Origin of the sequence: Enterobacter cloacae complex sp. 2024EL-00711 (assembly GCF_047529885.1) — a bacterium.
GTDB lineage: Bacteria > Pseudomonadota > Gammaproteobacteria > Enterobacterales > Enterobacteriaceae > Enterobacter > Enterobacter ludwigii.
In genome coordinates this window covers 115,344-228,696 of the sequence record NZ_JBLIZC010000004.1, presented here as the reverse complement: position 1 = coordinate 228,696, position 113,353 = coordinate 115,344, and the positions used below count along the sequence as shown (strand labels likewise).

General features: G+C 55.1%; 109 protein-coding genes and 1 pseudogene (2 of these 110 only partly in view). 65 read left to right on the top strand and 45 right to left on the bottom strand.

Annotated elements, in window-relative coordinates:
• Window positions 1-91, bottom strand: the start of a protein-coding gene (locus tag ACMVME_RS13470; RefSeq protein WP_020885134.1) for a TetR/AcrR family transcriptional regulator. It extends 500 nt beyond the left edge of the window; only the first 91 of its 591 coding nucleotides appear in the window; its start codon is at window positions 89-91; its stop codon lies off the left edge, out of view.
• A gap of 190 nt (window positions 92-281) precedes the next feature.
• Between ACMVME_RS13470 and ACMVME_RS13465 the strand changes: the two genes are divergently transcribed.
• Both ACMVME_RS13465 and ACMVME_RS13460 read left to right on the top strand, forming a co-directional pair.
• Entirely contained in the window at window positions 282-1,385 is a 1,104-nt protein-coding gene (locus ACMVME_RS13465; RefSeq protein WP_068795138.1) for an MBL fold metallo-hydrolase, read from the top strand.
• A 32-nt stretch (window positions 1,386-1,417) separates the two neighbouring features.
• On the top strand, window positions 1,418-1,759 hold the full coding sequence (locus tag ACMVME_RS13460) for a RamA family antibiotic efflux transcriptional regulator (protein WP_020885132.1): 342 nt from the start codon (window positions 1,418-1,420) through the stop codon (window positions 1,757-1,759).
• Between the two features lie 59 nt (window positions 1,760-1,818).
• Here the strand turns inward: ACMVME_RS13460 and ACMVME_RS13455 are convergent, their stop codons facing one another.
• On the bottom strand, window positions 1,819-2,067 hold the full coding sequence (locus ACMVME_RS13455) for a DUF1158 domain-containing protein (RefSeq protein ID WP_025204775.1): 249 nt from the start codon (window positions 2,065-2,067) through the stop codon (window positions 1,819-1,821).
• Between the two features lie 488 nt (window positions 2,068-2,555).
• Here ACMVME_RS13455 and ACMVME_RS13450 point away from each other — a divergent pair, with 488 nt between their 5' ends.
• The 3 genes from ACMVME_RS13450 to ACMVME_RS13440 all read left to right on the top strand — a co-directional run bounded on the left by ACMVME_RS13450 (window position 2,556) and on the right by ACMVME_RS13440 (window position 9,576).
• Window positions 2,556-5,264, top strand: coding sequence for a cation-transporting P-type ATPase (locus ACMVME_RS13450; RefSeq protein WP_047744073.1), 2,709 nt, complete (start codon window positions 2,556-2,558; stop codon window positions 5,262-5,264).
• 106 nt (window positions 5,265-5,370) lie between these two features.
• A complete protein-coding gene (locus ACMVME_RS13445; RefSeq protein WP_044858095.1) occupies window positions 5,371-6,432 on the top strand; it encodes an efflux RND transporter periplasmic adaptor subunit in 1,062 nt (353 codons plus the stop codon).
• Between the two features lie 9 nt (window positions 6,433-6,441).
• Window positions 6,442-9,576, top strand: coding sequence for an efflux RND transporter permease subunit (locus ACMVME_RS13440; RefSeq protein WP_068795137.1), 3,135 nt, complete (start codon window positions 6,442-6,444; stop codon window positions 9,574-9,576).
• Here the strand turns inward: ACMVME_RS13440 and ACMVME_RS13435 are convergent.
• The gene (locus ACMVME_RS13435; protein WP_040016833.1) at window positions 9,527-10,648 is read right to left on the bottom strand and encodes a YbdK family carboxylate-amine ligase; all 1,122 of its coding nucleotides are present in this window, start codon (window positions 10,646-10,648) and stop codon (window positions 9,527-9,529) included. The genes ACMVME_RS13440 and ACMVME_RS13435 overlap by 50 nt on opposite strands.
• Before the next feature lie 143 nt (window positions 10,649-10,791).
• On the opposite strand from ACMVME_RS13435, the gene ACMVME_RS13430 reads away from it, so the two are divergent.
• Window positions 10,792-11,682, top strand: a complete 891-nt coding sequence (locus ACMVME_RS13430; protein WP_068795136.1) for an oxidoreductase — start codon at window positions 10,792-10,794, stop codon at window positions 11,680-11,682.
• Here ACMVME_RS13430 and ACMVME_RS13425 read toward each other — a convergent pair.
• The gene (locus ACMVME_RS13425; RefSeq protein ID WP_337275292.1) at window positions 11,679-12,473 is read right to left on the bottom strand and encodes a helix-turn-helix transcriptional regulator; all 795 of its coding nucleotides are present in this window, start codon (window positions 12,471-12,473) and stop codon (window positions 11,679-11,681) included. The genes ACMVME_RS13430 and ACMVME_RS13425 overlap by 4 nt on opposite strands.
• Before the next feature lie 118 nt (window positions 12,474-12,591).
• Between ACMVME_RS13425 and ACMVME_RS13420 the strand changes: the two genes are divergently transcribed.
• The 5 genes from ACMVME_RS13420 to ACMVME_RS13400 all read left to right on the top strand — a co-directional run bounded on the left by ACMVME_RS13420 (window position 12,592) and on the right by ACMVME_RS13400 (window position 16,706).
• The gene (locus ACMVME_RS13420; RefSeq protein ID WP_139108127.1) at window positions 12,592-14,547 is read left to right on the top strand and encodes an FUSC family protein; all 1,956 of its coding nucleotides are present in this window, start codon (window positions 12,592-12,594) and stop codon (window positions 14,545-14,547) included.
• Window positions 14,537-14,752: a DUF1656 domain-containing protein gene (locus ACMVME_RS13415; protein WP_020885123.1), complete on the top strand. Its 216-nt coding sequence runs from the start codon at window positions 14,537-14,539 to the stop codon at window positions 14,750-14,752. Before ACMVME_RS13420 ends, ACMVME_RS13415 begins: the two co-directional genes overlap by 11 nt.
• A complete protein-coding gene (locus tag ACMVME_RS13410; RefSeq protein WP_068795134.1) occupies window positions 14,749-15,612 on the top strand; it encodes an HlyD family secretion protein in 864 nt (287 codons plus the stop codon). The genes ACMVME_RS13415 and ACMVME_RS13410 overlap by 4 nt, the downstream gene beginning before the upstream one ends.
• A 204-nt stretch (window positions 15,613-15,816) precedes the next feature.
• Window positions 15,817-16,266: a peptidoglycan-binding protein LysM gene (gene lysM / locus ACMVME_RS13405; RefSeq protein ID WP_020885103.1), complete on the top strand. Its 450-nt coding sequence runs from the start codon at window positions 15,817-15,819 to the stop codon at window positions 16,264-16,266.
• Between the two features lie 44 nt (window positions 16,267-16,310).
• Window positions 16,311-16,706: a YidB family protein gene (locus tag ACMVME_RS13400; protein WP_047357054.1), complete on the top strand. Its 396-nt coding sequence runs from the start codon at window positions 16,311-16,313 to the stop codon at window positions 16,704-16,706.
• Between the two features lie 70 nt (window positions 16,707-16,776).
• Here the strand turns inward: ACMVME_RS13400 and ACMVME_RS13395 are convergent, their stop codons facing one another.
• Window positions 16,777-17,697, bottom strand: a complete 921-nt coding sequence (locus tag ACMVME_RS13395) for an AraC family transcriptional regulator (RefSeq protein ID WP_068795133.1) — start codon at window positions 17,695-17,697, stop codon at window positions 16,777-16,779.
• Between the two features lie 103 nt (window positions 17,698-17,800).
• Here ACMVME_RS13395 and ACMVME_RS13390 point away from each other — a divergent pair, with 103 nt between their 5' ends.
• A complete protein-coding gene (locus tag ACMVME_RS13390; RefSeq protein WP_068795132.1) occupies window positions 17,801-18,634 on the top strand; it encodes an oxidoreductase in 834 nt (277 codons plus the stop codon).
• Window positions 18,635-18,707: 73 nt separating this feature from the next.
• Here the strand turns inward: ACMVME_RS13390 and ACMVME_RS13385 are convergent, their stop codons facing one another.
• Window positions 18,708-19,058 carry a helix-turn-helix domain-containing protein gene (locus ACMVME_RS13385; protein WP_032670748.1) on the bottom strand — a complete coding sequence of 117 codons (351 nt, stop codon included), beginning with the start codon at window positions 19,056-19,058 and terminating at the stop codon, window positions 18,708-18,710.
• 332 nt (window positions 19,059-19,390) lie between these two features.
• Between ACMVME_RS13385 and ACMVME_RS13380 the strand changes: the two genes are divergently transcribed.
• On the top strand, window positions 19,391-20,566 hold the full coding sequence (locus ACMVME_RS13380) for an efflux RND transporter periplasmic adaptor subunit (protein WP_014168988.1): 1,176 nt from the start codon (window positions 19,391-19,393) through the stop codon (window positions 20,564-20,566).
• A gap of 23 nt (window positions 20,567-20,589) precedes the next feature.
• Window positions 20,590-23,742 (top strand): multidrug efflux RND transporter permease subunit OqxB, encoded by a 3,153-nt coding sequence (gene oqxB / locus ACMVME_RS13375; protein ID WP_020885098.1) that lies wholly within the window; start codon window positions 20,590-20,592, stop codon window positions 23,740-23,742.
• Between the two features lie 69 nt (window positions 23,743-23,811).
• Here the strand turns inward: oqxB and ACMVME_RS13370 are convergent, their stop codons facing one another.
• Both ACMVME_RS13370 and ACMVME_RS13365 read right to left on the bottom strand, forming a co-directional pair.
• The gene (locus ACMVME_RS13370) at window positions 23,812-24,288 is read right to left on the bottom strand and encodes an RrF2 family transcriptional regulator (protein ID WP_020885097.1); all 477 of its coding nucleotides are present in this window, start codon (window positions 24,286-24,288) and stop codon (window positions 23,812-23,814) included.
• Between the two features lie 330 nt (window positions 24,289-24,618).
• Window positions 24,619-25,998 carry a PLP-dependent aminotransferase family protein gene (locus ACMVME_RS13365; protein WP_050737423.1) on the bottom strand — a complete coding sequence of 460 codons (1,380 nt, stop codon included), beginning with the start codon at window positions 25,996-25,998 and terminating at the stop codon, window positions 24,619-24,621.
• 102 nt (window positions 25,999-26,100) lie between these two features.
• Between ACMVME_RS13365 and ACMVME_RS13360 the strand changes: the two genes are divergently transcribed.
• The 4 genes from ACMVME_RS13360 (at window position 26,101) to ACMVME_RS13345 (ending at window position 28,663) form a co-directional block, all read left to right on the top strand.
• On the top strand, window positions 26,101-26,856 hold the full coding sequence (locus ACMVME_RS13360; RefSeq protein WP_032677597.1) for an AzlC family ABC transporter permease: 756 nt from the start codon (window positions 26,101-26,103) through the stop codon (window positions 26,854-26,856).
• Window positions 26,849-27,148, top strand: a complete 300-nt coding sequence (locus ACMVME_RS13355; RefSeq protein ID WP_014168994.1) for an AzlD family protein — start codon at window positions 26,849-26,851, stop codon at window positions 27,146-27,148. Before ACMVME_RS13360 ends, ACMVME_RS13355 begins: the two co-directional genes overlap by 8 nt.
• Before the next feature lie 117 nt (window positions 27,149-27,265).
• Window positions 27,266-27,748 carry a glutathione peroxidase gene (locus ACMVME_RS13350; RefSeq protein ID WP_068795131.1) on the top strand — a complete coding sequence of 161 codons (483 nt, stop codon included), beginning with the start codon at window positions 27,266-27,268 and terminating at the stop codon, window positions 27,746-27,748.
• 171 nt (window positions 27,749-27,919) lie between these two features.
• Window positions 27,920-28,663: an SDR family oxidoreductase gene (locus ACMVME_RS13345; protein ID WP_044868514.1), complete on the top strand. Its 744-nt coding sequence runs from the start codon at window positions 27,920-27,922 to the stop codon at window positions 28,661-28,663.
• A gap of 148 nt (window positions 28,664-28,811) precedes the next feature.
• Here the strand turns inward: ACMVME_RS13345 and ACMVME_RS13340 are convergent, their stop codons facing one another.
• Entirely contained in the window at window positions 28,812-29,123 is a 312-nt protein-coding gene (locus ACMVME_RS13340) for a hypothetical protein (RefSeq protein ID WP_025204747.1), read from the bottom strand.
• A gap of 347 nt (window positions 29,124-29,470) precedes the next feature.
• Between ACMVME_RS13340 and ACMVME_RS13335 the strand changes: the two genes are divergently transcribed.
• Window positions 29,471-30,148 (top strand): DUF1963 domain-containing protein, encoded by a 678-nt coding sequence (locus ACMVME_RS13335; protein WP_050737422.1) that lies wholly within the window; start codon window positions 29,471-29,473, stop codon window positions 30,146-30,148.
• 218 nt (window positions 30,149-30,366) lie between these two features.
• Entirely contained in the window at window positions 30,367-30,666 is a 300-nt protein-coding gene (locus ACMVME_RS13330; protein WP_044867644.1) for a DUF6966 domain-containing protein, read from the top strand.
• Between the two features lie 320 nt (window positions 30,667-30,986).
• On the opposite strand, the gene ACMVME_RS13325 is transcribed toward ACMVME_RS13330, so the two are convergent.
• The 3 genes from ACMVME_RS13325 to ACMVME_RS13315 all read right to left on the bottom strand — a co-directional run bounded on the left by ACMVME_RS13325 (window position 30,987) and on the right by ACMVME_RS13315 (window position 33,462).
• Complete coding sequence (locus ACMVME_RS13325; protein WP_044867642.1) at window positions 30,987-31,862, bottom strand: AraC family transcriptional regulator; 876 nt, start codon at window positions 31,860-31,862, stop codon at window positions 30,987-30,989.
• A gap of 238 nt (window positions 31,863-32,100) precedes the next feature.
• Entirely contained in the window at window positions 32,101-32,358 is a 258-nt protein-coding gene (locus ACMVME_RS13320) for a hypothetical protein (protein WP_044867641.1), read from the bottom strand.
• Window positions 32,359-32,586: 228 nt separating this feature from the next.
• Entirely contained in the window at window positions 32,587-33,462 is an 876-nt protein-coding gene (locus tag ACMVME_RS13315) for a LysR family transcriptional regulator (RefSeq protein WP_032677603.1), read from the bottom strand.
• A gap of 128 nt (window positions 33,463-33,590) precedes the next feature.
• Between ACMVME_RS13315 and gstA the strand changes: the two genes are divergently transcribed.
• The gene (gstA, locus tag ACMVME_RS13310) at window positions 33,591-34,196 is read left to right on the top strand and encodes a glutathione transferase GstA (protein WP_044867640.1); all 606 of its coding nucleotides are present in this window, start codon (window positions 33,591-33,593) and stop codon (window positions 34,194-34,196) included.
• 332 nt (window positions 34,197-34,528) lie between these two features.
• On the opposite strand, the gene ACMVME_RS13305 is transcribed toward gstA, so the two are convergent.
• Together ACMVME_RS13305 and ACMVME_RS13300 are read right to left on the bottom strand one after the other, a co-directional pair.
• Entirely contained in the window at window positions 34,529-35,308 is a 780-nt protein-coding gene (locus ACMVME_RS13305) for an SDR family oxidoreductase (RefSeq protein WP_044867639.1), read from the bottom strand.
• Window positions 35,308-35,634, bottom strand: a complete 327-nt coding sequence (locus ACMVME_RS13300) for a nuclear transport factor 2 family protein (RefSeq protein WP_050737421.1) — start codon at window positions 35,632-35,634, stop codon at window positions 35,308-35,310. Before ACMVME_RS13300 ends, ACMVME_RS13305 begins: the two co-directional genes overlap by 1 nt.
• 89 nt (window positions 35,635-35,723) lie before the next feature.
• Here ACMVME_RS13300 and ACMVME_RS13295 point away from each other — a divergent pair, with 89 nt between their 5' ends.
• Both ACMVME_RS13295 and ACMVME_RS13290 read left to right on the top strand, forming a co-directional pair.
• Window positions 35,724-36,050, top strand: a complete 327-nt coding sequence (locus ACMVME_RS13295; RefSeq protein ID WP_014169010.1) for a winged helix-turn-helix transcriptional regulator — start codon at window positions 35,724-35,726, stop codon at window positions 36,048-36,050.
• 581 nt (window positions 36,051-36,631) lie between these two features.
• The gene (locus ACMVME_RS13290; protein ID WP_414743447.1) at window positions 36,632-38,212 is read left to right on the top strand and encodes a phosphoethanolamine transferase; all 1,581 of its coding nucleotides are present in this window, start codon (window positions 36,632-36,634) and stop codon (window positions 38,210-38,212) included.
• A gap of 201 nt (window positions 38,213-38,413) precedes the next feature.
• Here ACMVME_RS13290 and ACMVME_RS13285 read toward each other — a convergent pair whose 3' ends face one another.
• From ACMVME_RS13285 to ACMVME_RS13270, 4 genes are all read right to left on the bottom strand, one after another.
• Entirely contained in the window at window positions 38,414-39,310 is an 897-nt protein-coding gene (locus ACMVME_RS13285; RefSeq protein ID WP_068795188.1) for a PhzF family phenazine biosynthesis protein, read from the bottom strand.
• A 137-nt stretch (window positions 39,311-39,447) separates the two neighbouring features.
• Window positions 39,448-39,984, bottom strand: a complete 537-nt coding sequence (locus ACMVME_RS13280) for a GNAT family N-acetyltransferase (protein ID WP_044868879.1) — start codon at window positions 39,982-39,984, stop codon at window positions 39,448-39,450.
• A gap of 255 nt (window positions 39,985-40,239) precedes the next feature.
• Window positions 40,240-43,272 (bottom strand): autotransporter domain-containing protein, encoded by a 3,033-nt coding sequence (locus tag ACMVME_RS13275; protein ID WP_068795129.1) that lies wholly within the window; start codon window positions 43,270-43,272, stop codon window positions 40,240-40,242.
• Window positions 43,273-43,388: 116 nt separating this feature from the next.
• Window positions 43,389-43,703, bottom strand: a complete 315-nt coding sequence (locus tag ACMVME_RS13270; RefSeq protein ID WP_014169014.1) for a lipoprotein — start codon at window positions 43,701-43,703, stop codon at window positions 43,389-43,391.
• Between the two features lie 175 nt (window positions 43,704-43,878).
• On the opposite strand from ACMVME_RS13270, the gene ACMVME_RS13265 reads away from it, so the two are divergent.
• From ACMVME_RS13265 to ACMVME_RS13255, 3 genes are all read left to right on the top strand, one after another.
• The gene (locus ACMVME_RS13265) at window positions 43,879-44,511 is read left to right on the top strand and encodes a response regulator transcription factor (protein WP_044867764.1); all 633 of its coding nucleotides are present in this window, start codon (window positions 43,879-43,881) and stop codon (window positions 44,509-44,511) included.
• A complete protein-coding gene (locus tag ACMVME_RS13260; protein ID WP_068795128.1) occupies window positions 44,508-46,295 on the top strand; it encodes a hybrid sensor histidine kinase/response regulator in 1,788 nt (595 codons plus the stop codon). Before ACMVME_RS13265 ends, ACMVME_RS13260 begins: the two co-directional genes overlap by 4 nt.
• Before the next feature lie 76 nt (window positions 46,296-46,371).
• On the top strand, window positions 46,372-46,689 hold the full coding sequence (locus tag ACMVME_RS13255) for a YebG family protein (protein WP_044868194.1): 318 nt from the start codon (window positions 46,372-46,374) through the stop codon (window positions 46,687-46,689).
• A gap of 153 nt (window positions 46,690-46,842) precedes the next feature.
• On the opposite strand, the gene ACMVME_RS13250 is transcribed toward ACMVME_RS13255, so the two are convergent.
• Entirely contained in the window at window positions 46,843-47,679 is an 837-nt protein-coding gene (locus tag ACMVME_RS13250) for a MipA/OmpV family protein (protein ID WP_040016873.1), read from the bottom strand.
• A 205-nt stretch (window positions 47,680-47,884) separates the two neighbouring features.
• Here ACMVME_RS13250 and ACMVME_RS13245 point away from each other — a divergent pair, with 205 nt between their 5' ends.
• Window positions 47,885-48,562: a response regulator transcription factor gene (locus ACMVME_RS13245; RefSeq protein ID WP_020885069.1), complete on the top strand. Its 678-nt coding sequence runs from the start codon at window positions 47,885-47,887 to the stop codon at window positions 48,560-48,562.
• Window positions 48,562-49,956 (top strand): sensor histidine kinase, encoded by a 1,395-nt coding sequence (locus tag ACMVME_RS13240; RefSeq protein WP_068795127.1) that lies wholly within the window; start codon window positions 48,562-48,564, stop codon window positions 49,954-49,956. The genes ACMVME_RS13245 and ACMVME_RS13240 overlap by 1 nt, the downstream gene beginning before the upstream one ends.
• A gap of 86 nt (window positions 49,957-50,042) precedes the next feature.
• Here the strand turns inward: ACMVME_RS13240 and ACMVME_RS13235 are convergent, their stop codons facing one another.
• The 4 genes from ACMVME_RS13235 to ACMVME_RS13220 all read right to left on the bottom strand — a co-directional run bounded on the left by ACMVME_RS13235 (window position 50,043) and on the right by ACMVME_RS13220 (window position 53,668).
• A complete protein-coding gene (locus tag ACMVME_RS13235; RefSeq protein ID WP_081308101.1) occupies window positions 50,043-50,825 on the bottom strand; it encodes an alpha/beta fold hydrolase in 783 nt (260 codons plus the stop codon).
• 99 nt (window positions 50,826-50,924) lie between these two features.
• Window positions 50,925-51,308: a RidA family protein gene (locus ACMVME_RS13230; RefSeq protein WP_044866535.1), complete on the bottom strand. Its 384-nt coding sequence runs from the start codon at window positions 51,306-51,308 to the stop codon at window positions 50,925-50,927.
• Between the two features lie 107 nt (window positions 51,309-51,415).
• Window positions 51,416-52,873: an MFS transporter gene (locus tag ACMVME_RS13225; protein ID WP_044866534.1), complete on the bottom strand. Its 1,458-nt coding sequence runs from the start codon at window positions 52,871-52,873 to the stop codon at window positions 51,416-51,418.
• A 48-nt stretch (window positions 52,874-52,921) separates the two neighbouring features.
• On the bottom strand, window positions 52,922-53,668 hold the full coding sequence (locus tag ACMVME_RS13220) for a glucose 1-dehydrogenase (protein ID WP_020885064.1): 747 nt from the start codon (window positions 53,666-53,668) through the stop codon (window positions 52,922-52,924).
• A 114-nt stretch (window positions 53,669-53,782) separates the two neighbouring features.
• Between ACMVME_RS13220 and ACMVME_RS13215 the strand changes: the two genes are divergently transcribed.
• Window positions 53,783-54,652: a LysR family transcriptional regulator gene (locus ACMVME_RS13215; RefSeq protein WP_014169025.1), complete on the top strand. Its 870-nt coding sequence runs from the start codon at window positions 53,783-53,785 to the stop codon at window positions 54,650-54,652.
• 19 nt (window positions 54,653-54,671) lie between these two features.
• Here ACMVME_RS13215 and ACMVME_RS13210 read toward each other — a convergent pair whose 3' ends face one another.
• Window positions 54,672-55,580 carry a LysR family transcriptional regulator gene (locus ACMVME_RS13210; RefSeq protein ID WP_020885062.1) on the bottom strand — a complete coding sequence of 303 codons (909 nt, stop codon included), beginning with the start codon at window positions 55,578-55,580 and terminating at the stop codon, window positions 54,672-54,674.
• 125 nt (window positions 55,581-55,705) lie between these two features.
• Between ACMVME_RS13210 and ACMVME_RS13205 the strand changes: the two genes are divergently transcribed.
• From ACMVME_RS13205 to ACMVME_RS13160, 10 genes are all read left to right on the top strand, one after another.
• The gene (locus ACMVME_RS13205; protein WP_014169027.1) at window positions 55,706-56,443 is read left to right on the top strand and encodes an SDR family oxidoreductase; all 738 of its coding nucleotides are present in this window, start codon (window positions 55,706-55,708) and stop codon (window positions 56,441-56,443) included.
• A gap of 232 nt (window positions 56,444-56,675) precedes the next feature.
• Window positions 56,676-57,590 (top strand): LysR family transcriptional regulator, encoded by a 915-nt coding sequence (locus ACMVME_RS13200; protein ID WP_068795125.1) that lies wholly within the window; start codon window positions 56,676-56,678, stop codon window positions 57,588-57,590.
• 170 nt (window positions 57,591-57,760) lie between these two features.
• Window positions 57,761-58,408 carry an isochorismatase family protein gene (locus ACMVME_RS13195; RefSeq protein WP_068795124.1) on the top strand — a complete coding sequence of 216 codons (648 nt, stop codon included), beginning with the start codon at window positions 57,761-57,763 and terminating at the stop codon, window positions 58,406-58,408.
• 333 nt (window positions 58,409-58,741) lie between these two features.
• Complete coding sequence (gene aroQ / locus ACMVME_RS13190) at window positions 58,742-59,305, top strand: gamma subclass chorismate mutase AroQ (protein ID WP_020885058.1); 564 nt, start codon at window positions 58,742-58,744, stop codon at window positions 59,303-59,305.
• Window positions 59,306-59,402: 97 nt separating this feature from the next.
• Window positions 59,403-60,458, top strand: coding sequence for a catalase family peroxidase (locus ACMVME_RS13185; RefSeq protein WP_044866537.1), 1,056 nt, complete (start codon window positions 59,403-59,405; stop codon window positions 60,456-60,458).
• Window positions 60,455-61,000: a cytochrome b gene (locus tag ACMVME_RS13180; RefSeq protein WP_020885056.1), complete on the top strand. Its 546-nt coding sequence runs from the start codon at window positions 60,455-60,457 to the stop codon at window positions 60,998-61,000. Before ACMVME_RS13185 ends, ACMVME_RS13180 begins: the two co-directional genes overlap by 4 nt.
• 75 nt (window positions 61,001-61,075) lie before the next feature.
• Complete coding sequence (locus ACMVME_RS13175) at window positions 61,076-61,663, top strand: TetR/AcrR family transcriptional regulator (RefSeq protein WP_014169035.1); 588 nt, start codon at window positions 61,076-61,078, stop codon at window positions 61,661-61,663.
• A gap of 409 nt (window positions 61,664-62,072) precedes the next feature.
• Entirely contained in the window at window positions 62,073-62,567 is a 495-nt protein-coding gene (locus ACMVME_RS13170; RefSeq protein WP_020885054.1) for a molybdopterin-dependent oxidoreductase, read from the top strand.
• 16 nt (window positions 62,568-62,583) lie between these two features.
• A complete protein-coding gene (locus ACMVME_RS13165; RefSeq protein WP_032677628.1) occupies window positions 62,584-64,527 on the top strand; it encodes a putative bifunctional diguanylate cyclase/phosphodiesterase in 1,944 nt (647 codons plus the stop codon).
• A 63-nt stretch (window positions 64,528-64,590) separates the two neighbouring features.
• A complete protein-coding gene (locus ACMVME_RS13160) occupies window positions 64,591-64,977 on the top strand; it encodes a hypothetical protein (RefSeq protein ID WP_040016881.1) in 387 nt (128 codons plus the stop codon).
• A gap of 108 nt (window positions 64,978-65,085) precedes the next feature.
• Here the strand turns inward: ACMVME_RS13160 and ACMVME_RS13155 are convergent, their stop codons facing one another.
• Window positions 65,086-65,562, bottom strand: a complete 477-nt coding sequence (locus tag ACMVME_RS13155) for a GNAT family N-acetyltransferase (protein WP_014169039.1) — start codon at window positions 65,560-65,562, stop codon at window positions 65,086-65,088.
• Between the two features lie 92 nt (window positions 65,563-65,654).
• Between ACMVME_RS13155 and ACMVME_RS13150 the strand changes: the two genes are divergently transcribed.
• Together ACMVME_RS13150 and ACMVME_RS13145 are read left to right on the top strand one after the other, a co-directional pair.
• Window positions 65,655-66,614: a LysR family transcriptional regulator gene (locus ACMVME_RS13150; protein ID WP_020885050.1), complete on the top strand. Its 960-nt coding sequence runs from the start codon at window positions 65,655-65,657 to the stop codon at window positions 66,612-66,614.
• 15 nt (window positions 66,615-66,629) lie between these two features.
• Window positions 66,630-66,986, top strand: coding sequence for a DUF4440 domain-containing protein (locus tag ACMVME_RS13145; protein ID WP_044867789.1), 357 nt, complete (start codon window positions 66,630-66,632; stop codon window positions 66,984-66,986).
• 229 nt (window positions 66,987-67,215) lie between these two features.
• On the opposite strand, the gene ACMVME_RS13140 is transcribed toward ACMVME_RS13145, so the two are convergent.
• Both ACMVME_RS13140 and ACMVME_RS13135 read right to left on the bottom strand, forming a co-directional pair.
• The gene (locus ACMVME_RS13140; protein WP_025204715.1) at window positions 67,216-67,626 is read right to left on the bottom strand and encodes an ASCH domain-containing protein; all 411 of its coding nucleotides are present in this window, start codon (window positions 67,624-67,626) and stop codon (window positions 67,216-67,218) included.
• Between the two features lie 179 nt (window positions 67,627-67,805).
• Window positions 67,806-68,204, bottom strand: a complete 399-nt coding sequence (locus ACMVME_RS13135) for a MerR family transcriptional regulator (protein WP_047956205.1) — start codon at window positions 68,202-68,204, stop codon at window positions 67,806-67,808.
• 80 nt (window positions 68,205-68,284) lie between these two features.
• Here ACMVME_RS13135 and ACMVME_RS13130 point away from each other — a divergent pair, with 80 nt between their 5' ends.
• Window positions 68,285-68,761 carry a DUF2938 domain-containing protein gene (locus tag ACMVME_RS13130; RefSeq protein WP_074439254.1) on the top strand — a complete coding sequence of 159 codons (477 nt, stop codon included), beginning with the start codon at window positions 68,285-68,287 and terminating at the stop codon, window positions 68,759-68,761.
• Between the two features lie 293 nt (window positions 68,762-69,054).
• Complete coding sequence (locus ACMVME_RS13125) at window positions 69,055-69,429, top strand: cell envelope integrity TolA C-terminal domain-containing protein (RefSeq protein ID WP_032681460.1); 375 nt, start codon at window positions 69,055-69,057, stop codon at window positions 69,427-69,429.
• 88 nt (window positions 69,430-69,517) lie between these two features.
• Here the strand turns inward: ACMVME_RS13125 and ACMVME_RS13120 are convergent, their stop codons facing one another.
• Both ACMVME_RS13120 and ACMVME_RS13115 read right to left on the bottom strand, forming a co-directional pair.
• A complete protein-coding gene (locus tag ACMVME_RS13120; protein ID WP_047626262.1) occupies window positions 69,518-69,898 on the bottom strand; it encodes an antibiotic biosynthesis monooxygenase family protein in 381 nt (126 codons plus the stop codon).
• Between the two features lie 53 nt (window positions 69,899-69,951).
• Window positions 69,952-70,845: an NAD(P)/FAD-dependent oxidoreductase gene (locus ACMVME_RS13115; RefSeq protein ID WP_032681458.1), complete on the bottom strand. Its 894-nt coding sequence runs from the start codon at window positions 70,843-70,845 to the stop codon at window positions 69,952-69,954.
• Window positions 70,846-70,967: 122 nt separating this feature from the next.
• On the opposite strand from ACMVME_RS13115, the gene ACMVME_RS13110 reads away from it, so the two are divergent.
• The 4 genes and pseudogenes from ACMVME_RS13110 (at window position 70,968) to ACMVME_RS13095 (ending at window position 73,605) form a co-directional block, all read left to right on the top strand.
• The gene (locus ACMVME_RS13110; RefSeq protein ID WP_193163125.1) at window positions 70,968-71,627 is read left to right on the top strand and encodes a TetR/AcrR family transcriptional regulator; all 660 of its coding nucleotides are present in this window, start codon (window positions 70,968-70,970) and stop codon (window positions 71,625-71,627) included.
• 228 nt (window positions 71,628-71,855) lie between these two features.
• The gene (locus ACMVME_RS13105; RefSeq protein WP_068795123.1) at window positions 71,856-72,392 is read left to right on the top strand and encodes a dihydrofolate reductase family protein; all 537 of its coding nucleotides are present in this window, start codon (window positions 71,856-71,858) and stop codon (window positions 72,390-72,392) included.
• 83 nt (window positions 72,393-72,475) lie between these two features.
• A pseudogene (locus tag ACMVME_RS13100) lies at window positions 72,476-72,592 on the top strand (IS3 family transposase); the annotation flags it as partial.
• Window positions 72,593-72,816: 224 nt separating this feature from the next.
• Window positions 72,817-73,605, top strand: coding sequence for a phosphotransferase family protein (locus ACMVME_RS13095; RefSeq protein WP_068795122.1), 789 nt, complete (start codon window positions 72,817-72,819; stop codon window positions 73,603-73,605).
• 85 nt (window positions 73,606-73,690) lie between these two features.
• On the opposite strand, the gene ACMVME_RS13090 is transcribed toward ACMVME_RS13095, so the two are convergent.
• Entirely contained in the window at window positions 73,691-74,146 is a 456-nt protein-coding gene (locus ACMVME_RS13090; protein ID WP_068795186.1) for a hypothetical protein, read from the bottom strand.
• A gap of 346 nt (window positions 74,147-74,492) precedes the next feature.
• Entirely contained in the window at window positions 74,493-75,374 is an 882-nt protein-coding gene (locus ACMVME_RS13085) for a LysR family transcriptional regulator (protein WP_014169049.1), read from the bottom strand.
• A 105-nt stretch (window positions 75,375-75,479) separates the two neighbouring features.
• Here ACMVME_RS13085 and budA point away from each other — a divergent pair, with 105 nt between their 5' ends.
• The 5 genes from budA (at window position 75,480) to ACMVME_RS13060 (ending at window position 80,209) form a co-directional block, all read left to right on the top strand.
• Entirely contained in the window at window positions 75,480-76,259 is a 780-nt protein-coding gene (budA, locus tag ACMVME_RS13080) for an acetolactate decarboxylase (RefSeq protein WP_025204708.1), read from the top strand.
• A 13-nt stretch (window positions 76,260-76,272) separates the two neighbouring features.
• Window positions 76,273-77,952 carry an acetolactate synthase AlsS gene (gene alsS, locus ACMVME_RS13075; protein ID WP_020885041.1) on the top strand — a complete coding sequence of 560 codons (1,680 nt, stop codon included), beginning with the start codon at window positions 76,273-76,275 and terminating at the stop codon, window positions 77,950-77,952.
• A gap of 20 nt (window positions 77,953-77,972) precedes the next feature.
• Window positions 77,973-78,743: a (S)-acetoin forming diacetyl reductase gene (locus ACMVME_RS13070; RefSeq protein ID WP_032677650.1), complete on the top strand. Its 771-nt coding sequence runs from the start codon at window positions 77,973-77,975 to the stop codon at window positions 78,741-78,743.
• Between the two features lie 131 nt (window positions 78,744-78,874).
• Entirely contained in the window at window positions 78,875-79,348 is a 474-nt protein-coding gene (locus tag ACMVME_RS13065) for a cold-shock protein (protein WP_014169053.1), read from the top strand.
• Window positions 79,349-79,510: 162 nt separating this feature from the next.
• The gene (locus ACMVME_RS13060) at window positions 79,511-80,209 is read left to right on the top strand and encodes a GNAT family N-acetyltransferase (RefSeq protein ID WP_014169054.1); all 699 of its coding nucleotides are present in this window, start codon (window positions 79,511-79,513) and stop codon (window positions 80,207-80,209) included.
• Between the two features lie 46 nt (window positions 80,210-80,255).
• Here the strand turns inward: ACMVME_RS13060 and betA are convergent, their stop codons facing one another.
• From betA to betI, 3 genes are read right to left on the bottom strand one after another with little or no spacing between them, the layout of a single operon-like run.
• A complete protein-coding gene (gene betA / locus ACMVME_RS13055; protein ID WP_068795121.1) occupies window positions 80,256-81,920 on the bottom strand; it encodes a choline dehydrogenase in 1,665 nt (554 codons plus the stop codon).
• A 13-nt stretch (window positions 81,921-81,933) separates the two neighbouring features.
• Window positions 81,934-83,406, bottom strand: a complete 1,473-nt coding sequence (betB, locus tag ACMVME_RS13050; RefSeq protein ID WP_068795120.1) for a betaine-aldehyde dehydrogenase — start codon at window positions 83,404-83,406, stop codon at window positions 81,934-81,936.
• Window positions 83,407-83,419: 13 nt separating this feature from the next.
• The gene (betI, locus tag ACMVME_RS13045; protein ID WP_020885037.1) at window positions 83,420-84,007 is read right to left on the bottom strand and encodes a transcriptional regulator BetI; all 588 of its coding nucleotides are present in this window, start codon (window positions 84,005-84,007) and stop codon (window positions 83,420-83,422) included.
• Window positions 84,008-84,135: 128 nt separating this feature from the next.
• On the opposite strand from betI, the gene betT reads away from it, so the two are divergent.
• The gene (gene betT / locus ACMVME_RS13040) at window positions 84,136-86,169 is read left to right on the top strand and encodes a choline BCCT transporter BetT (RefSeq protein WP_014169058.1); all 2,034 of its coding nucleotides are present in this window, start codon (window positions 84,136-84,138) and stop codon (window positions 86,167-86,169) included.
• Window positions 86,170-86,768: 599 nt separating this feature from the next.
• On the opposite strand, the gene entD is transcribed toward betT, so the two are convergent.
• Window positions 86,769-87,455 (bottom strand): enterobactin synthase subunit EntD, encoded by a 687-nt coding sequence (gene entD, locus ACMVME_RS13035; protein WP_068795119.1) that lies wholly within the window; start codon window positions 87,453-87,455, stop codon window positions 86,769-86,771.
• 120 nt (window positions 87,456-87,575) lie between these two features.
• On the bottom strand, window positions 87,576-89,825 hold the full coding sequence (locus ACMVME_RS13030; RefSeq protein WP_020885035.1) for a TonB-dependent siderophore receptor: 2,250 nt from the start codon (window positions 89,823-89,825) through the stop codon (window positions 87,576-87,578).
• Between the two features lie 251 nt (window positions 89,826-90,076).
• Between ACMVME_RS13030 and fes the strand changes: the two genes are divergently transcribed.
• The 3 genes from fes to entF are packed head-to-tail and all read left to right on the top strand — an operon-like array spanning window position 90,077 to window position 95,353.
• The gene (gene fes, locus ACMVME_RS13025) at window positions 90,077-91,276 is read left to right on the top strand and encodes an enterochelin esterase (protein ID WP_068795118.1); all 1,200 of its coding nucleotides are present in this window, start codon (window positions 90,077-90,079) and stop codon (window positions 91,274-91,276) included.
• 10 nt (window positions 91,277-91,286) lie between these two features.
• Window positions 91,287-91,499, top strand: a complete 213-nt coding sequence (locus ACMVME_RS13020; RefSeq protein WP_014169063.1) for an MbtH family protein — start codon at window positions 91,287-91,289, stop codon at window positions 91,497-91,499.
• Window positions 91,496-95,353, top strand: coding sequence for an enterobactin non-ribosomal peptide synthetase EntF (entF, locus tag ACMVME_RS13015; protein ID WP_414743446.1), 3,858 nt, complete (start codon window positions 91,496-91,498; stop codon window positions 95,351-95,353). The genes ACMVME_RS13020 and entF overlap by 4 nt, the downstream gene beginning before the upstream one ends.
• 47 nt (window positions 95,354-95,400) lie before the next feature.
• Here the strand turns inward: entF and fepC are convergent, their stop codons facing one another.
• From fepC to fepD, 3 genes are read right to left on the bottom strand one after another with little or no spacing between them, the layout of a single operon-like run.
• A complete protein-coding gene (fepC, locus tag ACMVME_RS13010; protein WP_014169065.1) occupies window positions 95,401-96,201 on the bottom strand; it encodes an iron-enterobactin ABC transporter ATP-binding protein in 801 nt (266 codons plus the stop codon).
• Window positions 96,198-97,187, bottom strand: coding sequence for an iron-enterobactin ABC transporter permease (fepG, locus tag ACMVME_RS13005; protein ID WP_025204701.1), 990 nt, complete (start codon window positions 97,185-97,187; stop codon window positions 96,198-96,200). Before fepG ends, fepC begins: the two co-directional genes overlap by 4 nt.
• A complete protein-coding gene (gene fepD / locus ACMVME_RS13000; RefSeq protein WP_063156281.1) occupies window positions 97,187-98,191 on the bottom strand; it encodes a Fe(3+)-siderophore ABC transporter permease in 1,005 nt (334 codons plus the stop codon). Before fepD ends, fepG begins: the two co-directional genes overlap by 1 nt.
• A 108-nt stretch (window positions 98,192-98,299) precedes the next feature.
• On the opposite strand from fepD, the gene entS reads away from it, so the two are divergent.
• Entirely contained in the window at window positions 98,300-99,547 is a 1,248-nt protein-coding gene (entS, locus tag ACMVME_RS12995) for an enterobactin transporter EntS (RefSeq protein WP_068795116.1), read from the top strand.
• A 44-nt stretch (window positions 99,548-99,591) separates the two neighbouring features.
• Here the strand turns inward: entS and fepB are convergent, their stop codons facing one another.
• Window positions 99,592-100,551 (bottom strand): Fe2+-enterobactin ABC transporter substrate-binding protein, encoded by a 960-nt coding sequence (gene fepB / locus ACMVME_RS12990; RefSeq protein ID WP_014169069.1) that lies wholly within the window; start codon window positions 100,549-100,551, stop codon window positions 99,592-99,594.
• A 187-nt stretch (window positions 100,552-100,738) separates the two neighbouring features.
• On the opposite strand from fepB, the gene entC reads away from it, so the two are divergent.
• Genes entC through entH form a run of 5 tightly spaced genes read left to right on the top strand, consistent with a single transcriptional unit; the run spans window position 100,739 to window position 105,568 of the window.
• Entirely contained in the window at window positions 100,739-101,914 is a 1,176-nt protein-coding gene (gene entC / locus ACMVME_RS12985; RefSeq protein ID WP_014169070.1) for an isochorismate synthase EntC, read from the top strand.
• 9 nt (window positions 101,915-101,923) lie between these two features.
• Entirely contained in the window at window positions 101,924-103,534 is a 1,611-nt protein-coding gene (gene entE, locus ACMVME_RS12980) for a (2,3-dihydroxybenzoyl)adenylate synthase EntE (protein WP_020885025.1), read from the top strand.
• 10 nt (window positions 103,535-103,544) lie between these two features.
• Complete coding sequence (locus tag ACMVME_RS12975) at window positions 103,545-104,399, top strand: isochorismatase (RefSeq protein ID WP_014169072.1); 855 nt, start codon at window positions 103,545-103,547, stop codon at window positions 104,397-104,399.
• Window positions 104,399-105,154: a 2,3-dihydro-2,3-dihydroxybenzoate dehydrogenase EntA gene (gene entA, locus ACMVME_RS12970; protein ID WP_068795115.1), complete on the top strand. Its 756-nt coding sequence runs from the start codon at window positions 104,399-104,401 to the stop codon at window positions 105,152-105,154. The genes ACMVME_RS12975 and entA overlap by 1 nt, the downstream gene beginning before the upstream one ends.
• Window positions 105,155-105,568, top strand: coding sequence for a proofreading thioesterase EntH (entH, locus tag ACMVME_RS12965; RefSeq protein ID WP_014169074.1), 414 nt, complete (start codon window positions 105,155-105,157; stop codon window positions 105,566-105,568).
• Window positions 105,569-105,615: 47 nt separating this feature from the next.
• Here entH and ACMVME_RS12960 read toward each other — a convergent pair whose 3' ends face one another.
• Genes ACMVME_RS12960 through ACMVME_RS12950 form a run of 3 tightly spaced genes read right to left on the bottom strand, consistent with a single transcriptional unit; the run spans window position 105,616 to window position 107,925 of the window.
• A complete protein-coding gene (locus ACMVME_RS12960) occupies window positions 105,616-106,728 on the bottom strand; it encodes a M20 family metallopeptidase (RefSeq protein ID WP_014169075.1) in 1,113 nt (370 codons plus the stop codon).
• Between the two features lie 13 nt (window positions 106,729-106,741).
• A complete protein-coding gene (locus ACMVME_RS12955) occupies window positions 106,742-107,206 on the bottom strand; it encodes a YjiG family protein (protein ID WP_014169076.1) in 465 nt (154 codons plus the stop codon).
• Window positions 107,203-107,925, bottom strand: coding sequence for a nucleoside recognition domain-containing protein (locus ACMVME_RS12950; protein ID WP_020885022.1), 723 nt, complete (start codon window positions 107,923-107,925; stop codon window positions 107,203-107,205). Before ACMVME_RS12950 ends, ACMVME_RS12955 begins: the two co-directional genes overlap by 4 nt.
• Before the next feature lie 281 nt (window positions 107,926-108,206).
• On the opposite strand from ACMVME_RS12950, the gene cstA reads away from it, so the two are divergent.
• Together cstA and ACMVME_RS12940 are read left to right on the top strand one after the other, a co-directional pair.
• Window positions 108,207-110,312, top strand: a complete 2,106-nt coding sequence (gene cstA / locus ACMVME_RS12945; RefSeq protein WP_014169078.1) for a pyruvate/proton symporter CstA — start codon at window positions 108,207-108,209, stop codon at window positions 110,310-110,312.
• A 70-nt stretch (window positions 110,313-110,382) separates the two neighbouring features.
• Entirely contained in the window at window positions 110,383-110,580 is a 198-nt protein-coding gene (locus ACMVME_RS12940; protein ID WP_014169079.1) for a YbdD/YjiX family protein, read from the top strand.
• A 53-nt stretch (window positions 110,581-110,633) separates the two neighbouring features.
• Here the strand turns inward: ACMVME_RS12940 and ACMVME_RS12935 are convergent, their stop codons facing one another.
• The gene (locus tag ACMVME_RS12935) at window positions 110,634-111,377 is read right to left on the bottom strand and encodes an SDR family NAD(P)-dependent oxidoreductase (protein ID WP_014169080.1); all 744 of its coding nucleotides are present in this window, start codon (window positions 111,375-111,377) and stop codon (window positions 110,634-110,636) included.
• 57 nt (window positions 111,378-111,434) lie between these two features.
• A complete protein-coding gene (locus ACMVME_RS12930; RefSeq protein ID WP_068795114.1) occupies window positions 111,435-112,523 on the bottom strand; it encodes an oxidoreductase in 1,089 nt (362 codons plus the stop codon).
• A 160-nt stretch (window positions 112,524-112,683) separates the two neighbouring features.
• Between ACMVME_RS12930 and ACMVME_RS12925 the strand changes: the two genes are divergently transcribed.
• Window positions 112,684-113,353: the 5' end (the start) of a sugar ABC transporter ATP-binding protein gene (locus ACMVME_RS12925; RefSeq protein ID WP_020885019.1), read on the top strand. Its footprint extends 833 nt past the window's final position; 670 of the gene's 1,503 nt are visible here — the first part of the coding sequence; its start codon is at window positions 112,684-112,686; the stop codon falls past the right edge of the window.

Genomic DNA, 113,353 nt, shown 5'->3' with positions numbered 1-113,353 from the left:
CCGTTGAGGCGGCAATACCTGACTGTGCAAATGCAGCGGTTGCTGCGTCCAGTAAGGCCTGTTTTTTATCTTCACTCTTCGGACGTGCCACTAAATTGTTCCTCCTGTCAATTGTAAAAACCTTGATTGAAACACGTGCTTTGACAGGCTGCAACGCGCAATGTCAAAGATCGAAAACGTCTTGACGACTTTATCATCATATCTATAATGAGTGCTTACTCACTCATAATCAAGTTCAACCCGCGTAAACCATCGGATGGGGCGCGTTTTCGGGTCAGGATATGAAAAAGCCTCTATTCATCTGCGTGGTGTTCGTCATGATTATTGCTTCAGCTGCGAGTTTACCTTTTGTCCTGAATCCTGGATTTGGCCAGCCACCGCAGGGTGCGCAGCTTACCGAAGTGGAGGCCTCCCCGCAGTATCGCGACGGGAAATTCCACAATACGTTGCCGACACCGGGCTTCACCGGCGAGCAAAATATGCTGGTAGCGTGGTGGCAATTTCTGACCCGCAAAACCGAAAATGCCCGTCCCGCGCAGCCGCTGCCGCTGGTGAAAACCGATCTCGCCAGTCTGCCGCTGGAGCAGGACACGCTGGTCTGGCTCGGTCACTCGTCGTGGTATATGCAGCTGGCGGGTAAACGTATTCTGATTGACCCGGTACTCAGCAACTATGCCGCGCCGTTCTCGTTCCTCAATAAAGCTTTTGCGGGCGAGTATCCCTGGCATGCGCAGAACATGCCGGAGATCGACCTGCTGATCATCTCCCACGATCACTACGATCATCTGGATTACGCCACCATCAGTGCGTTACTGCCGAAGGTGAAACGTGTGGTTACTCCGCTGGGCGTTGGATCTCATCTGCGCTACTGGGGCATGAAGCCGGAAATTATCGACGAGCGCGACTGGAACCAGTCGGTGCGCATCAGTGATGACTTAACGGTGCACGTCCTGCCGGCACGTCACTTCTCCGGACGCGGGATTAAACGCGATCAAACCCTGTGGGGGAGCTTTATGTTCGTCACGCCGGCGCAGAAGGTTTATTACAGCGGAGACTCTGGTTACGGCCCGCACTTCAGGGCCATCGGTGAGCAGTTCGGCGAGGTGGATTTAGCCATCATGGAAAACGGCCAGTACGATCGGGACTGGAAGTACATTCACATGATGCCGGCGGAAACGGCGCAGGCGTCGGCTGACCTTAACGCGAAAGCTGTCGTGCCCGGTCATAACGGACGCTTTGTGCTGGCGAAACACACCTGGAACGATCCGCTGATCCAGCTGGCGCAGGCCAGCAAAGATAAAAATTATCGGCTACTGACGCCGGAGCTGGGTGAACCTGTTCATGTGAGTGATACCACGCAAACCTTTCGTGAGTGGTGGGAATAATGTTTAAGCGAGAAGCAGAGGGGGAGAGCAGTATGACCATTTCCGCTCAAGTCATCGACACCATCGTCGAGTGGATCGACGACAACCTGCACCAGCCATTACGTATCGAAGAGATCGCCCGCCACGCGGGTTACTCGAAATGGCATCTGCAGCGTTTGTTTATGCAGTACAAGGGCGAAAGTCTCGGGCGTTACATTCGCGAACGCAAGCTGCTGCTGGCAGCGCGTGACCTGCGTGAATCGGACGAGCGCGTCTACGATATCTGTTTGCGCTACGGCTTTGATTCGCAGCAGACGTTTACGCGTATCTTTACCCGTACCTTCAACCAGCCGCCTGGCGCGTACCGCAAAGAGAACCACAGCCGGACACACTGAACGTGTCGTTATGCAGAAATCCGACCGGGTAAGGCGCAGCCGCACCCGGTTTTTTTTACTTACGATGCCAGTGAAAACCAGCGACGCCAGACGAAACGCAGAATGAAGAATTCGAGGGCGCCAAGCAGTAAAAACCACACGCAGAACAAAATGGTGTACAGCTGGTTAAGATCGACCATGTGGAAGATCGTCATCAGCTTTTTCGCCAGCACCAGCCCAAGCGACGGCGCAGGTAACAGCAGGCAGGAGAGCAGGGCCATCAACAAAATGCCCCCCGCTGTGAGCAGCGATTCTAACGGGTGTTTCATCTTAATGTTAATCGTCAGTTAAAAATGTCATTGTCCGGCATCGCGGAACGTAAAGCAATATAAACCCGGCAGACGTTTTTTGTTAAATCAAATGCACTTTTCTGCGAATAAATAACAGAAAGAGAATAATCTCTCAGAAGCGATTAAATTATTATCGCGTTATGTAAATAAATGTCCTTGTCATGCAAATAATTTTACAAACATATAAGTGCTATATCCAATTAACGTGGCAATAACAATGGCAGCGACAATGTATAACGCCAGGCGACGTGCGCGATAAATACCAAACATGGTTCCTCCTCGTTTAGCGTTGGTTTAGAAATATTTTGTAAAAATCATCGTATTCGAATAATAGTTATTAGTTTTGAATATCCCGGCAGTACTTATATTGCGGTAGATCAATTTTACCCGCAAGCCTTAAAAATGAATTTATTAAAGCCAGAAAGGAATTCAGGCTTCCGTCCACCGTATATTGAAGGAAAAATACGATGACCAAAAAAAATCTCTCTCAGAACATGCCACCTGCTGGTGGGCAGGCGTATCAGCAGACCGTTGAGCAAGTGCTTGCTAACAAGCAGAGCCAGGCAAGCGGCCTCGACCGTGCTGAAGCGCAGGCACGTCTGCATCAGTATGGCCCTAACGCGTTGCCGGAGAAAAAAGGCAAGCCCGCCTGGCTACGTTTTCTCGCCCATTTTAATGATGTACTGATTTACGTTCTGCTTGCCGCGGCGGTATTAACCGCGGTTATGGGCCACTGGGTCGATACGCTGGTTATCCTCGGTGTGGCGGTAATCAACGCGTTAATTGGCCATATTCAGGAAAGCAATGCGGAAAAATCCCTGAAGAGTATTCGCAATATGCTCTCCAGCGAAGCGCGCGTCATTCGCAATGGCAATCATGAAACGCTACCGACAACTGAAATAGTCCCGGGCGATATTATTGTATTACGCGCAGGTGATCGTATTCCGGCGGATATGCGTTTAATCGAAGCGCATAATTTACGCGTGGAAGAGGCTATTCTGACCGGCGAATCTACCGTGGTGGATAAACACATTAATCCGCTGACCGGTGAATTACCGCTGGGCGACCGCACTAACCTGGTCTTTTCCGGTACGACCGTGAGTGCAGGGGGCGGCATTGGCGTGGTCATTGCCACCGGGCAAGAGACTGAACTTGGCCACATTAACCAGATGATGGCGGGTATTGAAAAGCATCGTACGCCGCTGCTGGTGCAGATGGACAAGCTGGGGAAAGCGATCTTCGCCATTATTCTGGCGATGATGGCGGCACTGTTTGTCTTCAGCCTGGTATTCCGCGAAATCCCCATGGGCGAGCTGCTGCTCTCTCTGATTAGCCTGGCGGTCGCCTCCGTGCCGGAAGGTCTGCCAGCCATTATTTCTATCATCCTTTCTCTTGGCGTGCAGGCGATGGCACGCAAGCGGGCGATTATCCGCAAGTTGCCAACGGTTGAAACCCTGGGGGCGATGACCGTGGTCTGCTCGGATAAAACCGGCACCCTGACCATGAACGAGATGACGGTGAAAGCCATCATTACTGCCGACAGTTGCTACCGCGTGGACGGTAACAGCTACGAGCCGGTGGGGAACATTTACCTGGAAGGCAGCGACGAGCCGATGCAGATCCAGCCGGGCACCGTGCTGGAGCAGTACCTGCGCACTGTCGATCTCTGTAATGACAGCCAACTGATTCAGGACGAACGCGGTCTGTGGGGCATCACCGGTGGGCCAACCGAAGGGGCGCTGAAGGTGCTGGCGGCGAAGGCGCATCTTGAGCCGGTGATGACCACCCTGATTAACAAGATCCCGTTCGATTCGCAGTACAAGTACATGAGCACCCACTATCAGATTGGTCACGAGGAGCACATCCTGATTACCGGCGCGCCGGACGTGATTTTCGCGCTGTGTAAACAGCAGCAGGCCCGTAACGGCGCTGAAGCGTTCGACCGCGCTTACTGGGAAACCGAGATGGAGCGCTATGCACGCCAGGGGCTGCGTATGGTTGCCGCGGCGTTCAAACCGGCGAACGGTGAGCAGGCGCTGACGCATGACGATCTGAATCACGGGCTGATCTTCCTCGGTATTGCCGCAATGATGGATCCACCGCGTCCTGAAGCGATTGATGCGATTCATGCCTGCCAGCAGGCCGGGATCCGCGTGAAGATGATCACCGGGGATCACCCGCAGACGGCAATGAGCATCGGTCAGATGCTCGGGATCACCAACAGCGAGCAGGCGGTGACGGGCTACCAACTGGAGAAAATGGACGACGCTGAGCTTGCAGACGCCGCGGTGAAATATGACATTTTCGCCCGTACCAGCCCGGAGCATAAGCTGCGCCTGGTGAAAGCCCTGCAGGACAAGGGTGAGATCGTGGGCATGACCGGCGACGGTGTGAATGACGCTCCGGCGTTGCGCCAGGCGGACGTGGGCATCGCAATGGGCATCAAAGGCACCGAAGTGACCAAAGAGGCGGCGGACATGGTCCTGACCGACGATAACTTCGCCACCATCGCCAGCGCGGTAAAAGAGGGGCGTCGCGTTTACGACAACCTGAAGAAAACCATTCTGTTCATTATGCCGACCAACCTGGCGCAGGGGTTACTGATTGTTATTGCGCTGCTGGCAGGAAACATTATCCCGCTGACGCCGGTACTGATTTTGTGGATGAACATGGCAACCTCCGCCACGCTCTCCTTTGGCCTGGCCTTTGAAGCCGCTGAGCGCAACATCATGAAGCGTCCGCCGCGTCAGACCGGACAGCACGTGATGGATGCGTACGCCGTATGGCGCGTGGCCTTCGTCGGGACCATGATTGCCATCGCCGCCTTTGCGCTGGAAGCCTGGCTGGCACCGCGCGGCCACAGCGCGGAGTTCATCCGTACCGTGCTGCTGCAGATGCTGGTCTGCGCCCAGTGGGTATACATGATTAACTGCCGCAACACTGAAGGGTTCTCCCTGAACCGTGGCCTGCTGGCGAACAAAGGGATTTGGCTGGTCACAGGCGTGTTGTTCCTGCTCCAGGCGGCAATCATCTACCTGCCGTTTATGCAGATGCTTTTCGGTACGGAAGCGCTGCCTCTGCGCTACTGGTTCGTCACGCTGGCGGTAGCTGCGGTGATGTTCTTCGTTGTAGAAATCGAGAAGCGACTGACCCGCAGGTTCCGTAAGGCTGCATAACCTTTTGCCCTCACCTTAACGCTCTCCCGCCGGGAGAGGGGATGCTGACCTCCCTTTCATTGGGCAGAGGGCCGGGGTGAGGGAAACACATCAGAGGTACATCCCCATGAAATTCCCGCTCCTGTTCGTCCTCCTCGCCCTCTTTCAACCCGCGTTTGCTGCTGCCATTCCGGTTCGCGTGGCGGTTGTGGAGCAAACGACCCACGCAGCTGAACGGCACGTGCCTGGCCGCATTGAAGCCATTCATACCGTCGAGATAAAAGCGCGCACGGAAGGCGTGATTACCCAGGTTCATTTTCGCGACGGACAATACGTGAAAAAAGGTGACGTGCTGTTTGAGCTGGATGATGCCGAGCCACGCGCCGCCGTGCGTCTGGCACAGGCTGAGGTAAAGAGCGCGGAAGCCACGCTGCGTCAGGCGCAGCAGCAGCTTTCACGCTTTGAAAGCCTGGGCAACAGCAATGCCATCAGCCGTCACGACGTGGATAACGCGCGCATGCAGCGCGATGTCGCCAGCGCTGCGCTGGAGCAGGCGAAAGCTCGCCTCGAAACCCGTAACGTGACGCTGGCGTACACGCGCATCACATCGCCGATTGATGGCCGCGTGGGGCACAGCCAGTTCCATGCCGGCAGCCTGGTGAACCCGTCAAGCGGCGTGCTGGTGGATGTCGTGCAGCTTGATCCGATCCGTATCGCCTTTGCGCTGGAAGAGGGGGCGTTTGCCACCAAAGCCGGACAACATGCGGATATCAGCGCCCTGAAGCGCGCCTGGCAGGCGCGGATTGACAGCAATGGTCAGCGCCTGAGCGGTGAACTGACCTCCGTGGACAATCGTATCGACCCGCGTACCGCCAGCGTGATGCTGCGCGCTGAATTTGCCAACCCGCGCCATCAGCTGCTGCCGGGCGGCAATGTGAATGTCTACCTGCGTCCGGCAAGCGCGCAGCCGGTGCTGACAGTGCCCGCTGCGGCGGTACAGCAAAACGGCGAGGGATTCTTTGCCTGGGTGGTTAACGCAGAAGGCAAAGCCGAAAAACGCCCGCTGAAGATTGCCGGACAGATTGGCCAGCAGTTTGAGATTTCATCCGGCTTACATCCCGGTGAGCGAGCGATCACCGACGGTGCCCAGCGCGTACAGCCTGGCGCAGCCGTCCAGATACTGAATTAAGGAGCCATCATGCTGACGTTTTTCATCAAACGCCCGCGCTTCGCGATGGTGATTGCGCTGGTGATAACCCTGCTGGGTGCCATCGCGCTGAAGATTATCCCGGTGGAGCAGTACCCGCAGATCACCCCACCGGTGGTGAATGTCTCCGCCAGTTGGCCCGGTGCCAGTTCGGCTGACGTGGCGGAAGCCATTGCCACGCCGCTGGAGACTCAGCTTAACGGCGTGGATCACATGCTCTATATGGAATCCACCAGTTCGGATGAAGGTGCCTACAGCCTGAACATCACATTTGCGGCAGGGACCGATCCGGATCTGGCCGCCATCGACGTGCAAAACCGCGTGACGCAGGCTGTGGCGCAATTGCCCACCGAGGCGCAGCAAAACGGCGTGCAGGTGCGTAAACGCGCCACCAATCTGATGATGGGGGTAAGCCTTTACTCACCGGACAATACCCACACGCCGCTTTTCGTCAGTAACTACGCCAGCACGCAGGTGCGTGAAGCGCTGGCGCGTTTGCCGGGCGTCGGGCAGGTGCAGATGTTTGGCGCGCGCGACTACAGCATGCGTATCTGGCTGCGTCCGGATCGCATGAACGCCCTGAACGTGACCACCGATGACGTGGCTCAGGCGTTACGCGAGCAGAACGTCCAGGGAGCGGCAGGCCAGGTCGGAACGCCGCCGGTGTTTAACGGCCAGCAGCAAACCCTGACGATTAACGGGCTGGGGCGTTTAAATCAGGCTGAGGACTTTGCAGACATCATTATCCGTGCAGGGGAGATGGGCCAGCTGGTGCGCCTGAAAGATGTCGCCACGATTGAACTGGGGTCGCGCAGCTACAGCTCCGGCGCCCAGTTGAACGGGCATGACTCGGCCTATCTTGGCATCTACCCTACGCCGTCCGCCAACGCCCTGCGCGTAGCCGATGCGGTTCGCGCGGAGCTGGCGCGACTCTCTGCACGCTTCCCGGACGATCTGACCTATGAAGTGAAATTCGATACCACCACCTTTGTCGCCGCGACCATCAAGGAGATTGGCGTCTCGCTGGCGCTGACCCTGCTCGCCGTCGTGGTGGTGGTTTCCTTATTTCTGCAGAGCTGGCGTGCGACGCTGATTGTGGCGCTCGCTATTCCAGTGTCGCTGGTCGGCACCTTTGCGGTGCTCTATACCCTCGGTTATTCGGCCAACACGCTCAGCATGTTCGCCATTATTCTGGCGCTTACCATGGTGGTGGATGACGCCATTGTGGTGGTGGAGAGTGTTGAAACGCTGATGGCTGAAGGGCAAAGCCGCACGGCGGCTACCGCACAGGCGCTGCGCCAGATTGCCGGGCCGGTGATTGCCACCACCCTGGTGCTGCTGGCGGTGTTTGTGCCGGTGGCGCTGCTGCCGGGGATCGTGGGGGAGTTGTATCGCCAGTTCGCGGTCACGCTCTCCACCGCCGTCACGCTCTCAAGCCTGGTGGCGCTGACCCTGACGCCAGCGCTCTGTGCGCTGTTGCTGCGCCCGCGCCCGAAGAAGCCAGCCGCGGTTTACCGCGTTTTCAACCGCGGACTGGATACCACGCGCACCGTTTATACCCGCATCGTTAACTGCATTAACCTTCGTCCGTGGCTGGTGCTGCTGGCAACGGCCGGCGCGGCGGGCGTGGTGGTGTTCAGCTTTATGTCGATGCCAAAGGGCTTCCTGCCGCAGGAAGATCAGGGCTACTTCTTCGCCAGCGTGCAACTGCCGGAAGCGGCGTCGCTGGAGCGTACTGAAGCGGTGATGACCACCGCGCGGGAGCTTATCGCCAGACACCCTGCGGTCGAGGATGTGATTCAAGTCTCCGGTTTTAACATTCTCAACGGTACCAGCGCGTCTAACGGCGGGTTTATCTCCATCATGCTGAAGACATGGGGGGAGCGTCCGCCGCTTGATGAGGTGATGGGAACGCTGCAGCGTCAGCTGCTGGCGCTGCCGGAAGCGACCATCATGACCTTCGCCCCGCCGACGTTGCCGGGGTTGGGCAACGCCTCCGGCTTCGACCTGCGTATTCAGGCCCAGGCGGGGCAAAGCCCGGCGGAGCTGGAACGCGTTACCCGCAACGTTCTGATAAAAGCTAACCAGCATCCGCAGCTTAACCGGGTGTTTACCACCTGGAGCAGCAACGTGCCACAGCTGACGCTGACCGTTGATCGCGAGCGCGCTGCCCGCCTCGACGTGCCGGTCTCGCGCATCTTCAGCAGCCTGCAAACCGCCTTTGGCGGCACGCGTGCCGGGGATTTTAGCGTTAACAACCGCGTCTACCACGTGGTGGTACAGAACGAAATGCAGTGGCGCGAGCGTGCCGGGCAAATCAGCGAATTGTTCGTGCGCAGCAATAACGGTGAGCGGGTGCGTCTGAGTAATCTTGTCACGATTACCCCGACCGTTGGCGCACCGTTCCTGCAGCAGTATAACCAGTTCCCGTCGGTGTCAGTGAGCGGGTCGGCGGCAGACGGCGTGAGCAGCAGCACGGCGATGGCCGTGATGAGCGAGCTTCTGGCGGAAAACCTGCCTGCCGGGTACGACTATGCCTGGAGCGGGATGTCTTATCAGGAGCAGCAGACCGGAAATCAGGCCATCTGGATTGTCCTGGCCGCAGTGGTTATGGCGTGGCTGTTCCTTGTCGCGCAGTATGAGAGCTGGACGCTGCCCGCGAGCGTGATGCTCTCAGTCCTGTTCGCCATCGGGGGCGCGCTGGTGTGGCTGTGGATCGCGGGATACGCCAACGATGTGTATGTGCAGATTGGCCTGGTACTGTTAATCGCGCTGGCGGCCAAGAACGCGATCCTGATCGTCGAGTTTGCCCGCGCACGGCGTCATGAGGGGATGGCGATTGTCGATGCGGCCCGTGAAGGTGCCTCCCGCCGCTTCCGGGCGGTGATGATGACGGCGGTGTCATTTATTATCGGTGTGCTGCCGATGATGCTGGCGTCCGGGGCAGGGGCGCAGAGCCGCCGCATCATTGGCACCACGGTGTTCAGCGGGATGCTGGTGGCCACCGTGGTCGGCATTCTGTTTATCCCGGCGCTGTTTGTGCTGTTCCAGCGCCTGCGTGAGTGGGGGCATCGCCTTACGGACTCGTCGCCCACAGCTCGCAATGTTTCTGAACCAGAGAAATAAGCGAACCGCCGTCTGCGATAAAATCGCGCATGCGCTGCGCCTCGCTCTTGCCCTGTTTTAACATCAGGGCTATTTCCTTAATCGCGCTCGTCGCGCCGAGCTTCTCGGCCGACGGCGCAACCTGCTCCAGCAGCCACCCAATATCTTCCGCCACGGTTTTGTGCTCGCCAGTCTGCACGTCCGTCAGAATGCCCTCTAACCCGTAACGACATGCCTGAAAACGGTTAAAGCGGTACAGCAGAAAATCCTTTTCCTGATGCTTATAGGGCCGCGTGGTCAGCAGCCAGTGAGACGTCGCCTGAATCAACCCGGCGATGTTGATCGCGTGGCCGAGCGTCAGCGGTGTATCCATCACCCGCACCTCGACCGTGCCAAAATGCGGGCTGGGGCGAATATCCCAGTGCAAATCTTTAATGCTGTCGATCATGCTGGTGGCGCTCAGACGACGAAACAGCCCTTCGAACTCCTGCCAGTTGTTCACCCACGGCATCTGTCCATTATCCGGAAATCCCGAGAAGATATTGAGTCGCGACGAGGCGAACTTCGTGTCCGTACCCTGCATATAGGGTGAGGACGCCGCCAGAGCAATAAAGTGGGGGACAAAGCGCGACAAACCATGCAGCAGATAAATAGCGTCGTCGCCGGTCCGACACCCGACATGCACGTGCTGGCCGAATACCGTCGCCTGCAAAATCAGATAGCCAAACCGTTCGAGCGTGACGTTATAGCGCTCGTCATCGCATACCTCCTGACGCTGCCACTTCTGGAAAGGGTGTGTCCCACCGCCGCAGATCTGAATATGCTGCTCCGCAGCGGCGCGCAGAATACTTTGCTGCATCACCGAGATTTGTGCGGCGGCCTGATCAATGTTCTGACACACGCCGGTGGCGATTTCGAGCATGCTCTCGGTGATATCGTGCTTCACTTCCCCGCCTTTGATGTCGTCTTTGACGGCAGCGATAAGGGCGGAGGAGTCCTGGCTCAGATCGTACCCCGGCGGGTTAACCACCTGCAGTTCAAGTTCAATACCAAGGGTATAAGGTTCAGAGGAATGGAAATCGGGTAATGGCATGGTGCACTCCGTTGTCGTAGATGAAATGAGTATAGACAACGGGTATGGCTCCCACTTCAGGCGGTGGTATAAAGGGACGTGTGGCGGCTATGCTGAACGCCACGGCACACTGATTAGGGCTTTAGCGACCAGGGGAGTTAACAATGTCTGACTATCCAACCATTGCACTGATTGGACCCGGTGCAATCGGAACCACTATCGCTGCGGTGCTGCATGAGGCTGGCCGCACGCCGCAACTGTGTGGACGTACCGCACATGCGCAATTACGTTTGCGGCACGATGAGGGTGAAATCGTGGTACCCGGTCCGGTATTAACCGATCCGACGGTCATCGATCGTCCGTACGATCTGGTTTTTATCGCAGTGAAAACGACCCAGAACGCCGACAGCGCGGGATGGCTGAACGCGCTGTGCGATGAAAACACGGTGGTCTGCGCGCTGCAAAACGGCGTCGAGCAAAAAGGCCAACTGGCACCGTGGGTCAATGGCGCGACGGTACTGCCGTCGGTGGTCTGGTTCCCGGCACAGCGTGAGCCGGATGCCTCCGTCTGGCTGCGGGCCAGTCCGCGGTTGACGCTGCCGGATGTGCCGCAGGCAAAACGGGTGGCTGATGCGCTGAACGGCACGCGCTGCGCGGTAGACTTGTCGGCAGATTTTCTTACCGTCGCATGGCGTAAGCTGCTGCAAAATGCGGTTGCAGGCCTGATGGTGCTTGCGAATCGTCGTGCGGGGATGTTCTCCCGTGAGGATATCAGCGAGCTGGCGCTGGCGTATCTGCGCGAGGGGCTTGCCGTGGCCCGAGCAGAAGGGGCGGTGCTGCATGATGACGTTGCGCAGGAGATCCTGGCGAATTTCCAGCGCGCACCTGCCGATTTGGGCACGTCTATCCTCGCCGATCGTCAGGCCAACCGTCCCATGGAGTGGGATATTCGCAACGGCGTGATCCAGCGCTATGGTCGTGCTCACGGTATTCCCGTTCCGATTAGCGATGTGCTGGTTCCCCTGCTTGCTGCAGGCAGCGAAGGGCCGGGTTAACGGCCGCTGACTTTTCGTTCGGCAAAATAGTGCGCGGGCGTGGTGCCCATGGCTTTCCTGAACATGGTGATAAACGCATTCACGGATTCATACCCAAGCGTTGTCGCCACGTTCTGGACCGGGACACCGCTTGCCAGCTCCTGCAGGGCAATAATCAACTGCAGCTGCTGACGCCAGCGGCCAAAGCTCAGCCCGGTCTCGCGCGCCATCAAACGCGCAAAGGAGCGCTCGCTCAGCGCCAGCCGTTTCGCCCACGCTTTCAGGGTGCTTCTGTCGTCAGGATGGCTGACCAGCGCGTCGGCCATGGAGCGTATTTTGGGATGGGCTGAAACGGGCAGGCTCAGCTTCTGCTGCGGCATGCTGGCGAGCTCATCAAGCGTCACTCTGGTCAGCCGTGCGGCATGGCTCTCTGACGGATAATCAACGCGTTCATGCGTCAAACGGTCAACCAGCGCTTTGATTAACGGGGAAATGGCCAGCGTGCAGCATTTCTCCGGCAGCGCGGCGGCACCGGGCTCAATAAACAGATAGTTGAGATGAGCATTCCAGGTCGCTTTGGCGCTGTGTGCGATCCCGCCAGGGATCCAGACGGCACAGTCTGGCGGCACGATCCAGATATCATTTTCCGCATGACAAATCACCGCGCCATACAAAGCAATAATCAGCTGCCCCTTACGGTGGGTGTGCACCGGCACTTCCGCGGCGTACTCCACGAAATCCAGATGTCGGGCTACGGCCGGGCATGCGGTGGCGTCAGGATCGAAGAGCGTATTGGCAAGTTGAGGTTTCACGTTTCTGGCAACATTTAGGTATTTTTTGACAGAATAGAGTATTTAAGCGGGTTCGCAAGCCAGTAATAATTCTGGCATGAACACATTAAACGCTTTTCATTTTCATTCGTGGTGCGCCATGCGTGAGCGCTTATCTCCCGTGCTGCGTAACGATGCCAGTGCGTTGCTCTATTCCGCGAGAAGTTTTGCAGCGGCGATGCTCGCTTACTACATTGCGCTGTCGATAGGCCTCGAACGTCCATCGTGGGCCATTATTACCGTCTATATCGTGTCGCAGACGTCGGTGGGGGCCTCGCTGAGCAGAAGTCTCTATCGTCTGGCCGGCACCGTTGTGGGGGCCTGCGCCACCGTTGCGATCGTACCTGTCTTCGTCAATATGCCGATCCTCTGCAGCGTGATGCTGTCGGGCTGGATCACGTTCTGCCTCTATTTATCTCTGCTGGAGCGCACCCCGCGGGCGTATGCCTTTGTGCTGGCCGGATACACCGCGAGCCTGATTGGTTTTCCTGCGGTATCCGACCCCGGCGGGATTTTTAATATCGCTATTATCCGTGTGCAGGAGATTGTCATTGGGATTTTCTGCGCGGCGCTGATACATCGCTATGTGTTACCCGCGCGTATCTCCGGCCTGTTCAACAGTAAGTTATCGCAAACCCTGCACGCCGCGCGTGAGCGGGTGGCTGACACCCTCGCAGGCAAACCCGTCGCGGTTTCAGACCCGCTGCATCTGGCGTTGGCGCTGCAGTTTCTGCAGGGTATAAGCCACCATATTCCGTATGATTTTGCCCTGTCTGCTCCGGTGCGGCAGGGCAGAAAGGCTATCCATGACCGACTGGCGCGGCTGGTCATCGTCAACTGTGAATTACGCGATCGCTTACCGGTGACGGTGCCTGCCGGGTTGCAGGTATTGCTCGACGACGTTCAGGCCTGGCTGGGGGATAAAGATGCTGCACGCCACAGCACGGCAGATGCGTTAATAGCACGCAGTGAACAGCTCGCAGAGCGCTACGCTGCACAGGCCCGGACGATGAACGACGCGCTGCTGGCCAGTTTTGTCCGTTATCTGACGCAGGCCATTACGCTGTTGCAGCAGTGCGAACGTCTTTCTGATGCCATCCACCATGCGAAGCCCGCCCACGGACTGACGGCGGGCAGGGCAGTTAAAGGGTATGTTTTTCATCGCGATCCTCTTACTGCCGCCCGCACCGCGCTGGGCGCGTTCGCCATTATCCTGAGCGGCTGCCTGGTCTGGATCTTCTCCGCCTGGCCCGATGGCAGCACGGCGGTCTCTATCCTTGGGGTCTGCTGCACGCTGTTTGGCAGTTTCGACACCCCGGCTCCGCACATAGTGAAATACATTATTGGCTCGTTCTGGGGCGTCTTGATTAGCCTGCTGTACAGCTTTGCGCTGCTTCCGCAGGTGAGCGATTTCCCCGTGCTGGTGGCCGTGCTGGCGCCGGTATATCTGCTGGCCGGGTCGCTTCAGGCACGTCCTCCCACTACGTTTATGGCGATGGGGATCACTCTGACGCTGCCAGTATTGTGCGAGCTGGGTGCCCACTACAGCGGAGATTTTGCCACGGCGGCCAATACCGCCATTGCGCTGTTTGCCGCAACCGGCTTTGCTGTTATCAGCATGAGCCTGCTGCAAACCGTGCAGGCCGACGCGGCCATCGCGCGTCTGCACACGCTGTGCCAGCGCGATATTCGTCGCAGCGTGAAGGGCAAGCTTCTGCTGGATGAGACGCACTGGACCAATCTGATGATTGACCGCGCTGCCCTGTTATTGCCGCGCCTGCAGCGCAGCGGACGTGCCTCAGAGCAGGTGCTTAACCCGCTGCTGCGCGCGCTGCGCATCGGCCTTTCGGTGATGCATTTACGCCGCTGCGATATGCCCGCGAGCAGGGAGATCAGCGCGCGCCTGTATCACCTGAACGACACCGACGCCTTGCGTGAACACATCGCCGACCACATCCGCCTCTGTTTGCCTGCCGCAGATGCACAAACGCGCCAGTTTGTCGGCCATCTGGTGGATTTACATTGCGCATTACGGAGGGCAGACGATGGTCAATGATCTGAATATCGGGGGCGTTTTTATCCCGGGACTGCTTGTCACCGCGCTCGCGGCGCTGGCCTGCACGCTGGCACTCATCGCGCTTTTATCGCTCAGCAGGCTCTACCGTCGTTTGCCTTTTCGCCCGCTGCTGGACGTTTCAACTTATCTGGTCACCTTTTTCCTGCTGATGCAGGGCCTGACCGCGCTGGGGTTATTTAGATGAAATCATTACTTTCTCTGGTCGGTCGCTATGCGCTGACGTTATGTGCCGTCGCGGCGGCCACGCTTCTGGCTTTTATGATGTGGAAACATTATGCGCAAACGCCCTGGACCCGCGACGGCCGAGTACGGGCGGATGTGGTACAGATTGCGCCGGACGTATCCGGGCCGGTAATCCGCGTGGCCGTCCGGGATAACCAGTGGGTTAACCGGGGCGATGTGCTCTACGCTATCGACCCGCACTGGCTCACGCTGGCGGTGGCCAGCGCGCAGGCGGAGGTGGAATCCAGACGGCATGAGATGGTGATGCGACAGGATGCCGCCAGACGACGCTCACAGATTAAAGCCGCGATATCCAGCGAGGATTTGCAGCAAACGGGCAGCGCCGCGAACGTCGCGGTGGCGAATTATCACGGTGCGCTGGCCGCGCTGGAGCTGGCCGAGCTTAATTTGTCCCATGCCACCGTACGGGCTCCCGTCTCGGGTTATATCACCCATCTGCGGCTTCGCCCGGGGGACTATGCCACCGCGGGGGAGACTAAGGTCGCCATCGTCGATGCGCACAGTTTCTGGGTGGTGGGGTATTTCGAGGAGACCAAACTTCGCCATATTCGCGTTGGGGACACGGCGCATATCGTGTTGATGGGCTATGAACCGGTGATTGCCGGGCATGTCGAGAGCATCGGCCATGGGATCGGTGATAACAACGATGAGACGGGCGGGCTTGGGCTTCCCGACGTCGAGCCGACGTTTAGCTGGGTGCGGCTGGCGCAGCGCGTCCCGGTGCGCATACATATTGATGCATTGCCGAAGGGGATTGAGCTGGTAGCCGGGTTGTCGGCGAGCGTGGAGGTGGTGCGTTGAGGGCGACGGGATCCCTGTTTATATTGCGGCATAACGGCGATACCAGGGCAAATATCCTGCACCCTGACGCTTATTGGATATACTTCATGTGGCAGGTTGTGCTGTTTCCGGATTTTTCAGCCAGAGCGGAGACACCGCATCGTACATCCTGCAACGGGAACCAATGAAAATGTTCACCATGAAACAGTTATGGAGGTGTGGGAGATGGGATTATTAAGTTTTGTGAAAGAAGCGGGCGAGAAAATCTGGGATGCCGTATCCGGCGGTAGCAAGGAAGATCAGGCCGACAAGCTGAAAAAACATATTGATAGTCTTAACCTGCCTGGTGCCGAAAAGGTCAACATTAATGTCGCGGACGACGGTACGGCGACGGTGACCGGCGACGTGGGCTCCCAGGAAGATAAAGAAAAAATTCTGGTGGCGGTAGGTAACGTCACCGGGATTGGTCAGGTCAATGATAGCGTGACCGTCACCCAAAGCGGGGTGGAAAGCCGCTATTACACGGTGAAATCCGGCGATACCCTGAGCGCCATCTCAAAAGCGATGTATGGCTCTGCCAATGAGTATCAGCGTATTTTTGAAGCCAATAAACCGATGCTGACGCATCCCGACAAAATCTACCCGGGTCAGGTACTGATTATCCCGGCTAAGTAAGCCGTCAATCAGGACGTGTTAGCGATGTTTGTAGGGAGTCTGTGATGGGATTATTAGATCAAATCGGCAGCCTGGCCGGCGGGCAGGGCGGTAAGACGGAGCAACTCCAGGCGATCATGACCTGGATTGAGCAGCAGGGCGGCATTCAGGGGATCCTCGAAAAATTCCGCAATGGCGGCCTGGGCGGCGTTGTCGAGTCGTGGCTTAGCCAGCAGAGTAATCAGTCGGTGAGCAGCGAACAGATCACATCGGTGTTTGGATCGCCAGCGCTGCAGGATCTTGGCGCGAAACTGGGCGTGGATTCTCAAACTGCGTCGACGCTGATTGCTGAATACCTGCCTAAAATCGTCGACGGCCTTTCACCGCAGGGCGAAGCCCCGGCCCAGGGCGACCTGATGTCTGCGGGACTTAACCTGCTCAAAGGTAAGTTCCTGAGTTAGTGCAATCCGCAGCGTCATGACGCCGTGTACATACCAGGCCTGAATACAGGCCTGGTATGTAGTATCAGGCTTAATGGGAAGAGACAAATATCGACGCCTGCTGCACAGGCGGAACGGCGAAATTACGCTGCATGCGTTTTATTTCCTCTGCGGGTGGCAAACCAAACAGCCGTTTGAATTCACGATTAAACTGCGACGGACTTTCATAACCGACGGCGTAGCTCGCGGCGGCGGCGGTAATATGCTGACGCACCATCAACATCCTTGCCTGGTGCAGGCGCACCGATTTCACATACTGCATCGGCGGCATACGGGTTATCGCTTTGAAATGGGTGTGAAACGTCGGCACACTCATTCCGGCCTCCATCGCCAGTTGATTAAGCGTTAACGGCTCAGCGTAGGCGGCATGGATGTGCTGCAGCACTTTGCCGATTTTGCCGAACTGCCCCTGTAAGGCCAGCGCGGCGCGCATGGCCTTGCCCTGGGGCCCCGTCAATACGCGAAAATAGAGCTCTCGCACCCGCGCCGGGCCGAGGATCGCCGCCTCAAGCGGATTGTTCAGTACTTCAAGCAGGCGCAGCACGGCCGTTTTTACCGCGTCGTCCATCAGGCTCGACATCATGCTTTGTGGCGCAGCGGGAGGATGTGGGGCGTGATGCTGCTCAATCTGCAACATCAGTTCAGCGGCAAGCTGAAAATCCAGATGCAGATATATCGCCAGTAAGGGGTGTTCTGCCGACGCGTCGGTTTCCATCACAAACGGCACCGGAACCGACACGGCCAGATAGTGCTGTTCATCATACAGATAGGTCTGCTGACCGAAAAAGCCGCGTTTGCTGCCCTGGCAGACAATCACAATCCCCGGATCGTAAAGCACGGGCGTTCGCGCAAGCGGGCGGTCGGCACGCAAAATTCGCACATCAGGCAACGCCGTCAGGTTGTACCCCTCCTGCACCGCCAGTGCTTTTACTAAGGTAATCATCCCGGACATCACTGCACCTCATAAAATCAGGCAATAAAAAGAGAAAATACGGCCTAAAAATACGGCAAATCAGAGAATACCATGCAACCTTCACTGTTCATGGGAGTAATTTATGGCATCTGCAAAAACAATCTTAATCACCGGCGTTAGCAGCGGCTTTGGTCGTGCTCTGGCGGAGGAAGCCCTCGCCGCAGGCCATCGGGTCGTGGGGACCGTGCGCACCCCCGAAGCAAAGCAGGCATTCGAGGCACTCGATACGCAGCGGGCATTCGGCTGCCTGCTGGATGTCACGGACTATGCGCACATTGATGAAGTGGTTACGCAGAGTGTGTCTACCGTCGGCCCGATTGATGTCCTTGTGAACAATGCCGGTTACGGTCACGAAGGCATACTGGAAGAGTCCTCGCTCGCAGACATGTGCCGCCAGTTTGAGGTGAATGTGTTTGGCGCCGTCGCGATGATCAAAGCCGTGCTGCCGGGCATGCGCCAGCGTCGTCACGGCCATATTCTTAATATCACCTCGATGGGCGGTTTCATCACTCTGCCCGGCATCAGCTATTACTGTGGCAGTAAATTTGCGCTCGAAGGCATATCAGATACGCTGAGCAAAGAGCTTGCTCCGTTCAACATACATGTCACTGCGGTGGCACCGGGCTCGTTTCGCACCGACTGGGCAGGACGTTCGATGGTACGCAGCGCGCGCAGCATCCCGGACTATGACGCGTTATTCGATCCTGTCCGCCAGGCTCGTCAGGAAAAAAGTGGTCAGCAACTCGGCGACCCCGTAAAAGCGGCGCGCGCCATGCTGGCTATCATTGAGAGCCAGAACCCGCCGACGCATTTATTGCTTGGCAGTGATGCTTTGAGTTTAGTGCGGGAAAAGCTCGCGCGTTTAGGTGAGGAAATCGATCGCTGGGAAGCGTTAACACGTTCAACGGACGGCTGAGCGGCGAACACGGGAACATGATTACAGGCCGGTTTGCCACCGGCCAGTACGGGTCGCGGTGAAAGCCGCGACACTATGTTGATTGCTGGCGTTCAGGGCAGACGGTACTGCGACGCCATGCCCCGGGGGCCTGGCCATACTGACGCTTAAAGCTGCGGTTGAAGGACTGCTGGGAGTCAAAGCCCAGCGCGATCGCCACGTTCAGGATCGGTTCATCGCTGTGGGTTAAGCGCTCGACCGACTTTTGCAGCTTTTGTGCACGAATATACTCGGCCAGCGGATACCCGGTATGTTCCTTGAATATCCGCTGGAGATGCCATTTCGAGTAGCCTGCGCGCCTGGAAACGGTGTTAATGTCCAGGCGGCTTTCAAGGTTGTTGTCGATCCAGTCGAGTAGATCATGAATAAATGCGTCAGTGTTCATGGTTTCCCCCACGCCGCGTTTTAAAAAGCATTTTTGTCTGTTGCATTTAAAGATGACTCGCTCTGACATTAAATGCAAGTTTTATTGTTGCATTTAAATCCTTGCCGAAAACGCGCCTTTTGCCCCTGAGCCAAATAGCACATAAAGTGTATTAATTATTCTTGCACTAAATCTGACGCCTTCCTACAATCGCCGCGATAGTGTATTCGCAACTGTTACAGTTTTGTGGCGATGAACGACACAAATAGTCTCAAGCCAGTCCGGACAAAGGAAGTGGCGCCGCGTCTCCCGCAGCGTCTTGCCCGGCGGCTACCATTACCGGAATAAAAATAATGAGCCTGCAAAAACCCTGGGTTAACGTTCATCTGACGGCGCTGGGAGCGATGTTCCTCTCCATGCTGCTTGTCGGATGCGATGACGGCGTGGCACAAAATGCCGTCCCACAAGCGCCCGCTGTGAGCGCCGCTGACGTGGTAGTGAAATCCATCAGTCAGTGGGATAGCTTTAACGGCCGGATTGAAGCGGTGGAAAGCGTTCAGCTGCGCCCCCGTGTCTCCGGCTACATTGATAAAGTGAATTACACCGACGGCCAGGAAGTGAAAAAGGGCGAGGTGCTGTTCACTATCGATGACAGAACCTATCGCGCTGCGCTGGAACAGGCGCAGGCCACCTTAACGAGAGCCAAAACGCAGGCCAGCCTGGCGCGCAGTGAGGCTAACCGTACCGATAAACTCGTCAATACCAACGTCGTCTCCCGTGAAGAGTGGGAGCAGCGCCGTTCGGCCGCCGCCCAGGCGCAGGCCGATATTCGCGCCGCGCAGGCAGCAGTTGACGCGGCACAACTTAACCTCGATTTCACCAAAGTGACCGCGCCTATTGATGGCCGCGCCAGCCGCGCGCTGATCACCAGCGGTAATCTGGTCACCGCGGGTGACAGTGCCAGCGTCCTCACCACGCTGGTCTCCCTGAAAACGGTTTACGTCTACTTTGACGTGGATGAAGCAACCTACCTTCACTATCAAAATCTTGCCCGCAGCGGGCAGGGCGCGTCCAGTAATCACCTGGCACTCCCGGTTGAGATTGGCCTGGTGGGGGAGGAGGGTTATCCCCATCAGGGCAAGGTGGATTTTCTTGATAATCAGTTAACGCCGAGCACCGGCACCATCCGTATGCGCGCGCTGCTGGATAATGCGCAGCGTCAGTTCACGCCAGGACTGTTTGCCCGCGTACGCCTGCCGGGCAGCGCTGAATTCAAAGCCACGCTTGTCGACGATAAAGCGGTGCTGACCGATCAGGATCGCAAATACGTTTATATCGTTGATAAAGAAGGTAAAGCGCAGCGCCGCGATATCACGCCGGGACGTCTGGCCGCCGGTTTACGTATCGTGCAGCAGGGGCTGAACCCTGGCGATAAAGTCATCGTCGACGGTTTACAAAAAGTGTTTATGCCGGGTATGCCGGTTAACGCGAAAACCGTTCCGATGACCGCCAGCGCCGCGCTTAACTGATCCCTTACCCGAGAATCCGACATATGGACTTTTCCCGCTTTTTTATCGACAGGCCGATTTTCGCCGCAGTACTGTCGATTCTGATTTTCATCACAGGATTAATCGCTATCCCGCTGTTGCCGGTGAGCGAATATCCTGACGTCGTACCGCCAAGCGTGCAGGTGCGCGCGGAGTATCCGGGTGCCAACCCGAAAGTGATTGCAGAAACCGTGGCGACGCCGCTGGAAGAAGCCATCAACGGCGTTGAAAACATGATGTACATGAAATCCGTTGCAGGCTCTGACGGCGTACTGGTAACCACCGTGACGTTCCGCCCGGGTACCGACCCGGATCAGGCGCAGGTTCAGGTGCAAAACCGCGTGTCACAGGCCGAGGCGCGTCTGCCGGAAGATGTACGACGTCTGGGCATTACCACCCAGAAACAATCACCGACGCTGACGCTGGTGGTGCATCTGTTTTCGCCGGGCGGCAAGTACGATTCACTGTATATGCGTAACTACGCCACGCTTAAAGTGAAGGACGAACTGGCGCGTCTGCCGGGCGTGGGTCAGATTCAGATTTTTGGCTCTGGCGAATACGCGATGCGCATCTGGCTGGATCCTGACAAGGTGGCAGCCCGCGGGTTGACGGCCTCGGATGTCGTGACGGCGATGCAGGAGCAAAACGTTCAGGTTTCCGCCGGACAGCTTGGCGCCGAGCCGCTGCCGAAAGAGAGCGATTTTCTGATCTCCATTAACGCCCAGGGGCGTCTGCACACGGAAGAAGAGTTTGGCAATATTATTCTGAAAACGGCGCAAGACGGCTCGCTGGTACGCCTGCGCGACGTGGCGCGTATTGAAATGGGCTCTGGCAGCTATGCGCTGCGTTCCCAGCTCAACAACAAAGACGCGGTTGGGATTGGTATCTTCCAGTCCCCGGGTGCGAACGCCATCGATTTGTCTAACGCCGTGCGCGCGAAAATGAACGAACTGGCCACGCGTTTCCCGGAAGATATGAAATGGGCAGCACCGTACGACCCGACGGTTTTCGTTCGCGATTCCATTCGCGCGGTTGTGCAGACCCTGCTGGAAGCGGTGGTGCTGGTAGTGCTGGTGGTGATCCTGTTCCTGCAGACCTGGCGCGCGTCGATTATTCCGCTGATCGCGGTGCCGGTATCGGTTGTGGGGACGTTCAGCATTCTCTACCTGCTTGGCTTCTCACTGAATACCCTGAGTTTGTTCGGGCTGGTGCTGGCTATCGGTATCGTCGTGGATGACGCCATCGTGGTGGTGGAAAACGTCGAGCGAAATATCGAAGAGGGGCTTTCTCCGCTTCAGGCGGCGCATCAGGCGATGCGTGAAGTTTCGGGGCCGATTATCGCGATTGCGCTGGTGCTGTGCGCGGTGTTTGTACCGATGGCGTTCCTCTCCGGGGTAACCGGCCAGTTCTACAAACAGTTTGCGGTGACTATCGCGATTTCGACGGTGATTTCCGCCATCAACTCGCTGACGCTCTCGCCGGCACTGGCAGCGCTGCTGTTAAAACCGCACGGCGCCCCGAAAGACTTCCCGACCCGGCTTATCGATCGTCTGTTCGGCTGGCTGTTCCGTCCGTTTAACCGCTTTTTCCACCGTAGCTCAAACGGTTATCAGGGGCTGGTGGGGAAAACGCTCGGACGCCGTGGCGCGGTGTTTGTTGTTTATGTGCTGCTGTTGTGCGCGGCTGGCGTCATGTTTAAAGCGGTCCCCGGCGGGTTTATACCTACCCAGGATAAGCTGTATTTAATTGGCGGCGTGAAAATGCCGGAAGGGTCTTCACTGGCCCGCACCGATGCGGTGATCCGCAAAATGAGCGAAATCGGGATGAATACCGAAGGCGTGGATTATGCGGTCGCTTTTCCTGGGCTTAACGCGCTGCAGTTCACCAACACGCCGAATACCGGGACGGTCTTCTTTGGTCTGAAACCGTTCGATCAGCGTAAACACACGGCGGCGGAAATTAACGCTGAGATCAATGCCAAAATCGCTCAAATTCAGCAGGGCTTTGGTTTCTCCATTTTGCCACCGCCGATTTTAGGGCTGGGGCAGGGGTCGGGTTATTCGCTGTACATCCAGGATCGCGGCGGTCTGGGCTATGGTGCGCTGCAAAACGCGGTGAACACCATGTCTGGTGCGATTATGCAGACGCCGGGGATGCATTTCCCGATCTCAACTTACCAGGCTAACGTTCCGCAGCTGGATGTGCAGGTTGATCGAGATAAGGCGAAAGCGCAGGGCGTGTCGCTGACCGATCTGTTCGGTACGCTGCAAACCTATCTGGGATCGTCTTATGTGAACGATTTTAACCAGTTCGGGCGTACCTGGCGCGTGATGGCGCAGGCCGACGGGCCGTTCCGCGACAGCGTGGAAGACATTGCGAATTTGCGCACCCGTAATAATCAGGGCGAAATGGTGCCAATCGGCAGTATGGTGAATATCAGCACCACCTACGGGCCGGATCCGGTGATCCGTTATAACGGTTATCCGGCGGCGGATCTGATTGGCGATGCCGATCCGCGCATTCTCTCTTCGGCACAGGCGATGACGCAACTGGACGGAATGTCTAAGCAGATCCTGCCGAACGGGATGAATATTGAATGGACGGACCTGAGCTTCCAGCAGGCCACTCAGGGCAACACGGCGCTGATCGTCTTCCCGGTCGCGGTGCTGCTGGCTTTCCTGGTGCTGGCCGCACTGTATGAAAGCTGGACCCTGCCGCTGGCGGTGATCCTGATCGTTCCGATGACGATGTTGTCCGCGCTGTTTGGCGTCTGGCTGACCGGGGGCGATAACAACGTCTTCGTGCAGGTGGGGCTGGTGGTACTCATGGGGCTGGCATGTAAAAACGCGATTCTTATCGTTGAGTTTGCGCGCGAGCTGGAGCTTCAGGGGAAAGGGATTATGGAAGCGGCGCTGGAAGCGTGCCGCCTGCGTTTACGCCCGATTGTAATGACCTCCATCGCCTTTATTGCCGGGACGATTCCGCTGATCCTCGGTCACGGCGCAGGCGCAGAAGTGCGCGGTGTCACCGGGATCACGGTGTTCTCCGGGATGCTGGGCGTGACGCTGTTTGGTCTGTTCCTGACGCCGGTGTTTTATGTGACGCTGCGTAAATTCGTTACGCGCGGCAAGCCGGTCAACGACGTTTTACCTGCCTAGGTTTTTACAGGGCACAAAAAAACCGCCTTCTCGTTAAGGCGGTTTTTTTTCGTATCAGTAAGGGCATGGCTACGCTTTTTTATGCAGGCCTTCAATTTCAGGCACCGGATCGCACCCGCTGGTATCGGCTTTTTTGACTTTTTCCAGCGCGCTGGCCACGGTATGTTGAGCCAGAACCTCTAACGAAGCCTGCTCCGCTTCATCGGCGATAGATTTGAAGTACCAGCACGCGTTGGCGCTGACGACGCAGCGAGCCGGTACGTCAGGACGCGACGCCCACAGCTTTTTATCTTCTATGACAGAAACATAGATATCACGCAGGGTGATCTTATCCGCCGGACGACCAAGATGAATAGAACCGTTACGGCCAAGGGTTGAGACGATAATGCCGTCACGCGTAAGCGGAACCATCAACTTGCGGATAAAGCTCGGATTCGCTTCCAGTCCGTAGGCCAGAATCGCACTCGTCGAACGTTCACCCGATTGCTCCGCCATCGCTACGCTGAGAACCATCTGCAAAGCTGTCGGGAAGCGGTAATCTAACATTTCATTGTCCTGGGTTGCGGTGAATCTTGTTCTTTTTGGCACCGCAGAGGTGAATAATCAATAAGTAACAATATAACAAATACGGCAATTTTTTTGAAGCAGACAACGCCTGACCTGGCCCGTAAAAAAGCGTTTACGCTTCGCGTCTGATGGCAGCATAAGACCCATCCATACGCTTTACCGATTGTATAAGCATCGTCTATTTCATCATGGCGACTGATAAAAATATTATGAAAAAATGCTGATCGAATCGCCGCTGTTTTTTTGAGCACATAAAGGGAATGACATTATCCTCACCAGAAGAAACAGGAGTCAGACCTATCCTGTCATTCATACATTAAAAAGCGGGAACGGGTCTGGTTTCTGTTTGAGTTGCCCGGCAATCTCATTGAGTTTCAAGAGTGCTTGCTTTAACTGGCTGAACTCCGTTCCGCCAATACACAACCTGACGCCGTACTGATCCGACTGTTGACCCACTTCAGTTGAGGCCGGTGCTGTCACTTTGATGCCTGTCGCCAGCGCTGCATTGTAGAAAGAGTGCGCGTCATCGCGTGAAAACGGTAACCAGAGATGAAAGCTGGGCAGCCCCGAGCGATAAACGTGCTCTCCTAAAATGTCGATAGCGAGTTGGTAACGACGCCGGGTTTCGTGTTCAATTGCGAGGGTGACGGTTTCTGCTGTGCCATCAATCAGCCATTGCTCCATGATGGAACTGCTTAGCGGAGAGACCATCATCGCCGTTGCCCTCAGCATGGATTCTGCTCGTGAATACAGCGCCTCCGGGACCAGTAGCCCGCCAATCCGCAATGCTGGATTAAGGATCTTAGATAAGCTATTCACATATAAGGTGATATCGGGGGCTATTTTGGCAATCTGTGGCAATTCTGTCGTGCTCATCAGCCGATAAACATCATCCTCAATAATCTTTATGCCCCTTTCCCGGCAAACCCGAACCAGTTCCTGACGGCGGGCCAGGCTCATAATGCGTGTGGACGGACTTTGTAAGAGCGGCGTGACATAGACAGCACCGCCTTTTTCCGCATTTTCATCGAGGATCTTTTCCAGAACAGAGACATCCATGCCTTCGTCATCCATCGGGATCCCCACTAATGTGAGCTTCAGTAAATGCGACAGCTGAATCAGCCCTGAATAGGTTTGAGCCTCAACGTACAGTCGGCCAAAAGGTTCACAGACCGTAGACAACGCTACAGAGAGCGCATGCTGAGCACCGTTCGTTAAGATGAGACGCTGGTAATCTGCCGGGACACCCAGACGACTGAACCACTGCGCAAGAAGCCGCCGGTGTTCATCATGGCCCGTTGCCGGGGCGTAAGTGTTAAACATATCCATGTCAGGACGCCGGGCGAGGGTGGTGAGTGTTTTACTCAGTGACCGGGAGGTCAGTGCTGCCGGCGGGGTGTTTTGCGACAGGTCGATGAAGGTTCGGCTTCTGGAATTGGCCAGCGCGACAAACATTCCGCTGCCCTTAACGCTTCGCACCAGACCCCGTCTCTCCAGGATCCCATAGGCTTTCGTTACAGTACCCACCGCGATACCGAGCGTATCTGCCAGTTCACGATGTGCCGGAAGGCGCGCGCCGAGCCTCAGCAGGCCTGAAAGAATATCGTCTGACAACGCCTGGACCAGCCGATCGGTAGGGGATGAATTGCCTTCTGCAAGATGGGGTTGCCACGGAGAACGTTCGCGCATGAGATTACCATAAGTGTAATGTGACACTATTTATATTTACTGATAGTGTCACATCTTTTATTCTGGCGCCAGTATTTGAAATAGACGAAATGAGCGAAACGCATGAGTGAACAACGTGTGGATGTCAGTTCTGCCAGACCATTACTGGATAAGAGTGAAACGAAGAAAAAAGAAATCCTTCGTGGCCTGAAAGATGGGTTACCCGTATTACTGGGCGTGATCCCGTTTGCGCTGGTGTTGGGTGCGCAGGCAAGCCATAAGGGGCTCACGCCTCTCGACGTTCCCTTGATGACAGGATTAAATTTTGCCGGCGGGTCTGAATTTGCCGCCATACAAATCTGGACGTCGCCGCCACCTTTTTTACTTATTATGGCCGTAACATTACTGGTAAACAGTCGTCATATTTTAATGGGGGCGACGCTGGTTCCCTTACTTTCTCGTTTTCCAAAACGAAAGGTCTTACCTGCGCTTTTTTTTATGACGGATGAGAGTTGGGCACTCAGTTATAATGACGCGCATTCCAGAAATAACAAAACGGCGCCGCTGTTCAGCATGCCATATTATATGGCGGTCTCTTTATCTTTCTATACGATGTGGGTTTTCTGTACCGCACTCGGCGCGTTAATTGGCCCGGTGCTGGGCGATGTTCACCAGTATGGTTTTGATATGGCCTTTCCGGCGGTCTTTCTTGTGCTGGTCAGAGGCATGTGGAATGGCATTCGTAAAGCTGTGCCCTGGATAATCAGTCTGGTCGTCTCCGTGGCGGTATGTCATTTTATTGCCGGCCTGTGGTACGTCATTGCTGGCCCTTTAGCAGGATTAGCCGTTGCCGCATTTTTAGGGGGAGAGGATGCCTGATTATCAGACCTTCATCGCCATCGTATTAATGGCACTCACCACGTATGCAACGCGTGTGACCGCTTATCTAATATTACGAAACCGGGTGCTAACGCCCAGGGCGATGACGGTACTTAAATCCTCTCCCGGTTGTGTCATGCTGGCTTTCATTGCGCCTTTTTTTGCCTCAGGAAATCCCGCAGATCTGATCGCATTAGGGTTAACGTTGGTTGTTGCAATGCGCTTTTCAATGCCGGTGACGGTGATCTCCGGCGTGATGTTTGCCTTTATACTTCGCTATTATTTAGGGTAAGTTTCCAGACCTGCCGCGCAACCAGAAACAGAATCGACTTCTTAGGTCCCTTTCCCCGCCGCTGTGCGCGACGTGGTAATGTTGGCGTCGAACAGGTTCTGCGTTGAGGATCCCGCTATGACCACGTTTTATCAACTGACAGCCACCCGTCTGGATGGACAGCCTGTCGCTATGCTCGACTTCGCTGGCAAGGTGGTGTTGGTCGTGAATACCGCCAGCCAATGTGGCTTCACGCCACAATACGGCGGCCTTGAGGCGCTTTATAAGAAATACGCCGCTCAGGGGCTGGTGGTGCTTGGGTTCCCCTGCAACCAGTTCGGTAAACAGGAGCCCGGCGATGCCGACGACATCGCCAGGACCTGTCACGTTCATTACGGTGTGAGCTTCCCGATATTTGAGAAAATCGAGGTCAACGGAGCCGCAGCGCATCCGGTGTTTCGCTATCTGAAAAACGAATTGCCCGGCGTGCTGGGGGGACGAATCAAGTGGAACTTCACCAAGTTCCTGATCGGACGCGACGGTAAACCGCTCAAGCGTTTTGCGCCGATCACCACCCCCGAGAAAATGGAAGCCGCAATCCTTGCTGCGCTTGCAAGCTAAGTATTGTGGTCATGATGGCCTGAACTCAGGGGGGGGATTCATTGCAGGGGCGTTTATCGCGCATCGCAGACGCCATGTCCGCATCTAAAATAGCACTCACGGAAAGATTTCACTCCCTCTCCTCATGCTATATCTCCATAAACATACCCATTAATGAAAGGACGTATGGAGATGCTGAGAGGCAAAAGAGCGGTTATTACGGGTGGGGGCAGGGGATTTGGTCAGGCGCTGTGCGTATGGCTGGCGCGGGAAGGCGTAGAGGTAGAATTTTGCGCGCGGCGGGCTGATGATATTCAAAAAACCTGCAGCATCATCACTGCTGAAGGCGGTATGGCAAAAGGGTATATCTGTGATTTAACCCGGCCAGAATCCGTTTCTGCGTTTTCTTCACAGCTATTAACTTCAGACAAGCCCATAGATATTTTAATTCTCAATGCTGCCCAATGGTTGTCAGGAACGTTAGACGACCAGCCAGATACCGACATTATTAATACCGTCAGTTCCGGCCTGACAGCGTCGATTCTTCTGACGCAGGCTCTGCTGCCTGGATTAAGACGTTCAGACAGTGCTGATATCGTCTCAATTATCTCTTCCTGCGGGATCCCGAACTTCACGGATTCAATTGCGCACCCCGCTTTTTTCGCCAGCAAACATGGGCTCAGCGGATTTACAACAAAACTCGCTCAGCAATTGTCCGAAGAAAATATACGGGTTACCGGACTGTACCCTCCTGATTTCGAACTTACAGGGTTAGATTCGAGTGTCGATAGCCAATGCAGAATGGGAGAGCGGCTCTTGAACGGGCGATCGGTCTGGGAAGCGATTCGTTTTGTGTTGGTTCAACCGCGTAGTTGCCATATAAGTTGCCTCTACTTTCAAGGTCCAACCCGCGAAGACCTGAGTGATAGGGTCTAAATTGGGTGATGTTAAACAGAACGGTCTTCGCACAGAGCAGCGTTGATACCTGATGAAACAGGCTGCTCTGTGCCCTAAGTGGATGCGTTGAGTCAATATGGGGGTTATGACAATTCAGGGATACCGACAGGATACCCGGAAGTTGACATTAAAGGGGTGAAATTGCCTCAACAACATGCTGGAAAACGTAAGGGTCAGAAAGTAGCTTAAATTCTTCATCATCCGGGTAAGTGACCGCCACATGATAGTTTTCTCCAGCAAATGCCTTCACTGACTGCAGATCCTGCCAGTAAGTTGCCAGAAAGAAATGCTCCCAACTTCCCTGCGTTTCTCTGCGAACGAACGCGCCTTTGTTCCCCGATATGCTCCTGGAATGCTCTACCCCTGTTTTTTCAAGGTGTTTTGCAAAACCTTCCGCATGTTCAAGCGGAACACATCCATGCCAGGTCCTTACAATCATTAGTGTTCTCTCTTTAGGAATGGTGAGGGTATAACCATATCATCAGAAAGCACCTCATGGTGTGATTAACGAAGAGCGTTATCTCACACATCGATTTATCGGACATTCTTCACCTTGCTTCAGACTGAATCTCATGACCACGATAAAGTTAGGTCACTTCCGTTTTTTGCTCGTAGCTGATCGTACGGCTTTTATGTCGGTCCGCTTTGTGCAAGAAGCGGACCTCCGTTACTATTCTGAAGAGGAAGCACAGAAATATTTAGGTCTGTTGGGTAATAATTACGATATATAATAAAAACTCCTCCATTTCAGAATCCAAGAGTATGGGCATACGCAAGGATGCAATTATGAAATCCAAGAGTGCGTTAGTTTTAGAAGAACTCAGATCCAAATTACGTACTGCATCTGTGGCACAAGTCGGTGGTTTCCGCCCTACAGCAGACCCAATTACATCCTGGTTTTTAAAAGGAGTCGCTCTTCCAGGTGAAGGGTTGCCAGTTTGGAAGGGGCAGCCGATGTTTCCGCTTCTCCAGATTCGCGTAGATGAGCTTCCCGTGATTCCTGAACAACTGAAGGGGATCGCGCTCTTAGTGCTTTATCATAATATGGAAAGCCATCCATTTGATAAACCTCATGGCGAGGGGTGGCTAATACGAGAATACGCCACCCTTGATGGGCTTGAGTTATTGCCTGCAATTAACACTCCATATCGAGCATTTCCGGTTCGGTGGGTGAGTGTCAATGATGATGCTCCAGGATGGGAGGATGCTTGGGATATTATTGACTTGTCTGACGTAAACGATGATGAGGATGCAAGTGATAGATTCTATGATGGTTTTAACCGGTACAGGGGAACCAAGGTTGGAGGATATCCAATGGAGATACAACATGGTGTGGGGATTCAAGATTTTGTCTTTCAAGTGGGGTCAGAAGAAAAAGTAAACTGGATGTGGGCGGACAATGGTATCGGCTACTTTCACAAATCCCCAGAGGGACTTTGGACGTTTTCATGTCAGTTTTACTAGAAACTCAACGTCCTCTCATCGCTCACAGCGGACCTTCTGCTCCGTTAGTTTGGCCGCTTTGTGCCAGGAGCGGACGCGGTCTCCTCTGTTCGAAGGACAAAATTTAATGAGCCACTACACTATCAAACAGACCTTTTTTCCGGTGGCTCTGAGCAAGTTGTAGTACCTGCACCGTGGAAAATACCTGACGTTAAGATACTTGGAAGTAGTGGTTTGAAATGAAAAATGAAATAAAGAAAACAGTAACTGACATCATTAAAATACTATCCTCAAATGAGGAGGGTTCATGGGCAAAAACATTTGAAAAACTGGCCATCGAACTCGATGTTGATTGTGAGTCATCCATTTACTCATTGAAAAAACTCTACGGCGGGATGGGGTCATTTAACGATATTGTTCTCCATAAAAATGGAATACCTCTAATTCGAGAAAATGACGAGTTAGATGATTTGAGACACAAACTCTATAAGCAACTTGACCATGCAATCGGCTTGTTAAAAGCAGGAGATTTACCCTAACGTCGTTACCGGTAGCGCCTTTGAGTTACTGGCGACGCTTACGATGAGAAAAGATAAAACTGCTATGTATTGACCCGGAAAACGACTGGAAACGCGCCCGGTAAAATATATCCGGATGCATGACTATGCAGCCAGCTGAATTACCACTCGGCTCGCCGAAACATGACCAATCGGCGGACAGCACTAAGGTCCGCTCCTCGCTCGTAGTGGACCTTCTGATCAATTAGTTTGGTCGCTTTGTGCCAGAAGCGGACGTTGCAAATATCACTGTTTTAATCGATGGGGAGCAGGTCAACGATAAACAATAACCCTGAATCAGCTCATTTTAACGGCAAAAAGATATCCGTGAGTAATTCATGTTCTGCTACCTCATGCACAAAGTTGTGGTAATGAAAGAAAAGCGGGAAGTCGCGAAGTTCCTCTCCGCTCTCTGGCAACCAGTCACGATACAGAGACTTAGCCAACTCGGTTAACGCATCATGCGATCCCTGATGACGTAACACCGCACAGCGACCAGCCGGAATGTCACTATTTATCACCCCGAAGCGATTGTCTTCAATAATGGGTGACGTGACGGTTCCGCAAATATGGAACTCAAATTCATCCGGCGGCGTTAAGGTTGGATCGTGTGGTGCAATACCGTATGTCTGGCTACTGGCAACCGGTGAAAAACCCGTGGTTTTTCGCCATTCAATAAAGCGAGCCGCCGTTTCGTTTATTCGCTCCGGTTGTCCATAATGTGTCAGCATTGCGACTGACGTCGCGGGGAAAGTAATGATCCTGACCTGGCTTTGCATGGTTTGTCTCCTGGCTTTGTAAGGTTCGGATATGCGCTTATGCCAATCCACCCAGGGGGGCTGCTGGCGGAATTGCGTCGGTGATAGACCGAACATTTGTCTGAAAGCACGGCTAAATGATTCAGAATGCTGGAAACCGGCGTCGTACGCGATATCAGTGATTTTCTCTAACGGATTAAAAGCCAGTCGATAAGATGCGCGTTTTAAGCGCATCATCTGGATGTAACGGCCAGGTGGCATCCCACAATAACTACAAAACTGACGATGGAAATGAAATGGCGAGAAGTGAGCCACTTCACTCAGTTTTTCCAGTAATAAAGCGTCATCGAGATGGTGGTCAATATAATCAAAGACCTGTTTAAAGCGTCTGGCGTAACTATCAGTTTTATTATCACACATGACTTCCTCCGTGCTGCTTAATATGCTCGAAGGCGATTCAGTTTGCCTGACCGATCTTGCTCAATGACGTACAAAGGAGAGCATTTCCAGGTGGCTATCTTTCGAACCTTTGACTTGCTCCCCATTGCTCAAGACTCTCGATGTCAATATGCATGCCGAACTTCCACTGTTCGCTCAAAGTTGCTCCTCAGCTCCACGTCAGGCGCGGAGTAAACGCATCCGTGTAAGTGCACAATTTTCATGTGCCACTAAAGCAGCGTGTTCCCATCGACATTCTGTCAGCTTTATACGCCTGCCACTCGCGCCAGACATTCTCTGGATCAATATCGCGGTAGCCACGCTCTCTGATTATATCCTCGGCTGCTTCGGCCGGCAGGCGGATGGCTGTAGCGTCATCGCGGATGGACTCAACCTCATCGCGGGTCAATTCACGTCCCATGCCCTGTTCTTTATCAATCAGGACTATGATCAACGCAGGGATAAAAACAATCTTCATACTGATTAGTCTCTGAAATATTCGCATACCACTGTATCACTAACAGTTTTGATATAGTTTGACCTGTTCCCAGTTGATTGATACACGACATTGTGAGCAAGATCTATGGCGACTTAATTATGAACGTCTGCTGATTGCTCATAGCGGACCTTTTGCTCAGTCAGTTCGTCCGCTTCGTGCCACAAGCGGACATTTAACAAGGCGCTGAATTGAATAACACCAGCTGGCTCATCTTCGCTTACGTAGCGCATTAAGTAGCGTCTGCGTTGCATCAGAAGACGCTCCAGATGACGAACAAACCAGCCCAAATTCCCGGTGTATAGCAGGCGTCAAAGGCGCCACGCACAGGTTGCGCAGCGTCTCCGGCAGGGCTGATTCAGGTACAAGGGCGACGCCCATCTCTTCCCCGACCAGCTTACAGGCGCTAATCCAGTCGCGTACTGTCACGCGTATATCAGAAAGTTGCAAACCAGCCATTTCCATCAGGCTTTTTCCATTAACGACACATCCGCCTGTCGCCAGAATAAAGGGCTGGTCTGCCAGCGCCTTTAGCGTTATGCCATAAGCCCTGGCATGATGTGCCAGCTGATGTTTAGCTGGTATTACCGCGACCCATGCATCCTGTCCTAATATAACCTCTGCACGCCCGGGGCCGGGATTCATGACCACCCCAAGTTCTACGGTATCAGCGGCAAGCCACTCCTCGACTTCCTCGTCCGAGCCTTCCAGGACAACGATTTCAATACCCGGGTGCAGGCGCTTAACGTCGCGCAGAAGCCCTGGCAACAATGTGGATGTCACTGAGGGAAAACTGGCCAGGCGAATGCGCCCTCGGTGTAAGTCTCGGCTCTTATCAGCCAGTATGCGAATGGCATTCAGCTGCAAAAGCATGTTTCGTGCATTTTCAATAACCTGCTCACCCAGCGCGGTAATACCGATATACCGTCGCTCACGCGTAAATACCGGAAATCCAAGCGAAGCTTCGAGCTGGGCGATGGCCTGGCTGGCACCTGACTGAGTCATTCCTATCTCTTCTGCGGCGCGCGAGATGTTGCCGGCATCGGCGACGGCCACCAGCAGGCGCCAGTGTAAAAGATTCATCATGATTATCAGTAGCTCAGCTAATAGTTAGATTCTATATCATTAATTTTACAGCGAAATACGCGTCAAATACAGTGAGTTCAGAATTGCTTCGAATTTCTCGATGGCTTTACACATTTAACGGAGACAACATGAAACTCTATTACGCCCCGGATGCCTGTTCGTTATCACCGCACATTGTGCTGCGCGAACTGGAAATTGAATTTGAACTGGTGAAGGTTAACAACAAAAGCAAGCTCACTGCTGATGGTCGCGACTTCCGCACCATTAACCCTAAAGGTTATGTCGCTGCACTTGAATTGGATAATGGGCAGATACTCACTGAGGGGCCAGCCATTGTGCAGTACCTCGCCGATCTTAAACCAGAATATGGCCTGGCACCGCGCGCAGACAGTTGGGCTCGGGTGCGTCTGCAGGAATGGCTAAACTTTATCACTAGTGAAATACACGCTGGCTCGGCACCGCTGTTCAACCCCGCACTGCCCGAGGACATCAAAGCGATTTTTCAGAATAAGCTCTTCCGACAGTTCGATTTACTCCAGGCGAGGCTCAACGAAAACACTTTTCTGACTGGCTCATCCTTCAGCGTAGCGGATGCCTATCTTTTTACGGTGCTGGGTTGGTGTAAATTCTTCTCAATCCAACTGGAACGCTGGCCAGCGCTACCGGCGTACATGGAAAAAATAAATGCCCGACCTGCTGTACAGGCTGCATTACTGGCTGAAGCGTCTCAGTAGGGTAGGTAATCGCTTATTGCTGGACACAGCATGTTGAGTGTCTGCAAAGAGGTCGTCTGCCCTTTGTTCTACGCGGGCCTGAAGTTGCGCGTAGCGTTCTGCTCCGTAGCATGAGCTGACGCTGAAACCCATTCCCGGCGGCATTCACTGCTGCTTTCGTTTCATTATGGACTCAACGCCACGCGACTTTTTGCCTTCATCTATGCCTCAAGTCAGACCTTGCGGCTCTTATATCAGGCCGCTTTATGCCCTAAGCGGACGTTACGCCTGGCCACTCGTTTGTCGTGAGGAAACGTAAAGGCTCAAAATAATGCACTGTTTAAGATATAAAATTATACCGTCGGGACAGTACCGCCATCGATCACATATTCCGTACCGGTAATAGTGGCAGCACAGGATGACGCGAGGAAGACGATGAGGTTCGCCACTTCGATGGGCTTTGAGGGACGGCCCAGCGGAATTCCACCGAGTGCATTCATGATGATCTGCTTACCGCCCTCGTAGTCCGTTCCTGCCTGCTGAGCAAGTCGTTCCGCCATCGCTACCGATGCTTCGGTTTCTACCCAGCCAGGCGCCACACGCACCACCCGAATTCCCTTAGGGGACACCTCTTTCGACAGGCTTTTGCTGTACGCCGACAGTGCCGCTTTGGCCGCCGCATATCCGGTGGTCGATTCCGGTAACGGCAGTTCACGCTGAATAGAGGTGACGTGGATGATCACCCCATCCTGTTGCGCCAACATCCCTGGCAACAACGCGCGATCTAAGCGTACCGCAGGCAACAGATTAAGATTGAGCTCCTGTTGCCATTCTTCTTCCCCAAGGGCTGCAAACCCACCGCCGGGAGCGGTAGAACCGCCTGCTACGTGGATAATGATATCGACGCCGCCCAGGTGTTTCTGAACGGCGTCCACGACTAAATTACATCCCTGGATGGTGGTCAGATCCGCCGCCACGAAAGCGTCTGCGGTAGATTCTGCGGGCTCGTGACGCGCGGTGGTTAGCACCGTTGCCCCTTGCTGTATTAAAAGGTGGACAACTGCTTTGCCGATCCCTTTGGTACCTGCGGTAACCAGAACACGTCTGCCCTGTAAATCAAGATCCATCAGCATCAGATTATCTCCAGAGTCGCAATCTTGTCGCCAGCGAGGCCGAAAGTATGTGTAAGCATCACGGGGCTGCCGGGAAAATTACCGACAACGTTCGTGGTGACTATTACCCGCTCGCCTTCAGTGAGAACTTCAATGGGGTGAACGCTATAGTCGAAGGCAGCCCGCGCCGCGCGTTGCCACGCTTCGATTGCCGCGTGCCCCCGATGGGTTTTACCTTCGTCGAACACGACGGCATCGAGGGTAAAACAGCGCTTAACGCTGGCAATATCGGCACCATTGCCGATCGCAAAATAGGTTGAAATAGCTTGCGGTAGAGATAATGACATGGCCCTTACTCCCGTTATTTACAGTACGGGAATTTTTAACATAGACTATAAAATTGACAAGTACGCACAAAAAAGTGAGCAACTGAATTATGAGTAAGTTATATAGCCCTGAAACCGCCGCAAGCGGCGTGGAACAAGTTCTGCGAATGCTGGAAGGTCGCTGGAAACTCATTATTCTGTTTCATCTTTTTGACGGAAAGGTGCAACGCTATTCTGATTTTGAAAAACTGATCCCCGAAATTTCGCAGAAGATGCTGGCACAACAGCTGCGACAGCTGGAGGCCGACGGCATTGTGTCACGTAGGGTATATCCCCAGGTTCCACCGAAAGTCGAATATCGGCTCACTGAGTGGGGGCAGGCGCTGTGTCCGGCTCTCGATGCAATGCTGAAATGGGCGGAAAAACGCGAGGTTTAGGGGCTCGGGTACATTTTTGTTTATGGTCGAAAATTGTTGATGTTCATTCCTTGCTGATAGCAGACCTTACGGCTCTTATTTTGGTCCGCTTTGTGCCGGGAGCGGACATTATTTTTCTCGACTTATTCTAAATTCAATGCAAGGTACTATTATTGAATATATTGTCTGGGTTAAATTATGAACACAACCAATCCCATAATGGGCAATATTATGAAAAGGAGGAATATTGGCATATGGCCTCATGGCCGCATCCCTGCTCATAGGCTGTTATGCGGACGTACAACGCATTGAGTGGAGTAGGGAGCATGATAAAGAGCGAAGTATGAAAATCGAAATCTACTAATCCTCGTAGTACCGAAGATTGCCGGCATACTATAGACTCTGGCACCCGCAGCGTATCATATTCTAAAAGTCCTCAAGAAAGCTAAACAAGGCGTCCTGATTCTGTGAACGCTTTGAGCTTATGGAGCATATTTGCATTAATTAATCAAGCTCAGCTGATTATATAATAAACAAGATCCACACTATTTTCTATATTTAAATAAAACGGATAAAAACCGAGCCGGTTTAGGTGCTATGAAATGTTATTAACTCTTAAAAAAATTTGTTATGATAATTTTAGATTTGTTTTAAGTGGGGCGTTTTTTATAATTTCAGTATCCATTGTTGTTATTGTTAATTTTATTGGTGCGCGTTATAATTTGGTCATTAATCGCACCTTGGTTTTTGCTTTTCTGTTATTAACACTTCTTTGCATCAATAGAAAAATATTAAAAAACCTTATTGGCTTTATAGCCTTAACATTAATCGCTGCTGATTTATCTCTTCAGATGTATGCCTGGAGTCACTTCAATGCTAAATTTGACTATGGTTTTGCATTAAGTGTAATAAATACTACAGGTAGCGAAGCATTTTCAATGTTAGGCGTTTATTGGAGAAGTTGTGCAATTTTTATGGGATTGCTGTGTTTATTTATTTTAACTATTAACTGTAGCACAAGTACCCTGCCGTTAAAGTATAGGCGATACCCTGCAATATTATTCGTGCTTTTGTTAACTGGCTATACTGTACAGGGTATACTGCATCAATTACGAAAAAGCAATGTTGATAGCCTTGCTCAACGTGTTGTCAATTCAACTCCGCTGAGCACGGCTACAGTCTTTATGCAAGCCATCTCTGATATGAGTATTGCCTCCAGTATTAATAATAATACACCTAACTATTCAATATCACTATCAGATACCGGAATTGATAATTATGTAATTATTATTGGGGAGTCTGAGCGCAGTGCAAATATGAGCATATATGGATATGAGCGAAGCACGACTCCTGAACTGGAAGCAGAAAGGAAAAATCTTCTGTTGTTCCAGCATGCCATTAGCCCAGCGCCAGTGACCATTATGGCTGTGCCACTTGCGCTCACTGCTGATTCAGTACAGGAAGCAGATCCCGCTAAGTACAGTGACAATATTATTAGTATAGCGAACAAAGCCGGGTACGATACGTACTGGTTTAGCCACCAGGGAAAAGGGGGCGCATATAATAATGTGATTACAGGTATCGCTATGAAAACCAAACACCATCAGTGGATTGATCAGGGGTTCGATGACTCTTTGCTCCCAGAACTTGAATCAACGCTGAAAACATCTGGTAAGAAATTAATTGTGCTACATCTATATGGTAGCCACGAACCTGCCTGCGCGCGCTTCCCAAAAGATGCTTCCGTCTTTAAAGATGGAAATAAAGATGATGATTGCTATGATAACTCTGTGCGCTTCACGGATTATGTTATGGGGAAAGTTTTTAACCAACTTTCAAATACACGCTCTTCTGTATTTTACTTTTCTGACCATGCCTTAATACGCGATCCTTCACGTTCAGTGGTATATTACCATGCGGGGGCTAATCCACCCCGGGAAGCGTTATCTGTCCCAACTTTCATTTGGTATAGCCCTAAAGTTGAAAGAAAGAATAAGTTGATCGGAGACTACAATACGCCATGGTCTACCGATGATGCGAATACCCTTTCCGAATTATGGCTCGGAATACATCGGGTTGAAAATGATATCGTTAGCTTGCAAAAGTGGCTACAGGACTATCAAAAACCGATTGTAATTAAGGATACAACGGGTAAGAAATTTAATTGGACGGATATAAAGTAGTAGAAACGATGATTCGTGGTTAAAAATTATTCTGCCGATTGACGGAAAATTCATGACTATGGGAGCCAGACCTGAAGAGGTACTGGCTCGTACTCTAAATATTCATGACCAGCTCTCCATTGATTTATACACTATGCTCTGAGTCAATCTTCATCGGGTGTGATAAAAATTGCGACATCCGCACCTCATTCACCGCGGCCGTCAGGGCAATGTAAATGAGCCTTCCATGACAATAACGCTTTTTCCTCCTACCCGAACTGACGGGCTTTCTGCAGTGCCGTCATAGCCTGAAAATAATATGCTGGCGCGCCCCATATCAACGCCCTGGCTTACGCGAAGAGAGAGCTCTTTTTTATTGCGAAGCTGGGCCAGCAGGGCTGTCACTGCGCCAGTCGCGCTGCCTGTTGCCGGATCTTCGGTCATGCGTGGCGTAAACATCCGGGCCTGCAAATCACACGGGTCTTCAGGATCCGTTTCCAGCGTATAGGCGTAAATGGACACCGCGCCGTCGAGGGGCAAAATAGCCCGGAACCCCTGCAAATTGGGTACGCAACAGCGAAGCGCATTTCGGGTCGCGAGTTCGACAATCAAAAAAGGCAGGCCAACAGAGGCGACGACAGGCATATGCATTTCAGTGCGTATATCACTGGCTTCAAGAGAGAGGCAGGCCGCCACGTTTTCCGGACTGACTTCTGAGTGGCAGGATAAAGCTTGCGGAACAAGAAGCTCTGCACCCGTGACCTTTGCATTTTCTTTGATAATCCTGACAGGTACCCGCCCGGCGGCTTCTTCGAATATCAGCGTTTCAGGTAGCGATTCGCCATTCAGTTCAGCCTGATACGCCAGGACAAAAGCAGTCCCAATATTGGGATGACCAGCGAAAGGGATTTCACGCGTCGGGGTAAAAATCCGTACCCAAGCCGTATGTGATGGTTCTTCAGGAGGTAAAACAAACGTCGTTTCACTGTAGCCAAATTCTAAGGCGAGCAGCTGCATTTGCTCAGTGGTCAATCCCTCGGCATCCAGAACGACAGCGACCGGGTTACCGCAAAACGGTTTATCAGTAAACACATCTGCAATCACATAACGTCTTCTCACCAGGACCTCAACTTCCATGCCTTAAAATGAATTTATACTCAACGAGTTTGTCGTTTTAATATACGCTCACGTGAAAACATAACCCACTGGCATTTACCTGTATGCGTATTTTTCACCTTAACGACGGAAGGTGATGTTTACCTGATTTTGTTCATCCACTCCGTTAAGGTGAGTGAATACAAAAGGCTCGGCGGTGCGTCTTTAATATCATGTATATCTCTGACATATCTCAGTCCCGTTTTTTCAAGAACGTTCTGTGATGCCAGATGGTTAGCTCTGACAACGGCTGAGATCTCGGTGAGTTGCATATCATCAAAACCATACCTTACCGCGCGTGTAGCAAATTCTGTCGCCAGGCCTTTTCCCCAGGCATCTGTCGATAACCGATACCCAAGATTGTTAATCACACAATCGCCATAGCTACGGATGCTCAGACCACCAAATCCGATGATTTTTTCAGGAGAGCCAAGAAGCGATATGGCGAAGCTACCAAAGCTGTGAGTTTGCCAGTGGGCGAGCCAGCGATTGAGAACCGTTTTTGCATGATCAATATCCGGGTAGGGGCCTGCGGGGTTAAACGTGTTCGTCGCCGGATCACCATAAATTCTGTAGAGATCCGCTACGTCTGATGCCATTACCGGGCGAAGGCACAATCGAGTTGTTTCAATTCGCAAACAGACCTCCTGATATGTGTTGACGGGAATATGTCTTTCATTAATTGATGCTCTCTGATTAAAGCATATATGTGTTTTGACGTAATTCGACAGATCCGATTGTGTGCTGTCGTGGCGAAACGCACACGACGAATACCCTGGTGTGTTAACCAATGGGCACAGGTCAGCCTCACCAGACATCAGTATGCGATGGACAGAATACGGACAAAAAAAGACCCGCAGTATGCGGGTCTGTATAAATGCTGAAAAGGGTAATCAGAACGACCAGCGCAGGTTAGCGTTGACCGAATTGATGCGGGTGTCTTGACCGAGTTGCCCCTGATAACCGACATCCAGCGTCGCAGCGCGCGACAGCTGTACGCGGACGCCGATATCGCCCACCATCACGTCCTCATCAACGGCCTGGCCCTGGGTGATGAACGCGTCACTGCCGGCAAATGCCATCCGCGATGAGGTGTTTTTATCCCCGTAGGCGTGCTGCCAGCCCAACGAACCATACAGGTTAACGTTTTTCGGCAGCTCGGTGACACCGCGCATCCCGAGCGTGGAGTAGAAGGTGTTCATCGTTTCATTACGCACGCTCAGTGCGGCGGCACCGCCATCTTCCCTGAAACTGTCGGTATGCAGTCGAATCCAGGACAGGTTGATAAACGGTTCAACATTCATCGCCGGCTGGCCAAAACGGTAGCCCGCCTCGGTAAACGCCAGCAGCGAGTTGGCGTCGTAATCTGACTTCAGGCGGTCCGAGAAACCACTGAAATCAACGTTGCGCTCGCCTTCAATCTTGTGCCAGGTGTAACCCAGCGCGCCGCGCAGTGAGAACGCATTCTGTTGCCCTGCGGCATACAGGCCAAGGTGATAGTTGTCGGTATCCGTGGATGAACGGCGGCTATCAACGTCGTAATCACCACGGCTATAGCCGAAGTACCCCCCGACACGTACGTTATGGTCAGCCAACGTGCGATCCGCGCCCAGCAGGAAGCCGGTGGTGTTGCCGTCCAGCTTGCCTGCGTTACCGTTGTCGCGCGTTCTGCTCCAGGAACTGAAGGTCTGGCCCCATATGCCGTTATTTTGTTGCTCCGGCTGTTGTACCAGCGACATCGCTAACGGCGGTATCGGCAGACTGTCATTATCGAACGCGCGCTGCATGCGCTGGTTCAGTACGTTGAACAGCTGAGTGCTGCCGGCGATCAGGTTAGACTGTACCGACGGGTAAACTTCACCTGACAGCTGGTTGAACGCCTCGCGCGCTTGCGGTGCGCTGAGTACCAGCAGAGAGTTATACAGCGCCAGGGAAGGGCCGTTTTGTGTCAGCGTGGAAAGCGCGCCGGCGGTATTCCACTGGTTGCTGGTGTTGGCCACCGTCTGGAAAATACCCGGTTTACCACTTCCTGGATTTTCTCCACCCGGATTTTCACCCCCTGGGTTCTCGCCGCCTGGATTCTCACCACCCGGATTTTCACCCCCAGGGTTCTCACCACCCGGGTTTTCACCACCCGGATTTTCACCCCCAGGATTCTCTCCGCCGGTCTCTTTCTGCGCGATGGTGAGATCGACAGCGTCGGTGCTCTGTTTCAGTGCCACGTCCAGGAAGGCGGATTTGGAGATGGCCCCGGCGAACTGGCCGTCAATTCCCCCCTCGGAGGTTAGAATGCGATAGCTTTGGCCCGTTTTGTAGCTGGTCTGCGGATCCAGTGCGGTAACCTGTACTTTAGCCTGATCGCTGATGGTCGTTTTGCCAGACACCAGTAACTGATCGCTGCGGCCGTCACCGGCGATATCAACGTCATAGAACGATTCACCCACAAAGTTCAGGTAGCGTTTCAGCGTCAGCGTGCCGATAGTGCCATCACCGGGCGAGATATGGCCGCCGGAGAGGATCTCTGTCTGGCCCAGCGTGCCGTCACCGCCCAGCGTGCCGCCGGCTTTGATCGACGCGGCGCTGCTGTAACCTTGTCCGTTACTGACCTCCGATCCCGCCGTCGCGTTGAGGATCAGCGTGCCGCCGTTCTCGGCGCTAAGCGTCTGCACATCAAAAATATCGTCTTCGGGTTGGGTGTTGATATTGCTGGCAATAAGGACTTTTCCACCGCGCGCGGTGACGTTCGCCTTGAGCCCTGAAAGATCGCCGTTCAGCGTGGTCTGGCCGGAGGTATTGATCACTTCACCTTCGCCGCTCATCTTGTTGCTGAAAACGTAATTTCCGTCGGTATGGTTGAAGTAGACATAGCTGCCGAATAACCCACCCCGAAGGCTGATTGCCGTCTTCGCATCAAGAGTGCCCGCGCCGCCCGCCGCGCCGAGCGTCGGCTCCGTTAAACCGGTACCGGAGTCCATATTGCCGCGGCTGCCGATTATCAGCGCGCCCCGGTTCGAGCCGGAACCCGTCATCCCCACTACCAGCTCGTTACTGCCTGCGGAAAATGCACCGCCGTCAATGACCGACAGTACGCCATTGCCGTAATCGCCAACGCTAACGCTGCTGGCACTGGTAAAACGCGAGCCCTCGCCCGCGATAACCAGCTCGGCGGTTTTACGTGCGCCAGAGACGCCCGCCACCTGAATGTTGCCCACGTTAACCGCTCCGCCGTTGAGCACGTCCAGATCGCCATAAAGCGTGAGCGTACGGCCAACATTCCATTGTGAACCGGATCCCGTGACGGTGGCTTTCGGGCTCAGCTTGTCGGTTTCATCTGGCCCGGAACCATTGCCGATACGGGCATCGTAGGTGGTGTTGAGCGTCGCACCGTTTTCAATCGCCAGCGTGGAGCGGGCTCCCAGGTCAGTGCCAACGCTGAGAAAATTACTCACTACGCGTGAACCGGCGCCCGTAGCGATAAGGTGGCTGTCGTAGCCACGGGTGGTACCGACCACGATCTCCTTCGCGCTGGCCAGCGCACCGTCTTCGACTCGCAGGGTGCCCAGGCCAAGATTCAGGCCACCACGCAGAATGTACTGATCGTTAACCGCGTTCAGCTCAGCGTTTGGTCCGCGGACCGTGACCACGCTTTCATAAATTTGGCCGTTGAACAGTCGACCGATATTGATGTTATAGGCAGTGATTTTGCCATTATCGATCAGCAGGTTCCCGCGTTGGTTACGGCCGACGTAAACATCGCCGGTGTAACCTAAAGATTCGGTAACACGCGCATCGCCGTCGAAAATGGCATCCGCTGCGCGAGCGAAATCGGCAGGCGAGAGCATCAACAGCGGTGCGGAAAATAGAGCGAGGTAAAGTCTGGAAAGCGGTGTCTTAACCGCTAAAGAATGCGATGTAGAGTTATTCACGGGCTATCTCCGTACTCATTAGCATGATGTCTGGAAAATCGTTTTTATATGAAACTCAAATGTGTCGGGAAATTTAAAAGGCGTTATTATTTGTACGCCTTTTGGTATTGAGGAAATTATTTATGCGTGACAACCGGCGTACAGGTCGGCGCGCTTAGCGTCGGCGCAGATCCTAAAATTCCAGGCATCATCATTGATGAGCAATCGAAAATTCGCCCTTTTTCTGTCGTGGCGCGATAAGAAAGTTTTTGGCCGCCCAATGCATCCGGTTGGGCACCATTCACATTGGTCACCGTTATTTCGTCCGACGAGCCCAGCCCCAGCATTTTAGCGGTTTCCGCCTGCAGCAGTGGAATAGCCTGATCGGTTTTCAGGGTGGAACAACCGGCTAGCATCAACGTAACGGTTAAAGCGATTAGTGGTCTTTTCATAAATTATCCTTTATATCCAACCAGTTAAAATCACTGATTGTATTTATGTTTTCTATTACCCAAATCAGCGGGTAATATATTTCTCTTTCCTAATTGAAAAAACCCTCCTAAAGTAGGGTGGGTCGATAATAATTCATCTGTACTCTCAGATACGCGAAGGTGAAAGGAGATTCCTTTGGGGCAGAATTATGCGTTGGTCGTTGATGACCATCCATTGGTAGCAAGCGGCATCGCCAATTTTCTGATTACACATTGCCGGTTCAAACAGGCGTATGTCGTGACGAATGAAGAAGATTGCTACCGTCATATTAGGGAAAATGGCCCGCCACGTTTACTGGTAATCGATTTTTGGCTATCTTCCGGTACGGCGTTGAAATTACTCAAAGAAGTGAAACAGCTTTACCCTCAGGTGCGCCTCCTGGTCGTCAGTGGGGATGAAAATAACGATATCTGGCAGAAAGTGCATACGGCCGGAGGACACGGTTTCGTATTGAAAAGCGAACCTCCTGAATTATTCTCACGGGCCGTTTTTGCCCTGGCGGATAATCTGACATGGTTTCCTTGTGCAAACGAATGTGCCGTTAAGACGAATAATGAGAAGTTAAGTAAATTTAACTTAACGCCGCGGCAAATTGATGTTTTGAATATGATTATGCGCGGCCTGCCAAATAAAAGAATTGCCGCCCAGCTTTCTATTTCTGAGCCCACGGTAAAAGAACACATCAGCAATATTCTGAAAAAGATAGGCGTTAACAGTCGGGTGGAAGCCATCACGCTACTGCATGGCAAACGGGAGCCGTCGGAATGAGGTTTTTCCAGGGTTCACAGAACGATGGCATCTCTCCCCCCGCGCAAATTCGCCTGCTGAATAATACGTTTCTGCGGCTGGTATTCAGCTTTAGCGCTGTGCCTTTTGTCGGCATTCCTTTCGCTATCTGGATCCATTTGCTGGGGGGCGATCTGGGTCCCACCATTACCTGGATAATAATTTACTTGCTCTGTGCTGTGGCGATCCGAATAGTGCATCGGCGCTATCAGCGAGAGGTTAAAGAAAATGATGATGAGGCCGTCCTGCGCCGCTGGCTTCCGCGCATTAATAAGGTGGCCTTTTTTCACGGGCTGGGGATTTCATCACTCTATTTAATTACCCCGCAGACGCAGAATTTTGACTTTTTCCTGCTCCTTAATATCAGCATTGCCGCTATTGTCGCTGCCAATGCGACGCATCTGACGCCGGTCATCAGCACCTTCACACGGTTTTTCTTTGCCTCCTGGGGAGTTCTGACTCTCGGTATCATCCTGCGACTGGATGACCTGATGTTCATCGTGCTGATGCTGAACCTGCTGTACGGCTTCGCAATCTACCGCCATGCGTTAACGTCCCACGCGTTTTTTATCCAGCAAGCGCTGCTGGAAGAGCAAAGCTCACGCCTGGCGGAGCAGTTCCGGCAGGCCAAAGAAGAAGCGGAACAGGCGTTGCTCGATAAAAATCAGTTCCTGACGACCGCCAGCCACGATCTGCGCCAGCCGGTGCATGCCATGGGCTTTTTGATCGAAGCCATTATCCACAGAAACCAGGACGACAGCCTGACGCCGCAGCTGCTTGACCTGCAACAGAGCGTTCGTTCGGTGCACCTGATGTTCAATTCCCTGCTCGATCTCAGCAAAATTGAATCTGGCAATGTAATGACCGCCCCTACACGCGTGGACATCGGCACGCTTCTCGACTCGGTGATCACCCTGTTTCGCGAAGAGGCCAACAGTCGCGCACTGCGGCTGCGAACCTGGCGGCCCAAACGTCGCCTCTTCGTGATGGGGGACCCGCTGCTGGTGCGTCAGTCCTTGATTAACCTGATACAAAATGCCCTTCGCTATACGCAACAGGGCGGTGTGCTGGTTGCCATCCGTCCGCGCGGTGTCGAGTGTCTGGTGGAAGTATGGGACACCGGGGTGGGGATTGCCGACGACGAAAAAAGCAAAATCTTCTCGCCTTACTACCGCCCCGAGCTGGCATGGAAGATCGACAGCGCAGGGCACGGGCTGGGCCTGGCGGTGGTTGCCCGCTGTGCCAAGCTGATGAACGTGAAGTATGGAATGCACTCCATTGAAGGCAAAGGTTCGCGCTTCTGGATGCGCTTTACGCAATACACGGGTGACGTGAAAGCGGTGGATCCACTGCCCGCCGGTGACAACATCTCTACACCGGTACGCTATGCGCCACTGCATGGCTCCTGCCTGATCGTTGACGACGATCCGCTGGTGACGTCCGCCTGGGAGAGCCTGATGAGCCTCTGGGGGATTAACGTGCGCTGCGCGGCCTCGGCCGAAGACGCTTTTGCCATCATTGACGACGGTTTCACGCCATTTGCTGTACTGTGCGACCAGCGCCTGCGATCCGGCGAAAGCGGGTTCGACATCCTGAAAGCACTTTTCGAACGTCTGCCCGACATGAGCGGCGCGATGGTCAGCGGTGAGTTTAACTCGCCGGCTCTGCTGGAAGCGGAGCAGGAAGGCTACCTGGTGTTGCGTAAGCCGCTGGAGCCCGCCAAACTGCATGCGCTACTGACACAGTGGTCTGCAGGCTCGGGCTAAAACGAAAGTACAATTTGACTGCAACACAATTCTGGAAATGCTATACTGTATATAAATACAGTATGAGAGGTGCATAATGGCTGTTGAAACAAAATATGTTGTCGTACGAAAAGGTGAAGAGAAAATGACATTTGCCAGTAAAAAAGAGGCTGACGCTCACGACAAACTGCTCGACATGGCAGAAGCGTTCACCGACTGGCTGTTGCAAAGCGGCATGCAGATGGATGAAACGCAGGCTGAAAATCTTGGGCTGTATCTCGCCGAGCAGAAAGAGGCCGTGCAGCATATTCTGCGTACCAGCAAGCTTCCCGATTTCAATGCCGCCACTGCCACAGATAACCCCGAGCCAGATGCGGCTGGCAGTAAAAAAATCAGAGCCGTTAAAGCTGCCTGATCGCCAGAGTGTATCATCGATTCTGATGCCCCGAGTCAGGGGGTCATCAGGGCGTGTTGAGTGCCGCCCCGTTATCTGACAGGGGCGGGACGAATACATATTTATTGAGAGTTCAGCGCGAGAAGTCGTCGGGAAGCACTCATCCCATCACGATCAGAAGCTGTACGTCACTTTCAAACTTCCCGTGGGCGATGTTTTTCGTTGAACAATGGGGCTATTGCCTGCATCTCCCGTCAACTGCGTAACACCTGTTGCGACAGCTACGCTCCAGTCCGGGGTGAGCTTGTGGGTCCAGTCCACATTCAGCGAATAAGCATAAATACCGGATCCAGCATCATGTCGGGAAAACCCCGATGCTGCTGACTGTGCGGCATTCACCCCGTAGTAAGTCTGCATGTATTTGCTGGATCCCCAACTGGTGGTCAGGGCCAGCGTCAGGGAATTTTTCGGTGATGTATAAAGCGGGCTGATAATACCGAAGTGCAGGGCCTCACCGTTGTTTCTTTCAGAAACCGGCACTTCAGCCTGCAATTGCACACTCAGCCAGTCGGTCACCTTATACCCCAGTCCGGGCACAATGATGGCCGAGCCTTTGACGTCACCCATACCCCGCAAGTCGTCACTGCCGGAGCTTATTGAATCGCTGTTCACGTCACGATCCTTGCGACCAGCGCGGTAGCTCAGCGCAGCGTTGTACTCCAGTTTACCGACACTGTTACCGTAACCGATACCCCGCGTGGTGCTGATAAAGACGCCATTTGCCATGGAGTAATCAAGCACTAATGCTGTAGTGGCGCGGCTTTTATCCGAACCAGAATAGCGTGGCGCAATATCCACACCTCCCCCCAGGGTCAACACGTTACCCTGGTTCTGTTCTGCCGCCAGTGTCGGGGTGGTCAGAAACGCCAGAACGACTCCCGGCACTATTTTCTTCAGGCTGCGAGGCGGGAGCAAAGGAGGAAACTGATGACGCAGTGCGATGTTTCTCATTAAAGAAGTCCTTGTGGATTCAAATGATGACGATACAAGCGGTTATTCACGCCAGTTTTCTCAGTTTGAATACGCACCCTAAGGTTCTTATGAGCCGAAAATGAAGAAACGCTGAAGCAAGTACCGCTGCAGTAAACCTGATAGATTTATCGAAACCGTTTTTTTCTTAAGACGTTCTTCATTCACTGTTGATACCGTAACCAATGTGAAAATTCTACTAATCGAAGACGACCTGGATCTGGGCAATGGCGTGCGGATCGCCCTTGCAGATCAAGGATTTGATGTCATATGGGTTCGCCGCAAAGAGGATGCGCTGCATCAGCTTGATGCTTGCGTGCCAGAACTGATATTGCTCGACCTGGGACTGCCCGATGGCGATGGCATGGGCCTGATGACCTGCTTGCGGCAACAGTTCAAGGGGATCCCTGTCATCATCCTGACTGCTCGAGGCACGCTACAGGATCGCCTGTGCGGGCTGGATGCCGGTGCAGACGATTACCTTGTTAAACCTTTTATTCTTGCCGAGTTGTTGGCCAGGGTAAGAGCGCTTGCGCGACGCAGTTACGGTTTTCAGAATGAGGCGATAGAAATCAGGGGGTTATCTCTTCATGTGCCAACGCGTCGCGTGACGGTGAGTGCCCGTCACGTGGAGTTGACGGCAAGTGAATACGCGCTGCTTGAAACGTTAATGTTGCGCGCTGACCGCGTGCTTACACGACGATTTCTGGAAGAAAGAATCTTCGGCACCAAAGAAAATCTGAGTAATGCTCTCGACGTGCATATGGGGAATTTACGTCGAAAAATCGGGGACGGTTATGTGCGAACGGTGAGAGGGGTGGGGTATGTCATTGATACTGTACCGATCTACAAAGGCGGTGATTGATGCGAAATATCTGGCGCACCCTGAGACTCCCCACGCTCGTTCGGCGAATCATCATCGCCCAGATGCTGCTGCTTACCTTGCTGTGGTGTCTTTTTTTGACTTTTGTTTTGTGGGAGGACTTGCGTAGTCCCCCGATATTAACGGGCAGTAAGACCTACGAAACCCTTTTTACGCTGGTGGACAGTATGGACGATCGCCCGCAGGAACGCACCGATGTGCTGAACACGTTCAGTAAGGCGTTGCGGGAGGGATATGGCGGAGGTGAAGATCCTGAACTGTCAATCAGCCTCATTATTCGCAAACATAACGAGATAATTTATTCATCTGATGGCGCACCAACAGGAGTCGTAAACACCCAACTGGGGGAATTACAGCGCATTGAGAGTGAGGGGCGCACCTGGACCAGCCGTACGCTAAAATCCGGGAACTCCGATGTGGAGGTGACACTTGTGACGCCTGCCGGAGGCTGGAACTTCTTTATCTACCTGAACTCGCGTGGCTATTACATATTGCCGCTACTGGTATGCATTCCTTTTCTTTTATTTCCCGCGTGGCTGTCAATTCGTATTGCAATGCGACCCTGGAGCAAGGTCGTAAATGAAATATCCTTGCGAACGCCAGACGATCTCTCTCCATTAAAAGCCATGCCAAAACACAGGGAGCTTCGTCAAATGGTGGACGCGATAAACGTGTTTCTTGCCAGGGTGCGCGAAAGCGCGGAAAGGGAACGGATTTTCATTGCTGATGCCGCTCACGAGCTGCGTACTCCTCTGGCTGCAATGCGAATCAACGTGGAGGCGCTGCAGTCGTATGTAAGCAATGAAACTCAACAGGAATTACTGGCGGGGATTATTCGCAGCAACAGCCGGGCTGCCCGACTCGTCAATCAATTGTTGCTGATGATGCACAGTGAAGCACGTATTGATACCGTTATGCAGCCAGTGCCGCTGACGACGCTCATTCAGGAGCGAATGGCGGCACTGGAACCGCTGGCTACGGAGCGCAGGATAGAGCTTGAATTCGTCTCTGATGATGAAGTCTGGATCACAGGCATCAGGGAGCGCCTGATGTCGCTGATTGACAATTTGATTGAGAACGCAGTCAAGTACAGCCCTGAGGGCGGACGGGTTGAAGTAGAGCTACGATCGCGGGATAAATCCACGCAGCTTCGTGTCTCAGATGCCGGGCCCGGTATTCGGCCTGAATTGAGGGAGCGTGTGTTCGACCGATTTTTTCGCGACCCCAACCAGATGCAAAGCGGGAGTGGACTGGGGCTAGCAATCGTCAACGCGGTTGCACAGCAACACAACAGCAGCGTAGGCCTGTGTACGTCTGCAGAAGGCGGGCTGCTGGTCACTGTCGATTTCCCAACTCCGATAGCCGAAAATGCGTAGCAGAGGCCAGAAGCAGACATCTAAGAAAAATGACCTGGCGTTTGATTCGCAGAGAATAGGGGGACTCTGTTTGCATCAACGTTATTTTAAAGGCCTGTTTTATCGAGCCATCTGGACACACGCTGGGCCAGTTCATCCGGTTTTTCCAGAGGAATAAGATGTCCACAACCGTCAACATAATCCACACAGGTTCCGGTTAGCCTGGCGAGTTCTTCTGCCTCCTCTGTTGAACGCAGCCGATCATGTTTCGCTGCAATAACGTAGGTCGGGCATGAAATGGGTTTTAATGTTATTCGCTCGCGGTTTAGCCCTGACTGAACTCTGAATACATCGGCTCCCAGCCTTTTTCCCATATTACGGATTTTCTCAATAATGGCCGTATTACTGGCGAGATCAGCATGAAGTGATTTTCTAATGGCCGTTGTGCTCAGCCCACTAAATTCTCTGGAGGAATTGATATTCGCTGCAGCAACACGGGTATTTATCTGTTCTGCCGAATCCTCTCTGAGAGACGTGGCAATGAGGATCATCGCTGCTGTCCGTTCCGGAAAAGCCTCATAAATAGCTCTGGCAACATAACCACCTAGCGAAAAGCCGGCCAGCACAAAATGCTCCGGTAGTTTCTGGACTATGTCAGCGGCAATATCCTGGATTGTGGTTCCCTGGCTCAGGCTCGCAGGTATAAAGAGCCTGCTCTTGGGAAATGCGGTGATAAAATCGTCCCACAGTGTTTCATCAAGCATAAATCCCGGGATAAGTACCACAGGAAGGTTCTCTGCATTCATCGGCAAGTCCCATTTTCTGGCCGCAGTGCCATTGCCAGGGTTTCTGAATCTGTAAACATAGCCTATTGCAGTTGATGAAGACATTGTCGTCTCGTCGAGGTCTGCCGTTTGTTCGTAGCAGACCTTGCGGCGCTTAAGCCGAACCGGTTCGTGCCTGGGGTGATTTGGGGACTCACGGCGGCACTACTTTTTAGCCACAATCCGCATTTCCACCAGCGCATTTTCTGGAATGAACGCTGATACGCCTATGGCGGTCCATGCCGGATAGGGTGCCTTTACATATTCATCTTTCACCTTAGAAAAAACGTCTATATGTTTTTTTAGATCAATATGAAAAGTGGTCATCTCAAGAATATTTTCATACCCTAAGCCTGCGGCTTTCAAATAAACACCAAGCTTATAAAACGCATCATGGAATTGTTCTTCCGGATGCTGACTTATCGGTTTGTCCTTCCGTGCCGCGGTAACACCAGAGAGATACACCGTGCCATCTGCTGCGATGACGGGGGAGAAGTGCCAGTCATCGAAATAGTGTTGGAATTCTTCAGGGACTATCGATTTTTTCATGATTTTTTCTCAGGTTGACGCATGAGTACCTGCTGCGGGTAAACGGCACGCTGGGGAGGAACATGAGCAAGGATGTCCACGCCTCAGTTAGTTGATTGTCTGTTACGTTACTTGATAGACGCGCCGCTCGCAGCAGAAAATAAACCGGAGGCCTGCCGGATAAGCCGGATGCTTAGCGCGGCACCTGTGGCCAGGCATATCGCCATCGCCAAAAGGGCGACGATAAAGGCATGCGTAATATTTGCACCGCTTCTGCTGGTGTCCAGCATGCTGTAAAAAATGCCACCGATGACGGCGACGCTCAGCGCAGTGCTGATTTGGAGTGTCGAGCTGGTTACCCCGGCAATCATGCCTGAAAACGCCGGTGCAACGCGGCCTGTTACCATCCGGACCAGCGTCGGCATCGCCAGTCCCTGGCCGAGGCCGGTGATAAAAAGCAATACGGCGAGTGGCAGCATGGACGGTGCGCTACCCGTCATAGTATGGGCAATCAACCCTGCCAGGCCTGCTAACCCCAACGTCTCGCATCCCATCCCGATTGCGCTCAGGTAATTGCCGACAAAACATCTCAGATAAGGTGTTAGCAACGGACCGATCAGAAAACCCACGCCAAAAGGCAGAAAAAGCAGGCCCGCAGTCAGGGCGTTTAACTGCAACGCATCTTGTAGATAAACGGAGAACAAAAGAAAGAAGGCCCCGATAGAATAAAACAGCAAAACGATCGCCAGCCCCTGGCCCAGCCCCGGCGCGCGTAATACGACCGGATCAAGCAGAGGCGAACCGCCGTTCTGGCTAAGGCGACGCTCATAACGCCATAACAGCGACGCCAGCAGCGGGACAGCCAGAAATGACAGCCATGTCCACCAGGGCCATCCCGCTTCACGGCCTTCAATTAACGGCACAATCAGCGCACTCAACGTGGCGGTCGCCAGTAACATGCCGACCGGGTCCAGTCGTTGTGCGGATGGCGCACGCGTCTCTTTCAGCAGTGGCAACCCGAAGAGAATGACCAGCAGCGCCACCGGCAAGTTAACGAGAAAAATAGCGCGCCATCCCAGGTGAAACAGATCCGCTGAGATCAGGATACCGCCCACTACCTGCCCGATAACCGAGGCCAGGCCAAATACAGCGCCATAGATACTCAACGCGAACGGTTTTTCCGCTTCCGGAAAAATGGCCTGTACGGAAGCCAGTGCCTGAGGCGCCATAATCGCGGCCGTAGCACCCTGTAACACGCGTCCACTAATCAGTACCCATGGTGACCAGGCTAAACCGCACAGCAGCGATGCCGCCGCAAAACCGATAAGCCCTATAAAAAACATCTTCCCACGACCATAAATATCACCCAGACGACCGCCGGTAATTAAGGTCACGGCATACACGGCTGCATAGGACGAAATGACCAGCTGTTCAGCAGAGGAAGAGGCGCTCAGCTCGTCCTGAATAGCAGGCAGCGCAACATTGACGATAAAAAAATCGAGCGGGGGCAAAAATGCGCCAACCAGCAGGATGACAAACATTGCCCAGCGACGCGGCTCGGCTTGCGGGAGGATAGGGGTCGACATGGAACACTCCACAGGTACGGTTATGTGCAGAGATTGAGAGGCAAAGCGTTAGCGCATGCCACCAGAGGCAAGAATCACCTCACCGGTGATCCATCCCGCATCGTCTGATGCGAGAAATGAGACGATCGGCGCAACATCCTGCACCTGACCGATGCGGCCGAGTGGGGTCTGCTTTTCATTCCATGTCTGGAAGTCCGAGTTCATCGCGCCTGCACTATGACTGCCTTCCGTTTCGATAAGGCCAGGGTTGACCGCGTTGACGCGAATTCCCCGGGGGCCGAGTTCTCGTGACAGTACCCCGGTAATAGCATCGATCGCCCCTTTGGTGCCGCTGTAGATGGCACTCTCGGCGATAAAGACGCGGGTGACGAACGAACTGATGTTAATGATGCTGCTGCCTTTATTCAGATGCGGCGCAGCAGCGCCGGACATTAACAGCGGGCCCAGAACATTGATGTCGAATTGTCTGCGGTAGAGTGCCTCTGTGCTCTCTTCAATGCGGGCGAACTCATAGATGCCGGCGTTGTTCACCACAATGTCCAGCCGCCCGAAAATGTCGATGGCCGCGTTAACCAGCGCCTCAACCTCAGCCTGACGGGTGACATCCGCCGCGACCGCTACCGCCTGCCCACCGGCAGCCTGTATATCGGCAACGACGTGATCAGCACTACTTTTGCCTGACGCGTAATTGACAATGACCTTCGCGCCGTCAGCCGCCAGTTGACGGGCAATCCCGGCTCCGATGCCTTTGGAACCACCGGTTACAATCGCCACTTTGTCTTTTAATTTGTACATGTCATTCATTTCCTGACTGGGGGGGTGAGGACGCTATAGTGATATCGACAAAGTTGTTTTGGAACTGCCACTTTTGTATATTCAATGTTCATTTTTGTACGGTGAGACACTGGCATGGAATGGGGCGACGTCCGGGTATTTCTTGCAGTTATGCGTAAGGGCTCTTTCGGCGAGGCGGCACGAAGCCTGGGTGTGAGCCATCCGACGATTGGTCGCCGGATAAAGGCGCTTGAGGAAGAGGCGCAGCAAGCGCTATTTCGCCGGACACAGGAGGGTCTGGTTCTGACCGACGCTGGCGACAGGGTGCTGAAGCTGGCAGAAGCGATGGAAAACTCCGCGCTGGCGATGGAGCGGCGTCTCGCCGGTAATCACGAACGTCTTGAAGGGATATTGCGCATCTCTTCAGCAGAGTGGTTTGCCAACTATGTTCTCGCACCGGTCCTGGAGGAACTGACGCGCCGCCATCCGGCGATTGTGCCGGAGCTTATCGCAAGCTACCGCCTACTTAACCTGTCGCGGCGTGATGCCGACATTGCGTTTCGCATCGTTCCCTTTACCGAACCGGATATTGTCCAGCGCCGCCTGATGCGCATCCCCTATGCGCTATATGGAACGCCGGAAATCGCCGATATCGCCCGACACGATCCGGCCGCAGTGGGGCTTATTCTGATGAACACGGCACAATCCCACTTCTCTGACGTCGCCTGGCTGCTCGACAGGTTCCCCCAGTCACGACGTGTGTTCACCAGTACCAGCCGGGCCGTACAGGCACAGATGTGCCAGCGCGGAATGGGCATCGCCGTGTTACCGCGCCCGCTTGGTGATGCCATCACCGGCTTAGCGGCTATCAGCATGCCGGAGCCACCGCCGTCCAAAGATATATGGGTAGGGTATCACTCTGACCTCCGACATATGGATCGCCTGCGGGTTATGCTGGATATCGCCGATGCGATGCTTGCCGATCCCGCGGCGCCGTCAACGTGAGCGACGGTTTACGCAGCCATTAAGCGTTCACCTCAAAGCGTTCCCGGTAGAGAGAAACCAGCCAGTCTACAAAAATCCGGACACGGGGAGACAGCTGTCGGTGCTGTGGATAGATAGCCGAAAGTTGCATGGCCGGGCTTTTCCAGTCACTTAACACTTCCTGTAGCAGGCCATCCCGAAGGGCATCGTCCACATGATAACGTGGAAGCTGAACCAGCCCACATCCACGCAACGCGCAAATAACGTAATTTTCTGCGTCATTCACAGTCATCCAGCCTTTGGTCGGATAGCTTTTCTCTTTACCGTTAACAATGAGTTCCAGAGGGTAATTCTTACCCCGGCTGGTGGAAAAGAAATTGACGCTCTGGTGAGAAAGCAGATCGTCAGGGGTCATCGGTCGGCCGTGCTTACGAAGATAGTCCGGACTGGCGCAGATAACCTGAGGCATCTGGGCTAAAGGCCGGGCAATTAATGATGAATCAAAGAGCTTGCCCGCGCGTACGGCGCAGTCAACGCCTTCCCGAATCAGATCGACCAGACGATCCCCACTGCTGATAACCAGCCTGATGGCGGGATAGCGGGCGTGAAACTCGTCAATACGGGGCAGTACAATGCGGGTCGCATGGGCCCCGTGAAGATTCACGCGCAAAATCCCCTGTGGTCTTACGCCGGAATGACGCAGGGAAGACTCCGCATCGTCCAGTTCAGAAAGAATATGCACGCAGCGTTCATAAAATGCCTCGCCATCCAGCGAGGCCCGCACGTGTCTGGTCGTCCGCTCCAGCAGACGACACTCCAGGTTTTTCTCCAGGCTTTTTATTGCATTGCTGGCCGTCGCTCTGGGGATCCCTAGCTGGTCCGCGGCCTGACTGAAGCTTTGAAGCTCTACAATGCGGGTGAAGAGCAGCATGGTATCAAATTTATCCATCACGGATCCTGAAGGCGATTATTAACGATAATGGAATTATGTTATCAAATATCACCCATTTATCTCTCCCGCTAAAACATTAATATCTTCATTCAGACCCCCTTTCACTGAAACCGGAGAGAACGATGGACAAAGTCAATAAAACTGCCCTTGTTACGGGCGGTTCCCGTGGTATCGGCCGCGCCATTGCTGAGCGTCTCGCGCGGGACGGTTTTACCACTATCGTGAATTACGCAGGTAATGCCGAGGCGGCAGAGCAAACCGTGCAGAGCATCGTCGCTAAAGGTGGCCGTGCGACGGCGATTCAGGCTGATGTTGCCAGCGAAGCGGACGTCAGCCACTTGTTCCAGCAAGCGAAAGCGGTTACCGGCAGACTGGATGTGGTGGTGCACAGCGCGGGGATCATGCCAATGGCGAAGATTACCCCTGCCGGTCTTCACGATTTTGATCGTGTCATTCATACCAACCTGCGTGGCGCATTTCTGGTGCTGGCAAATGCTGCTGAAACCGTGAGTGAAGGCGGCAGAATCATTGCCCTTTCGACGAGCGTGATCGCCAAATCCTTCCCGGCTTATGGTCCCTATATCGCCTCAAAAGCAGGCGTGGAAGGGCTTGTACACGTGCTGGCAAACGAACTGCGGGGCAGAAATATCACCGTTAATGCCGTTGCTCCGGGCCCCACCGGGACTGAGCTCTTCTTTAACGGTAAGAGCGAAGAGCAGGTTGCGGCCGTTGCAAAACTGGCCCCGCTCGAGCGCATCGGTACCCCAGAAGAGATCGCCAGCGCAGTAGCGATGATCGCCGGTCCGGACGGGAGCTGGATCAACTCGCAGGTTATTCGTGTAAACGGTGGCTTCGCCTAATCCCCCCGACAGGCGGATGCATACGCTTCCGGGGTAAATGAGCGATGAGGCCTGCACGGTCATGCCGCGCAGGTAATAGTCAATATCGTCAATACACCTGCGGGAAACGTCCCTTCCGGGTTGATATTGATCCGACTGATGAGAGTGCGGCGGTGGTCAATGCCATTGCCGAGCGCATCCGCCAGCAATTTTTACAGCTGGCTTGCCGATAAGATATTTGGATTTAAAGAGTATGAAGAAAATGACCTCCCAGAACTTTTCCTGGGATGATTTGAAAACCGTTATGGCTGTAGGTGAGCACGGTAATCTGTCACGCGCCGCAGATGCTCTGGGCATCAATCATTCCACCTTGTTTCGTCGGTTGGGGGCCATTGAGACGTCGCTGGCATTAGCCCTCTTTCTGCGTCGCCGCACCCACTACGTTCCGACAAAAGCCGGAACCGCGCTGATCGCCCTGGGACACCGCATTGAAGAGGATATCCACTATGTTCTACAGAACATTGAAGAGGATGAATGCGGTTTTTCGGGGGAGATAAGGGTCACCACGTCGGATGCCCTTTTGCAGGATTACCTTAACCCGCTGATCGCGTCATTTAGCCGAATAAATCCCCACATTACCTTTCAGGTCTCGACAGGAAATGAATCCGTCAATTTGTTCGATGGCGGGGCGGATATCGCGTTTCGAGCCACCAGAGACATTCCGGAGCATCTTTCCGGCCGCAAGGTGGGATCGGCGTTCTGGGCAGTGTATGGTTTACGTGAACAATGGGAAAAAAAGCAAGTCAATGCTATGACGCTCACGGAGCATCGCTGGGTCTCCTTCCATTACGCAATGTCTAAGTTAAACGCCTTTCTGTGGATTGAAAAAAATATTCCCGAGAAAAATATCACCTTTCGCGGCGACTCCGTTCTCAGTGTTGCGTCGGCAATCTCAAGCGGGATTGGGATCGGTTTGTTACCCTGCATGCATGGCAATCAGATAGATAAACTGGCTCAGATTAGCCCCATCGTGGAGGGACTGGGTGAAGACATTTGGCTGCTCGCGCATCCTGATGTGAGGAAATCAGCAAAAATAAGGGAATTTATGAATCACTGTTCCCACTATTTAGCAGAAAACAGAAAGAGAATATTCGGACAGACATGTTAATTCCTTTTTTCATATAAAATTCATTAATATTTCACAGCGTTCATTTTTGCAATAAGCCCTTTGCAAAAATGAACGGACAAAAGAATATTTCGTTTTGTATAGTTTTCCCGAGTTCACGAATCAGGTCGTTAATACACTGATAAATTTAAACAAACATCGCGGAAATTATTATGACGATTAAAGCAACACCTGCAGCGGCCAGAAATCTGTTAAGCCCGGAAAACCATGCGCTGATCCTGCTGGATCACCAGAGCCAGATGGCGTTCAATGTGAAAAATATTGATATCGGCCTGCTGAGACAAAATACCGCAGTCCTCGCGGAAACAGGTAAGGGGTTTAATATTCCGACCCTTGTTTCGACGATTTCACGCCATGATTTTGCGGGCCCGGTATTTCCTGAAGTTTCAGCGGTATTCCCGGATGACGCGTCGTACGTTAACCGATCCACCTCCAACGCATGGGAAGATGGTAATTTTGTTGATGCCGTCAACAAACTGGAGCGCGACCGCCTGGTGTTTGCAGGTCTGTGGACCTCGGTCTGTCTGAATGGTCCGGTTCAGTCTGCCATTGAGCAAGGTTTTGACGTCTATATCGTCACAGACGCCAGCGGTGACATGAGTGCAGAAGCTCATGAACGCGCTGTACAACGCATGATTCAGACTGGCGCAAAGCCGATTACTGCCCTGACTTACCTGCTTGAACTGCAACGTGACTGGGCACGTCATGAAACCTACGAACTGACCACTTCGATCAGCCAGAAACATGGCGGAGCGTTCGGTATTGGCATCCAGTATTGTGCAGATATGGTTCACGCCTAAGATAACTCGCCATACGATTTTTTTTGCTGGGGGAGTGGAATGACCGTATGGCCGGTATGCGGGCAGGATGCAGTATTCCTGCCCGCATGTTTTTTCTGGGTACTGTTCACTTCTCTTCGTTCCCCCTCGCTCGCCGTTTCGGCTGCCTCTCTTACCCCGAATTCTTTTGAAAACCATTCCGAACAAACATGGCATCCAGCATTGAGTAAAAAATGAGTGATGAAATTGACACTCTACCTACCAACTGGTAGGTTGGTTTTCATTCGCTTTCCAGCCAACCGGATCCGGGCCTGAGAACGTTATTTTTTACCTATGCGATAAGTGAGATCGGTAATGGAGAAAAAGCATGAGTTAGCGGCAGGGCCATCCATTCAGGGAGATGGCATTGCGGAAACAACGACAGCGACCGAGGTTTTTTCCGGCCCTGGCATGAGTATCAACCTGCGTTTTTGCCTGATGAAAGAGGTTGCAGCGTATAAGGCGCAGCAGGGTCAGGCAATTGCCGACCCTGAACAGGAACGGGACGTGCTTGAAAGAGCCTTTGCTGTCGCCCACGCGTCAGGGCTGGAAAGAGAGAGCGTCAGGTCTTTCATTCAACTGCAGATGGACATTGCGAAGGCTATCCAGCATTTCCATTGTGCCGACTGGCTGATGGAAGAAGATACACCGAGGACACCGATGCCGCTCTCTGCGGTGAGAGCAAAAATTGCCCATGCCGATGAATCAACGCTTCGCAGTATCGCCCGGAAATTAAAAACGGAGGGCGGCTTTTCCGGAGCTGATAAAGCGGCATTCATGCGAGAAATTCAGCATGAAAAAATACGTGACAGAGATAAAGAGCGGCTCTGGGCTACAGTTAAAAAAATCCTGCTTCATTCATCCTGTGGCGCGTCTTAATGGGCGAGTTATCACGCCAGCAGCGAAAGACGTGCTTAATGTTTTCAGGAATACGTTCTCGCGTATTTGATTGTGTATTCACTGTGTGAGCAAAAATATGACGAACACTTCACTTTCCACCGGCCAAAAAATAGTCCGCCTGTGCCTGGTCGCGATTATTCCCCTTGTCTTGATAGCGCTGTTTCTCTGGTCAGGCGGCTGGCTGACGCCGAATCGTCTGACGTCTGACAAACTGGTTTCGGTATTGCAGAAATCGGGTGGGGAACATCCCGGTTTTCGCCGCAATCACGCGAAGGGCGTGTGCGTGGTGGGGGATTTTATCTCTAACGGCCAGGTCAGTTCGTTATCGCGAGCAGCGCTATTTGCCCCTGGCGAAACGCCAGTTACGGGCCGTTTCGCCATCGCAGGGGGTAACCCAAAAGCGCCGGATTATGCCGTTCCCGTGCGCAGCATGGCGCTGCAATTCAGGCAGAGCAACGGCGAGCAGTGGCGAACAGGCATGAACGCGATGCCACGCTTTCCGGTCTCTACCGTTGAAGACTTCTATGCGCTGCAAAACCTGACTCTGCCCGATCCGGCAACCGGTAAACCCAACCCCGATAAGCTTAAGGCGTTTGTGATCGCGCATCCTCAGATGCAACCCTACCTCGCCTGGGCAAAGCAGTATGTACCTTCATCCAGTTGGGCAAGCGATCGCTTTAATAGCCTGAATGCATTTCGCTTTATTGATAAAACGGGTAAAGAGCATCTGGTCCGCTGGAGTATGGTGCCGCATATTGGCTCTCAGCCGATGAGCGAGGCGGATAAAAATGATAAAGATTTTCTGCAACACGATCTTGAAGAGCGCCTGAAGCAAGGGCCGCTGAAATGGGATCTGATGATTACCGTCGCTAAACCGGGCGATCCGGGCAACGATGCAAGCCAGGTCTGGCCTGAAGATCGGCAAACCATCAATGCCGGCATGCTCGTGCTGACGCGTGCAACACCGCAGCAAAACGGTCCGTGCAATGACATCAACTACGATCCGCTGATTTTGCCCGATGGCATTGCCCCTTCGGACGATCCTTTACTCAATGCGCGCTCGGCGGCCTATGCCAAATCCTACAATGCGCGTACCCGTGAACAGTCCCGACAGTCAGGAGCTGGCTTATGAAACAGGTTGCTTATTTCCATCCGGCGTTGCGCATTCTGCACTGGTTCATGGCAGCGGCTATCGTGGCAATGTTGTTTATCGGCATCGCGATGGTTTCAACCATTTCGTCGAAACATGCCCTGCTGGTGGCGATCCACAAACCGCTGGGGCTGATGATTCTGGTTCTGGTGGTGGTCAGGCTATGGCTGAGGTTTTATACCTCCGTCCCTTCGCTACCGGCTTCCATACCGGCCTGGCAGCGCCTGATAGCGCATCTCTCACACTGGGCGTTATACATCATGATGTTCCTTCAGCCCCTGATTGGCTGGGCGATGCAGTCAGCGGCGGGGTACCCCATCACCCTCGGGGGCGGGGTTGTTTTGCCACCCATTGTTCCGGTGAATAACGACTGGTTTGCTATTCTGCGGCCTTTGCACTCTCTGGTTGCGCTGATGCTATTTGCTACCGTGATGCTGCATTTGGCGGCCGCGCTTTTTCATGCGTTAGTGCTGCGTGATGGCGTCTTTGACAGTATGGCGGGGACCGGCAGACGGCGGCAGTAAAGGCGGCCTGTCGGTAGGTTTTCGCTCTGCTCTCTGATATCTTATTGATCTGTATACTGACAATGGGTTACGGCTATGTCCACCGAACGTTCACAGAAAGCAAACGACATTATATTTTTCACCCGACAATTGCTTACCACCGGTGGCTACCGAAGCTTCAGTTTTGCCGACCTTTCTGAAAAGGTGAATATTCGCAAGGCGAGTATTCACCACCATTTTTCAAGCAAGGCGGAGCTGGTAAGGGTCGTCGTGAGCGAGTATCGCCAGGAGGCCCGCGCCGGAATGCAGGCATTAAGCCATCAACTAAATAATCCGGTTGCCGAACTTCAGGCCTATGCCGATTATTGGGCCAAATGCATCCAGGACGGTTCTGCGCCATTTTGTATCTGCGCGATGCTTGCCGCCGAACTGCCGACGTTGCCGCCCGAAGTCGCTTCGGAAGTGACGGGACATTTCGCCGATCTCTCTGGCTGGCTGACGGAGTTGCTTCAGAGAGGAGAAAGGGAAAAATGCTTTACTGTCCGGTCAACCCACGCCAGCGAGGCGGGGCAGTTAATGGCAACGGTACATGGTGCCATGTTAGCCGCACGCGCGTTTAACGACGCGAAAGTATTTCAGCAAATCGTCCAGCCGGTCATCGACAATATTCTTGTGTCGGATTGATCGCTCGATAGCACGACATTGCCCTTTTAACCTGCTTATAAGGGCGCAATGTGCATCTCTCCTGAGGGTATTCCGTACCAATAATTGACCACTCCGCACAAATTCTGACCGTTTAAGACGCAACGGGGGATTAGAAACGACAATTTTTTCAAATTCCGCCTTCGTCCAATTTTAATAACCTGCTCTGTCTCATATTATCATGGTGTAAAAGGGAGACAGGGACACGTCTGAAGGCTAATCTTTGTTAATGACGATACGGCAAGCAACAACGTCGGGATGGCTGTCATGGACCGTTAAACGAGAGTATAACGGGACCGTTTCGTCCTGGAGTCTTATCTGGTTGGCTGGTAACAATTTGTGTCAGAATAGACGACAAGACATACCTATTTCCTTAATGGAGTCATCGCGCATGAGAATGGCAATCACCCTACTTTTCTTGATTATTTCGACCTGTTCCTGGGGGAAGGAACTCCCTAAGCTTGAAGGGAAACCCGTGTTAACCATCTCCGGGAAAATCGAGAACAGTAATCAAAATGGCGCTGCAGTCTTTGATATCGCTGGCCTGGAAAAAATCGGCCTCGTTACCATGCGTACCCGTAACCCATGGTATAATGACCAGACAAGCTTTGAGGGTATTCCCATGAAAAAACTCATGGAACTGGTCGGCGCCAAAGGCACTGTTCTGAGTGTAACCGCGCTCAATGATTATACGACTGAAATTCCCATTGAAGACTTCACAAAATATAACGTGATCCTTGCAATAAAAATGAACGGCCAATATATGCGCGTTCGCGACAAGGGCCCTCTGTTTATTGTCTATCCTTATGAAAGTAACAAAGAGTTGGATAACCAGGTCTATTACTCGAGATCAGCATGGCAGATTAGCAAAATGGTCGTAGAGTAATAATCTGGAGAAATGCATGAACAGGATCCTGGTAGGCATTATATTTTTCCTATTCATTACAACCGGGTATATTTCATTTCTTTTGCATGAGCGGCAGGAGGATCTGCAAAAACTCAACCATTATAAAGACTCCTGGTCTGTCTCTCAGATGGTTTCAGAATACTACAGGCTGGAGTCGTGGATCAGCCGTTATTCTGACAATAATCCTGATATCACCATGGACGATCTCCGCATGCGGCTGGAGATCATGCTTAGCCAGCGTGAGTTACTGAAAGAAGGCGATTTAGGGAAATATGTAAAGTCGAATAAAAGCCATAATGCACTGGCAAAAAATCTGCATGAAACGCTTGATTATCTTGATCATCATCTGGAAGGGATGAGTCGCGCTCAACTTGCTGATTATCTTGAGAAAATGTATGCGCTTGATTCCTCCCTTAGCCAGTTTTCATCCAGTGCACTCTCCAATGATGTTAACTCCATCAACGAGACAAACCAGAATATACAAAAGCTGTATCGTATCTACTCAGGCCTTTCGGTTCTGCTGATTATTTTAAGTGCGATATTGGGTGTTTTAAATGTCTGCCAGAACAGGAAGATACTTAAAACTCACCGACAGGTTACCAGCCTGGCAAATGAACTTCAGAAATCGAAGGAAATACTCCAGCAACAGAATAAAAAACTGGCGTATGACGTTTACCATGACTCGTTGACGGGGCTTAAAAACAGGCTTTATTTCTGGGATGATCTTATTAATAATATCTCGATAGCGAGCCGCATACACAGGCCTGTCACGGTCATGTTGTTTGATCTCGATCGCTTTAAAGAAGTCAATGACAGCTTTGGTCACGATGCCGGCGATCTGTTATTGCGTGAGGTTGCGCACCGTTTATCCTCCATGAGCAACGAAACAAATACATTCTATCGCCTCGGGGGCGACGAGTTTGCATTATTGTCGCATGAGCTGACAGAAGAAAGTGCCGTTAATCTGGCAATGGAAATCTGTGAGTGCATTAAAAAGCCTTACATAATAGGTAACTCTAACGTCACCATTGGTACCTGCGTCGGTATTGTTGTTTCAGAATTAGAACGACGTTCAGATTACCTTTATAAGTTTGCCGATCTTGCTCTGTATGAAGCTAAACGTGCAGGCTTAAACATGATCAAAGTGTTTCGCCGCATCATGCTGCAAAAGCTCGAGGAAAGCAGAACCCTGGAGCGTGATTTATCAGTGGCAGTCGCAAATAAAGAGTTGGTCGTTTACTATCAGCCGATTGTTGATTCGTACACCACTGAAATATATGGCTATGAAGCCCTTCTGCGCTGGAATCATCCCGTTAAGGGCATCATTGCGCCGGATGATTTTATTTCGGTAGCAGAGAAAACGGGATTCATCCATGAGATAGGCAAAGCCGCGCTTGAAATCGCCTGCAAGGAAGCGACGACATGGAAGGTGCCAGCAAGGATCTCTGTCAACGTGTCTCCGGTGCAGTTAAGCAGTATGAATTTTGTCGATACAGTACGCGCAGTGCTGGCCGAAACGGGGTTGCCCGCTACCCGGCTTGAGCTGGAAGTGACGGAATCTTCGCTGTTTACCGACAGTGAAACCCCCATCGAAATCCTTATGGCGCTCAGAGTGCTGGGCATAAAAATCTCTATTGATGATTTCGGTACGGGCTATTCCTCCCTTTCAAGATTGATTCAGTTAGGCTTTGATAAAATAAAAATCGATAAATCTTTTGTGCGAACAATATCCACGGATGAAGAAACTCAGACCATCGCAAAATTAATGGTCGGCATGGCGAAATGCCTTGATATGGTAATTATTGCTGAAGGCGTTGAAACCAATGATCAACTGTTATGCCTTCAACGTTTGGGGTGTGATTTGGCACAAGGATATCTCTTTGGAAAGCCCGCGCCCTTTATCAGTCAATCAATCAAAGCGGGTGAAACACTTGTTTAATCCTGCGGTGACGCTCACTGGTCAACACGTGTGCCTGGCGCCTGGAAGAGAAGAGAGGGCGATATGCAGGCGCAACGGCTGATGGGGGAGGGGTATGAACCGTACGTTGAGCAACAGGGTGACAGACTGACCTACTCTTTGCCGGTCGATTCCGGATTTGTCAGTTTTAACTTCACGTTTGATCTTCGCCAGACCGATCTGGATGTCCTGCTGTCGAGCGATTACAGGCGAGCCGTCCTCGAGATCACGGCCCACACTTTGCTCCAGCATTCGACACTGAAGGGGAATGACCGTTTCACTCAGAAAGACTTCGACAACCTGGTCGCAGTCACACTCCACGCATCGCTGGCGCTTTTGCACATATTCATTTCGCGCGTGAGCCGTGAGCACAATATTGCCATTGACCATTATGTCGAAGAAATACTCCACCGACGAACACGCCGCGGCTGAACAGGCCCGAAGCCTGATCAATGTGTTCCTGATACTCCCCTCAACGCGAACATGACTGCCCCTCAACAGAAGCAGCCTGCATCTGCAATTTGCTGCAACACGGTCGCGTTATTCGGCAAAGTTCAACAGCGCGTTACCCTCCAGGCGATACCGTACCCATTCGTTTTGAGGTAATGCGCCAATGCTGAGGTAAAAATCAATTGCGGGCTGGTTCCAGTCCAGTACGCTCCATTCAAGGCGTCCGCAGCGCCGTTCCACGGCATATTGCGCAATTTTCTTCAGCATCGCTTTTCCCGCGCCCTTGCCGCGATAATCGGGGGAAATATACAAATCTTCCATATAAATACCGTTACGTCCAAGCCATGTGGAGTAGCTGGTGAAGAACACGGCGTATCCGGCGATTTTCCCTTCAATCTCGCAGATTAACGCTTCGGTATGGCTGCCGTCGCCAAAGAGTGTTTCGCGAATCTCATCCGGTGTGGTGACCACTTCTTGCGGGGCTTTTTCGTAAACCGCCAGCTCATAAATCATATCGTAAATAGCGGAGGCATCTTCCGGGCGGGCCTGGCGAAGGCTGATACTCATATGTTTTCCTGTCTTTTTTGCAAGGCATCGTTATTGATGGCATTAAGCATAGGGGGTATTGTCAGAAGAATTAAGTGCAATGAAATCACCCAATGATGAATATTATGCATCCAGCGCTGCGACGTCTTGATTTAAACCTGCTGCTCATTTTTGACGCCATTTATCGGCACTGTTCCGTTCGCCTCGCTGCGGATGAACTGGCGATGAGCACCTCTGCGTTGAGCCACGCACTGTCCCGACTGCGTATTGCGCTCAATGACCCGCTATTTTACCGGGAAGGACACCGGATGTGCCCAAGCGTGTATGCCACCCAGCTCGCGCCCTCTATTGCATCAGCACTGAAATTTCTCAATCAGGAGCTGACTGTACAACCGGCGTTCGTGGCTTGCGAAAGCACGGAGCGGATCCAGATTGCGATTACGGACTTTACCGCGTTGTGCATTTTCCCGACGTTGATGCAGAGGCTGCAGCAGGAAGCTCCTGGCTTGCGCTTTGATTTACGCTATTTGCCACACAGCCCGGCGCTGAACGAACTGTTGGCAGGAGAAGTGGATCTGGCGCTGGGATTCAGTACACCCGACGATATCCGTCACAATGAACTGGACGAGATAAACTGGTTTGAGGATGAGTATGTTGTCATCAGCAATACCCGCCGAACACAGCTGACGCTGGAAGATTATCTTGCTGCACGGCATCTGGTGATAACCCCCTGGAACGAAAAGCAGGGGGTACTGGATTTACGGCTTGAGCAGTTGGGGTATACGCGGCAGATAGCGCTTAAGACGCCATCCATGCTGAGTGCCCCGTTTATCGTTGCGGAAAGCGACCTGCTAATGGCCATTCCCCGTTTTGCTGCTGAGAAGCTGAAACATGCTGCCAGTATTCAGATTTTTTCATTGCCGTTCACCATAAGCCCGTTTGAAGTAAAGATTTACTCGCATAAACGCAGTGGCCAGAGAGGGGCAACCAAATGGCTGAAGACGACACTTCACATGCTGGCGGACGAGTTGCCGCAAAACATTTATGGCCATGAAACTGACAGTCGAATTTGAATGAGGGTAAATGCCATGCTTCTGGAACAGTTGAAAACGCTGGAACGCACGCTTCATGGCAGCAGACGCAACGATCGTGAATGGCTTGAACAGATACTTCACGACCAGTTCAGAGAAATAACACGATCAGGTGTGTTGATCGATCGTTCGCAGACAATAGAGGCACTTTCTGCCGAAGCAGTTATCCCGACCATTCTCAGCTGCGACTTTCAGCTCATCCAAATAAGAGAGGATGTCGCGATATTGCACTACAGGACATTCAATGCGAACGGCGCTCGCCAGACTTTGCGTTCTTCGTGTTGGGAGCGGGCCGGGAGCGGGCAATGGAAACGGGTATTCCATCAGGGGACACCTGATGCGGGGAGCGGATAAGGTCCCAGGAGCGCACCGCAGAAAACGATTTCTGAATCTCAAGTGGGGAGAGTTAAGCCAGCCGACGGGCTGGCCTGAAATAGCGGCATTGCTCCGCACTCATTTTAAGTTTATGGGGTCGCTTATCGCTCGTAGCAAACCTTGCGGCTCTTATGTCGGTCCGCTTTGTGCCAGAAGCGGGAGTTGTTATAAAGAGCAGGGGATTGAACGCAAGATCGTTTAGCTCATCTTACAGTAGTTCAACCACTTCAAATTCTTCTGTAATTAGCTCCATTTCTTCAGAGAAATACCCTTCGCGGGTGAAAAACCGCTGATGTTCCTTCTGCCAGTATTCAAGGCTTAAATCGCCTTCACCTTCTTTGCGGGCAAACTCCTCAGTAACATCACAAAAACGAACCAGTCGCATTGAAACCAGCCTGATTACGCAGACCGGGATGCTCTGGCCATCAAGGATAATGTTATAGCTCCCAATTTTCGGCGCAGGCTCTTCCTGCTGATAAGAGGCAAATGATCCGCAAGAGGCTGTTTTGATCCCTTTTTTAATCAGATCCGCAAGCTCACTGGCCAGTTCCGGGCTGTCACCCATTTGCCAGGCATTTGCACCTGGATACTTCACTTTCAATTCCTCAACAGCAGCCATGAATAGCCCTTCTTAATTGTCTATGAAAAATGTTACACGGGGGTGAGCATGAACTGTCCAGATATTAACAGCGATGTTTCCCACTGGTAATGTCGTCCACTTTTTGCTGCTGGAGACTTCACAACTCTTTTGTTAATCCGCCTGGTATCATGAGGCGTGCCCGATTCGTTAATCGTCATTTATATGACGAGCCGAAGTCCTTTTGAGACAATCTTTTTGAACTCCTCGCATTCGGAATGCACGCTTTTCGAACAGCAAGCAACATGCTTCAGTCCCTGGCTTAACAACTGGAGCCGGCGGATGGTACTGTCGATCTCCTTTGCTCGTTGAAGAAGCAGAACATTGTTGAGTATGAGTTTGTTGTCTTCACTGAACATGTCGGCAATCTCATCAAGACAAAAACCTGCTGCCTGTCCCAGAGCGATTAATTGCAATTTATTGACCACAATCTCGTTGTACTGCCTCCTAAGGCCATTACGACCAATAGGTTTAATAAGCCCTTTCTTTTCGTAATATCGCAACGCCGATGGTGTAACTCCCGTAAGGTTGGCGACTTCTCTGATATCCAGTTCTTTCATTGTTGACTTAAACCGCACTTTAAGTTGCACACTGATTATCAGCTTATCATTTCACTGAGAAAAGGAAGTGGACTTTGGATATTATTTTCAAAACGATTATCACGGGAATTGGCGCAACGCTGGTTATGGATTTGTGGTCACTTTTTCAGAAGTACATTCTGAAAATACCACCATTGAATTATGCTTTGGTTGGGCGCTGGGTTTTACTCCTCCCTAAGGGGAAATTCAGGCATCACACCATTCTTTCATCGCCGCAGATACATGGAGAGATGCTTACTGGCTGGATATTCCATTACCTCACCGGTATATTTTTTGCGTTTATCCCGTTTTCGCTTGACGGAAAGTTCTGGCTCCATGAACCCTCACTGTTAATTGGCGTGTTGACAGGCTTAATAACGTTAACTGCCCCGTTTTTGATGTTGCAACCCGCGTTTGGCTTTGGTATCGCGGCCTCACGTACACCTCATCCATGGCTTTCGCGTCTGTTAAGCCTGCTTACACACATTGTATTTGGTATTGGCTTATATGGCGTTGCCGCTGTTTTGGCGTCATTCTAAGAGCCTCATCAAGTCGTTCAGGCGTGAGACAGCTCGTGCTTCTTACCGGAACTACCCTCTGTCGAATTTCGCAATAATCGGCATTTTGAGAGCGCTTAAGAGGCGGGCATTGAAAAACTCCATGAGGTTATCAAAAGGGAGCCAGTAACTGCTTAATAACGATCTCGTCATCGCCAGAATGGGCAGTTGAAAATGTACTCGTGATGGCGGAATAATCTATCAATGTACATAACGAATTTAATGGAGTGAGGGTGCAGGGAGTGAGAGCGAATGAAATGGTAAGGAAATTTTTTATGCTGGCATTTGTTGCCAGTCTGGCAACGGGATGCACGCCATTAAAACCTTCCGGATGCCATAAAACCACTGCAAGGGCTAATTGCGGTTCTGGCTACTGGGACGATCAGGATGAATGGGGCGCGCAAGCGCGGGCGATCAGAGCAGCGATAAATGCAAAACTGGCTGACCCACAAAACTGGAAAGGGAAGAAGTGTCGATTACACATAGAGTTTGCTCAGAATGGTAAGGCTTTAAACATATCAACTAGCGACGGTAATAAAGCATATTGCGAAGCGGTAAAATCAGCAGCCCAGAAAGCCACCTTTCCAGCTTTTACTAATCAGGAAGTGTACCGCGATTTTCAAAAATCTCGCTTTGATTTGCGCGGTTAGTCATACCATGAACATCAGTAGGTCCGCTTTTCGCTCGTAGCGGACCTTACGGCTCAGTTAGGGGGGGCGCTTTGCTCTATTTCCGGAGTCAGGCTGTGCAGAAGCCGGGGACGGCGACCTTCTGGAACAGATGAGGGCTGGCTACGACGGATGAAGGATATGCTGGAAGTTTCGCGAGGAACTCGGGATCAGTGAAGGCCGCGCGAACCGCCTCGGTGGATTCCCACACTACATAGTTCAGGTAAGTCGGACTATCGCCGATCGCCCGATGTAATTGCATGGAAATGAAGCCCGGTTGCTTCGTTATGACCTCGGCAGCTGCCTTGAAAGCGTCCAGGAAGCCTGCTTCGTCGGCGGGATCCAAGACCGCGAAGAGATTGATTAGCACGAGAGGTGCGACCGCGACGCCTAGTTGGCGGTCAAACGGAAATTTCTCGTCCAGAGGTTTAAATGGTTTTATCGCGGCCATGGCGGCACTCCTGTCTACAGTAAATTGAACTGGATGAACGATGCTGCTTGCACTCAACTGAGCATCGACTGCTGAGCGAAGATACCCGCCATCGTGCCTTGCCATGCTGCCGTAGTGACCGAGGGGATACCGGGGTTGGCAAGGTCACCGGCGGCGTAGATGCCAGGCATGCTGGTTTCGCGGCGCTCGTCGGTCTTGAGGGCGATGCCGGTTGGCGTATTGACCGTGGCGAGGCCCAGTGCATCATGAAGGCTTGCGGACGGCCTGGTCCGCGGATGCGCGAACAGAATATCGACTGAAACATCGGGGCCGGATTCGATCCTGATGGTGGCACTATGGCTTCCGTGAGGTTCGATTTCAGTGATCCTGCCATCAATGAGAGGTACCTGGCGAGTGGCCAGATCGGCCCGTATGTCGAGACTGATGTCGTGACCGTTGCCAAAGACAGTCAATCTGTTTGTCCAGTCGTGGAAGAGCCTGACCTGATTGTGCGACTGTACGCCAGACCAGATGAGGCCCCAGTGCTGGTCGGCGACTTCAAAGCCGTCGCAATAGGGGCATGGTATGATGGATGTACCCCAGCTTTCGGCAAAGCCGGGAATATCAGGCATCTGGTCAGCGACGCCATAGCTCAGAATTAAGCGGCGCGCCCGCAGGCTTTCGTTATCGTCCGTGACGACGCAGAAATCGTCGATGGTGCCAGATACGCTTTCGGCGCGAGCGTTGACGAGCTTGATCGTTGGGTAGCGTGCCAGTTGCTGCCGCGCCTCGGCCAGGATGTCCTGTGGCGGCTTGTGATCGTGGCCGAGCACACCATGTGAACGGGCAGCAAAGCGATTACGTTGTCGGCCAGTGTCGAGGACCGTAACCTTGCGACGGGCACGGCCAAGCTGCAGGGCCGCGGCAAGACCGGCAAAGCTGCCTCCGATGATGATGACGTCATTCATGGTGATGAGTTCCGTGTTGAGGATGTAAGGAGATGTGCTAGCTCTGGCGCACCTTGCACATTTATGAAACTGCGTGGTATCGTAATTAAATAATTACGATACTGTCAAGGACTGTATTTATAGTGACCAATAAAAACAACCCGACCCGGCGGGGCAGGCCTGTCAACGAGGCGCTTGGCCAGACAATCGTCGAGGCCGCCTCCGAGCTATTCGTAGAATTGGGATTTCAGGCGACGACCCTGGACAAAGTCGCCCAGCGAGCGAAGATATCCAAACTCAGCATCTATCGGCACTTCGAGAACAAGGAGGCACTCTTCAGTGCGGCGATTGTGGCCGGTTGTCATCAGTTGTTTGCACCACAGTCCCTTCTTGAAGGCGTTGACGGTTCGGTTGAAGATCAACTGATGGCGGTGGGATCATTACTGCTGCGCACGTTGTTGAGGCCCGACGTGAGTAGTGTCGAAGCCATGGTCATGGCTGACAAGACGAATCAAAAGTCGTTAAGCAAACTCCATTATGAAGCTGGCCCCGCTCATGTCATCGCCCAAATCGAAGCTCTTTTACGGCAATTGCACCAGAAAGCGCTTCTGAACGTTCCCGATCCTCTTCAATCCGCTCGCTTGTTTGCCGCGCTTTTCAAAGGCTCTGACCTTCTGATTATCGCGCGCTTCGATGCGGCCAGAGCAGAGGACGACAACGAAATCGAATCATATTGTCGGTCGGCCGTCGCCATGTTTATCGCCGCGCACGGTGGCACCCAGGATGCGATATCGCAGCTGTGAACTTGCCCGATATTCCCGCTCCGTCCTGGTCGCAACGTAAAGCCCGGACGTGATGCAACTGGAATGTCCGCTTTTCGTTCACAGCGGACCTTCAGCTAAGGTAACTTGCTCGCTGCGTGCCTGGAGCAGATGTTGCTAACATTGTGATGTGACTTTATCGGAGCATATCAATATCGCTAACATTGCTAAACTCAACGAGATATATGCAACCTGAATACGGAGCACGTGATGGTCACCACACATGTTTTCATCGCGGTCAGTCTTGATGGTTATATCGCTCGACAGGATGGTGATATCGACTGGCTGTTGAAGCGCGATGACCCGACAGAAGATCATGGCTATGCCGCATTTATCGCGGACAAAGAATGGATCATTATGGGGCGAGGCAGCTATGAGAAGGTGCTGACTTTTGACGAATGGCCTTATGATCGACCCGTGCTGGTGCTTTCCCGGCAGCTAACCGGTACCCCCGTGCCCGAGGCGCTGAAGGGTAAAGTGCAGTTTTCATGCTGCACGCCAAGGGAGGCTCTTACTGACCTGATGGAGAAGAATGTGCGCCGGGCCTATATCGATGGCGGGCAGTTAATACAGTCGTTCCTTCGCGAAGGTCTGGTCGCCGATATCGTTATCACTACTGTTCCTGTCCTGCTCGGTTCGGGAAAACCGTTGTTCGGAGTGCTGCCCCATGATATCGATTTGACGCTATTATCCAGCCGTAGCTTCCCTTCGGGTCTGGTACAGTCACACTATCGGCTGACGTCATAAGCTGAATCTAAGCAGAGTGATGACCTCCGCTAACGCGAGAAAATGCCCTATCTGCCAGCGGTACTGTTTTACTTCTACGGCCTTACTTCAGTTCGCTCAAAAAGCAATGAATCAGAAAACGGGCCTACAAACTCCGGGATCTGGCTCGCGCCGATATCTTCGATGACATTGACATGTTTATCAGTCGGAGACGGCGGTAAAGCCATATTGGGGCGTCAGTAGAGGCCTTTGAACACTCTCCGTCGTGAGGGCTGAATTTGTCTACCATTGTACTGGCTGTCTGTACAAGAGCCAGCTTCCGCTCTTCGCTCAAAACGGACCTTCCCACAACCCGCAACACTGCCCGTAAAACGCAATGCCCCTGATCCCTCCGCATCACACTACACTTATCCCTTAAAGCCAAACCTGACACAGGGAGTCATGTATGTCTGCGGAGAATTTATCCCAAATGGGTGCGGCAAAAGTGCAGCGTTTGGTGGATCAATATGGTCAGCAAGTCATAGAAAAATGCCCTGTTAGCCCTGTGGAATACGCTTTCTACGAGTATGCGGCGGAAGAGCTCAACAGCAGGGGAATCAAAACGCCGACGCTGTTGTCTGCCGATCCACATCCACGCCGGTTAAGGCTGGAATATATCCCTGGAAAAGTGTCTCAGGATGAGGTGTCGGGGGATGACATATTGAAATGCCTTTCTCATCTTCATCGCACTCCACCGGACCCAACCTGGGTGTATTACCCTCATTCCTGGCCCGAGAAAGCGCTTGAAAAATCATTGGCGCTTTTGAAATTACCGGACCGCGCGGCCCACCAGATGCGCTGTTTTCAGCAAGCGGGCAGCGTTTTGTTTCGGCAGAAATGTTTAATCTCAGGGGATACCAATGCCGGTAACTGGGGGAGAAGAGAAAACGGAGAGTGGGTTCTCTTTGACTGGGAAAGGTTTGGCACGGGCAGTCCGGCTATCGACCTCGCCCCGCTGATAAAGGGGATGGGCTCCAGGCAAAGCATTTTACAGCTTGCGGAGCGTTACAGCGTGCATTATCCGCATATGCCTGCCCGACACTTAGCGATGGAGATAACCCTTGCTAAAGCATGGATTGTGTCAGAGGTGGTGTCCCTGCTCTATGACCGGAACAAAACAGATTTTGAGCTGTACCTGAACTGGTACAGAGAAACGCTTCCCGGCTGGCTGGACGAGGCTATCTCAGTACTTTAACCCTTCGTCTGCATGGGTATTTATATTATTAAGGCCGAAATTCTGGCTCGCAGACCAGCTGGATTTCGGCCCTTAAGCTCTGGCCTTAGTGCGCCGTGATATACGGCTCCTTGACGAACTCCGCCAGCAGCCAGACCATATCATGTAGCAGACCGGTCAGCTCTTTTGCCACGTTTGCAGGCAATGTTCCGCCCATTACCGCCTGCGTTAACGCCAGCGCATAGTCCACCTGGAGCGACGTATCCTGCCAGCAGTCCGGAACGCAGGAGACAATCTTCTCTCCTGCAATCAGCTGTTCGACCAGATAAGACGGGAGGGCAGAATCACAACGCGCGCGAAGGCGTTTAAGGACTGCCAGCAAACGCGTGCACAGTGTTGCATGGGTGACCGCATCGTCGGTTTCTACCAGCACGCTTACATACGCGGTGCAGGCATCGGCCAGTTCGAAGAGATCTGCAGATTCAGGCAGTTGTAGATGAATCAGATGGTGTATAGCGCTTTCTTCAGAGAGCGCGTAAGACAGGGAAGGGACAGTTGTCATGTGATTTTCCATTTTAAAAAAACTCCAGACCATCCAATAAGTTCCTACGCTCATGGGTGGTAGCGCTGACGGAGGTAGGAATACCGCACACGACAAAAACGGCCAACCTTTCGGTTGCTCCGCCAGCGCGACCGTAGTGTAACGGGATGAGCGCTGCCGCGACAAAATAATTGTCGTATCGTGATATGCGGGTTCCTACGCCCGGTTGCGGATGTGCCGCAACGCAGGCACTTTACGGCCGGGAGGAGAGTAAGAAAAGCAGTAACCCTGAATTACACAAGGTTACTTGCAGGTTTGCGAGGCGGCTTCCAGAAAGGCCTTAGCGGGCGCAAGCAACGCCGCGCCATTACCCTTCACTCAGCATCGCCAGAAACCGTTTCACCGTCCGCGAACGTTCAAAACGCCGCCAGCACAGCGCGATATCGGTATAAAGCTCCGGTGATGTCAGCGCATGGTAGGTCACATTGGGGGGCGAAATGGCGGCCATCGACTTCGGCACCAGGGCGAACCCGCCGCCAGCGGACACCATGCTCAGGGAAGAGGAAAGTTGCGAAGACTGCAGCGTGTGCTGCACGTCAATTCCGGCCCGCTCGCAGCAGCCGTAAACGCGATCGTACAGCCCTGGCGCGACCTCCTGCGGGAACAAAACGACCGGCGTATCCCGAAGTTGCTCCAGCGCCAGCGATCCACACTTCGCCAGTGGATGGTCGCGATGCAGCGCCACAACCATCGGCTCACGGTCGAGAATTTTTAGCTCAAACGCTTTGCTGCTCTCACACGGCAGACGCACAAACGCGATATCCAGCTCACCCTCCGCCAGCATCGCCGTCAGCGAAGACATATTGGCTTCCACCTGGTGCACTCTCACCGCCATGTTCTGCAGCTGATACTGGCGAATAAGGGTGAAGATTTTGGGGTGAAAGGCGTCTGAACTGGTGATCCCAATCGACAGACTGCCGTTCAGCCCGCGGGCAATGCCCCGGGCTTTCTCCAGCGCGGCGTCGCTCAGCGCCAGGATCTTACAGGCGTCCTCATAGAAGGCTTCTCCCGCTTCAGTTAGCTCCACGCCTCGCGTCAGGCGTCTGAATAACGGCGTGCCCACTTCTTCCTCGAGCCGTTTAATCTGCTGACTCAGAGGAGGCTGTGAAATACCCAGCGCTTTGGCCGCTTTGGTGAAGTGTCGCTCACGTGCAACGGCGACAAAATACCGCAGATAACGAAGTTCCATATCAAAAACGTCTCAAACCAGCATGGATTCTATATTGGAACTCTATGCTGAATCGGGTCAACATTTATTTAACCTTTCTAAATAAAGTTGAAGAGGACGAGCATGATGGTGCATTCATCTGCATGCGACTGTGAGGCCAGTTTGTGCGAGACCCTGCGTGGGTTTTCTGCCCAGCATCCTGACAGCGTGATCTATCAGACATCGCTAATGAGCGCCCTGTTAAGCGGCGTGTACGAGGGGGATACCACTATCGCCGATCTGCTTGCGCACGGCGATTTTGGTCTGGGTACGTTCAACGAGCTGGATGGCGAAATGATTGCCTTCAGCAGCCAGGTGTATCAGCTGCGCGCCGACGGGAGTGCCCGTGCCGCGAAGCCAGAGCAAAAAACACCGTTTGCGGTGATGACCTGGTTCCAGCCGCAGTATCGCAAAACCTTCGATGCGCCGGTCAGTCGTCAGCAGATCCACGACGTGATCGACCAGCAAATCCCCTCCGATAACCTGTTCTGTGCGTTACGCATCGACGGTAATTTCCGCCACGCCCACACCCGTACCGTTCCGCGTCAAAAGCCGCCATACCGCGCCATGACCGACGTGCTGGACGACCAGCCGGTGTTCCGCTTTAACCAGCGAGAAGGGGTACTGGTCGGGTTCCGCACGCCGCAGCATATGCAGGGCATTAACGTCGCGGGATATCACGAACATTTTATCACCGACGATCGTCAGGGCGGCGGGCATCTGCTCGACTACCAGCTGGAGAGCGGCGTGCTGACCTTCGGTGAAATTCACAAACTGATGATCGACCTGCCTGCTGACAGCGCATTTTTACAGGCCAACCTTCACCCCAGCAACCTTGATGCTGCAATCCGTTCCGTCGAAAACTAACAGGAGAACCACCGTGAACAGTGATAAACAGGCACGTCAGTGGGCGCATGGCGCCGATATGGTCGTAGGCCAGCTGGAAGCGCAGGGCGTGAAGCAGGTTTTCGGTATTCCGGGTGCAAAAATCGACAAAGTGTTTGATTCCTTGCTCGATTCCTCCATCGAAATCATTCCCGTACGCCACGAAGCGAACGCGGCGTTTATGGCCGCAGCGGTAGGGCGCCTGACCGGCAAGGCCGGGGTCGCGCTGGTCACCTCCGGACCGGGCTGCTCAAACCTGATCACCGGGATTGCCACCGCCAACAGTGAGGGCGACCCGGTGGTCGCGCTGGGCGGTGCCGTGAAGCGGGCAGATAAAGCGAAGCTGGTGCATCAGAGCATGGACACAGTCGCCATGTTCAGCCCGGTGACGAAGTACGCCGTAGAGGTGAGTTCACCGGATGCGATTGCCGAAGTGGTCTCGAACGCGTTTCGCGCCGCCGAGCACGGCAGGCCTGGGGGCGCGTTCGTCAGCCTGCCGCAGGATATTGTCGACCAGCCCGCCACGGGCGCGATTTTGCCGGGCAGCAGTACTGCCAAAATGGGGCCGGCACCGGAGTCCGCCATTAACGACGTGGCGAAGCTTATCGAAAAAGCCAAAAATCCGGTCATTTTACTGGGCCTGATGGCCAGCCAGCCTGCCAACAGCGCCGCGCTGCGTAAGCTGCTGGAGAAAAGCCGCATCCCGGTCACCAGTACCTATCAGGCGGCCGGGGCGGTGAATCAGGAACATTTCACCCGCTTTGCCGGACGTGTCGGCCTCTTTAACAACCAGGCAGGCGACAGATTGCTGCATCTGGCGGATCTGATTATCTGCATCGGTTACAGCCCGGTGGAATACGAACCGTCCATGTGGAACAGCGGCGACGCCACGCTGGTGCATATCGATGTGCTGCCCGCCTATGAAGAACGCAATTATGTGCCTGACCTCGAGCTGGTGGGGGACATCGCCGAAACGCTGAACCTGCTCGCGAGCCGGATCGCCCACAAGCTGGAGCTCAGCGCGCGCGCGTCAGAAATCCTGGTCGATCGTCAGCATCAACGGGATCTGCTCGATCGCCGTGGCGCCTCGCTTAATCAGTTTGCCCTGCATCCGCTGCGCATCGTGCGGGCCATGCAGGACATCGTCAATAACGACGTTACGCTCACCGTTGATATGGGGAGCTTCCACATCTGGATCGCCCGCTATCTCTATAGCTTCCGCGCACGTCAGGTCATGATCTCTAACGGTCAGCAGACCATGGGTGTTGCACTGCCGTGGGCGATTGGTGCGTGGCTGGTCAATCCTGGCCGCAAGGTGGTCTCGGTGTCCGGTGACGGCGGCTTCCTGCAGTCGAGCATGGAGCTGGAAACCGCCGTGCGTCTCAATGCCAATGTGCTGCACATCATCTGGGTGGACAACGCCTACAACATGGTGGCGATCCAGGAAGAGAAAAAATACCAGCGCCTTTCCGGCGTAGAGTTCGGCCCGGTCGATTTCAAAGTCTATGCCGATGCCTTTGGGGCGAAAGGCTTTGCCGTCGAGAGCGCGGATGCGCTGGAGCCTACGCTGCGTGCTGCAATGGATGTCGATGGCCCGGCCGTGGTCGCCATTCCCGTCGACTATAGCGATAACCCGCTGCTGATGGGCCAGCTCCATCTCAGCCAGATTTTGTGAATCAATATAAGGACAGAGAAATGCAAAAAGTTGCTCTCGTAACAGGCTCAGGCCAGGGGATTGGTAAAGCGATTGCGCTTCGCCTGGTGAAAGACGGCTTTGCCGTCGCCATCGCGGATTACAACGAAGAGACGGCAAAAGCCGTTGCCGATGAGATCACTCGCAATGGGGGGAAGGCCGTCGCCGTGAAGGTGGATGTCTCCAGCCGCGAGCAGGTGTTTGCAGCGGTGGAAAAAGCCCGCACTGCGCTGGGCGGTTTCAACGTGATCGTCAACAATGCCGGGGTCGCGCCTTCCACGCCAATTGAGTCGATCACCCCGGAAATTGTCGACAAAGTTTACAACATCAACGTGAAAGGGGTTATCTGGGGTATCCAGGCCGCCATTGACGCCTTCCGTAAAGAAGGGCACGGTGGCAAGATCATCAACGCCTGTTCCCAGGCAGGCCATACCGGGAACCCTGAACTGGCGGTCTACAGTTCCAGTAAGTTTGCGGTACGCGGGTTAACCCAGACGGCGGCACGTGACCTTGCGCCATTAGGGATCACCGTTAACGCTTACTGCCCGGGCATCGTCAAAACGCCGATGTGGGCGGAAATTGACCGCCAGGTCTCCGAAGCGGCGGGTAAACCGCTCGGCTACGGTACTGAAACGTTTGCCAAACGCATTACGCTTGGCAGATTGTCCGAACCCGAAGATGTGGCCGCCTGCGTCTCTTATCTCGCCGGGCCAGATTCCGACTACATGACCGGTCAGTCCCTGTTGATTGACGGTGGTATGGTGTTCAACTAAATACTAATAAGCTCTGACATGAGTTTTCCCCTGCCCCCGTGCAGGGGCTTTTTTTTGTCTCCTCAGCCATTGTGGATTACACTGCGCGCTGCAAAACTTTAGTCTTAGAGATCTGACAGGCGGTAACAGCGATGAACGGTACAATCACAACGTGGTTTAAAGATAAAGGCTTTGGATTTATCAAAGATGAAAACGGTGACAACCGCTATTTTCATGTGATTAAGGTCGCCAACCCTGATCTGATTAAGAAAGACGCAGCGGTGACCTTCGAGCCCACAACCAACAACAAAGGCCTTTCCGCCTATGCGGTGAAGGTGATCCCGGAAAGCAAACACCTCTATATCGCAGGCGAGCGCGTGAAGCTCACCTCGATCAAATCGTTTGTGGTGTTCAGCGAAGAAGAGCCAGCAGATACCGGCATCGATAAAGAGAACGCGGTACTGTCCGTGGGGCTGCTGATGAACAACATCAAACCCAAGTCTGACAAAAAACCGGGTGAAATGCGCACGGTGAAGAAGCTGGCTATCACCACCTTCCAGAATACGACGATGATCTTCACGGAAGATGAGATCGACATCGATGCTACGGTGAAGCTGCTGAAATAATGTTTTGCCGGGTAGGGCGACGGCTTACCCGGCGTACCGCTGTCATCCTGGCGTGCAAACGCCACTTCCCCCGTTTTCCCGAGCAGGCGATACGCCGCGTCTCTTTTCGTCCGCTTTTTAACCTGCTATAACAAAACCCTTATCCTTCCGGGAGTCAACGCCGTGCCCGAGCTTAATCAACATGGTCAAACTGTTAACGATATCGTCCCCGACTGGAAATGCGCCCGTGCGTTAACCCGCACTCCGCTCGTCGGTCAGTATTGTCGTCTGGAGCCGCTGGATGCCGAACGCCACGCCGCGGATTTGTATGAGGCCTATGCGCTGGGGGACGACAGCGACTGGACGTGGCTTGTCAGCACCCAGCCCGTGAGCGTTGAAGACACCGCAGAATGGGTCCTTGGCAAAGTACTGGATGATGAACTGGTGCCGTACGCCGTCATCGATTTACGTACCGGGCAAGCTGTGGGGCTGGTGAGCTATATGGCAATAGAGCGCATGCAAGGGTCGGTGGAGATCGGCCACGTCACCTGGTCACGCAAGATGAAAGGCTCCCGCCTCGGCACGGAAACCGTATGGCTGCTGCTCAGGAATGCATTCGAGCATGGCTATCGTCGGCTGGAGTGGAAGTGCGATTCAATGAACACTGCCTCGCGTAATGCGGCGGAAAGGCTGGGGTTTGTCTGGGAAGGCCGACTGCGTCAGAAACTGGTGCGCAAAGGGCGCAACCGCGACAGCGACATGCTGTCAATCATTGATGGCGAATGGCCACAGCGGGATGCCGAACTCCGCGCCTGGCTGGCTGAAGCGAATTTTGACGGGGAAGGGCGGCAGCGTAAAAAGCTGGAGGCGTTTCGTCTGTAAAATATGCCCCTCACCCGTTGGGAGAGGGGCTGCTTAGCAAACTGCGTTACAGGCGAACCGGTGCACCGTTGGCGACATAATATGCCGCGGTACTCTTCGGCAGCGGCTCGCGTCCGCGAATGGCATCGGCAATTTTCTCGCCAATCATGATGGTGGTGGCGTTCAGGTTGCCGGTGATGATCTGCGGCATAATGGACGCATCCACCACGCGTAATCCTTCCAGCCCATGAACGCGACCCTCGCCGTCGACCACGGCCATTTCGTCATACCCCATCTTACAGGTGCCGCACGGGTGGAAGGCGGTTTCAGCGTGGTTACGCACAAACTCGTCCAGCTGTTCGTCGGTCTGGCACTCAATGCCCGGGCTGATTTCCCGTCCACGGTATTTATCCAGCGCCGGCTGGTGCATGATCTCACGGGTGATGCGGATAGCATCGCGAAACTCCTGCCAGTCCTGTTCATGGGACATATAGTTGAACAGGATTGCCGGATGCTGATGCGGATCGCGTGATTTAATCCGTACATGCCCGCGGCTTGGTGAGCGCATGGAGCCAACGTGACACTGGAAACCGTGCTCTTTGACCGCGTTCGACCCGTTGTAGTTAATGGCGACCGGCAGGAAGTGGTATTGAATATTCGGCCATTCAAACTCTTCGCGGCTGCGGATAAACCCGCCCGCTTCAAAGTGGTTGCTCGCTCCCACGCCGGTGCCGCCAAACAGCCATTCCGCGCCAATCTTCGGCTGGTTCCGCCACTGCAGGGCAGGGTAGAGGGAAACCGGCTCTTTGCACTCGTACTGCAGGTACATCTCTAAGTGATCCTGCAGGTTTTCACCCACACCCGGGAGGTCATGTACCAGCGGGATGTCAAACTGCTTCAGCAACTCCGCGTTACCCACGCCGGAGCGTTGCAGGATCTGCGGAGAGGCAATCGCCCCGGCGCACAGCAGCACCTCTTTGCTGGCCGTCGCTTTTGACGGAATCGTGCTCTCGCCTTCCAGCCACTCGACGCCTGCCGCACGTTTGCCGTCAAAAATAATGTGATCGGTCATGGCATGGGTGCGAATGGTCAGGTTCGGGCGTGATTTCGCCTGATCCAGATAGCCGCGTGCGGTACTGGCACGACGGCCCTGCGGCGTCACGGTTCTGTCCATCGGACCGAAGCCTTCCTGCTGATAGCCGTTAAGGTCGTCAGTACGCGGGTAGCCCGCCTGCACACCGGCTTCTACCATCGCTTCAAACAGCGGGTTTACGCCGGGTTTAGAGGTGGTCACGCTCACCGGGCCGTCGCCGCCGTGGTAGTCGTTTGGCCCCACGTCACGGGTCTCTGCCTTACGGTAGTAGGGCAGACAGTTGAGATAGCTCCAGTGTTCCAGACCCGGCTCAGTTGCCCAGTTGTCCAGATCCATCGCGTTACCGCGAATGTAGCACATGCCGTTGATCAGGGATGAGCCGCCCAGCCCTTTGCCGCGACCGCACTCCATACGGCGGTTGTTCATGTGCGGCTCGGGCTCGGTTTCATACGCCCAGTTGTAACGCTTGCCCTGCAAGGGAAACGCCAGCGCGGCAGGCATCTGGGTGCGGAAGTCAAAACGGTAATCCGGGCCGCCCGCTTCTAGCAGCAGAACGGTGGTATTGGGATCTTCCGTCAGTCGTGTTGCCAGTACGTTGCCGGCAGAGCCGGCACCAATAATGATGTAGTCAAATTGCAAAAAAACCTCCCGGTTAAAATATGGACTGGAATTTACCCATCTCAACCTGGATGGACTTCACCTGGGTATAACTCTGGAGCGTCATTACGCCGTTCTCGCGGCCAATGCCGGAGTGTTTGTAGCCACCAACCGGCATCTCTGCCGCGGATTCACCCCAGGTGTTGATCCAGCAGATACCCGCTTCAAGCTGGTGGATCACGCTGTGCGCGCGGTTCAGGTCGGCAGTCACGATGCCCGCCGCCAGACCGTAATCGGTGTCGTTGGCGCGACGAATCACCTCTTCGTCGGTTTCGTACGTGAGGATGGACATCACCGGCCCGAAGATCTCTTCGCGCACGATGGTCATCTCATCGGTGCAGTCGGTGAACACGGTGGGAGCCACCCACGCGCCGTTGTCAAAGCCTTCGCCTTTTAGCACGTCGCCACCGCACAGCACACGTGCGCCTTCCTCTTTGCCTTTGGCGATATAGCGCAGCACGTTTTCGCGGTGCGGGAAGCTCACCAGTGGGCCAAAGTTGGTGCGTTCATCGAACAGATCGCCCGCGCGAATACGTGCCACGCGCGCAACAATTTTCTGCTCAAACGCGGCTTTGAATTTCGCCGGCACGAACACGCGGGTGCCGTTGGTGCATACCTGTCCGGAACTGAAGAAGTTGGCCATCATGGCGATGTCCGCCGCGAGATCCAGGTCGGCATCGTCGAAAATAACCAGCGGGGATTTCCCGCCCAGCTCCATCGTCACCTCTTTCAGGGACGAGGCCGCCGAATTGGCCATCACTTTTTTGCCGCTGGCAACGCCGCCGGTGAAGGAGACTTTGGCGATGCCCGGGTGCTCGGTCAGGAACTGACCGGTTTCTGCGCCCACGCCCGGCAGAACGTTAAACACGCCGTCCGGCAGACCCGCTTCGGTGTAGATTTCGGCAAGCTTCAGGGCGGTGAGGGGCGTCACTTCGCTCGGTTTGAAGATCATCGCGTTACCCGCGGCCAGCGCTGGCGCGGATTTCCACAGGGCGATCTGGATCGGGTAGTTCCACGCGCCAATGCCCGCGACCACGCCCAGCGGTTCACGACGGGTATAGACAAATGAGGTATCGCGCAGGGGGATCTGGCTGCCTTCCAGCGCCGGGATCAGCCCTGCGTAGTACTCCAGCACGTCCGCGCCGGTGACGATATCAACGGTGCTGGTTTCTGAGTACGCTTTGCCGGTGTCGAGGGTTTCCAGCTTCGCCAGCTCGTTGTTACGCTCACGAAGAATGTCTACCGCACGGCGCAGAATGCGCGAGCGCTCCATGGCGGTCATCGCCGCCCAGATTTTCTGCCCGCGCTGCGCGCTTTCTACGGCGCGATCGACATCCTCGCGCCCGGCGGCCTGAACGGTCGCCAGGACTTCACCGTTGGCCGGGTTGATGGTCTCGAAGGTGCGACCGCTGGTGGCCGATGTATAACCACCATTGATATAAAGCTGCTGTTCTGCCATTCGGGACATAAATTCTCCTCGGTTAATCGGTCGGTAAATGCTGGCTAATAAAGTGGCTGGTGAGCGACTGGGCCAGGGTTTTATCCAGCGGTTTGCCACTCAGCGCGGCGCGCAGCCACAGCCCGTCAATCAGCGCCGCGAGCCCGTAACCCGCCTCCTGCGCCTGTTCGCGCGGCAGCTCGCGGCGGAACTCATACACCAGGTTCGACAGCAGACGGCGGCTGCTCACCTGTTGCAGACGGTAGAGCATTGGCTGATGCATGCTGCTCGCCCAGAAGGCCAGCCAGGCTTTCATTGCCGCGCCGCTGATCTGGGTTTCATCAAAATTGCCGCCGACAATCGCCTGCAGACGCTGCTCAGCGCTGCCGTGCGGTAAGGCATGCAAACGGTTCAATACCGCGTCGCGCAGCTGGCCGGTGATGTCGCGCATGGTCGCTTCCAGCAGGCCATTTTTGTCCTTGAAATAGTGACTGATGATCCCCGTGGAAACGCCCGCCCGACGGGCGATCTGCGCGATGGTCGCGTCATGCATTCCCACTTCATTTATTGCTTCCAGCGTGGCGTCGATAAGTTGCCTGCGCCGGATTGGCTGCATCCCCACTTTGGGCATTTTTGCCACTCCATTCATCAGCGTTGGTTAACCATTAAAGCGGTTTTTGATTGGACGTTCAATATAAAATGTGTCTTAATTGTTGCGGTTTTGGATTTCAATAGTTACAAAAACAGTGGGGATACTGGATGACAGATCTTTCGCAAGACAGAGAAAAGGACAAAATCAATCCGGTTGTTTTTTATACATCCGCAGGACTGATTTTGTTGTTTTCCCTGATGACGATCTTCTTTAGCGATTTTTCTGCCGAGTGGATTGGGCGCACCCTTAACTGGGTGTCGAAGACCTTCGGCTGGTACTACTTGCTGGCGGCGACGCTCTATATCGTCTTCGTCGTCTGCATCGCCTGCTCCCGCTTTGGCTCGGTAAAGCTCGGGCCGGAACAGTCAAAACCTGAGTTCAGCCTGCTGAGCTGGGCCGCGATGCTGTTTGCCGCGGGCATTGGTATTGACCTGATGTTCTTCTCCGTGGCGGAACCGGTCACGCAATATATGCAGCCACCGGAAGGGGCGGGGCAGACGATGGAGGCCGCGCGACAGGCGATGGTCTGGACATTGTTCCACTACGGCTTAACCGGCTGGTCGATGTATGCCCTGATGGGGATGGCGCTCGGATACTTTAGCTATCGTTATAATTTACCCCTCACGATCCGCTCCGCGCTCTATCCGATTTTCGGTAAAAAAATTAACGGACCGATTGGACACACCGTGGATATTGCGGCGGTGATTGGCACCATCTTTGGGATCGCCACCACGCTCGGTATCGGCGTGGTGCAGCTCAACTACGGTCTGAGCGTGCTGTTTGATATCCCGGATTCCATGGCGGCCAAAGCGGCGCTGATCGCGCTGTCGGTGATTATCGCCACCATTTCGGTTACCTCCGGCGTGGACAAGGGCATTCGCGTGCTTTCTGAGCTGAACGTCGCGCTGGCGCTGGGGCTGATCCTGTTCGTGCTGTTTATGGGCGATACGTCATTCCTGCTCAATGCGTTAGTGCTGAACGTGGGTGATTACGTGAACCGCTTTATGGGTATGACGTTGAACAGCTTCGCCTTTGACCGCCCGGTCGAGTGGATGAACAACTGGACGCTGTTCTTCTGGGCGTGGTGGGTCGCGTGGTCGCCGTTTGTTGGCCTGTTCCTGGCGCGTATTTCGCGTGGACGCACCATTCGTCAGTTTGTGATGGGCACGCTGATTATCCCGTTCACCTTTACGCTGCTGTGGCTGTCGGTGTTCGGCAACAGCGCGCTGCACGAGATCATTCACGGCAATGCGACGTTTGCGCAGGAAGCGATGGTGCATCCGGAGCGGGGGTTCTACAGCCTGCTGGCGCAATATCCGGCGTTTACCTTTAGCGCCTCTGTTGCGACCATTACCGGCCTGCTGTTTTACGTCACCTCGGCGGATTCCGGCGCGCTGGTGCTGGGGAACTTCACCTCGAAGCTCAAGGACATTAACAGCGATGCTCCTAACTGGCTGCGCATCTTCTGGTCTGTCGCCATTGGCCTGCTGACCCTGGGCATGCTGATGACCAACGGTATTTCTGCCCTGCAGAACACCACGGTGATAATGGGTCTGCCGTTCAGTTTCGTGATCTTCTTCGTGATGGCCGGGCTGTATAAATCTCTCAAGGTGGAAGATTACCGCCGCGTCAGCGCCAGCCGCGACACCGCGCCACGCCCGATGGGTGCGCAGGACAGACTGAGCTGGAAAAAGCGGTTGTCACGTCTGATGAACTATCCGGGCACGCGCTACACCAAACAGATGATGGAAACGGTCTGCTTCCCGGCGATGGAAGAGGTGGCGCAGGAGCTGAAGCTGCGTGGTGCGTATGTTGAACTGAAAAACCTGCCGCCGGACGACGGTGAGACTCTGGGACACCTGGACCTGCTGGTGCATATGGGCGACGAACAAAACTTTGTCTACCAGATTTGGCCACAGCAGTATTCGGTGCCCGGGTTTACCTATCGCGCACGCAGTGGGAAATCAACGTATTACCGCCTTGAGACGTTCCTGCTGGAAGGGAGCCAGGGGAATGACCTGATGGATTACAGTAAGGAACAGGTGATTACGGATATACTGGATCAGTATGAGCGGCACCTGAACTTTATTCACCTCCATCGCGAGGCGCCGGGGAATAGTGTGATGTTCCCGGATGTTTGAGCACTGAATTGAAGTAAAACCGCGGGGCCAGTTCTGGCCCCGTTCTACGACTGCTTATCCTTTACGACTCAGCAGCACTGCTATTTGCCCATTCTTTTTTTATATTTATCTGCCTTATCTGTTTTTATCAGTCTTTCCTTAAGCACAAATGCATTAATTCAAAAAGCGATTTACGATAATACTGCTGGTTTTTATAAGGAGATAAAAATGACGATCCCAGCTTACGTGTGGCTTAAAGGCGATGGCGGTGTTGATATTAACGGTTCTCCTGCGGAGCAATAACGGTGACCCGATGAGGACTTTCACCGGTTTTTTCCTTTTTTGCGTACAAATAGTATTTTGGTTTTTTGTTTGCGGCCTGGTATGGGCAGCCTTTTTTCCTCTGGACAACGTTCAACGTCTGGCAAACGTGTTTAGTATTTACGGCATAGAGGGTGTGCATGATTTTGCTTCGATTCTTGTTCTGTCCGTCTCGGCCATTGGTGCCACTGGGATAACAGTCATTTGCATGAGGTTTTTGTTCAGTAAGAAGTAACACCCAGCCTTATCTGCGCTGCACCTGGGGCAAGGATTGAAAAGACTGCAGTCTGGCGTATTGTTCAACGCCGTGATGATGACTTGCGCGAAGCGGCGGGAAAAGGCGGAAGCAGTGTGATCTGCGTGTTGCCGTCACGCAGCCAAAACAGCGTGAAGGCATCATCTTGCGAAAACCCCGCCAGCGGGCGGGTCAGCGCCAGCGTCAGGGTATTCTCGTCGAGCGCCGTGACGCGGGCACAATCAAAGCCCATCATCGCGTTAACCTGTGAAAACAGCGCCTTAAACAGGCTCTCTTTGGCGCTAAACGTCAGCGTCAGCGCCTGCGCAAATGGCAGGCCGGTGTGGCGCAGCAGCGTGTCCTCTGCGGGGCCAATAATCCCGTCTTTGATCTCCACCGCTTCGTCATCAGCGAGGATAATTTCCCCGTCGATACCCGTTAGCCCGTGCGGCGTTACAACGGCCAGCGCACGACTGGCCGTATGGCTGATGCTGCCCGTCATGCCGTCAGGCCACAGCGGCTCGCCGCTGCTGCCGATAGCCGGTATGGCCGTAAAGCCATATTCCTGCAGAGCGTGGGCGGCGGCGAGGCGTCCGGCCAGGTGTTCAGCTTTACGTTTGGAGGCAGCGTGAGCAAGCGCGTTATGGTGAGGAAGCCAGAGGAGGTCGGCGTCGGTAAAGGTGGTGGGATCGAAGGTAATTTGGTGGACCGTGGTTCCGGCAAGACGAAATGTGGAGTGGGTGGTGCGCATGTTTTCTCGTCCTGACGTTGAGGAATAGTGCGGCCTGATGCCTTCACCCCGATCCTCTCCTGCCGGGAGAGGGAGACATTCAGCCCCTCTCCCGGCAGGAGAGGGGAGACACAGCCTGCTTTAGAAGTGCGTGTTCACGCTCATAAACCAGGTTCGGCCCGGCTCATTATAGGTGTATGCACCCGCGCCGTACATATAGGCACCGGTTGTGGCGTTGCCGGTGGTCTGGGCATTACCCGCGCGCCACTGGCGTTTATCAAAGACGTTATCCACGCCGCCGGTCAGGCTGACGTTTTTGGTCACGTCCCAGGTCGCACTCAGGCCAACGATGCTGTACGGGCTGACTTCGTCTTTCTCAGATCCGGTCACCGGCTGGCCTTTGTAGTTGTACTTCTTCGGCTGCTGCTTGCCGTACCAGGTGAAGGTCGACTGCAGCGACACATCCTGATGTACCTGCCAGCTCAGGGTTGAGTTCAGCGTGTACTCCGGGATGATCGACAGACGGTCGCCGGTCTCCTTGTTCTTACTTTGCAGCATATAGGTGATGTTGTTGGTCCAGTTGATCGTGTCGCTGACCGGCACGTTCAGGGAGCCTTCCAGACCCTCAACCACCGCTTTAGGCACGTTTTCCCACTGGTAAATATCGGTGGTCACTTTACTGGTGGAGGTCTGGCCGACTGGCGCATACCCCGCTTCAATCTTGTTGCGGTAGTCGTTACGGAACCAGGTCACGCCCGCCAGCCAGCCGTCGTGTTTCCACTCCAGACCAATCTCTTTGTTAATGCTGGTTTCGGCTTTCAGGTCGTCGTTACCCATCATGTAGCAACCCACGCCGTCGGAGCTGGCGTAGCAGCCCTGGCCTTTGCTGTACAACAGATAGTTCGGGTTGGTCTGGTACAGGCTCGGCGCTTTATAGGCGCGGGCGATACCCATCTTCAGCGTAAAGTCGTCACCCAGGCCTTGCGACAGGTTCAGGGACGGGCTCCAGTTATTACCGACGATCGTATGGTGATCGAAGCGCAGCGCCGGGGTCAGCATGGTGCTGTCCGTCAGCTCCATGTTATTTTCAGCGAACAGAGAGAAGATCTCCGCCGAGGTATACGGGCTACGATCGTTGCTGAGCCCCGGAATGGTCCCGCCCTGCTGGGTTTGCGAGAAGGAGGTCGAGTCCTTCATGCGCTGCTGGTTCCACTCGGTGCCCAGCGTCAGGTTCTGGTTGACGAGGAAATCAATCGGCAGGTTGATTTCGCTGTGCAGCATCACATCAGCCAGGTCGGTGTCGGTGAATTTATTGCTGTTGAACAATCCTTCCGTACCGCCTGCCAGGCCTTCGCCGAGACGCGAATTGCGGGTGTGCTCGTACTGCGCCCAGTTGCTGGTGGTGATGCCATTATCCCAGCCGCCGTTCCAGGTCACCGCAAAGTTCTGGCGATAGATACGGTTAGTCTCTTTACCGTAGTTTTTCTTCACCAGACCGCTGGAGCTGTTGTCGTTGTTGGTGTTCTGGGTATCACCCGCGTAGAGGTTGTTCTGGCGGCTATAGCCCGCTTCAAACTCCAGGGACTGCATGGGCGCGAAGTCCCAGCGGACCACGCCGTTAATGTCTTTGTTCTCGACCCCTTCACGGCCTGCAGGCAGGGTGTCGGCATAGGTACCAGTACGATCGGACTGGTGACCCTGGTTGATGTCCCACGCATCGGCCTGAGTTTTGTCGAGGTTACCAAACATGCGAAAGCTGAAGTCGCCGCCCAGCGGGCCGCTCAGGCTGAAGTTGGTGCGCTTAGTGGAACCCTCATCCTTATGTTCTGGAGCATTCAGATAGGTGTTCCAGGAGCCATGCCACTGGTTGTCGAATTTTTTGGTGATGATGTTCACCACGCCGCCTGCCGCACCGTTACCGTAGCGAGCTGCGGCCGGGCCACGAATGACCTCAATGCGTTCAATCATCTCTGGCGGTACCCAGCCGGTGTCACCGCGGGTATCTCGCTCGCCGCGCCAGCCCAGACGGATGGAGTTGCGGCTGGTGACCGGCTTGCCGTCGATCAGGATCAGGGTGTTTTCCGGACCCATACCACGAATATCAATCTGACGGTTATTGCCGCGCTGTCCGCTGGTGGAGTTCCCGGTCAGGTTAACGCCAGGCATGGTGCGGATGATTTCGGCCACGTCACGTGCGGGCGGGTTTTTACGGATTTCATCGGCGGTGATGGTCGATACCCCTGGTGCCTGCAGGTTCTGCTCTGCGGCGGTGATCACCATGGTGTCTTCGTGCTGCGCGTTGGCGGTGTTGTCGTCTGCCAGCGCTGGCATCGCAACGCCGTAAATCCCTAAGTTGACCAGCAAGGCCAGGGAGTGAATCTTCTTATTCATTGTACGTCCTGCTTTTCGCGCCGCATCCCCGGGCTCCATTCCCGAAAGGGAGAGGAGGCGGCATGGTGTCACCCGCAGTTTGCGTAAGCAGCCCCGTCCTCGAGCGCACACAACGCGTGGCATGGTTGTTTTATGAGCGCGCTTCCCACAGCGCGGCCACTACGCTATTGCAAATGCAAATAGTTATCAATAATATTATCAATAAAATTTGTCCTGAAACAAAAAAGACTGATAAACATGAGGTTATACGGGTGACGGGGTTAAAAACGGGAAGTGAAGCCTGGTGGCAGTCGAAAAACGGACCCGAATGGACCCGCGAGAAGGGGCACTATCGCGTCACTTTCTGGTGGCGTGATCCGGCAGGAACGCAAAAGACCTCGCCGCTAAAACGCGTCTGGCTCTACATCACCGGCGTGACCGATCACCATCAAAATGCCCGTCCGCAATCCCTTGAGCGCATTCCTAATACTGACGTCTGGCAGTGGCAGGGCGAGTTCACCCCGCAATGGCGCGGCAGCTACTGTTTTATCCCCTCAGTGAACGACGATGATTTTGCTGACGCGGTCTTCCACGGCGAGCAACCCGATCGTTTGGCGCTGCGTGAAGGCTGGCGAAAGTTGCTCCCCGCGGCGATGGCCGATCCGTTAAATCCGCAAAGCTGGCGCGGCGGACGCGGGCATCCCGTCTCGGCGCTCGAAATGCCCGAGGCCCCGGTTCAGCCCGGCTGGAACACGCCCGCAACGCCCGGCAACGCGCCCGTCTGCTTTGAATGGGAAAGCGTGCGTCTGAATAACCGCCGCCGGGTGTGGGTTTTCACCACCGGTGAAGACAGCCCGGAGCGGCCGCTTGCCGTACTGCTCGACGGCCAGTTCTGGGCCGAAAGCATGCCCGTGTGGTCTCCGCTGACCGCGCTGACAAACGCGGGCAAACTGCCGCCTGCCGTCTACGTCTTAATCGATGTGATCGACATGGCGCACCGCAATCACGAGTTGCCCTGCAATCCGGATTTCTGGCAGGCGGTGCAGGAGGAACTTCTCCCGCGGGTGAACAGCCGCACTCCGTTCAGCGACCGCGCCGACCGAACGGTAGTCGCGGGTCAAAGCTTTGGCGGCCTCTCTTCACTTTATGCCGGGCTTAACTGGCCCGAGCGCTTTGGCTGCGTATTAAGCCAGTCCGGCTCCTACTGGTGGCCGCACCGTGGCGGTCAGCAGGACGGGTTGCTCATCGAACAACTTAAAGCGGGCGACCTCACCGCGCGCGGGCTGCGTATCGTTCTTGAGGCCGGACGCAATGAGCCGCTCATCTTCCGCGCGAATCAGGCGATCTACGCCGAACTGCACCCGCAGCAACCGGTTATCTGGCGTCAGGTTGACGGCGGACACGACGCGCTTTGCTGGCGCGGTGGGCTGACGCAGGGGCTGATGACCCTCTGGCAGCCGCTTATTCACTAACGGAGTCTGTATGGAATTCAGCAACCCTTTCGATAATCCGCAGGGTCAGTTTGCGATTTTGCGTAACGACCAGGGACAGTACAGTCTGTGGCCGCAGCAGTGCCAGCTGCCGGCGGGCTGGCGCGTGGTCTGTGAAGCGCAGTCTCAGGAAGCCTGTCAGCAGTGGCTCGCCGACCACTGGCAAACCCTGCAACCGTCTTATTTTGCGGGAGAGAAAGCATGAACCGTCTTCCCCTTGTCGCCGCCCAGCCGGGTATCTGGATGGCGGAGCAGCTTTCCTCCCTGCCAAACGCCTGGAGCGTGGCGCACTACACCGAGCTGAAGGGCAATATTGACGCACCGCTGCTGGCAAAAGCCATTGTTGAAGGGATGCGGCAGGCCGACACCCTGCGCATGCGTTTTGTGCAAGAGAATGGCGAGGTGTGGCAGTGGGTGGATGACGCTATGTCACTGCCTGAACCGTCCGTGGTTTGCGCCGAATCCCATGACGCGGCGATGGCCTGGATGGCAGCGGATTTAAACCAGAACCTGCGTGTGGACAGCGGTCAGCCGCTGGCGTTCCATCAGCTGATTCAGGTAGGCGAAGGGCACTGGTACTGGTATCAGCGATATCATCATCTGGTGGTGGATGGCTTCAGTTTCCCGGCGATTACCCGCCAGATCGCCGCCATTTATCACGCATGGCAAAACGGCGAGCCCACGCCCGCGTCGCCGTTTACCCCTTTCGCCGAGGTGGTGGAGGAGTACCAGCGCTATCGCGACAGCGAAGCGTATCAGCGCGACGGGGCGTTCTGGGCGGAGCAGCGTAAGCAGCTTCCTTCCCCGGTCTCGCTGTCGTCGGCACCGCTGCCGGGCCGTGCGGCGACCACCGATATTCTGCGTCTGAAGGTGACGGCTGACCGCCGCGCCTTTACCCGGCTTGCTCAGGCGGCGGGGCCGGTTCAGCGTACCGATCTGGCGCTTGCGCTGGTGGCGCTGTGGATCGGGCGTCTGACCGGACGGCTGGACTACGCCGCCGGGTTTATCTTTATGCGCCGAATGGGGTCGGCGGCCTTAACGGCAACCGGTCCAGTACTGAACGTGCTGCCGCTGGCGGTGAACATCGCCCCGCACGAAAGCCTGCCTGCGCTGGCGCATCGTCTGGCAAATCAGCTGAAAAAAATGCGTCGCCATCAGCGTTATGACGCCGAGCAGATCGTGCGCGACAGCGGACGTGCCGCGGGCGATGACGCGCTGTTTGGCCCGGTACTGAACGTCAAGGTGTTTGATTATCAGCTGGATATGGAAGGCGTGGATGCCATCACCCATACGCTGGCCACTGGCCCGGTCAATGACCTTGAACTGGCGCTGTTCCCGGACGAGCAGGGCGGCCTGAGTATTGAAATCCTTGCCAATAAGCAGCGCTACGATGAAGCGACGCTAACGCGCCACGTTGCACGCCTGAACGCCATGCTGATGCAGTTTGCTGCCAACCCGGATTTGCGCTGCGGCGAAGCAGAAACCGTTTCAGAGCAGGAATACCAGCAGCTGGCGCGTATCAATGATACCGGGCTGGCGCTACCGTCAACCACGCTGGCTCAGCTGGTGGCAGACCAGGCGGGCAAAACGCCGGATGCCCCCGCGCTTGCTGATGCGCACATCGAACTGAATTACCGCCAGATGCGCGAGCAGGTGGTGGCTCTTGCGACATTACTGCGGGAACGCGGCGTTAAGCCTGGCGACAGCGTGGCGGTAGCCCTGCCGCGCTCGGTGTTTCTTACCCTGGCGCTGCACGGCATCGTGGAGGCGGGCGCCGCGTGGTTGCCGCTGGATACCGGTTACCCGGACGATCGTCTGCGCATGATGCTGGAGGACGCGAAACCGTCCCTGCTGATCGCCTCTGACGATCAGCTTTCGCGCTTTAGCGATCTGCCGGTCCCTGTATTTAGTTACAACACACTATTACCCCCAGCGGGCAGTGAACCGCTGCGGCTGGCAAAGCCGGCGCACACGGCGTACATCATCTTTACCTCAGGCTCAACGGGGCGGCCAAAAGGCGTGATGGTAGGGCATACCGCCATCGTTAATCGCCTGATGTGGATGCAGGATCACTATCCGCTGGACGCGCATGACGTGGTGGCGCAGAAGACGCCGTGCAGTTTTGACGTCTCGGTCTGGGAGTTCTGGTGGCCCTTTATCGCCGGCGCGAAGCTGGTGATGGCCGAGCCGGACGCGCACCGCGATCCGCAGGCGATGCAGAACTTCTTCGCGCATTATGGCGTGACCACGACACACTTTGTGCCGTCGATGCTGGCGGCATTCGTTGCCTCGCTGACGCCGGGAAATGCCGACTGCTGTCAGACCCTGAAGCAGGTGTTCTGCAGCGGGGAAGCGCTGCCGACAGAACTGTGTCGGGAGTGGGAGCACCTTACTCATGTCCCGTTGCATAACCTTTATGGTCCAACAGAAGCGGCGGTGGACGTGAGCTGGTATCCGGCATCGGGTCCGGAACTGGCTGCGGTGGCGGGCAACAGCGTGCCGATTGGCTTCCCGGTGTGGAATACGGGGCTGCGCATTCTGGATGCGATGATGCGTCCGGTGCCGTTCGGCGTGGCCGGTGATCTCTATCTTACCGGGATCCAGCTTGCGCAGGGGTATCTCGGTCGGCCGGACCTGACCGCCAGCCGCTTCATTGCCGATCCCTTTGCACCTGGCGAGCGGATGTACCGCACCGGTGACGTGGCGCGCTGGCTGGATAACGGCGCGGTGGAATATCTGGGCCGCAGTGACGATCAGCTGAAAATTCGTGGTCAGCGTATCGAGCTCGGCGAAATCGATCGTGCGATGCTTTCGCTGCCTGACGTGGCGCAGGCCGTAGCGCACGCGTGCGTCTTTAATCAGGCGGCGGCAACCGGGGGCGATGCCCGACAGCTGGTAGGGTATGTCGTCTCCGGGTCCGGCTTGCCGCTGGACCGCGATGCGCTGCTGCACTCGCTTAAAGCTCAATTGCCGCCCCATATGGTGCCGGTGGTGCTGCTGCAAATCAGCGCGCTGCCGCTCTCTGCCAACGGAAAGCTTGACCGCAAGGCGCTTCCGTTGCCGGAATTGACCCGCAAGACGTCCGGGCGGGCGCCAGAAACAGACGCTGAAGTGGCCGTCGCGCAGGCATTTTCTGCCCTGCTCGGCTGTGAGGTGAACGACATCGATGCCGATTTCTTCGCCCTCGGCGGTCATTCCCTACTGGCGATGCGCCTGGCCGCGCAGCTCAGCCGTACGTTTGCCCGCAGGGTCACGCCGGGGCAGATTATGGTGGCCTCGACGGTCAGCATGCTCAGCGCGCTGCTGGATTCATCGATGAATGACGAACAGGCACAGCGTCTGGGCTACGAGACCCTTCTGCCGCTGCGTGAAAGCAACGGTCCGACGCTATTCTGCTTCCATCCGGCATCCGGCTTTGCCTGGCAGTTTAGCGTGCTGGCGCGCTATCTCAGCCCGCGCTGGTCAATCACCGGCATTCAGTCGCCGCGTCCGGAAGGGCCGATGCAGCAGTGCGCTACGCTGGACGAGGTGATCGAACGTCATCTGCAGACGCTGCGCGCGCAACAGCCGCAGGGGCCGTATTATCTATTCGGCTACTCGCTTGGCGGCACGCTGGCGCAGGGCATTGCGGCCCGTCTGCGCGAGCAGGGTGACGCGGTGGCGTTTCTCGGCTTGCTGGATACCTGGCCGCCGGAAACCCAGAACTGGGCAGAGAAAGAGGCCAATGGTCTCGATCCGGACGTACTGGCAGAAATTGAACGCGAGCGTCAGGCGTTTATCGCCGCGCAGCAGGGGCAAGGCTCTGGCGAGCTCTTTAACGCCATCGAAGGGAATTACGCCGATGCCGTCCGCCTCCTGACAACGGCGCACAGTTCACGGTTCGACGGTAAAGCGACGTTGTTTGTTGCCGGGCGCACGCAAACGCTGGATCCGCAGCAGGCCTGGGCGCCGTGGGTGGGGGAACTGGAGGTTTACAGCCAGGATTGCGCCCACGTGGATATCATTTCACCGCAGGCGTTTGAGACAATAGGACCGGTGCTGAAGGCGATATTGGGGTAGCGGTTTCCCCTCACTCTCACCCTCTCTTCCAGGAGAGGGTGAGGGCATCAGACTGCACGCTTGCCCAACGGCACCACCAGCGGCGTACCGGCCACGGGATCGTCGATAATCATGCAGCGCATGCCGTAGATCTGCGCGATCAGATCCGGCGTCACAATCTCTTTTGGCGCACCCTGCGCCACAATTTCGCCGTCGCGCAGCGCAATCAAATGCGTGGCATAGCGGCATGCCTGATTTAAATCGTGCAGTACGGCCGCCAGCGTATAGCCCTGCGTGCGGTTCAGCTCGCTCAACAACTCCAGCAGATCGATCTGATGGCTGATATCCAGCCACGTGGTAGGCTCGTCCAGCAGCATGATGGCGGTTTCCTGTGCCAGCACCATCGCAATCCACGCCCGCTGGCGCTGCCCGCCGGAGAGCGTATCCACGCTTTGCCGGGCAAGATCGGTAATGCCCGTCGCCTGCATTGCCCGCTTCACCGCCTCATCATCCTCTTTACGCCAGCGGGTAAACAGCGGCTGATGCGGATAGCGCCCGCGCGAGACCAGTTCCTGCACCGTGATATCCCCGGGCGTGGTGGCGTTTTGCGCCAGCAGGCCGATACGGCGCGCCACCTCTTTGCTGGCAAAGCGCTGGATCTGCTCGCCGTCGAGATACACGCAGCCCTCAACCGGCGTCATCAGGCGGCTGAGGGTGCGCAGCAGGGTCGATTTACCGCAGCCGTTCGGGCCGATAATCGCCGTAAAATGGCCGTCCGGGATAGCCACCGTCAGGTCACGGGCAATGATTTTTTTGCCATAGCCGAGGGTTAAGTGTTCGCCGCGCAAGCGGGTTGTGCTGTTTGTCATTTCTTGCGTGACTCCTGAACTAACAAGACGATGAGGTAAATCCCGCCGAGGCTGACGGTCACGACGCCTACCGGAAGTTGATAAGGCATAAATAACCGCTGGGCGCAGAGGTCGGCGGCCAGCAGTAACGCTGCGCCACACAGCGCCGCCTGGGTTAATCCCCAGCGCGCCGTGCCGCTGATGCGCCGGGCAATATGCGGTGCAACCAGCGCGATAAACGAGATCGGCCCGGCGATGGCGGTGGCGGCAGCGGTCAGTAACACCGCCACCAGCATCAGCATCAGGCGCGAGCGCTCAACGCCCACGCCCAGCGCGCAGGCGCTGTCATCACCCATCTCCAGCAGGCGCATCCGGCGTACCAGCAACACCGCGCCAATAAACATCACCAGGATCAGCGGGGCAGCGGGCCAGGTTTTGCCCCACGTCAGGCCATTGAGTGAACCGGCATACCACAGACCGGCAGAGAGCGCGGTGTCGAGCGAAGCCTGCAGCAATAGCCAGGTGTTGAAAGCCATCAACATGGCGCGAATGCCGATACCGATAATGATCAGACGGAAGGTGTCGATACCGTTGCGCCAGGCCAGCGCCCAGATAATGAGCGCGGTGACTATCCCGCCGGTCATCGCGGTGAACGTGATGGCCGTCAGGTGCTGACCAAACAGCACCATCGCCACCAGCACGCCGCTCCAGGCCCCGGTGTTCAGCCCCATTACGTCCGGGCTGCCAAGCGGGTTGCGCATCAACGACTGAAAAATGGCACCGCTGACGCCGAGCGCCGCGCCCACCAGAATCGCCATCGCCACGCGCGGCAGTCGCCACTCGGTGACCACCAGGGTGACATTGCGCGGCGCACTGCCAAGCAGCGCGTTAAAAACCTGCGCGAAATCGAGCGTGACTGCGCCGCTGCGCAGGCTCCAGACCGCCAGCATCAGAATGACGACGGCCAGCAACGACACGCTGGTGACTAAACGTCGGGACGGGGCCATCATGCGCCACCTCCGCGTTTACGTCGCACGAGGAAGATCAGCACCGGTGCACCGATAAACGCGCTTACCACCGAGACGCGCAGTTCACCAGGCACCAGCAGGCGACCCACAACATCCGCGAACAGCAGCAGGGCAGGGGTAGCAAGCAGCGTGACCGGCAGCGACCAGCGGTGATCGGCACCCACCAGCCAGCGTGCCATGTGGGGCATCATCAGGCCGATAAAAGCAATGGGGCCGACTACCGCAGTTGCGCTGCCGCACAGTACGGTGATCGCGACAAGACCCGTTAGCTGCGTACGCGCCACGCGGTTGCCGAGCGCGGTTGCGGTGTCGCTCCCGAGGCTCAGGCTGTTGAGCGCACGGCTTAAACACAGCGCGACGGCGGCGGCAATGACGACCGGGATCACCACCACTTTTAAGGTTGCCAGGGTGCGGATATCCAGCGAACCGGCCTGCCAGAAGCGCAGCTGGTCGTAAACATCCGGGTTAAGCAGGGCGATGCCGTTGGATAACCCTTCCAGCACGGCGGCGAGCGCCACGCCCGCCAGCGTCAGGCGTACCGGACTCAGCTGTCCGCCACCCTGGCTACCGGTAAACGCCACCACCAGCGATGCCGCCAGCGCGCCGCAGAAGGCCATCACCAGTTGTTCAGACGGAGAGGTAAAACCGAAGAGCGCCGCGCCAAGCACAATCGCAAAGCTGGCACCGCTGTTTACCCCAAGAATACCGGGGTCGGCCAGCGGGTTACGGGTGAGCGTTTGCATTAAGGCACCGGCAAGACCCAGCGCACCCCCGGCCAGCAGTCCGGCAAGGGTACGGGGAAGGCGGGCATCGAGCACGATGGTGCAGTCGGCGCTCTGACAACTGCCAGTGAGCGCATCGACAATAACGGACGCGGGCAGCGGCTTCGCGCCGATCAGCAAACTGAGTGCAATCGCAAGGATTAACAGTAGCAATAACACGGGCACGGCAACGGCGCGCACCGCGGAAGAGGAAAACGACATAGCAACATCCATGATTTGATAATGATAGTGATTATCGTTATCTATCTTATTTGGCTATGTTAGCATGTGCGCCAATGGAATTGGTAGAAATACACTCAAGGCCTTGTCATGAATCAAAAATCCTGGCTGCTCAACCTCAGCCTGCTGAAGACGCACCCCGCATACCGCGCTGTCTTTATCGCCCGTTTTATCTCCATCCTCTCCCTCGGCCTGCTTGGCGTTGCCGTGCCGGTGCAGATCCAGTCCATGACCCACTCCAGCTGGCTGGTGGGGCTTTCGGTCACCTTAACCGGTGGGGCGATGTTTATCGGCCTGATGGTGGGCGGCGTGCTGGCGGACCGGTATGAGCGTAAAAAACTGATCCTGCTGGCACGCGGCACGTGCGGCGTAGGCTTTATCGGGCTGTGTCTGAACGCCATGCTGCCGGAGCCGTCACTGATTGCCATTTACGCCCTCGGTCTGTGGGACGGTTTTTTTGCGTCACTCGGCGTCACGGCGCTGCTGGCAGCCACGCCCGCGCTGGTCGGGCGCGAAAACCTGATGCAGGCGGGGGCAATCACCATGCTGACCGTGCGCCTCGGGTCGGTAATTTCACCGATGGTCGGTGGCCTGCTGCTGGCGACCGGCAACGTGGCGTGGAACTATGGGCTGGCGGCGGCGGGCACCTTTATCACTACGCTCACGCTCCTGCGTTTGCCGCGCCTGCCGCCTCCGCCACAGCCGCGCGAACATCCGCTGACATCACTGATGGCCGCGATCCGTTTTCTGTTCAGCAATCCGTTGATAGGTGGCATTGCGCTGCTCGGCGGTCTGCTGACGATGGCCAGCGCCGTACGCGTGCTTTACCCGGCGCTGGCGGGCGTGTGGCAGATGAGCGCGTCGGAAATCGGCGTGCTGTACGCGGCTATTCCGCTCGGCGCGGCATGCGGCGCGCTGACCAGCGGTAACCTGGCGCAGAGTGCGCGTCCCGGGCTGATCATGCTGCTGGCTACCCTGGCGTCGTTTATTGCGATTGGTTTCTTCAGCCTGATGCCGGTATGGGCGCTGGGCGTAATGTGCCTGGTGATTTTTGGCTGGCTAAGCGCCATCAGTTCATTGTTGCAGTACACCCTGATTCAGACCCAGACGCCGGAAGGGATGCTGGGGCGTATCAACGGTCTGTGGACCGCGCAGAACGTGACGGGCGATGCCATTGGCGCGGCTATCCTCGGCGGGCTGGGGGCGATAATGACCCCGATGGCTTCAGCGAGCAGCAGCGGCTTTGTCCTGGCTATGCTGGGAGTGATATTGCTGGTGGTCCTGGTTGAGCTGCGTCGGTTCAGGCAGGAGGTTGTGTTGAACGACAGTGCGGCCTGACGCGTTCACACCGGCCCTCTCACCGAGAGGGCCGGGCTAGCCTCTTACCTGAACAGTGCGTCTAAACGCTGCAGTACCCGCATTGCACTGTAATAATCCAGGCGGAACGTCTCTGTTCCCAGTGCCCAGACGCGCTTGTTCTGCACGGCAGGAAGGTGCGCCAGCAGCGGATTGGCGTAAATCGCATCCACATCTTTCTGATCTCCGGCAAACAGGAACAGCCCTTCGCCGTTTAGCCCGGTCGCCAGATTTTCCCCGCCTAACTGAATAATATCGTGACGCTGACCCTGGCTTTTGGAGGTGTGCAATCCGGCAGGCAGTTCAGCCAGCGTAAAGCCCAGCTGCTGCAATAACTGGCCCTGAGCGGATTCCGCCGTCCACAGGTTTGCCGAGTGTGCGGCGGCGGTGTAGACGATGGCGTTCACCGGCTGCGGCGGTAATGTCATCTGCTGTTTCACCTGGGCAAGCTGCTTATCAAACGCGGCGATGCGCTCGGCGGCCTGTTTTTCCTGACCCGTGATTGTGCCGAGCTGTTTTAGCAGCGCCTGCCAGCTTTTGTCGTCGTAGTTAATAACAAGCGTCGGCGCGATAGCTGAAAGCTGGTCATACAACGCCAGCGCCGAATCCCCGCCGGTGGCGCTGATCAAAATCAGGTCCGGCATCTGGGCGGCCACCGCTTCGGCGCTCGGCTCGCCAATGTACAGACGCGCAAGCTGACGCTGTTTCGCAATATCGCCCCACTGGCGCAGGAATCCCTGCGCATCCGCCACGCGGTTGTTGGGCGTGGTGGCGCCGCTGGCAATAACCGGCGCGTCAATCGCCAGCAGGGAGCCGGTCAGGGTCACGCTGGTGGAGACGATGCGCGTCGGTTTGTGCTCAAGCGTATGCACGCCGCGGCTGTCTGTCACCTGACGCGGCCAGTCGGCGGCAAGCGCTGAGGTAAGTCCTAAAACAAAAAGTCCGATGAAAAGCAGGGGATTACGGCAGACGGCAAGACATTTCACAACGTGGCATCCTGTTTCTGTTGAAGTTAATGCTTCTCATTTTCATGTCTGCGACGACGGGATGCAAGCGTTACCCGAAGAAGATGTTTGCTCTGCGGTTGACACCGACGCGATGTGAGATTAGGTTAGCGAGCGTAAATATAAATGATAATCATTATTACTGCCTTTATCATTTTAGGAGGATGAAATGGATACGTCCCTGGCTGAGGAAGTTCAGCACACCGCCAGCACGCTGCAATCGGACAGCTTTTTCTTTATGTCGCCTTACCGCAGTTTTACCACGTCCGGCTGTTTTTCCCGCTTCTCTGAATCCGCCGTCGGGGGTGACGATCCGGCAGGACAGTTTCAGCAGAAATTAGCCCAGGCTTTCCGCAACGCAAAAGCCAGCGGCATTGCCCATCCTGTGATGGTGGGTGCCATTCCGTTTGATACCCGCAAGCCGTCGTCTCTGTTTATACCGCAACGCTGGCAGACCTTTTCTCGCCCGGCGCGTCAGCAGTCCGCCCGCTATGTTGCTGGCTCACAGGCGCTGAAGGTGGAAAAACGCACCGAGATCCCGCCGCAGCCGGTATTTGAAGAGATGGTCGCCCGCGCGGCTGCCCTCACCGCCACGCCGCAGGTGAACAAAGTGGTGCTGTCGCGCCTGATTGATATCGTTACCGACAAACCGATTGATAGCGGTGCGCTCATGGAGCGGCTGATCGCCCAGAACCCGGCCAGCTACAACTTCCACGTACCGCTGGAAGACGGTGGCGTGCTGCTCGGCGCAAGTCCGGAACTGCTGCTGCGTAAAGAAGGGGCGCATTTTAGCTCTCTGCCGCTGGCAGGCTCCGCGCGTCGTCAGCCGGATGACGTGCTGGATCGTGAGGCGGGCAACAAGCTGCTGGCGTCCGAAAAAGATCGTCACGAGCATGACCTGGTGACCCAGGCGATGAAAGCCATTCTCAAACCGCGCAGCCATCACCTCAGCATGCCTTCCTCCCCACAGTTGATCACCACCCCCACGCTCTGGCATTTGGCCACGCCGGTGGAAGGTGAGGCGCGTGAAAACGAAAACGCGCTGACGCTGGCCTGCCTGCTGCACCCGACGCCAGCCCTGAGCGGTTTCCCGCATCAGGCTGCTAAGGCGTTGATCGCCGGGCTGGAGCCGTTCGATCGCGAGCTGTTCGGCGGCATCGTCGGCTGGTGTGACAGTGAAGGCAATGGCGAATGGGTGGTCACCATCCGCTGCGCTCGTCTGCAGCAGAATACCGTTCGCCTGTTTGCCGGCGCGGGCATTGTCCCGGCCTCTTCACCCGTGGGCGAGTGGCGTGAAACCGGCGTAAAACTCTCCACCATGCTCAATGTTTTTGGTTTGCACTAAGGAACACTCATGACCCTTCCCTTTACCCGTTGGCCCGAGGATTTTGCCCGGCGCTACCGTGAAAAAGGCTACTGGCAGGATCTGCCGCTGACCCACATCCTGACGGATCAGGCGAACAACGATGCGGTGGCGATCGTCGACGGTGACCGTCGCATAACGTACCGCGAGTTTAACCAGGCCGTGAATAACCTGGCATCGCGGCTGCAGGCGTTGGGGCTTCATCGCGGTGAAACGGCGCTGGTGCAGCTTGGCAACGTGTGCGAGTTTTACATGACCTTTTTCGCCCTGCTGCAGGTGGGCGTGGCGCCGGTCAATGCGCTCTTTAGCCATCAGCGCTCGGAGCTGAACGCCTACGCCGCGCAGATCAAACCTGCGCTGCTGATAGCCGATCGCGAGCACGCCCTGTTTGCAGGGGATGACTTCCTCAATACTTTTGTCGATGAGCACCGTTCGGTACGCGTCGTGCTGCTGCGCGGCGACAAAGGTGAACATGCGCTGGACGCGGCGATTGCGCATCCGGCAGAAAATTTCATTCCGAACCCGACTCCTGCCGACGAAGTGGCGTTCTTCCAGCTCTCGGGCGGGAGCACCGGCACGCCGAAGCTGATCCCGCGTACGCATAACGACTATGACTACAGCATCCGTCGCAGCAATGCGATCTGCGGGATTACCGCGGACACGCGTTATCTGAATGCGCTGCCAGCGGCCCATAACTACGCCATGAGCTCGCCCGGCTCGTTAGGCGTCTTTACGGCGGGGGGCTGCGTGGTGCTGGCAAACGATCCGAGCGCCACAATCTGCTTCCCGCTGATAGAAAAACATCAGATCACGGTTACCTCGCTGGTGCCCCCGGCGGTCAGCCTGTGGCTGCAGGCGATTGCCGACGGTGCAGGGAATGCTCCGCTCTCATCGCTGACGCTGCTGCAGGTCGGTGGGGCGCGCCTGTCCGCGTCGCTCGCGGCGCGTATTCCGGCAGAAATTGGCTGCCAGCTGCAGCAGGTGTTTGGTATGGCGGAAGGGCTGGTGAACTACACCGCGCTCGATGATACGCCGGAACGCATTATCAATACGCAGGGGCGCCCGATGTGCCCGGATGACGAAGTGTGGGTGGCGGACGAGCACGGTAATCCGCTCCCGCGCGGTGAAGTCGGGCGTCTGATGACCCGCGGGCCGTATACCTTCCGCGGCTATTTCAACAGTCCGGAGCACAACGCCAGCGCCTTTGATGCGGACGGCTTTTACTGCTCCGGGGATCTGATCGCCATTGACGAACAGGGCTACATCACCGTTCAGGGACGGGAGAAAGATCAGATCAACCGCGGCGGCGAAAAGATTGCCGCAGAAGAGATTGAAAACCTGCTGCTGCGCCACGACGCGGTGATCCACGCGGCCCTGGTGAGCATGGAGGACAGCCTGCTGGGTGAAAAGAGCTGCGCGTATCTGGTGGTGAAAGAGCCACTGCGTGCGGTGGAGGTGCGCCGCTTCCTGCGTGAGCAGGGCGTTGCAGAATTTAAACTGCCGGACCGCGTGGAGAGCGTTGATGCGCTTCCGTTAACGCCCGTCGGCAAAGTCGATAAGAAACAGTTGCGCCTGTGGCTAGCTGAACGCGCCCGGGGCTAAGGAACAGAGTATGGCCATTCCACAATTAACCGCTTATGCGCTGCCGACGGCCGCAGACCTGCCAGACAACAAAGTGAACTGGGCGTTTGAGCCAGAACGTGCCGCGCTGTTGATCCATGATATGCAGGAGTATTTCCTGAACTTCTGGGGCGAAAACAGCCCGATGATGGCCCAGGTGGTCGCGAATATCGCCAGACTTCGCGATTACTGCAAGCAACACAATATTCCGGTTTACTACACCGCGCAGCCGAAAGCGCAAAGCGATGAAGACCGCGCCCTGCTGAACGATATGTGGGGACCGGGGCTGACCCGCTCACCAGAGCAGCAGCGCATTGTGTCTCAGCTGACGCCGGATGAAGCCGATACGGTACTGGTGAAGTGGCGCTACAGCGCGTTCCACCGCTCGCCGCTGGAGTTGATGCTGAAAGAGACGGGGCGCAACCAGCTGCTGATCACCGGGGTTTACGCCCATATTGGCTGCATGACGACCGCTACAGACGCCTTTATGCGGGATATCAAACCGTTCTTTATCGCCGATGCGCTGGCCGATTTTACCCGCGATGAGCACCTGATGTCCCTGAACTACGTCGCAGGGCGCGCCGGCCGGGTGGTTATGACGGACGACCTGCTGCCGTCCATTCCAGCCACGAAAGCGGCGCTGCGTGACATCATCCTGCCGCTGCTGGATGAATCAGATGAGCCGATGGATGACGAAAACCTGATCGACTACGGTCTGGACTCGGTGCGCATGATGGCGCTGGCCGCCCGCTGGCGCAAAGTGCACGGCGATATCGACTTTGTGATGCTGGCGAAAAATCCCACCCTCGACGCCTGGTGGGCGCTGCTCTCCCGCGAGGTGAAGTGATGGCGGGGTTCGATTTTACCGGCAAAACCGTCTGGGTAACGGGCGCGGGTAAGGGCATCGGTTGCGCGACGGCGCGGGCGTTTGTTGAAGCGGGCGCGCAGGTCACCGGATTCGACCTGGCCTTCCCGCAGGAAGCGTATCCCTTTGCCACCGAAACGCTGGATATCGCGGATGCCGCACAGGTTCGCGAGGTGTGCGGTCGCGCGCTGGCAAGGCTTGAGCGTCTGGACGTGCTGGTGAACGCGGCGGGAATACTGCGTATGGGCGCGACCGACCAGATTGCGCAGGAGGACTGGCAGCAGACCTTCGCGGTTAATGTCGGCGGGGCATTTAACCTGTTCCAGCAGACGATGGGCCAGTTCCGTCGCCAGCAAAGCGGGGCGATTGTCACCGTGGCGTCCGACGCGGCCCACACGCCGCGTATCGGCATGAGCGCCTACGGTGCGTCGAAAGCGGCGCTAAAAAGCCTGGCGCTGACCGTCGGGCTTGAGCTGGCGTGCAGTGGCGTGCGCTGTAATCTGGTGTCGCCCGGGTCAACGGATACCGATATGCAGCGCACCCTGTGGAAAAGCGACGATGCTGAGCAGCAGCGTATTCGCGGCTTTGGCGAGCAGTTCAAGCTCGGTATTCCGCTGGGCAAAATCGCCTGTCCGCAGGAGATTGCCAGCACGGTGCTGTTCCTCGCGTCCGATGCTGCCAGCCATATCACGTTGCAGGATATCGTGGTGGACGGCGGCTCCACGCTGGGGGCGTAGATGATCTGGAAACGTCACTTATCGCGTGAAGAAATGAACGCCACCAGTCTGAACTCCATGGTGGCGCATCTGGGCATCGTCTATACCCGCATCGGTGACGATACGCTTGAGGCCGAAATGCCCGTGGATGCGCGTACCCATCAACCGTTCGGTCTGCTGCACGGCGGGGCGTCGGCGGCGCTGGCGGAAACGCTGGGGTCGATGGCCGGGTTTCTGATGACCCGCGACGGACAAAGCGTGGTGGGAACGGAGCTGAACGCAACGCACCATCGCGCGGTATCGCATGGGAAGGTGCGCGGAGTGTGTCAGCCGTTGCATCTTGGGCGAACCAGCCAGAGCTGGGAGATTGTGGTGTTCGACGAGCAGGGACGGCGGTGCTGTACCTGCCGGTTGAGTACCCAAATTTTGGGCTAGCGTTGCACGGTCAATATCCCTCTCCCCGTTGGGGAGAGGGATAAGGCTTACAGCATCGAAATCACCCGCTTCAACAAGCGTATTCTCGGCGCAATCGACGCTTTATCCAGCCACTCCGCCGGGCTGTGGAACCCGGCACCGATCGGCCCCAGCCCGTCCAGGGTCGGAATGCCCAGCGCGGCGGTGTGGTTGGCATCACTGCCACCACCGACCGCCTGCCAGGTAATGGCTATTCCTTCCGCCTGACCTGCCGCTTCAACCTGCTGCATCAGCGCCTGCGTGGCTTTACTCGCTGCCATCGCCGGTTTGTGGTTCACGCGCGCCAGCGAGGTCGTGACGCCCTCTAAAAAGCCTTTTTCACACAATGCCTCCAGCGCCTGGTTCACCCGGCTGTACTCATCGTTTTCCCAGAAACGCACGTCCAGCTCGGCAACGGCTTTATCGGCCACCACGTTTGCCGCGCTGCCGCCGTGGATCACCCCGACGTTGAGCGTGGTGCCACGTTCCTGGTCGGTCAGGGCATTAATGGCAATAATGCTGTTTGCCAGGGCGGTTATCGCCGAGCGGCCTTTCTCCGGTTCGTTACCCGCGTGTGCCGCCACGCCGCTGAACGTCAGGTGATAGCCCGCCATCCCTTTGCGAGCCTTCACCAGCGAACCGTCGGCGCGCGCGGCTTCGCATACCAGCACGCAGCGGGCGCGTTTTGCCAGTTCGCCAATCCATTCGTGTGAATAGACGGAGCCGGTCTCCTCGTCGGGATTCATGGCGATCGCAATGGCCAGACGATCGTGGTCGGCTGCGTCCAGCTCACGCATCGCCCACAAGATATTCAGCAGGCCGCTCTTCATATCCGATACGCCAGGGCCATAAAGACGGGTGGCGTCCTCGCTCAGCGGACGCTCGGCGACGGTGCCGGGGGCAAATACCGTATCAAGATGGCCGACCAGCAGAACGTCGAACTGTGCCGCCTGTGGCTTATTACTGACGAATACGCCCGGGCCGACCTTGTCGCCCAGATTGACCCGTTCGGTGTGCCAGCCTTCGCGTTGCCAGAGCGTTTCAATAATGCCAGCCACGGTTTCGACGCCTGCGACAGTACGGGTGCCGCAGTCCACGTTCACCAGGGTTTTCAGCTCTTCAATATAATGGTCAAGGTTCATAATAACGTCCTGTTCAGAGAATAATGCGCATCAGCAGCATGGCTAAGAAGGCGTTGATGACCGAAATGGCAATCATCAGCGGAATACGTTTGGCGCGGGTGCCGATCACACCCAGAATGCGGCCGAGATACTGCACCTGTGAGCCCATCAGATAGATAGCAGGTGCCAGAATCGCCAGGTGCTCGCCGGTAATAATGCCTTTATCAAACAGGCCGATCGCCACGCCGATCCCACCGCCCATCGACATCCAGCCGCCAATCAGCACGGCAGCCGCTTCACCCGGCAGGCCAAACAGGCCCATCAGCGGGGAGAAGATCATCCCCAGCCCTTTCAGTGCCCCGGTAATTTCCAGCGCCTTGATGATGATAAAAGCCATGACCACGTTGGGCAGGGTGCTGCCGGTGGCAATACTCCAGCCCTTGCGTGCGCCTTCGACAAACACATCGGTAATCACGGGATGAGATTGTGGGGCACTCATACGGTCTCTCCTTGTGTCGGTTGTTGCTCAGGGGCATCTTTGCCGATGACGGTCAGGATCAGGCGCAGCAGATTCGCGCCGACAATCTTCATGATGAACATCACGGCGATGCAGGCACCAATGGAGGTCGGCACCGCGGCCGTCCCGTCAACGGCGACCAGGGTAAAGAGGATGGCACCAGAGGAGAAAAAGTTGGTGATCATCGCCCCGGCGGAGAACTGGAACATGGCGAAAACGTCTTTCTCTTTTTCGCTAATCTGCCCTTCATCGGACAGGTTGCGGGTGAGGGATGCACCCACATCGGTGCTCTGCAGGCTGCCAATCAACGCCAGCCCGGTGGTGCCCGGAATACCCAGCAGCGGGCGCAGCAGCGGCGTTAACAGCTTACGGGCTGCACGCAGCGCACCATAGTGCTCCAGCACGTTGATCATCCCGAGCGCAAACATCACGGCCGGAATTAAACCGAGCGCAAAGAGAAACCCGTCCATTGCGCCACTGCCGCCGGTACCGCGAAAGGCGCTGGTGGCGGTAGTCAGGGTGCCGTCTTCAAGACTGGCCTTGCTGACCACCTTGCCAAACGCACCGTTGAGGGTGGTGAAATCAAACACGCCGTACCACTCTTTTCCGCCCAGCAGGCCAGAGAAGAAAACGGCTGCGAATGCCAGCGCAACGTACGCGCCGGGCCCGACCTTGAGATCCTGAGGTACTGAACTGTTCATATCCTTTTCCTTGTATGCACGCGATTGCGCAGGGTCATTCTGGCGAGGTTTTGAGCAAAAAAAATGATACAAATCATTTCGTAAGGCGGTGTCGGGACGAAAAAGGCAAAAGTGTGACCCGTGGCGGCAGGGGTGTTTCAGCGGAAGGTGATCGGCTTAACAATGTGGTGTAAATGTCTGGTTTGACCACGCATTATTGCGTTTCAAAGTTGTTAAATTTTGAGCGTTGTTCTAGAAACAAAATGTAACATCTCACTGTTTCACAACAACGGACAACAACTATGAACAACTCAGGGAAATACCTTACGTGGGCAGGGCTCTCCGTTGTGGGAGCATTTGCCCTGGGCTATATCGCCCTCAACCGGGGGGAACAGATCAACGCGCTGTGGATCGTTGTCGCCTCGGTCTGTATTTATCTGATCGCGTACCGTTTTTATGGCCGCTATATCGCGAAGACGGTGTTAGGGGTCGACGGCACGCGCATGACGCCTGCGGTTCGTCATAACGACGGTCTGGACTATGTGCCTACCGACAAGAAAGTGCTGTTCGGTCACCATTTTGCGGCGATTGCCGGCGCGGGCCCGCTGGTGGGGCCAGTCCTGGCGGCGCAGATGGGTTATCTGCCGGGGATGATCTGGATCCTCGCGGGCGTCGTGCTGGCCGGTGCGGTGCAGGACTTTATGGTGCTGTTCGTCTCCACCCGCCGCGACGGACGTTCGCTTGGTGAGCTGGTGAAAGAGGAGATGGGAGCCACGGCCGGGGTGATCGCCCTGATCGCGACCTTTATGATCATGGTGATCATCCTCGCGGTGCTGGCGATGATCGTGGTGAAAGCGCTGACCCACAGTCCGTGGGGAACCTATACCGTGGCCTTTACCATTCCGCTGGCGCTGTTTATGGGGATCTACATTCGCTACCTGCGTCCGGGACGCATTGGTGAAGTGTCGGTCATCGGCCTGGTCTTTCTGGTGTTTGCCATTATCTCCGGCGGCTGGGTGGCTGAGAGCCCGACGTGGGCACCGTTCTTCGATTTCACCGGCGTACAGCTGACGTGGATGCTGGTAGGGTACGGATTTGTGGCGGCGGTGCTGCCGGTGTGGCTGCTGCTGGCCCCGCGCGATTACCTCTCCACCTTCCTGAAAATTGGCACGATTGTGGGGCTGGCAATCGGCATTTTGATTATGCGCCCGACGCTGACCATGCCTGCGCTGACCAAATTTATTGATGGCACCGGCCCGGTCTGGACCGGCAACCTGTTCCCGTTCCTGTTTATCACCATCGCCTGTGGCGCGGTGTCTGGCTTCCACGCGCTGATTGCCTCCGGTACCACGCCGAAAATGCTCGCCAATGAGAATCAGGCCTGCCTGATTGGCTACGGCGGCATGCTGATGGAATCGTTCGTGGCGATAATGGCGCTGGTCTCGGCCTGTATTATCGACCCGGGCGTTTACTTCGCGATGAACAGCCCAATGGCGCTGTTGGCACCGGCCGGCACCGTTGACGTGGTGGCCTCTGCCGCGCAGGTGGTGAGCGGCTGGGGCTTTGCCATTACCCCAGACACGTTGACCCATATCGCCAGTGAAGTGGGCGAGCAGTCAATTATTTCCCGTGCGGGGGGCGCGCCAACGCTGGCGGTGGGTATGGCGTATATTCTGCACGGCGCGCTGGGCGGGCTGATGGACGTGTCGTTCTGGTATCACTTCGCCATTCTGTTTGAAGCGCTGTTTATTCTGACGGCGGTGGATGCAGGAACGCGTGCGGCACGCTTCATGCTACAGGATCTGCTGGGGGTGATCTCACCGAACCTGAAACGTACCGATTCATTACCGGCGAACCTGCTGGCAACGGCGCTGTGCGTACTGGCGTGGGGATATTTCCTCCATCAGGGCGTCGTCGATCCGCTGGGAGGGATTAACACCCTGTGGCCGCTGTTTGGTATTGCCAACCAGATGCTGGCGGGCATGGCGCTGATGCTCTGTGCGGTAGTGCTGTTCAAAATGAAGCGTCAGCGTTATGCGTGGGTGGCGTTACTGCCGACCGCATGGCTGCTGATTTGTACCCTGACGGCAGGCTGGCAGAAAGCCTTCAGCCCGGACAACAAGGTGGGTTTCCTGGCTATCGCCAACAAGTTCCAGGCGATGATCGACAGCGGTAAGATCCCGGCGCAATATACGGAATCACAGCTGTCGCAGCTGGTGTTTAACAACCGTCTGGACGCCGGACTGACCATCTTCTTTATGGTGGTGGTTGTGGTGCTGGCGTTGTATTCTCTGAAGACTGCACTGGCGGCGCTGAAAGAAGACAAGCCGACGGCAAAAGAGACACCGTATGAGCCAATGCCTGAGAACCTGGAAGAGATTGTGACCCAGGCGAAAGGGGCGCATTAATCGCTCACCCTCACCCTCACCCTCACCCTCTCCCCGCCGGGGAGAGGGGATAAAAGACGAGATATCCACTATGTTCGACACCCTCTCCAAAGCAGGAAAATACCTGGGCCAGGCCGCCAAAATGATGATCGGCGTACCGGATTACGACAACTACGTCGAGCATATGCGCGTCAACCACCCTGACCAGACGCCAATGACCTATGAAGCTTTCTTCCGCGACCGCCAGGACGCCCGCTACGGCGGCAAGGGCGGCGCGAAGTGCTGTTAACCCTCTTTCGGTAAACAAAAGCTGATCTGCTTTTGTTTACATTCAACATGCGATCAGGCGTTTAACCCGCCATCGACATCCAGTCCCGTGCCGGATATTTGTCCGGCGGCAGGACTGGCCAGGAAGGTGACCGCGGCGGCGATGTCTTCCGGCTGGCCGTAATGTCCCACCGCAATCATCTGGCGCTGAGATTCAGCCTGTTCTCCATCCTCCGGGTTCATATCGCTGTTTGTCGGGCCAGGATGCACAAGGTTCACGGTAATGCCGCGCGGGCCGAGATCGCGAGCCAGACCCCGGGTAAGGGAGTTGAGTGCAGATTTGGTCATCGAATAGACGGCAATACCGGGCATCGCCACACGGTTTGCCAGACAACTGCCGATGTTGATAATGCGCCCGCCGTCAGACATATGCACCAGCGCTTCCTGAATGGCAATCACCACGCCCCGGATATTGACGTTAATCAGGGCGTCAATATCCGCCAGCGTCATGGACTCCAGCGGACCGCCGCGTGCGATCCCGGCGTTGTTGACCAGAATATCCAGCCCGCCCAGGGAGCGCGCCGCATGGGTAACCGCATCCTGAATGGCCTGTGCGCTGGCGCTGTCGGCCTGAATCGCCTCGCTGTGGCGCCCAAGCGCCTTTATCTCTTCGGTGACCGCCTGGGCTTTGTCGGCGGATTTTTCATACGTAATAACCACATCGGCACCGGCGCGTGCCAGTGAAAGTGCGATGGCACGACCCAACCCACGGCTGGCGCCGGTAACCAGCGCCTTCTTACCTGTTAAATCGATCTGCATGATGACCTCGTTGCGAGAGTGATGAGAATCATCATTAGGTATAGTCGGTCGGAACGATTAACGGCTGAAGGATTCCACTTTCTCAAACGCGGCGCGCAGAACCGCTGGGGTGAGCGCGACCGGCAAATAGTGGATAGATTCCACCGGGCGCAGCGTATGGGCAATGACCTTGTCCAGCTCGTCGCGGTTGTTGATATCCACCTCCAGTTCGTGAAGCGTGGTGGGCAGGGTAAAGCGCTGATAGGCCGCCACCAGCTCGGCCAGCACGTCATCCTGGCCGAGCAGCGCACTTTGCACCAGGATGCCGTAGGCCACTTTGGTACCGTGCAGGTATTTTTCCGTTTGCGGCAAAACGGTTAAACCGTTGTGCACCGCATGCGCGGCCGCCACGCGGGTATAGCGCTCGCCCAGACCGCCCACCATTCCGCCCCCGGCAATAATGGCATCCACAACGTCCCTGAACGCCTGCGTCGCTTCGCCACGCTGCTGGTCGGCCAGCGCCTCTTCGCTACGGGAAAGCAGCACGTCGCGGATCGCCAGCGCGCCGTTGATCCCCAGACGTACGGTCAGGGGCAGGTGTTCGGGTTGAGGGGCCAGGACCACCGCTTCATACCACTTCGCCAGCGTATCGCCGATGCCTGCCAGCAGGTACTCCGCTGGGGCATTGAGGATAATGTGCGGTTCCACCAGCACCAGGAAGTTAGCATCGTCGAACACCTCAAACTGCAGCGCCTGACCGGCATCGTTATACCAGACGGAGAGCGGCGTCCAGGCGGCGCAGGTGGCGGCGATGGTGGGAATAGCCACCACCGGCACGCCGAGACGGCGCGCCACCGCTTTGGCGGTATCAAGCAGTGCGCCACCGCCGACACCAATCACCACGCTGGCGTTATTGCCAGACGCCGTCACCAGATCGGTGACGTCACGTTCGCTGCAGTGCCCTTTAAAGAGCAGATGTTTCGCCCCCGGTGTGTGAAAGCTTTCCGGCAGGAAAGGGCGCGCGCCTTCAATGGCGCGTTCGCCATAAATCCACACCGCGCGGGAGAGCTGTTCCGGCGTAAAGAAATCATTCAGGTGCGCAAGACTTCCCGGATGCGAGAAATAGTTCGCCGGGCCTGGCACGACGCGGATATCGGTGTTGCTCATGTGTTGTCCTTTTTTTAGCAAGCGCTAACCCGATGTTATGTCTGGACATCCGGATGGCTAATAATATTTCGCTTTATCTTATGCCTTTTCCGTCGTTGTCAGTCAACCGGAGCTGTGAAAAATTCGATAAATCACAATATGAAAGAAGGATTTAACGCGGATGGTTTCCAGTCGCCTTGAGATGCGCGGTATCAGCCTGGCCTTTTCCGGCTTTCAGGCGTTGTCGCGCGTGGATTTGACGTTAATGGGCGGCTCCGTGCATGCGCTGACCGGCGCAAACGGCGCGGGGAAATCGACGCTGATGGCGGTGCTGTGCGGCACTTACGATCGCTACGAAGGTGAGATCTGCATTAATAACCAGCCGGTGACGATCCGCGAGCCGCTTGATGCCAAACGGCTGGGTATCCACCTGGTGCAGCAGGAAGTGGACGTCGCGCTGATACCAGGGCTGAGCATTGCCGAAAACATCATGCTCGATCAGCTCGCACAGCCGGGGCATCGCTATCGCTGGCGCGCAATCCGCCAGCAGGCGAAACAGGCGTTGGCGCAGCTGGGTATCGCTCTGGATGTGCGACGCATCGTCGACACCTGCACGCTGGCAGAAAAGCAGCAGATTTTGCTGGCGCGGGCGCTCTCACACCACTGCCGTTTTCTGATTCTGGATGAACCGACCGCGCCGCTGGATAGCCATGAAAGCGAACGGCTTTTCGCCGTAGTGAGACGTCTGCAAAAGCAGGGGATTGGCGTGGTGTTTATCTCTCACCGTATTCACGAACTGAACGCTATTTGCGACACCTTAACCGTGCTGCGCGACGGCAAGCTGATTGAAT

What these genes read in the sequence shown, in the direction of transcription:
- ACMVME_RS13270 (WP_014169014.1), bottom strand. Translation starts at nt 43,703, where the DNA reads ATGAAAAGACCACTAATCGCTTTAACCGTTACGTTGATGCTAGCCGGT.
- ACMVME_RS13145 (WP_044867789.1), top strand. Translation starts at nt 66,630, where the DNA reads ATGCTTCTGGAACAGTTGAAAACGCTGGAACGCACGCTTCATGGCAGC.
- ACMVME_RS13165 (WP_032677628.1), top strand. Translation starts at nt 62,584, where the DNA reads ATGAACAGGATCCTGGTAGGCATTATATTTTTCCTATTCATTACAACC.
- ACMVME_RS13435 (WP_040016833.1), bottom strand. Translation starts at nt 10,648, where the DNA reads ATGCCATTACCCGATTTCCATTCCTCTGAACCTTATACCCTTGGTATT.
- ACMVME_RS13255 (WP_044868194.1), top strand. Translation starts at nt 46,372, where the DNA reads ATGGCTGTTGAAACAAAATATGTTGTCGTACGAAAAGGTGAAGAGAAA.
- ACMVME_RS13340 (WP_025204747.1), bottom strand. Translation starts at nt 29,123, where the DNA reads ATGATTGTAAGGACCTGGCATGGATGTGTTCCGCTTGAACATGCGGAA.
- ACMVME_RS13225 (WP_044866534.1), bottom strand. Translation starts at nt 52,873, where the DNA reads ATGTCGACCCCTATCCTCCCGCAAGCCGAGCCGCGTCGCTGGGCAATG.
- fepC (WP_014169065.1), bottom strand. Translation starts at nt 96,201, where the DNA reads ATGACAAACAGCACAACCCGCTTGCGCGGCGAACACTTAACCCTCGGC.
- ACMVME_RS13350 (WP_068795131.1), top strand. Translation starts at nt 27,266, where the DNA reads ATGACCACGTTTTATCAACTGACAGCCACCCGTCTGGATGGACAGCCT.
- ACMVME_RS12940 (WP_014169079.1), top strand. Translation starts at nt 110,383, where the DNA reads ATGTTCGACACCCTCTCCAAAGCAGGAAAATACCTGGGCCAGGCCGCC.
- oqxB (WP_020885098.1), top strand. Translation starts at nt 20,590, where the DNA reads ATGGACTTTTCCCGCTTTTTTATCGACAGGCCGATTTTCGCCGCAGTA.
- ACMVME_RS12950 (WP_020885022.1), bottom strand. Translation starts at nt 107,925, where the DNA reads ATGAACAGTTCAGTACCTCAGGATCTCAAGGTCGGGCCCGGCGCGTAC.
- ACMVME_RS13160 (WP_040016881.1), top strand. Translation starts at nt 64,591, where the DNA reads ATGCAGGCGCAACGGCTGATGGGGGAGGGGTATGAACCGTACGTTGAG.
- ACMVME_RS13125 (WP_032681460.1), top strand. Translation starts at nt 69,055, where the DNA reads ATGCTGGCATTTGTTGCCAGTCTGGCAACGGGATGCACGCCATTAAAA.
- betB (WP_068795120.1), bottom strand. Translation starts at nt 83,406, where the DNA reads ATGTCCCGAATGGCAGAACAGCAGCTTTATATCAATGGTGGTTATACA.
- ACMVME_RS13085 (WP_014169049.1), bottom strand. Translation starts at nt 75,374, where the DNA reads ATGGAACTTCGTTATCTGCGGTATTTTGTCGCCGTTGCACGTGAGCGA.
- lysM (WP_020885103.1), top strand. Translation starts at nt 15,817, where the DNA reads ATGGGATTATTAAGTTTTGTGAAAGAAGCGGGCGAGAAAATCTGGGAT.
- entA (WP_068795115.1), top strand. Translation starts at nt 104,399, where the DNA reads ATGGCGGGGTTCGATTTTACCGGCAAAACCGTCTGGGTAACGGGCGCG.
- ACMVME_RS13355 (WP_014168994.1), top strand. Translation starts at nt 26,849, where the DNA reads ATGCCTGATTATCAGACCTTCATCGCCATCGTATTAATGGCACTCACC.
- ACMVME_RS12975 (WP_014169072.1), top strand. Translation starts at nt 103,545, where the DNA reads ATGGCCATTCCACAATTAACCGCTTATGCGCTGCCGACGGCCGCAGAC.
- ACMVME_RS13370 (WP_020885097.1), bottom strand. Translation starts at nt 24,288, where the DNA reads ATGTTAGATTACCGCTTCCCGACAGCTTTGCAGATGGTTCTCAGCGTA.
- entC (WP_014169070.1), top strand. Translation starts at nt 100,739, where the DNA reads ATGGATACGTCCCTGGCTGAGGAAGTTCAGCACACCGCCAGCACGCTG.
- ACMVME_RS13120 (WP_047626262.1), bottom strand. Translation starts at nt 69,898, where the DNA reads ATGGCCGCGATAAAACCATTTAAACCTCTGGACGAGAAATTTCCGTTT.
- ACMVME_RS13305 (WP_044867639.1), bottom strand. Translation starts at nt 35,308, where the DNA reads ATGCTGATGGATCTTGATTTACAGGGCAGACGTGTTCTGGTTACCGCA.
- ACMVME_RS13105 (WP_068795123.1), top strand. Translation starts at nt 71,856, where the DNA reads ATGGTCACCACACATGTTTTCATCGCGGTCAGTCTTGATGGTTATATC.
- budA (WP_025204708.1), top strand. Translation starts at nt 75,480, where the DNA reads ATGGTGCATTCATCTGCATGCGACTGTGAGGCCAGTTTGTGCGAGACC.
- ACMVME_RS13200 (WP_068795125.1), top strand. Translation starts at nt 56,676, where the DNA reads ATGAAGAAAATGACCTCCCAGAACTTTTCCTGGGATGATTTGAAAACC.
- ACMVME_RS13385 (WP_032670748.1), bottom strand. Translation starts at nt 19,058, where the DNA reads ATGAACACTGACGCATTTATTCATGATCTACTCGACTGGATCGACAAC.
- ACMVME_RS13180 (WP_020885056.1), top strand. Translation starts at nt 60,455, where the DNA reads ATGAAACAGGTTGCTTATTTCCATCCGGCGTTGCGCATTCTGCACTGG.
- entD (WP_068795119.1), bottom strand. Translation starts at nt 87,455, where the DNA reads ATGCGCACCACCCACTCCACATTTCGTCTTGCCGGAACCACGGTCCAC.
- ACMVME_RS13230 (WP_044866535.1), bottom strand. Translation starts at nt 51,308, where the DNA reads ATGAAAAAATCGATAGTCCCTGAAGAATTCCAACACTATTTCGATGAC.
- fepD (WP_063156281.1), bottom strand. Translation starts at nt 98,191, where the DNA reads ATGTCGTTTTCCTCTTCCGCGGTGCGCGCCGTTGCCGTGCCCGTGTTA.
- ACMVME_RS13460 (WP_020885132.1), top strand. Translation starts at nt 1,418, where the DNA reads ATGACCATTTCCGCTCAAGTCATCGACACCATCGTCGAGTGGATCGAC.
- ACMVME_RS13220 (WP_020885064.1), bottom strand. Translation starts at nt 53,668, where the DNA reads ATGTACAAATTAAAAGACAAAGTGGCGATTGTAACCGGTGGTTCCAAA.
- ACMVME_RS13090 (WP_068795186.1), bottom strand. Translation starts at nt 74,146, where the DNA reads ATGACAACTGTCCCTTCCCTGTCTTACGCGCTCTCTGAAGAAAGCGCT.
- ACMVME_RS13065 (WP_014169053.1), top strand. Translation starts at nt 78,875, where the DNA reads ATGAACGGTACAATCACAACGTGGTTTAAAGATAAAGGCTTTGGATTT.
- ACMVME_RS13250 (WP_040016873.1), bottom strand. Translation starts at nt 47,679, where the DNA reads ATGAGAAACATCGCACTGCGTCATCAGTTTCCTCCTTTGCTCCCGCCT.
- ACMVME_RS13335 (WP_050737422.1), top strand. Translation starts at nt 29,471, where the DNA reads ATGAAATCCAAGAGTGCGTTAGTTTTAGAAGAACTCAGATCCAAATTA.
- ACMVME_RS13185 (WP_044866537.1), top strand. Translation starts at nt 59,403, where the DNA reads ATGACGAACACTTCACTTTCCACCGGCCAAAAAATAGTCCGCCTGTGC.
- ACMVME_RS13390 (WP_068795132.1), top strand. Translation starts at nt 17,801, where the DNA reads ATGGCATCTGCAAAAACAATCTTAATCACCGGCGTTAGCAGCGGCTTT.
- ACMVME_RS13445 (WP_044858095.1), top strand. Translation starts at nt 5,371, where the DNA reads ATGAAATTCCCGCTCCTGTTCGTCCTCCTCGCCCTCTTTCAACCCGCG.
- ACMVME_RS13215 (WP_014169025.1), top strand. Translation starts at nt 53,783, where the DNA reads ATGGAATGGGGCGACGTCCGGGTATTTCTTGCAGTTATGCGTAAGGGC.
- ACMVME_RS13380 (WP_014168988.1), top strand. Translation starts at nt 19,391, where the DNA reads ATGAGCCTGCAAAAACCCTGGGTTAACGTTCATCTGACGGCGCTGGGA.
- ACMVME_RS13170 (WP_020885054.1), top strand. Translation starts at nt 62,073, where the DNA reads ATGAGAATGGCAATCACCCTACTTTTCTTGATTATTTCGACCTGTTCC.
- ACMVME_RS13135 (WP_047956205.1), bottom strand. Translation starts at nt 68,204, where the DNA reads ATGAAAGAACTGGATATCAGAGAAGTCGCCAACCTTACGGGAGTTACA.
- entE (WP_020885025.1), top strand. Translation starts at nt 101,924, where the DNA reads ATGACCCTTCCCTTTACCCGTTGGCCCGAGGATTTTGCCCGGCGCTAC.
- ACMVME_RS13155 (WP_014169039.1), bottom strand. Translation starts at nt 65,562, where the DNA reads ATGAGTATCAGCCTTCGCCAGGCCCGCCCGGAAGATGCCTCCGCTATT.
- ACMVME_RS13465 (WP_068795138.1), top strand. Translation starts at nt 282, where the DNA reads ATGAAAAAGCCTCTATTCATCTGCGTGGTGTTCGTCATGATTATTGCT.
- betI (WP_020885037.1), bottom strand. Translation starts at nt 84,007, where the DNA reads ATGCCCAAAGTGGGGATGCAGCCAATCCGGCGCAGGCAACTTATCGAC.
- ACMVME_RS13195 (WP_068795124.1), top strand. Translation starts at nt 57,761, where the DNA reads ATGACGATTAAAGCAACACCTGCAGCGGCCAGAAATCTGTTAAGCCCG.
- gstA (WP_044867640.1), top strand. Translation starts at nt 33,591, where the DNA reads ATGAAACTCTATTACGCCCCGGATGCCTGTTCGTTATCACCGCACATT.
- ACMVME_RS13395 (WP_068795133.1), bottom strand. Translation starts at nt 17,697, where the DNA reads ATGTCCGGGATGATTACCTTAGTAAAAGCACTGGCGGTGCAGGAGGGG.
- ACMVME_RS13415 (WP_020885123.1), top strand. Translation starts at nt 14,537, where the DNA reads ATGGTCAATGATCTGAATATCGGGGGCGTTTTTATCCCGGGACTGCTT.
- ACMVME_RS13320 (WP_044867641.1), bottom strand. Translation starts at nt 32,358, where the DNA reads ATGAAGATTGTTTTTATCCCTGCGTTGATCATAGTCCTGATTGATAAA.
- entS (WP_068795116.1), top strand. Translation starts at nt 98,300, where the DNA reads ATGAATCAAAAATCCTGGCTGCTCAACCTCAGCCTGCTGAAGACGCAC.
- entH (WP_014169074.1), top strand. Translation starts at nt 105,155, where the DNA reads ATGATCTGGAAACGTCACTTATCGCGTGAAGAAATGAACGCCACCAGT.
- betT (WP_014169058.1), top strand. Translation starts at nt 84,136, where the DNA reads ATGACAGATCTTTCGCAAGACAGAGAAAAGGACAAAATCAATCCGGTT.
- ACMVME_RS13325 (WP_044867642.1), bottom strand. Translation starts at nt 31,862, where the DNA reads ATGTGTGATAATAAAACTGATAGTTACGCCAGACGCTTTAAACAGGTC.
- ACMVME_RS13345 (WP_044868514.1), top strand. Translation starts at nt 27,920, where the DNA reads ATGCTGAGAGGCAAAAGAGCGGTTATTACGGGTGGGGGCAGGGGATTT.
- ACMVME_RS13300 (WP_050737421.1), bottom strand. Translation starts at nt 35,634, where the DNA reads ATGTCATTATCTCTACCGCAAGCTATTTCAACCTATTTTGCGATCGGC.
- ACMVME_RS13440 (WP_068795137.1), top strand. Translation starts at nt 6,442, where the DNA reads ATGCTGACGTTTTTCATCAAACGCCCGCGCTTCGCGATGGTGATTGCG.
- ACMVME_RS13150 (WP_020885050.1), top strand. Translation starts at nt 65,655, where the DNA reads ATGATGAATATTATGCATCCAGCGCTGCGACGTCTTGATTTAAACCTG.
- ACMVME_RS13095 (WP_068795122.1), top strand. Translation starts at nt 72,817, where the DNA reads ATGTCTGCGGAGAATTTATCCCAAATGGGTGCGGCAAAAGTGCAGCGT.
- ACMVME_RS13115 (WP_032681458.1), bottom strand. Translation starts at nt 70,845, where the DNA reads ATGAATGACGTCATCATCATCGGAGGCAGCTTTGCCGGTCTTGCCGCG.
- ACMVME_RS12960 (WP_014169075.1), bottom strand. Translation starts at nt 106,728, where the DNA reads ATGAACCTTGACCATTATATTGAAGAGCTGAAAACCCTGGTGAACGTG.
- ACMVME_RS13235 (WP_081308101.1), bottom strand. Translation starts at nt 50,825, where the DNA reads ATGTCTTCATCAACTGCAATAGGCTATGTTTACAGATTCAGAAACCCT.
- ACMVME_RS13295 (WP_014169010.1), top strand. Translation starts at nt 35,724, where the DNA reads ATGAGTAAGTTATATAGCCCTGAAACCGCCGCAAGCGGCGTGGAACAA.
- ACMVME_RS13450 (WP_047744073.1), top strand. Translation starts at nt 2,556, where the DNA reads ATGACCAAAAAAAATCTCTCTCAGAACATGCCACCTGCTGGTGGGCAG.
- ACMVME_RS13315 (WP_032677603.1), bottom strand. Translation starts at nt 33,462, where the DNA reads ATGATGAATCTTTTACACTGGCGCCTGCTGGTGGCCGTCGCCGATGCC.
- ACMVME_RS13360 (WP_032677597.1), top strand. Translation starts at nt 26,101, where the DNA reads ATGAGTGAACAACGTGTGGATGTCAGTTCTGCCAGACCATTACTGGAT.
- ACMVME_RS13140 (WP_025204715.1), bottom strand. Translation starts at nt 67,626, where the DNA reads ATGGCTGCTGTTGAGGAATTGAAAGTGAAGTATCCAGGTGCAAATGCC.
- ACMVME_RS13205 (WP_014169027.1), top strand. Translation starts at nt 55,706, where the DNA reads ATGGACAAAGTCAATAAAACTGCCCTTGTTACGGGCGGTTCCCGTGGT.
- ACMVME_RS13410 (WP_068795134.1), top strand. Translation starts at nt 14,749, where the DNA reads ATGAAATCATTACTTTCTCTGGTCGGTCGCTATGCGCTGACGTTATGT.
- ACMVME_RS13260 (WP_068795128.1), top strand. Translation starts at nt 44,508, where the DNA reads ATGAGGTTTTTCCAGGGTTCACAGAACGATGGCATCTCTCCCCCCGCG.
- ACMVME_RS13030 (WP_020885035.1), bottom strand. Translation starts at nt 89,825, where the DNA reads ATGAATAAGAAGATTCACTCCCTGGCCTTGCTGGTCAACTTAGGGATT.
- ACMVME_RS13210 (WP_020885062.1), bottom strand. Translation starts at nt 55,580, where the DNA reads ATGGATAAATTTGATACCATGCTGCTCTTCACCCGCATTGTAGAGCTT.
- ACMVME_RS12935 (WP_014169080.1), bottom strand. Translation starts at nt 111,377, where the DNA reads ATGCAGATCGATTTAACAGGTAAGAAGGCGCTGGTTACCGGCGCCAGC.
- ACMVME_RS13430 (WP_068795136.1), top strand. Translation starts at nt 10,792, where the DNA reads ATGTCTGACTATCCAACCATTGCACTGATTGGACCCGGTGCAATCGGA.
- ACMVME_RS13365 (WP_050737423.1), bottom strand. Translation starts at nt 25,998, where the DNA reads ATGCGCGAACGTTCTCCGTGGCAACCCCATCTTGCAGAAGGCAATTCA.
- fepG (WP_025204701.1), bottom strand. Translation starts at nt 97,187, where the DNA reads ATGGCCCCGTCCCGACGTTTAGTCACCAGCGTGTCGTTGCTGGCCGTC.
- cstA (WP_014169078.1), top strand. Translation starts at nt 108,207, where the DNA reads ATGAACAACTCAGGGAAATACCTTACGTGGGCAGGGCTCTCCGTTGTG.
- ACMVME_RS13020 (WP_014169063.1), top strand. Translation starts at nt 91,287, where the DNA reads ATGGAATTCAGCAACCCTTTCGATAATCCGCAGGGTCAGTTTGCGATT.
- ACMVME_RS13240 (WP_068795127.1), top strand. Translation starts at nt 48,562, where the DNA reads ATGCGAAATATCTGGCGCACCCTGAGACTCCCCACGCTCGTTCGGCGA.
- ACMVME_RS13455 (WP_025204775.1), bottom strand. Translation starts at nt 2,067, where the DNA reads ATGAAACACCCGTTAGAATCGCTGCTCACAGCGGGGGGCATTTTGTTG.
- ACMVME_RS12955 (WP_014169076.1), bottom strand. Translation starts at nt 107,206, where the DNA reads ATGAGTGCCCCACAATCTCATCCCGTGATTACCGATGTGTTTGTCGAA.
- ACMVME_RS12930 (WP_068795114.1), bottom strand. Translation starts at nt 112,523, where the DNA reads ATGAGCAACACCGATATCCGCGTCGTGCCAGGCCCGGCGAACTATTTC.
- ACMVME_RS13330 (WP_044867644.1), top strand. Translation starts at nt 30,367, where the DNA reads ATGAAAAATGAAATAAAGAAAACAGTAACTGACATCATTAAAATACTA.
- aroQ (WP_020885058.1), top strand. Translation starts at nt 58,742, where the DNA reads ATGGAGAAAAAGCATGAGTTAGCGGCAGGGCCATCCATTCAGGGAGAT.
- ACMVME_RS13290 (WP_414743447.1), top strand. Translation starts at nt 36,632, where the DNA reads ATGTTATTAACTCTTAAAAAAATTTGTTATGATAATTTTAGATTTGTT.
- ACMVME_RS13400 (WP_047357054.1), top strand. Translation starts at nt 16,311, where the DNA reads ATGGGATTATTAGATCAAATCGGCAGCCTGGCCGGCGGGCAGGGCGGT.
- entF (WP_414743446.1), top strand. Translation starts at nt 91,496, where the DNA reads ATGAACCGTCTTCCCCTTGTCGCCGCCCAGCCGGGTATCTGGATGGCG.
- ACMVME_RS13175 (WP_014169035.1), top strand. Translation starts at nt 61,076, where the DNA reads ATGTCCACCGAACGTTCACAGAAAGCAAACGACATTATATTTTTCACC.
- ACMVME_RS13070 (WP_032677650.1), top strand. Translation starts at nt 77,973, where the DNA reads ATGCAAAAAGTTGCTCTCGTAACAGGCTCAGGCCAGGGGATTGGTAAA.
- ACMVME_RS13420 (WP_139108127.1), top strand. Translation starts at nt 12,592, where the DNA reads ATGCGTGAGCGCTTATCTCCCGTGCTGCGTAACGATGCCAGTGCGTTG.